General features: G+C 63.2%; 98 protein-coding genes, 3 pseudogenes and 1 riboswitch (2 of these 102 cut by a window edge). Of the genes and pseudogenes, 61 read left to right on the top strand and 40 right to left on the bottom strand.

From position 1 onward, the window contains the following. Positions 1-388, bottom strand: partial view of a cytochrome P450 gene (locus DBIPINDM_RS14255; RefSeq protein WP_258587853.1) — the beginning only. It extends 980 nt beyond the left edge of the window; only the first 388 of its 1,368 coding nucleotides appear in the window; it begins with the start codon at positions 386-388; its stop codon lies off the left edge, out of view. Between the two features lie 199 nt (positions 389-587). Here DBIPINDM_RS14255 and DBIPINDM_RS14260 point away from each other — a divergent pair, with 199 nt between their 5' ends. The 5 genes from DBIPINDM_RS14260 (at position 588) to DBIPINDM_RS14280 (ending at position 10,408) form a co-directional block, all read left to right on the top strand. Then, entirely contained in the window at positions 588-1,157 is a 570-nt protein-coding gene (locus tag DBIPINDM_RS14260; RefSeq protein WP_258587854.1) for an NADPH-dependent FMN reductase, read from the top strand. An 88-nt stretch (positions 1,158-1,245) separates the two neighbouring features. Beyond that, positions 1,246-3,879: a caspase family protein gene (locus DBIPINDM_RS14265; RefSeq protein WP_258587855.1), complete on the top strand. Its 2,634-nt coding sequence runs from the start codon at positions 1,246-1,248 to the stop codon at positions 3,877-3,879. A gap of 87 nt (positions 3,880-3,966) precedes the next feature. Next, entirely contained in the window at positions 3,967-6,639 is a 2,673-nt protein-coding gene (locus tag DBIPINDM_RS14270) for a caspase family protein (protein WP_258587856.1), read from the top strand. A gap of 145 nt (positions 6,640-6,784) precedes the next feature. After that, entirely contained in the window at positions 6,785-9,256 is a 2,472-nt protein-coding gene (gyrB, locus tag DBIPINDM_RS14275; RefSeq protein ID WP_258587857.1) for a DNA topoisomerase (ATP-hydrolyzing) subunit B, read from the top strand. 234 nt (positions 9,257-9,490) lie between these two features. Next, positions 9,491-10,408 (top strand): hypothetical protein, encoded by a 918-nt coding sequence (locus DBIPINDM_RS14280; protein ID WP_258587858.1) that lies wholly within the window; start codon positions 9,491-9,493, stop codon positions 10,406-10,408. Positions 10,409-10,493: 85 nt separating this feature from the next. On the opposite strand, the gene DBIPINDM_RS14285 is transcribed toward DBIPINDM_RS14280, so the two are convergent. From DBIPINDM_RS14285 to DBIPINDM_RS14300, 4 genes are all read right to left on the bottom strand, one after another. Beyond that, entirely contained in the window at positions 10,494-11,900 is a 1,407-nt protein-coding gene (locus DBIPINDM_RS14285; RefSeq protein WP_258587859.1) for an NAD(P)(+) transhydrogenase (Re/Si-specific) subunit beta, read from the bottom strand. A gap of 6 nt (positions 11,901-11,906) precedes the next feature. After that, positions 11,907-12,332: an NAD(P) transhydrogenase subunit alpha gene (locus DBIPINDM_RS14290; protein ID WP_416361758.1), complete on the bottom strand. Its 426-nt coding sequence runs from the start codon at positions 12,330-12,332 to the stop codon at positions 11,907-11,909. Next, on the bottom strand, positions 12,332-13,624 hold the full coding sequence (locus DBIPINDM_RS14295) for a Re/Si-specific NAD(P)(+) transhydrogenase subunit alpha (RefSeq protein WP_258587861.1): 1,293 nt from the start codon (positions 13,622-13,624) through the stop codon (positions 12,332-12,334). The genes DBIPINDM_RS14290 and DBIPINDM_RS14295 overlap by 1 nt, the downstream gene beginning before the upstream one ends. Positions 13,625-13,711: 87 nt before the next feature. Next, on the bottom strand, positions 13,712-13,936 hold the full coding sequence (locus tag DBIPINDM_RS14300; protein WP_258587862.1) for an aa3-type cytochrome c oxidase subunit IV: 225 nt from the start codon (positions 13,934-13,936) through the stop codon (positions 13,712-13,714). A 256-nt stretch (positions 13,937-14,192) separates the two neighbouring features. On the opposite strand from DBIPINDM_RS14300, the gene DBIPINDM_RS14305 reads away from it, so the two are divergent. Beyond that, the gene (locus DBIPINDM_RS14305) at positions 14,193-15,008 is read left to right on the top strand and encodes an alpha/beta fold hydrolase (RefSeq protein ID WP_258587863.1); all 816 of its coding nucleotides are present in this window, start codon (positions 14,193-14,195) and stop codon (positions 15,006-15,008) included. 89 nt (positions 15,009-15,097) lie between these two features. Here the strand turns inward: DBIPINDM_RS14305 and DBIPINDM_RS14310 are convergent, their stop codons facing one another. The 6 genes from DBIPINDM_RS14310 to DBIPINDM_RS14335 all read right to left on the bottom strand — a co-directional run bounded on the left by DBIPINDM_RS14310 (position 15,098) and on the right by DBIPINDM_RS14335 (position 23,712). Further along, positions 15,098-15,247, bottom strand: a complete 150-nt coding sequence (locus DBIPINDM_RS14310) for a DUF3096 domain-containing protein (RefSeq protein ID WP_019862764.1) — start codon at positions 15,245-15,247, stop codon at positions 15,098-15,100. Positions 15,248-15,364: 117 nt separating this feature from the next. Then, positions 15,365-16,189 carry an N-acyl amino acid synthase FeeM domain-containing protein gene (locus tag DBIPINDM_RS14315; RefSeq protein ID WP_258587864.1) on the bottom strand — a complete coding sequence of 275 codons (825 nt, stop codon included), beginning with the start codon at positions 16,187-16,189 and terminating at the stop codon, positions 15,365-15,367. Between the two features lie 248 nt (positions 16,190-16,437). Further along, positions 16,438-18,753: a putative bifunctional diguanylate cyclase/phosphodiesterase gene (locus tag DBIPINDM_RS14320; RefSeq protein ID WP_258587865.1), complete on the bottom strand. Its 2,316-nt coding sequence runs from the start codon at positions 18,751-18,753 to the stop codon at positions 16,438-16,440. 136 nt (positions 18,754-18,889) lie between these two features. Continuing rightward, complete coding sequence (locus tag DBIPINDM_RS14325; protein ID WP_258587866.1) at positions 18,890-22,369, bottom strand: indolepyruvate ferredoxin oxidoreductase family protein; 3,480 nt, start codon at positions 22,367-22,369, stop codon at positions 18,890-18,892. Positions 22,370-22,577: 208 nt separating this feature from the next. Beyond that, the gene (locus DBIPINDM_RS14330) at positions 22,578-23,111 is read right to left on the bottom strand and encodes a hypothetical protein (protein WP_258587867.1); all 534 of its coding nucleotides are present in this window, start codon (positions 23,109-23,111) and stop codon (positions 22,578-22,580) included. Further along, positions 23,104-23,712, bottom strand: coding sequence for a CGNR zinc finger domain-containing protein (locus DBIPINDM_RS14335; RefSeq protein ID WP_258587868.1), 609 nt, complete (start codon positions 23,710-23,712; stop codon positions 23,104-23,106). Before DBIPINDM_RS14335 ends, DBIPINDM_RS14330 begins: the two co-directional genes overlap by 8 nt. 150 nt (positions 23,713-23,862) lie before the next feature. Between DBIPINDM_RS14335 and DBIPINDM_RS14340 the strand changes: the two genes are divergently transcribed. The 4 genes from DBIPINDM_RS14340 (at position 23,863) to DBIPINDM_RS14355 (ending at position 28,362) form a co-directional block, all read left to right on the top strand. Beyond that, positions 23,863-24,768 carry a branched-chain amino acid ABC transporter permease gene (locus DBIPINDM_RS14340; RefSeq protein WP_258589267.1) on the top strand — a complete coding sequence of 302 codons (906 nt, stop codon included), beginning with the start codon at positions 23,863-23,865 and terminating at the stop codon, positions 24,766-24,768. Between the two features lie 183 nt (positions 24,769-24,951). Further along, positions 24,952-25,536, top strand: coding sequence for a TRAP transporter small permease subunit (locus DBIPINDM_RS14345; RefSeq protein WP_258587869.1), 585 nt, complete (start codon positions 24,952-24,954; stop codon positions 25,534-25,536). Beyond that, positions 25,536-27,320: a TRAP transporter large permease gene (locus DBIPINDM_RS14350; RefSeq protein WP_258589268.1), complete on the top strand. Its 1,785-nt coding sequence runs from the start codon at positions 25,536-25,538 to the stop codon at positions 27,318-27,320. The genes DBIPINDM_RS14345 and DBIPINDM_RS14350 overlap by 1 nt, the downstream gene beginning before the upstream one ends. A gap of 13 nt (positions 27,321-27,333) precedes the next feature. Further along, complete coding sequence (locus tag DBIPINDM_RS14355; RefSeq protein WP_258587870.1) at positions 27,334-28,362, top strand: zinc-dependent alcohol dehydrogenase family protein; 1,029 nt, start codon at positions 27,334-27,336, stop codon at positions 28,360-28,362. A gap of 307 nt (positions 28,363-28,669) precedes the next feature. Here DBIPINDM_RS14355 and DBIPINDM_RS14360 read toward each other — a convergent pair whose 3' ends face one another. Continuing rightward, positions 28,670-29,779: a TRAP transporter substrate-binding protein gene (locus DBIPINDM_RS14360; RefSeq protein WP_258587871.1), complete on the bottom strand. Its 1,110-nt coding sequence runs from the start codon at positions 29,777-29,779 to the stop codon at positions 28,670-28,672. 263 nt (positions 29,780-30,042) lie between these two features. Between DBIPINDM_RS14360 and DBIPINDM_RS14365 the strand changes: the two genes are divergently transcribed. After that, positions 30,043-30,816, top strand: coding sequence for a gamma-glutamyl-gamma-aminobutyrate hydrolase family protein (locus DBIPINDM_RS14365; protein WP_258587872.1), 774 nt, complete (start codon positions 30,043-30,045; stop codon positions 30,814-30,816). Here DBIPINDM_RS14365 and DBIPINDM_RS14370 read toward each other — a convergent pair whose 3' ends face one another. The 4 genes from DBIPINDM_RS14370 to DBIPINDM_RS14385 all read right to left on the bottom strand — a co-directional run bounded on the left by DBIPINDM_RS14370 (position 30,817) and on the right by DBIPINDM_RS14385 (position 34,264). Next, entirely contained in the window at positions 30,817-31,215 is a 399-nt protein-coding gene (locus DBIPINDM_RS14370; RefSeq protein ID WP_258587873.1) for a hypothetical protein, read from the bottom strand. Between the two features lie 83 nt (positions 31,216-31,298). Further along, positions 31,299-32,282: a 2-hydroxyacid dehydrogenase gene (locus tag DBIPINDM_RS14375; RefSeq protein WP_258587874.1), complete on the bottom strand. Its 984-nt coding sequence runs from the start codon at positions 32,280-32,282 to the stop codon at positions 31,299-31,301. After that, positions 32,279-33,301 carry a LacI family DNA-binding transcriptional regulator gene (locus DBIPINDM_RS14380; protein WP_202353617.1) on the bottom strand — a complete coding sequence of 341 codons (1,023 nt, stop codon included), beginning with the start codon at positions 33,299-33,301 and terminating at the stop codon, positions 32,279-32,281. The genes DBIPINDM_RS14375 and DBIPINDM_RS14380 overlap by 4 nt, the downstream gene beginning before the upstream one ends. A 78-nt stretch (positions 33,302-33,379) precedes the next feature. Beyond that, positions 33,380-34,264 (bottom strand): DMT family transporter, encoded by an 885-nt coding sequence (locus tag DBIPINDM_RS14385; protein WP_258587875.1) that lies wholly within the window; start codon positions 34,262-34,264, stop codon positions 33,380-33,382. 481 nt (positions 34,265-34,745) lie between these two features. Here DBIPINDM_RS14385 and DBIPINDM_RS14390 point away from each other — a divergent pair, with 481 nt between their 5' ends. Next, positions 34,746-35,984, top strand: coding sequence for a multidrug effflux MFS transporter (locus DBIPINDM_RS14390; RefSeq protein WP_258587876.1), 1,239 nt, complete (start codon positions 34,746-34,748; stop codon positions 35,982-35,984). A 6-nt stretch (positions 35,985-35,990) separates the two neighbouring features. Here the strand turns inward: DBIPINDM_RS14390 and DBIPINDM_RS14395 are convergent, their stop codons facing one another. Next, the gene (locus tag DBIPINDM_RS14395; protein WP_258589269.1) at positions 35,991-36,398 is read right to left on the bottom strand and encodes a DUF2000 family protein; all 408 of its coding nucleotides are present in this window, start codon (positions 36,396-36,398) and stop codon (positions 35,991-35,993) included. A gap of 52 nt (positions 36,399-36,450) precedes the next feature. Between DBIPINDM_RS14395 and DBIPINDM_RS14400 the strand changes: the two genes are divergently transcribed. Further along, a complete protein-coding gene (locus DBIPINDM_RS14400; RefSeq protein WP_258587877.1) occupies positions 36,451-37,323 on the top strand; it encodes an AraC family transcriptional regulator in 873 nt (290 codons plus the stop codon). A 9-nt stretch (positions 37,324-37,332) separates the two neighbouring features. On the opposite strand, the gene DBIPINDM_RS14405 is transcribed toward DBIPINDM_RS14400, so the two are convergent. Further along, positions 37,333-37,803 (bottom strand): MarR family winged helix-turn-helix transcriptional regulator, encoded by a 471-nt coding sequence (locus DBIPINDM_RS14405; protein WP_258587878.1) that lies wholly within the window; start codon positions 37,801-37,803, stop codon positions 37,333-37,335. Positions 37,804-38,224: 421 nt separating this feature from the next. Here DBIPINDM_RS14405 and DBIPINDM_RS14410 point away from each other — a divergent pair, with 421 nt between their 5' ends. From DBIPINDM_RS14410 to DBIPINDM_RS14425, 4 genes are all read left to right on the top strand, one after another. Then, entirely contained in the window at positions 38,225-39,280 is a 1,056-nt protein-coding gene (locus DBIPINDM_RS14410) for a CobW family GTP-binding protein (protein WP_258587879.1), read from the top strand. Positions 39,281-39,364: 84 nt separating this feature from the next. Further along, on the top strand, positions 39,365-39,643 hold the full coding sequence (locus DBIPINDM_RS14415) for a DUF1778 domain-containing protein (protein WP_027061237.1): 279 nt from the start codon (positions 39,365-39,367) through the stop codon (positions 39,641-39,643). After that, entirely contained in the window at positions 39,640-40,167 is a 528-nt protein-coding gene (locus DBIPINDM_RS14420; RefSeq protein ID WP_258587880.1) for a GNAT family N-acetyltransferase, read from the top strand. Before DBIPINDM_RS14415 ends, DBIPINDM_RS14420 begins: the two co-directional genes overlap by 4 nt. 64 nt (positions 40,168-40,231) lie before the next feature. Further along, positions 40,232-41,206, top strand: a complete 975-nt coding sequence (locus DBIPINDM_RS14425; protein ID WP_258587881.1) for a WD40 repeat domain-containing protein — start codon at positions 40,232-40,234, stop codon at positions 41,204-41,206. A gap of 16 nt (positions 41,207-41,222) precedes the next feature. On the opposite strand, the gene DBIPINDM_RS14430 is transcribed toward DBIPINDM_RS14425, so the two are convergent. Continuing rightward, positions 41,223-41,675: a hypothetical protein gene (locus DBIPINDM_RS14430; RefSeq protein ID WP_258587882.1), complete on the bottom strand. Its 453-nt coding sequence runs from the start codon at positions 41,673-41,675 to the stop codon at positions 41,223-41,225. A 157-nt stretch (positions 41,676-41,832) separates the two neighbouring features. Here DBIPINDM_RS14430 and DBIPINDM_RS14435 point away from each other — a divergent pair, with 157 nt between their 5' ends. From DBIPINDM_RS14435 to DBIPINDM_RS14450, 4 genes are all read left to right on the top strand, one after another. Further along, the gene (locus tag DBIPINDM_RS14435; RefSeq protein ID WP_258587883.1) at positions 41,833-43,212 is read left to right on the top strand and encodes an aspartate aminotransferase family protein; all 1,380 of its coding nucleotides are present in this window, start codon (positions 41,833-41,835) and stop codon (positions 43,210-43,212) included. 11 nt (positions 43,213-43,223) lie between these two features. Next, positions 43,224-44,624: a glutamine synthetase family protein gene (locus tag DBIPINDM_RS14440; RefSeq protein WP_258587884.1), complete on the top strand. Its 1,401-nt coding sequence runs from the start codon at positions 43,224-43,226 to the stop codon at positions 44,622-44,624. Positions 44,625-44,710: 86 nt separating this feature from the next. After that, positions 44,711-45,946 carry a putative DNA modification/repair radical SAM protein gene (locus DBIPINDM_RS14445; RefSeq protein WP_258587885.1) on the top strand — a complete coding sequence of 412 codons (1,236 nt, stop codon included), beginning with the start codon at positions 44,711-44,713 and terminating at the stop codon, positions 45,944-45,946. 2 nt (positions 45,947-45,948) lie between these two features. Further along, positions 45,949-47,418 (top strand): UdgX family uracil-DNA binding protein, encoded by a 1,470-nt coding sequence (locus DBIPINDM_RS14450; RefSeq protein WP_258587886.1) that lies wholly within the window; start codon positions 45,949-45,951, stop codon positions 47,416-47,418. Positions 47,419-47,644: 226 nt separating this feature from the next. Here the strand turns inward: DBIPINDM_RS14450 and DBIPINDM_RS14455 are convergent, their stop codons facing one another. The 4 genes from DBIPINDM_RS14455 to DBIPINDM_RS14470 form a co-directional block, all read right to left on the bottom strand. Continuing rightward, positions 47,645-48,910 (bottom strand): glycerate kinase type-2 family protein, encoded by a 1,266-nt coding sequence (locus DBIPINDM_RS14455; protein WP_258587887.1) that lies wholly within the window; start codon positions 48,908-48,910, stop codon positions 47,645-47,647. Continuing rightward, positions 48,907-49,410, bottom strand: a complete 504-nt coding sequence (locus DBIPINDM_RS14460; RefSeq protein WP_258587888.1) for a heme-degrading domain-containing protein — start codon at positions 49,408-49,410, stop codon at positions 48,907-48,909. The genes DBIPINDM_RS14455 and DBIPINDM_RS14460 overlap by 4 nt, the downstream gene beginning before the upstream one ends. Positions 49,411-49,486: 76 nt before the next feature. Beyond that, entirely contained in the window at positions 49,487-50,803 is a 1,317-nt protein-coding gene (gene guaD, locus DBIPINDM_RS14465) for a guanine deaminase (protein ID WP_258587889.1), read from the bottom strand. 1 nt (position 50,804) lies between these two features. Further along, positions 50,805-52,022 carry a urate hydroxylase PuuD gene (locus tag DBIPINDM_RS14470; RefSeq protein WP_258587890.1) on the bottom strand — a complete coding sequence of 406 codons (1,218 nt, stop codon included), beginning with the start codon at positions 52,020-52,022 and terminating at the stop codon, positions 50,805-50,807. Positions 52,023-52,184: 162 nt separating this feature from the next. Between DBIPINDM_RS14470 and DBIPINDM_RS14475 the strand changes: the two genes are divergently transcribed. From DBIPINDM_RS14475 to DBIPINDM_RS14485, 3 genes are all read left to right on the top strand, one after another. Continuing rightward, a complete protein-coding gene (locus tag DBIPINDM_RS14475) occupies positions 52,185-53,105 on the top strand; it encodes a LysR family transcriptional regulator (RefSeq protein WP_258587891.1) in 921 nt (306 codons plus the stop codon). A gap of 94 nt (positions 53,106-53,199) precedes the next feature. Next, positions 53,200-54,165 carry an LLM class flavin-dependent oxidoreductase gene (locus tag DBIPINDM_RS14480; protein ID WP_258587892.1) on the top strand — a complete coding sequence of 322 codons (966 nt, stop codon included), beginning with the start codon at positions 53,200-53,202 and terminating at the stop codon, positions 54,163-54,165. Beyond that, positions 54,162-55,412: an LLM class flavin-dependent oxidoreductase gene (locus DBIPINDM_RS14485; protein ID WP_258587893.1), complete on the top strand. Its 1,251-nt coding sequence runs from the start codon at positions 54,162-54,164 to the stop codon at positions 55,410-55,412. Before DBIPINDM_RS14480 ends, DBIPINDM_RS14485 begins: the two co-directional genes overlap by 4 nt. A gap of 12 nt (positions 55,413-55,424) precedes the next feature. Here the strand turns inward: DBIPINDM_RS14485 and DBIPINDM_RS14490 are convergent. The 5 genes and pseudogenes from DBIPINDM_RS14490 to uraH form a co-directional block, all read right to left on the bottom strand. Further along, positions 55,425-56,155 (bottom strand): annotated as a pseudogene (locus DBIPINDM_RS14490) (PhzF family phenazine biosynthesis protein). Positions 56,156-56,246: 91 nt separating this feature from the next. Then, complete coding sequence (gene xdhC / locus DBIPINDM_RS14495; RefSeq protein ID WP_258587894.1) at positions 56,247-57,251, bottom strand: xanthine dehydrogenase accessory protein XdhC; 1,005 nt, start codon at positions 57,249-57,251, stop codon at positions 56,247-56,249. A 62-nt stretch (positions 57,252-57,313) separates the two neighbouring features. After that, positions 57,314-59,677 carry a xanthine dehydrogenase molybdopterin binding subunit gene (gene xdhB / locus DBIPINDM_RS14500; RefSeq protein ID WP_258587895.1) on the bottom strand — a complete coding sequence of 788 codons (2,364 nt, stop codon included), beginning with the start codon at positions 59,675-59,677 and terminating at the stop codon, positions 57,314-57,316. Beyond that, positions 59,677-61,158, bottom strand: coding sequence for a xanthine dehydrogenase small subunit (xdhA, locus tag DBIPINDM_RS14505; protein ID WP_258587896.1), 1,482 nt, complete (start codon positions 61,156-61,158; stop codon positions 59,677-59,679). Before xdhA ends, xdhB begins: the two co-directional genes overlap by 1 nt. A gap of 3 nt (positions 61,159-61,161) precedes the next feature. Next, positions 61,162-61,536 (bottom strand): hydroxyisourate hydrolase, encoded by a 375-nt coding sequence (gene uraH / locus DBIPINDM_RS14510; RefSeq protein ID WP_258587897.1) that lies wholly within the window; start codon positions 61,534-61,536, stop codon positions 61,162-61,164. Between the two features lie 183 nt (positions 61,537-61,719). Here uraH and puuE point away from each other — a divergent pair, with 183 nt between their 5' ends. The 14 genes from puuE (at position 61,720) to DBIPINDM_RS14580 (ending at position 78,066) form a co-directional block, all read left to right on the top strand. Further along, the gene (gene puuE / locus DBIPINDM_RS14515; RefSeq protein WP_258587898.1) at positions 61,720-63,138 is read left to right on the top strand and encodes an allantoinase PuuE; all 1,419 of its coding nucleotides are present in this window, start codon (positions 61,720-61,722) and stop codon (positions 63,136-63,138) included. A 10-nt stretch (positions 63,139-63,148) separates the two neighbouring features. Then, on the top strand, positions 63,149-64,012 hold the full coding sequence (locus DBIPINDM_RS14520; protein WP_258587899.1) for a bifunctional allantoicase/(S)-ureidoglycine aminohydrolase: 864 nt from the start codon (positions 63,149-63,151) through the stop codon (positions 64,010-64,012). Further along, positions 64,009-64,500 (top strand): ureidoglycolate lyase, encoded by a 492-nt coding sequence (locus DBIPINDM_RS14525; RefSeq protein ID WP_258587900.1) that lies wholly within the window; start codon positions 64,009-64,011, stop codon positions 64,498-64,500. The genes DBIPINDM_RS14520 and DBIPINDM_RS14525 overlap by 4 nt, the downstream gene beginning before the upstream one ends. 16 nt (positions 64,501-64,516) lie before the next feature. After that, complete coding sequence (locus DBIPINDM_RS14530; RefSeq protein WP_258587901.1) at positions 64,517-65,110, top strand: nucleoside deaminase; 594 nt, start codon at positions 64,517-64,519, stop codon at positions 65,108-65,110. Positions 65,111-65,206: 96 nt separating this feature from the next. Next, complete coding sequence (locus DBIPINDM_RS14535) at positions 65,207-67,192, top strand: CocE/NonD family hydrolase (protein WP_258587902.1); 1,986 nt, start codon at positions 65,207-65,209, stop codon at positions 67,190-67,192. Positions 67,193-67,346: 154 nt separating this feature from the next. Next, on the top strand, positions 67,347-68,933 hold the full coding sequence (locus tag DBIPINDM_RS14540) for an ABC transporter substrate-binding protein (protein ID WP_019862713.1): 1,587 nt from the start codon (positions 67,347-67,349) through the stop codon (positions 68,931-68,933). A 16-nt stretch (positions 68,934-68,949) separates the two neighbouring features. After that, positions 68,950-69,909 (top strand): ABC transporter permease, encoded by a 960-nt coding sequence (locus DBIPINDM_RS14545; RefSeq protein WP_258587903.1) that lies wholly within the window; start codon positions 68,950-68,952, stop codon positions 69,907-69,909. 9 nt (positions 69,910-69,918) lie between these two features. Then, the gene (locus tag DBIPINDM_RS14550; RefSeq protein ID WP_258587904.1) at positions 69,919-70,743 is read left to right on the top strand and encodes an ABC transporter permease; all 825 of its coding nucleotides are present in this window, start codon (positions 69,919-69,921) and stop codon (positions 70,741-70,743) included. After that, complete coding sequence (locus tag DBIPINDM_RS14555) at positions 70,743-72,413, top strand: ABC transporter ATP-binding protein (RefSeq protein ID WP_258587905.1); 1,671 nt, start codon at positions 70,743-70,745, stop codon at positions 72,411-72,413. Before DBIPINDM_RS14550 ends, DBIPINDM_RS14555 begins: the two co-directional genes overlap by 1 nt. Positions 72,414-72,625: 212 nt before the next feature. Continuing rightward, entirely contained in the window at positions 72,626-74,215 is a 1,590-nt protein-coding gene (locus tag DBIPINDM_RS14560; RefSeq protein ID WP_258587906.1) for an ABC transporter substrate-binding protein, read from the top strand. A 97-nt stretch (positions 74,216-74,312) separates the two neighbouring features. After that, positions 74,313-75,152 carry an alkaline phosphatase family protein gene (locus DBIPINDM_RS14565; RefSeq protein ID WP_258587907.1) on the top strand — a complete coding sequence of 280 codons (840 nt, stop codon included), beginning with the start codon at positions 74,313-74,315 and terminating at the stop codon, positions 75,150-75,152. Positions 75,153-75,396: 244 nt separating this feature from the next. After that, positions 75,397-75,963, top strand: coding sequence for a sigma-70 family RNA polymerase sigma factor (locus DBIPINDM_RS14570; RefSeq protein WP_258587908.1), 567 nt, complete (start codon positions 75,397-75,399; stop codon positions 75,961-75,963). Next, positions 75,960-76,628 (top strand): anti-sigma factor, encoded by a 669-nt coding sequence (locus DBIPINDM_RS14575; RefSeq protein WP_258587909.1) that lies wholly within the window; start codon positions 75,960-75,962, stop codon positions 76,626-76,628. The genes DBIPINDM_RS14570 and DBIPINDM_RS14575 overlap by 4 nt, the downstream gene beginning before the upstream one ends. Then, entirely contained in the window at positions 76,618-78,066 is a 1,449-nt protein-coding gene (locus tag DBIPINDM_RS14580; protein WP_258587910.1) for a S8 family serine peptidase, read from the top strand. Before DBIPINDM_RS14575 ends, DBIPINDM_RS14580 begins: the two co-directional genes overlap by 11 nt. A gap of 15 nt (positions 78,067-78,081) precedes the next feature. Here DBIPINDM_RS14580 and DBIPINDM_RS14585 read toward each other — a convergent pair whose 3' ends face one another. The 4 genes from DBIPINDM_RS14585 to DBIPINDM_RS14600 all read right to left on the bottom strand — a co-directional run bounded on the left by DBIPINDM_RS14585 (position 78,082) and on the right by DBIPINDM_RS14600 (position 80,820). Further along, entirely contained in the window at positions 78,082-78,879 is a 798-nt protein-coding gene (locus tag DBIPINDM_RS14585; protein ID WP_258587911.1) for a transglutaminase domain-containing protein, read from the bottom strand. 122 nt (positions 78,880-79,001) lie between these two features. Next, positions 79,002-79,376: a hypothetical protein gene (locus DBIPINDM_RS14590; RefSeq protein ID WP_258587912.1), complete on the bottom strand. Its 375-nt coding sequence runs from the start codon at positions 79,374-79,376 to the stop codon at positions 79,002-79,004. 36 nt (positions 79,377-79,412) lie between these two features. Continuing rightward, entirely contained in the window at positions 79,413-79,655 is a 243-nt protein-coding gene (locus DBIPINDM_RS14595) for a hypothetical protein (protein WP_258587913.1), read from the bottom strand. A gap of 142 nt (positions 79,656-79,797) precedes the next feature. Continuing rightward, positions 79,798-80,820 (bottom strand): substrate-binding domain-containing protein, encoded by a 1,023-nt coding sequence (locus tag DBIPINDM_RS14600; RefSeq protein WP_258587914.1) that lies wholly within the window; start codon positions 80,818-80,820, stop codon positions 79,798-79,800. A gap of 365 nt (positions 80,821-81,185) precedes the next feature. Here DBIPINDM_RS14600 and DBIPINDM_RS14605 point away from each other — a divergent pair, with 365 nt between their 5' ends. From DBIPINDM_RS14605 to DBIPINDM_RS14625, 5 genes are all read left to right on the top strand, one after another. After that, positions 81,186-82,541, top strand: coding sequence for an ABC transporter substrate-binding protein (locus DBIPINDM_RS14605; RefSeq protein ID WP_258587915.1), 1,356 nt, complete (start codon positions 81,186-81,188; stop codon positions 82,539-82,541). A 179-nt stretch (positions 82,542-82,720) separates the two neighbouring features. Next, a complete protein-coding gene (locus tag DBIPINDM_RS14610) occupies positions 82,721-83,734 on the top strand; it encodes a carbohydrate ABC transporter permease (protein WP_258587916.1) in 1,014 nt (337 codons plus the stop codon). Position 83,735: 1 nt separating this feature from the next. Continuing rightward, positions 83,736-84,890, top strand: a complete 1,155-nt coding sequence (locus DBIPINDM_RS14615; RefSeq protein WP_258587917.1) for a carbohydrate ABC transporter permease — start codon at positions 83,736-83,738, stop codon at positions 84,888-84,890. A gap of 4 nt (positions 84,891-84,894) precedes the next feature. Then, positions 84,895-86,559, top strand: a complete 1,665-nt coding sequence (locus DBIPINDM_RS14620) for an alpha-glucosidase family protein (RefSeq protein ID WP_258587918.1) — start codon at positions 84,895-84,897, stop codon at positions 86,557-86,559. Between the two features lie 29 nt (positions 86,560-86,588). Beyond that, positions 86,589-87,701, top strand: a complete 1,113-nt coding sequence (locus tag DBIPINDM_RS14625) for an ABC transporter ATP-binding protein (RefSeq protein ID WP_258587919.1) — start codon at positions 86,589-86,591, stop codon at positions 87,699-87,701. A gap of 78 nt (positions 87,702-87,779) precedes the next feature. Here DBIPINDM_RS14625 and DBIPINDM_RS14630 read toward each other — a convergent pair whose 3' ends face one another. The 3 genes from DBIPINDM_RS14630 to DBIPINDM_RS14640 all read right to left on the bottom strand — a co-directional run bounded on the left by DBIPINDM_RS14630 (position 87,780) and on the right by DBIPINDM_RS14640 (position 88,562). Next, a complete protein-coding gene (locus tag DBIPINDM_RS14630) occupies positions 87,780-88,019 on the bottom strand; it encodes a DUF680 domain-containing protein (protein WP_258587920.1) in 240 nt (79 codons plus the stop codon). 67 nt (positions 88,020-88,086) lie between these two features. After that, entirely contained in the window at positions 88,087-88,290 is a 204-nt protein-coding gene (locus DBIPINDM_RS14635; RefSeq protein WP_258587921.1) for a DUF680 domain-containing protein, read from the bottom strand. Positions 88,291-88,361: 71 nt separating this feature from the next. Continuing rightward, on the bottom strand, positions 88,362-88,562 hold the full coding sequence (locus tag DBIPINDM_RS14640) for a DUF680 domain-containing protein (protein ID WP_258587922.1): 201 nt from the start codon (positions 88,560-88,562) through the stop codon (positions 88,362-88,364). 493 nt (positions 88,563-89,055) lie between these two features. Beyond that, a riboswitch (cobalamin riboswitch) is annotated at positions 89,056-89,257 on the top strand. A 112-nt stretch (positions 89,258-89,369) separates the two neighbouring features. Between DBIPINDM_RS14640 and DBIPINDM_RS14645 the strand changes: the two genes are divergently transcribed. The 15 genes and pseudogenes from DBIPINDM_RS14645 to DBIPINDM_RS14715 all read left to right on the top strand — a co-directional run. Next, positions 89,370-90,617 carry an aromatic ring-hydroxylating oxygenase subunit alpha gene (locus tag DBIPINDM_RS14645; protein WP_258587923.1) on the top strand — a complete coding sequence of 416 codons (1,248 nt, stop codon included), beginning with the start codon at positions 89,370-89,372 and terminating at the stop codon, positions 90,615-90,617. 20 nt (positions 90,618-90,637) lie between these two features. Next, positions 90,638-91,738, top strand: a complete 1,101-nt coding sequence (locus DBIPINDM_RS14650; RefSeq protein WP_258587924.1) for a hybrid-cluster NAD(P)-dependent oxidoreductase — start codon at positions 90,638-90,640, stop codon at positions 91,736-91,738. Between the two features lie 513 nt (positions 91,739-92,251). Beyond that, positions 92,252-93,730: a sugar ABC transporter ATP-binding protein gene (locus DBIPINDM_RS14655; protein ID WP_258589270.1), complete on the top strand. Its 1,479-nt coding sequence runs from the start codon at positions 92,252-92,254 to the stop codon at positions 93,728-93,730. A gap of 34 nt (positions 93,731-93,764) precedes the next feature. Then, the gene (locus DBIPINDM_RS14660) at positions 93,765-94,769 is read left to right on the top strand and encodes an ABC transporter permease (protein ID WP_258587925.1); all 1,005 of its coding nucleotides are present in this window, start codon (positions 93,765-93,767) and stop codon (positions 94,767-94,769) included. Between the two features lie 86 nt (positions 94,770-94,855). Then, positions 94,856-95,842, top strand: a complete 987-nt coding sequence (locus DBIPINDM_RS14665) for a substrate-binding domain-containing protein (protein ID WP_258587926.1) — start codon at positions 94,856-94,858, stop codon at positions 95,840-95,842. A 60-nt stretch (positions 95,843-95,902) separates the two neighbouring features. Then, the gene (locus tag DBIPINDM_RS14670) at positions 95,903-96,673 is read left to right on the top strand and encodes an SDR family oxidoreductase (RefSeq protein WP_258587927.1); all 771 of its coding nucleotides are present in this window, start codon (positions 95,903-95,905) and stop codon (positions 96,671-96,673) included. Between the two features lie 15 nt (positions 96,674-96,688). Further along, the gene (locus tag DBIPINDM_RS14675; protein ID WP_258587928.1) at positions 96,689-97,684 is read left to right on the top strand and encodes a dihydroxyacetone kinase subunit DhaK; all 996 of its coding nucleotides are present in this window, start codon (positions 96,689-96,691) and stop codon (positions 97,682-97,684) included. Positions 97,685-97,695: 11 nt separating this feature from the next. Next, the gene (dhaL, locus tag DBIPINDM_RS14680; RefSeq protein ID WP_258587929.1) at positions 97,696-98,358 is read left to right on the top strand and encodes a dihydroxyacetone kinase subunit DhaL; all 663 of its coding nucleotides are present in this window, start codon (positions 97,696-97,698) and stop codon (positions 98,356-98,358) included. A 147-nt stretch (positions 98,359-98,505) separates the two neighbouring features. Next, positions 98,506-100,587: a bifunctional sugar-binding transcriptional regulator/dihydroxyacetone kinase subunit DhaK gene (locus DBIPINDM_RS14685; protein ID WP_258587930.1), complete on the top strand. Its 2,082-nt coding sequence runs from the start codon at positions 98,506-98,508 to the stop codon at positions 100,585-100,587. A 62-nt stretch (positions 100,588-100,649) separates the two neighbouring features. After that, on the top strand, positions 100,650-101,306 hold the full coding sequence (gene dhaL, locus DBIPINDM_RS14690; RefSeq protein WP_258587931.1) for a dihydroxyacetone kinase subunit DhaL: 657 nt from the start codon (positions 100,650-100,652) through the stop codon (positions 101,304-101,306). A 159-nt stretch (positions 101,307-101,465) separates the two neighbouring features. Beyond that, the gene (locus DBIPINDM_RS14695; protein WP_258587932.1) at positions 101,466-101,894 is read left to right on the top strand and encodes a PqqD family peptide modification chaperone; all 429 of its coding nucleotides are present in this window, start codon (positions 101,466-101,468) and stop codon (positions 101,892-101,894) included. A gap of 32 nt (positions 101,895-101,926) precedes the next feature. Further along, positions 101,927-102,970 carry a serine kinase gene (locus DBIPINDM_RS14700; RefSeq protein ID WP_258587933.1) on the top strand — a complete coding sequence of 348 codons (1,044 nt, stop codon included), beginning with the start codon at positions 101,927-101,929 and terminating at the stop codon, positions 102,968-102,970. Continuing rightward, entirely contained in the window at positions 102,967-103,719 is a 753-nt protein-coding gene (locus tag DBIPINDM_RS14705; RefSeq protein WP_258587934.1) for a glycosyltransferase family 2 protein, read from the top strand. Before DBIPINDM_RS14700 ends, DBIPINDM_RS14705 begins: the two co-directional genes overlap by 4 nt. A 1-nt stretch (position 103,720) precedes the next feature. Further along, a complete protein-coding gene (locus tag DBIPINDM_RS14710) occupies positions 103,721-104,398 on the top strand; it encodes a glycosyltransferase family 2 protein (protein ID WP_258587935.1) in 678 nt (225 codons plus the stop codon). A gap of 317 nt (positions 104,399-104,715) precedes the next feature. Then, positions 104,716-105,201 (top strand): annotated as a pseudogene (locus DBIPINDM_RS14715) (nucleotidyltransferase family protein); the annotation flags it as partial. A gap of 694 nt (positions 105,202-105,895) precedes the next feature. Here DBIPINDM_RS14715 and DBIPINDM_RS14720 read toward each other — a convergent pair. Next, on the bottom strand, positions 105,896-107,116 hold the full coding sequence (locus tag DBIPINDM_RS14720; RefSeq protein ID WP_258587936.1) for a glycosyltransferase family 87 protein: 1,221 nt from the start codon (positions 107,114-107,116) through the stop codon (positions 105,896-105,898). 56 nt (positions 107,117-107,172) lie between these two features. Continuing rightward, complete coding sequence (locus DBIPINDM_RS14725; protein WP_258587937.1) at positions 107,173-107,802, bottom strand: alpha-ketoglutarate-dependent dioxygenase AlkB family protein; 630 nt, start codon at positions 107,800-107,802, stop codon at positions 107,173-107,175. 289 nt (positions 107,803-108,091) lie between these two features. On the opposite strand from DBIPINDM_RS14725, the pseudogene DBIPINDM_RS14730 reads away from it, so the two are divergent. Continuing rightward, positions 108,092-110,245: pseudogene (locus tag DBIPINDM_RS14730) on the top strand (TonB-dependent siderophore receptor). Positions 110,246-110,328: 83 nt separating this feature from the next. Here the strand turns inward: DBIPINDM_RS14730 and lysM are convergent. The 3 genes from lysM to DBIPINDM_RS14745 form a co-directional block, all read right to left on the bottom strand. Then, positions 110,329-110,793 (bottom strand): peptidoglycan-binding protein LysM, encoded by a 465-nt coding sequence (lysM, locus tag DBIPINDM_RS14735; protein ID WP_258587938.1) that lies wholly within the window; start codon positions 110,791-110,793, stop codon positions 110,329-110,331. A gap of 89 nt (positions 110,794-110,882) precedes the next feature. Further along, complete coding sequence (arfB, locus tag DBIPINDM_RS14740) at positions 110,883-111,320, bottom strand: alternative ribosome rescue aminoacyl-tRNA hydrolase ArfB (protein WP_258587939.1); 438 nt, start codon at positions 111,318-111,320, stop codon at positions 110,883-110,885. An 81-nt stretch (positions 111,321-111,401) separates the two neighbouring features. After that, positions 111,402-113,012 (bottom strand): phosphoenolpyruvate carboxykinase, encoded by a 1,611-nt coding sequence (locus tag DBIPINDM_RS14745; protein ID WP_258587940.1) that lies wholly within the window; start codon positions 113,010-113,012, stop codon positions 111,402-111,404. A 343-nt stretch (positions 113,013-113,355) separates the two neighbouring features. On the opposite strand from DBIPINDM_RS14745, the gene DBIPINDM_RS14750 reads away from it, so the two are divergent. Both DBIPINDM_RS14750 and DBIPINDM_RS14755 read left to right on the top strand, forming a co-directional pair. Next, complete coding sequence (locus DBIPINDM_RS14750) at positions 113,356-114,057, top strand: response regulator transcription factor (RefSeq protein WP_010912942.1); 702 nt, start codon at positions 113,356-113,358, stop codon at positions 114,055-114,057. A gap of 144 nt (positions 114,058-114,201) precedes the next feature. Then, positions 114,202-115,343: the 5' portion of a sensor histidine kinase gene (locus tag DBIPINDM_RS14755; RefSeq protein WP_318036938.1), read on the top strand. It continues 643 nt past the right edge of the window; 1,142 of the gene's 1,785 nt are visible here — the first part of the coding sequence; it begins with the start codon at positions 114,202-114,204; the stop codon falls past the right edge of the window.

Genomic DNA, 115,343 nt, shown 5'->3' on the forward strand with positions numbered 1-115,343 from the left:
TGGTGCGCTTCAGCATCGGCTGGGCGAAACCGAAGATGTGGCGCGGCGTGAACACCGGCGCCATCGCCTTGCGCGACCGCTTCCAGACCTCGCCCTCAGCTGTCAGCAGGCCATCGCGAAGGATGGGCCGCAGGATCTTCTGGCGCACCGTCGCCATCTTGTAGTTCTTGGCGTTGTCGACCAGCACGTGGCGGATGAGGCCGGGATCGTTGGCGACGATCAGGTGGCCACCAACGCCATTCGCGGAAATCCAGGGCTCGTTATAGGTATGCTCACCCCACAATTCGAGCGGATTGCGGTAGACGATGCGGATCATCTCCAGCGTCGAAGGCGGCGTCGTGCGCGGCTTCGGGGCGGGAGGAACAAAGGGGGCGGGCTGCGTGTCCATGAAGTGCTCCGCTGTTGTGTCAATGTAGTGGCTGGCGATCCGGGCGTCCATGTGACCGAACGGCAGGCAACACGCGGCACGAAGCAAGCGGTCTGTTCATCCGATCGTAACCGCTCTGCCAGGTGTCCCGCCTTGTCCGCCGGGGCGCTCTGCCGTAGTGACAGGCACCAACAGATACCACCTGACGAAGGAGCCCGCCTTGAAGCACCAGTTGAACATCATCATCGGCAGCACGCGGCCCGGCCGCGCCGGACCGGTTTTTGCCGAATGGCTGGAGACGTTCGCGCGCGAACACGGGAAATTCGAACCGGTGCTAACCGACATCGCCGCGTTCCACCTGCCGGTGCTGGACGAGCCGCATCATCCAAGGCTTGGCAACTACCAGAACGACCACACCAAGGCCTGGTCGAAGGCGATCGACGCCGCCGACGCCTTCGTCTTCGTGGCGCCGGAGTATAATTATTTCGCCGCTCCGGCGATCGTCAACGCGATCGACTACCTGCTGCGGGAATGGAAGTACAAGCCGGCCGCCATTTTCAGCTATGGCGGTGTCTCCGGTGGCCTGCGCGCGGCGCAGGCGCTGAAGCCACTGCTGACGTCGGTGGGGATCATGCCGATCCCGGAAGGTGTCGCGCTGCCGATGTACCAGAAACTGCTCGACAAGAACGGCGCTTTCAGCGCCAGCGAACAGGTGACCGGCGGCGCCAAGGCCATGCTGGACGAGCTGTTGCGCTGGAGCGAGGCGTTGAAACCTCTGCGCGCTGGCTGAACGAGCCGGTTCTGGCCAAATGCGCGGCTTGCTTGCGCCATAAAGAGGTGGAATTGTCAGCACGCGACTGAGCTGGGGGCGGTTCGACGTGCGTTTGCTGCTTGCCTTGCTGCTGTTCTTGTCGGCGACCGCCACGGCGGTGGCGGAGCGGCGCGTGGCGCTGGTCATGGCCGATAACGACTACCGGCTGGTGCGGCCACTCGCCAATCCCGTCCATGACGGCGAGGCGATGGAAGCGGCGCTGAAAAAGCTCGGCTTCGAGGTCGTGCTCGAAACCAACCGGGATCTGCGGCGCATGCGGCGCGCACTTGACGATTTTCGCAACGATGCCAAGGGCGCCGATGTGGCGCTGGTCTATTTCTCCGGCCACGGCGTCGAGATATCAGGCGACAACCGGCTGCTGCCAGTCGATGCCGACGCCTCCTCGCTCGATCAACTGGACAAGACCAGCCTGCCGCTGGAAGAAGTGCGTGCTGTAGTGGCCGCCACCGCCAAGGTCGGGCTGATCGTGCTCGACGCCTGCCGCAGTGATCCGTTCTCTGGGGGCAGCGGCGACGGTCGCGGCGCGACCTCGCTGGCAAAAGATGTCGCCGACAAGGTCAAGCCAGGCCTTGGCCGCGTCGGCCGAGCGGAAAACATCCTGTTCGCTTTCTCGGCCGCACCCGGCGAGACGGCCGCCGACGGCAGCGGCCAGAACTCGCCCTTCACCACGGCGCTGACCAAATATCTCGGCACGGACGGGCTCGAAATCCGCTCGGTGCTGACGCTTGTGCAGCAGGAAGTCTATGACCTGTCGCGCGGCAAGCAGCTGCCCTATGTCGAGAGTGGCCTGCCGAAGCTGTTCTTTGCCACCGCGGCCAAGGAACAGCTGCCGGAGCGCGAACGGCTGCTGCTCGCCATGGCCGATGTGACGCCGGAAATGCGCGGCGAGGTCGAGCAGATCGCCAGCGATGCCGACATGCCGCTGGCGCCGCTCTATGGCGCACTGCTGTCGAAGGATCTTGCCGCGCTCGGTCCCGAGCAACGCTCGGCCAAGCTCAGGGAAGCCGCGGATGCCTTCGTCAAGGTGCAGCGGGAAATGACCACGCTGGCCTCAGGTGACCCTGAGGTGACGCAGTTGCGGCAGGAAGCGGAACGGCAGCTCTCGCTCGGTGCTTTCGATGCCGCTCGCGCCAAGCTCGCCGAGGCGGCCGGCATCGACAAGGATTCGCGCCAGCGGCTCAAAGCCAATTATGTGGAACGCACGCTTTCAGAAGCGGCAACCCATTCGCTGGAAGGCGGCACTGCAAGCGCTTCGCTCAAATACCAGTTGGCCGCCGATGGCTATGAGAAGGCGACGGCGCTCTATCGCGAGGTCAATGGCGAGGACATTCCGGCTGACGATCGGCTGCAGCAGCTCCTCACGCTTGCCCGGCTCGGCGATGTCTACACGACGCTGGGCAGGCTGGATGACGCCGCCAGGACCTACAAGGAATGGAACGAAGGATCGACAAGGCGCGCCGGCACTGATCCGAAGAATATTTTCTGGCAGCGGGATGTTTCGCTCAGTCTGGACAAGATGGGCGATACCGCCGTTGCCCAGGGCAAGCTTGCCGATGGCCTTGCCGACTACCAGGCATCGGCTGATATCGCCGAGAAAGTGGCTGCCGCGGCTCCGACCGAGCTCGAATGGCAGAGCGATCTTTCCTTTGCCTACGACCGGATCGGCTACGTCATGCGCTCACAAGGCGATCTCAAGGACGCGATGCCCTATTACCAGAAGGCGCTGGATATCTCCAAACAGGTGGCTGCACTTCAGCCCGACAACATCGTCTGGCAGCGCCGGCTCGGCGTGGCCCACGACTCGATCGGCGACGTGCTCATCATGGAGGGCGACTACAGCCGGGCGCTCGACGCCTTCAGTTCGGGCTTTGCCATATGGCGAAAGCTGACGGAGCTGGACCCCGCCAATCTCTCCTGGCAGCGCGATCTGTGCGTCTCCTACACCAAGATCGGCGACAGCTTGCAGATATTGGGCAAATACAAGGACGCCATCGTTTCCTATCAGGCCGGCTTGAGCGTGAGTTCGGCCCTTGCCAGCGCCGATCCTGAAAATCTCGAGGGCCAGCGGGATATCGCGATCCTTCATGACAGCATCGGCGACGCGCAGCTCATGTTGCAGGCAAATGCAGAGGCTCTGGCCGCGTTCAACGAGGCCAATCACATCTGGGAGGCGCTGGTCAAGACCGACCAGAGCAACACGCGATGGCTGCGCGACCTCGAAATCAACTACAGCAAGCTCGGTGATGCGCACCTGGCGAATGGCGAGCCGGAAGCGGCGCTGTCCGCCTACAAATCGGCCCTTGACGCATCTCTTGCCCTCACCGGAAACGACGCCAGCAACAGCCTTTGGCAACGCGATCTGGCGATCAACTGCGGCAAGATCGGCGATCTCCTGGCAAGATCGGGCAACAGGGATCTCGCCACCCAATTTTACCAGCAGTCACTCGATATCTCCGAGCGCTTCGCTGCCATCGATCCGGACAATTCGATGTGGCTGCGCGATATGGTCATCGACCATTTCAAAATGGCCGAGATGGGTCTCGAAGTCCGTTCGAATTTGACGGCTGCCCTCAAGATCGCCTCCGACATGCAGCAGGCCGGCATCCTCTCGCCCGCGGACGCCTGGATCCCGGACGAATTGCGCAAGCGGCTGAAGCTGCTGGACGCCCCAGCCAAATGAGGAAGCCGGCACCGGAAACCGTCGTGGCTATCGCAGGCTGAAAGAGCCGGTTTTGGCCCCGGCTTGCTCGCGCCATAAAGAGGTGGAATGGTCGGCAAACGACTGAGCCGGGGGCGGTTCGACTTGCGCTTGCTGTTTGCCTTGCTGCTGATGATTGCGACCACCGCCACCGCGGCGGCGGAACGGCGCGTTGCATTGGTCATGGCCGAAGACGACTATCGGCTGGTGCGGCCACTGGCCAATCCCGTCCATGATGGCGAGGCGATGCAAGCGGCGCTGAAGACGCTCGGCTTCGAGGTCGTGCTCGAAACCAACCGGGATCTGCGGCGCATGCGGCGCGCGCTCGACGATTTTCGCGAGGATGCCAAGGGCGCCGATGTCGCCTTGGTCTATTTCTCCGGTCATGGCGTCGAAATCTCCGGCGACAACCGGCTGCTGCCGGTCGATGCCGACGCCTCCTCGCTCGACGCGCTGGACAAGACCAGCCTGCCGCTGGAAGAGGTGCGCGCTGCGGTCGCCGCCACCGCCAAGGTCGGGCTGATCGTGCTCGACGCGTGCCGCAGCGATCCGTTCTCCGGGGGCGGCGGCGGCGGCGACGGGCGCGGCGCGACCTCGCTGGCAAAAGATGTCGCCGACAAGGTCAAACCTGGCCTTGGCCGCATCGGGCGGGCGGAAAACATCCTGTTTGCTTTTTCGGCAGCACCGGGCGAAACGGCGGCCGACGGCACCGGCCAGAACTCGCCCTTCACGACGGCCCTGACCAAATATCTCGGCACTGACGGGCTCGAAATCCGCTCAGTGCTGACGCTGGTGCAGCAGGAAGTCTATGACCTGTCGCGCGGCAAGCAGCTTCCTTATGTCGAGAGCGGTCTGCCAAAGCTGTTCTTTGCCACTGCGGCCAAGGGGCAATTGCCGGAGCGCGAACGCCTGCTGCTCGCCATGGCCGATGTGACACCGGAAATGCGCAGCGAGGTCGAACAGATCGCCAGCGACGCCGACATGCCGCTGGCGCCGCTCTATGGCGCGCTGATCGGCACCGACACCAGCCATCTCTCGGCCGACAGCCTGAATGCCAGGCTGCGCGAGGCGGCCGACGCCTTCGTCAAGGTGCGCAGCGAAATGAAGACGCTTGCCTCCGACGATCCGCAGGTGACGGAGCTGCGCCGGCAGGCCGAGGAACAGCTTTCGCTCGGCGCCTTCGACGGCGCCCGCGCCATCCTCGCCAAGGCCGCCGACATCGACAATGCTTCGCGTCAGGCGCTGAAGGTGAATTTCGTCAGCCGAACCCTGTCCGAAGCCGCGACGCGCTTCCTCTCCGGCGGTGCGGCGCGCGCCGACCTCGACTACGCCACGGCCATAAGTGACTATGAATCGGTGCTGGCGCTGTATGGCGAGGCCGGGCAGACCTCGCTCAGCCTGGAACAGGCCGACCGCCAGAGCCGCACGCTGGAGGAACTCGGTATTCTCTATACGACGGTGGGCAATGTCGAGGCGGCCGGCCGCGCCTTTACCGCGCTGTTGGCCAATCTCGAGCAGCGGTCACGCCAGGAAACCAACCCCAGCGTCAAGCGCGATCTCGCCATCAGCCATATCAAGCTCGCCAACATACAAATGGCGCAAGGCGACCTGCCAACCTCCCTGGAAAACTATGAGGCGGCCAGGGACATGCTGCAGGACCTGACCGCAAGCGTGCCGGACAAGAAAGGCTGGCTCGGTGATCTTGCCATGGCCAATGACAAGATCGGCAACGTGCTGGCGACGCAAGGCGATGTGGGTGCTGCTGCCCAGGCCTATCAACAAAGCCTGTCGATCAAGCAGAAATTGGCCGATGCCGAGCCGAACAGCGCCTATCTGCTGCGCGACCTGACCATAACCTATGACGAAATCGGCGACCTTGCCCGGACCGCCGGCCAGTTGGATGGCGCCCAGACGGCCTTTGAAGAGAGCCTGAGAATTCGGCTGGTGCTGGCCGGGAACAAACCCGATGATCCTGAGCGCCAGCGCGCCGTCGCTGTCAGCCACGAGAGGATCGGGGACGTGCTGCGCGAGCGCGGCGAGGCCGCCGGTGCGCTCGTGGCCTACAACAAGAGCCAGGCGATCGCCGAAGACCTGGCGCACCGTGACCCTAACGACACCGACTTGAAGCGCGACCTGTCGATCAGTTACGCCAAGATCGGCAACGCGCTCAACGACCAGGAGAACTGGCCGGCAGCGCTGGCTTCCTATCAGCAAGCGCTGGCCGTCGCGCGTGAGCTTGCCGCTGATGACCCCGGCAACACCGACTGGCAGCGCGACCTGTCGGTCTGTCTGGAAAAGGTTGCCGGTGTGCTTGATGCCCAGGGCAATGTCAGCGACGCGCTGCAAATCTACCAGGACAGTCTTGCCATTGCCGACCGGCTGGTGAAGCTCGACCCCGGCAATTCCGACTGGCAACGCGACCTGTCGATCACGCTGTCGGAAATTGGCATGCTGGAGACCAAGCAGCGCCACTTCGAGGGCTCCAGGAAGGCCTTCGAGGCCAGCCTCGGCATCCGCCAGCAACTGGCCCAGTCCGATCCGAACAATGCGATCTGGCAATTTGATCTGGTACAGGCCTACATCAACTATGCCTATGTGGCGAAGGATCCGAAGGCTGTGCTGACGAAGGCGCTGAACCTGACGCTGGACCTCGACCGCACGGGCCGGCTGGCGCCCAGGGACAAATCCACGATCAAATATTTGCGCGGCCTTCTCGCCAAATTCAACGCTCGAAAAAAATAGCCGGCTGCCGGCTCGGGATTTGGGCCGGAAATGCCTGCAAATCTTGGAAAAACCGCCTTTAGCGCCTATATCTAGTCGATATCAGACGCGCGATTCGGGGCCGATTTTTCGCGCTGTACAAGCGGCATCTAGACAACAGGTTTTCATGAGCGACCAGACCGAGAACTCAAACGGCGCAGAAGCCGAATACGGCGCCGATTCCATCAAGGTTTTGAAGGGGTTGGACGCTGTCCGCAAACGCCCCGGCATGTATATCGGCGACACCGACGACGGTTCAGGCCTGCATCACATGGTCTATGAGGTGGTCGACAACGCCATCGACGAGGCCCTGGCCGGTCACGCCGACCTCGTCACCGTGACGCTCAACCCCGATGGTTCGGTGACGGTGATCGACAATGGCCGTGGCATTCCGACCGATATCCACACCGGCGAAGGTATTTCCGCGGCCGAAGTGATCATGACGCAGCTGCATGCCGGCGGCAAATTCGACCAGAACTCCTACAAGGTGTCGGGCGGCCTGCATGGCGTCGGCGTCTCGGTGGTCAACGCCCTTTCGGCATGGCTGAAGCTGAAGATCCGCCGCAACGGCCAGATCTTCGAGATGAGCTTCACGCACGGCAATGCCGATGCGCCGTTGAAGGCAACGGGCAGCTACGAACAGGACAAGCAGCCAGGCACCTACGAGGGCCGCAGCGGCAGCGCGATCACCTTCTTTCCGTCGGCCGAGACCTTCACCATGGTCGAGTTCGACTTCGGCACGCTGGAGCACCGGCTGCGCGAGCTCGCCTTCCTCAATTCCGGTGTGCGCATCATTCTGACCGATGCCCGCCACGCCGACATTGTGCGGCATGAGCTCCACTATGATGGCGGCCTCGAAGAGTTCGTCAAATATCTCGACCGGGTCAAGAAACCGCTGATCGACAAGCCGATCGCCATCAAGGCCGAGCGCGACGGCATCACCGTCGAAGTGGCGATGTGGTGGAACGACAGCTACCACGAGAACGTGCTTGCCTTCACCAACAACATCCCGCAGCGCGATGGCGGCACCCATCTGGCCGGTTTCCGTGGCGCGCTGACGCGTCAGATTACCGGCTATGGCGAATCCTCGGGCCTGACCAAGAAGGAAAAGGTCTCGCTGATCGGCGACGATTGCCGCGAAGGCCTGACGGCGGTGCTTTCGGTCAAGGTTCCCGACCCGAAATTCTCCTCTCAGACCAAGGACAAGCTGGTTTCGTCGGAAGTGCGTCCGGTGGTCGAGGGGCTGGTCAACGAGGCGCTCGGCACCTGGCTGGAAGAACATCCCAGCGAAGGCAAGGTGGTCATCGACAAGGTGATCCAGGCCGCGGCGGCACGCGAAGCCGCGCGCAAGGCGCGCGACATCACCCGCAAGAGTTCGCTCGGCGTCACCTCCTTGCCGGGCAAGCTGGCCGACTGCCAGGAGCGCGATCCGGCAAAATCGGAAATCTTCATCGTCGAGGGTGACTCGGCAGGCGGCTCGGCCAAGGGCGGCCGTTCGCGCCAGAACCAGGCCATTTTGCCGCTGCGCGGCAAGATCCTCAATGTCGAGCGGGCCCGCTTCGACCGCATGCTCGGCTCCGACATGATCGGCACGCTGATCACCGCGCTCGGCACCTCGATCGGCAAGGACGAGTTCAATGCCGACAAGCTGCGCTACCACAAGATCATCCTGATGACCGACGCCGACGTCGACGGCGCCCATATCAGAACCTTGCTGCTCACCTTCTTCTTCCGGCAGATGCCGGAGCTGATCGAGCGCGGCCATCTCTATATCGCCCAGCCGCCGCTCTACAAAGTGACGCGGGGCAAGAGTTCGCAATACATCAAGAATGAAAGCGCCTTCGAGGAGTTCCTGATCGATTCCGGGTTGGAGGAAGCGTCGCTTACGCTGGGTTCAGGCGAAGTGCGGATCGGACAGGATCTGCGCGGTGCCGTCGAAGACGCGCTGGCTGTCCGCCAGCTCATCAACGGCCTGCACACGCGCTACAACAGAGGCGTGGTCGAACAAGCCGCGATCGCCGGCGGGCTCAACCCCGACGTCTTCGGCGATCTTGGCCGCGCCAACGCCATGGCGGAGCGGATCGCGCAACGCCTCGACATTATCGCCGAGGACACCGAGCGCGGCTGGACCGGCCGCATGTCGACCTCGAATGACGGCAGCGGCGGCTATGTCTTCGAGCGCACCGTGCGCAGCGTCAAGGAATACGCCCATCTCGACATGGGGCTGATCAATTCGGCCGACGCCCGCCAGCTCGACCGCTACGCACAGCGCCTCAGCGAGGTCTACGGGACGCCGCCGGTGCTGCGCCGCAAGGATGTGGCCGAAACCGTCTCGGGGCCGCTGGCGCTGCTCAACGCCGTCTTTGCGACCGGCCGCAAGGGGCTGACCATGCAGCGTTACAAGGGTCTCGGCGAAATGAATGCCGAACAGCTGTGGGAAACCACGCTCGACCCGAATGTGCGTTCGCTGCTGCAGGTCAAGGTCAACGACGCGACCGATGCCGACTCGCTGTTCTCGCGGCTGATGGGCGACGAGGTCGAGCCACGGCGCGAATTCATCCAGGACAACGCATTGTCGGTGGCCAATCTGGATATCTAATCTCGATATCGATCTCTGGCATTGGCGCGCCGCGGCGCGCCAATTGTTCCGTCTGTACCAATAAAATCATTTTATACCCAGCCGGAACGGAAGTCCTCCGACGACATTGTGACAACATCGATCACAATTTCTCACAGGAGGCCTTTCATGGGACGTGGCATTTTGCTCTGGTTGCTCGGTATTCCGATCCCGATCATCATTCTCATCATGCTGTTCGTACGGTAGGGGGCGTTGATGCAGTCCACCGTATCGGCTATCGACCTATCCGCTTCAGAAGAATCCTCAGCTACAGCCGTCAGCTGGGGACCGATCATCGCCGGCGCCTTCGCGGCCTCGACACTGACCTTCATCCTCATGCTGCTCGGCTCAGGGCTTGGGCTCAGCATGGTTTCACCATGGTCGGGGTCCGGCGCGTCGATCACCACCTTCGCGGTGTCGACCGCCATCTGGCTGATCATCGTGCAGTGGTTGTCCTCCGGCGTCGGCGGCTACCTCGCCGGACGCCTGCGCACCAAATGGGTCGGCATCCACACCGACGAAGTGTATTTCCGTGACACCGCTCATGGCTTCCTTGCCTGGGCGTTGGCAACGCTGCTTGTCGTCGGCGTGCTTGGCTCGGCGCTTTCCGCGGCACTCAGTACAGGCGTGCAGGCCGTGTCCACCGTAGCGTCGGGCGCCGCCATGGGTGCATCGGCCGGCGCTTCCGCCAATGCCGGCGGCGCATCGACCGATAATGCGACCTCCTATCTGGTGGATTCGCTGTTCCGTCCGGCCGATCCGAGCAAGCTCGCGGCGGCTGGTCCGGACGGTAATGCCGCCGCGGTTGGTCAGGCCTCACGCATCCTGGTCGCCAGTGCGGCGTCGGGCGAGATTTCGGCTGACGACAAGACCTATTTGTCGCAACTGGTTGCCGCCCGCACCGGCCTGTCCGAGGCTGACGCCAAGGCGCGTGTCGATGCCCTGGTTGCCAAGGTCGAAGACGCCAAGGTCAAGGCCAAGCAGGCCGCCGACACCGCCAGGAAGGGCAGCGCGACCTTTGCCCTGCTCGGTGCCTTGTCGCTGGTTATCGGTGCTTTCATCGCCAGTGCCGCGGCCGCTCTCGGCGGCAGGCAGCGCGACGAAGAGGAAGCGGTTTTCCTGACCACCCGCTGAATCGGCATCGCCCCAGAAATGAAAGAGCCCGGATTCGAAGCCGGGCTCTTTCACTTGGATGGTGATACTTCTGCCTTCGGCCGGATCAGTGATCCATGGCCTTGACGATTTCCTCGGTCATCTTCTTGGCGTCGCCGAGCAGCATCATGGTGCCGTCCTTGTAGAAAAGCGTGTTGTCGATGCCGGCATAGCCGGAGCCGAGCGAGCGCTTGACGAACAGGCAGGTGCGGGCCTTGTCGACGTCGAGGATCGGCATGCCGTAGATGGGTGAGCTCTTGTCATCCCGCGCGGAAGGGTTGGTGACGTCGTTGGCGCCGATGACATATGCGACATCGGCCTGCGCGAATTCGGAGTTGATGTCCTCGAGCTCGAACACTTCGTCGTAAGGCACATTGGCTTCGGCCAGAAGCACGTTCATGTGACCGGGCATGCGGCCGGCGACGGGGTGGATGGCGTATTTCACGTCGACGCCATTGGCCTTGAGCTTGTCGGCCATTTCGCGCAGCGCGTGCTGCGCCTGGGCGACCGCCATGCCGTAACCTGGCACGATGATGACCTTCTGCGCGTTCATCATCAGATAGGCGGCGTCGTCGGCCGAGCCCTGCTTGACCGTGCGCTCGATGCCATCATCGGCCGCTGCCGCGGTCTCACCGCCGAAACCGCCGAGGATGACCGAGATGAAGCTCCGGTTCATGCCCTTGCACATGATGTAGGACAGGATCGCACCGGACGAGCCGACCAGCGCGCCGGTGATGATCAGCGCCAGATTGCCGAGCGTGAAGCCGAGCGCGGCCGCTGCCCAGCCCGAATAGGAATTCAGCATCGAGACGACGACAGGCATGTCGGCGCCGCCGATCGGGATGATCAGCAGGATGCCGAGCACCAGCGAGGCGGCAACGATCAGCCAGAAGACCAGCTTGGACTCGGTGCCGACCAACAGCACGATCAGCACGATGAGCGCGATGCCAAGGGCTGCATTGATGAGGTGACGGCCGCCGATCATGATCGGCTTGCCGGACATGCGGCCATCGAGCTTGAGGAAGGCAATGACCGAGCCCGTGAAGGTGATGGCGCCGATGGCAACGCCAAGGCTCATCTCGATCAGCGCCTGGGCATGGATGTCGCCCGCCGTGCCGATACCAAAACTTTCCGGCGCGTAGATGGCGGCGGCCGCCACCATGACGGCGGCGAGACCGACGAGCGAGTGGAAGGCAGCAACCAGTTGCGGCATCGAGGTCATGGCGATGCGGCGCGCGGTGACGGCGCCGACGCTACCGCCGATGGCGAGGCCCAGCACGATCAGGCCGTAGCGGCCGGCCGACGGGACAAACGGAATCGCCAGCGCCAGCGTGGTGGCGATGGCGATACCCATGCCGATCATGCCGTACATATTGCCCTGGCGGCTGGTGGTCGGATGCGACAGGCCGCGCAGCGCCATGATGAAAAGGACGCCGGAAACCAGATAGAGGAAGGACGCGAAGTTGGCGTTCATGGCGCTCTACTTGTCCTTCTTCTTGTACATCGCCAGCATGCGCTGGGTGACGAGGAAGCCGCCGAAGATGTTGACCGAGACCAGCATCAGCGCGACGAAGCCGAAGCCTGCGGCAACACCGGAAGCCGCGATACCGACAGCGAGCAGCGCGCCGACCACGATGACCGAGGAAATAGCGTTGGTGACGGCCATCAGCGGCGTGTGCAGTGCCGGCGTCACCGACCAGACGACATAGTAGCCGACGAAGATCGCCAGGATGAAGATGGCGAAACGGAAGACGAAGGGATCGATGGCGCCGCCGGAGAGTGCGTGCGCGGCATTACCCGCCGCATCGGCACCGCCTGGAGCATTGGCCAGGTTCTGCACCGCAAGCCTGACGGCAGCACTTGCCTGGTCGAGCTGGTCGAGGGCTTTCTGCAGGGTCTGATCCATCACGCTGTGCCTTTCGACTTGGGCGACTTGGACGAGGGCGACTGGGATGCGGCAGTTTTCTTTGTCGCGGCTTTCTTGGCAGCAACCGGTTCGACCGAGGCGTCGGCAACCATCGTCGTGGCCGGGATCGCGGCCGGCTCGACACGGGGTTGCTGGTCGGCCTTGGCGAAGGCCGGATGAACGACCTTGCCGCCGTCGGTCAGCATCGTCGCCTTGACCAGATCGTCGTCGCGGTTGATCGCGAGCGTCTTGGTGGTCTTGTCGACCATCGTCTCGAGGAAAGCGAACAGGTTCTTCGCATAGAGCAGCGAGGCGGACGCGGCGACGCGGCCGGGCACGTTGAGATGGCCGACGATCTTGACATTGTTGGCCGTGGTGACGACCTTGCCCGGCTCAGCACCCTCGACATTGCCGCCGCGCTCGACCGCGAGGTCGACGAGCACCGAGCCCGGCTTCATCGAGGCGACCATGGCCGCCGACACCAGCTTCGGTGCCGGCCGGCCGGGGATCAGCGCCGTGGTGATGACGATGTCCTGCTTGGCGATGTGCTCGGCGGTGAGTGCTGCCTGCTTGGCCTGGTATTCCTTGGACATTTCCTTGGCGTAGCCGCCGGCTGTTTCGGCGGCCTTGAACTCTTCATCCTCGACGGCCAGGAATTTTGCACCGAGCGAGGCGACCTGTTCCTTGGCGGCGGGGCGCACGTCGGTGGCGGTGACGACGGCACCAAGCCGGCGCGCCGTGGCGATCGCCTGCAGGCCGGCGACGCCGACACCCATGATGAAGACCTTCGCCGCCGGCACCGTGCCTGCAGCCGTCATCATCATCGGCAAGGCGCGGTCATATTCCGAGGCGCCGTCGATGACCGCCTGGTAGCCGGCGAGATTGGCCTGGCTGGACAGGACGTCCATCGATTGGGCGCGGGTGATGCGCGGCATGAATTCCATCGAGAACGCCGTCACCCCGGCCTTGGCCAGGGCCGCGACGGCGGCGTCGTTGCCATAGGGATCCATGATGGCGATCACCGCCGCGCCGGATTTGTAGCTCTTCAGCTCGGCGTCCGTCGGTCGGCGGACCTTCAGCACGACATCGGCCTTGGCGACATCGGAAGCCTTGCCGATGGCAGCACCTGCCTTGGCAAACTCTTCGTCGGGGATGCGCGACCTTGTGCCGGCGCCGGTTTCGACAACCACGTCGAAGCCCAGCCCCGCCAGCCGCTTGACCGTATCGGGCGAGGCCGCGACCCGCGGCTCGTTCGCATCAAGCTCACGAGGGATGAAAACCGTCTGTCCCACCGCATGATCCTTTCGGCTGGAACCTGTTTGCGCAAGGTGTCGGCCGGAATATCCGGCAACGTCAATGGCAACGGGGTTTTGGAAGGTCTATCGCAGAATGAAGGCGCCGACGGCCAGAATCAGGACGAACAGGATGGTCGCCGAGAAGAAACCGGCCGCGAAGAAACCGAAAGCCATCGCGATGAGCAACGCGCCGCAGAAAAGCGATCCGTATTTGGCCAGCGCGAGAAAGCCCGCATAGGTGCGGTCATGTTCGGCATAGTCCATCTTCGCGCCCAGTTCGACAGGACCGGTCGGCGAGTGATCAGCCATAGGAATACCCCTTCGAAGACATCTTTCAGGCACATAGCGAAAAGCCGGGCCAAGAGCAATGGCGCTATTGCCGCATTGGGGCCGACAACTGCCTCAAGGGAAAATTGAAACTGCTGGCCGATCCCCAGCCTGTTGGCGGTGCGATCACTGGGCATCCTGCGTAAGTTCCGTTGAAGCTGCTGTGAGAATTTGGCGGTTCTGGACGACATCGTGCGGGATTATCGTCGCCGGACGAACAGCCGGTTGGTGAAGCGCAATGATCATACCCACACAGACATTTGACTGGAACGGCACGACCATCGCGTGGGGGACCGCCGGCTCAGGCCCTCCGATCGTGCTCATGCATGGTACGCCGTTCTCCTCGCATGTCTGGCATCGCGTCGCACCGGAACTGGCGCGCGACCATACGCTGTATTTCTACGATCTTCCCGGATATGGGCGATCCGGCAAACGGGAAGGCCAGGATGTTTCGCTGGGCATCCAGAACAAGGCGCTGGCGGCGATGCTGGCCTTCTGGAAGCTCGATCGGCCCAAGATCATCGCCCATGATTTCGGCGGCGCCACCGCGTTGCGCGCGCATCTGATCGACGGTTGCGACTATGACAGGCTGCTGCTAATCGACCCTGTGGCGGTGCGGCCGTGGGGCTCGCCCTTTGTCCAGCATGTCCGTCAGCATGAGGCCGCCTTCGCCGGCGTGCCGGACTACATCCAGGTTGCGATCCTGAAAGCGTATGTCTCGGGCGCCGCGTCCAGATCTTTGTCGGACAGCGATCTGGAACCCTATATCACGCCATGGACCGGACCCGTTGGCCAGCCGGCTTTCTATCGGCAGATCGCCCAGATGAATCAGCGTTTCACCGACGAGGTCGAACCGCTCTACGGCAGATTCCGCTGCCCAGTCGCGCTGCTGTGGGGGGAGGAAGACCGTTGGCTACCGCCGCAAAGCGGCCAAAAGCTCGCGGCCATGCTGCCGAATTGCGGCCTGACGCTCATTCCGGGCTCCGGCCATCTGATGCAGGAAGATGCGCCGGAGGCGATCGTCGCCGCGGCGCTACGCTTCTTCGCCGGCTGACAGTTAGTGCTGACGCAATCCCCAAGGGAAAGCGCTATGCGGTTTCCCCGGGAAAACCGCTTCGCACTTTTCCTGGAATTGCTCCGGTTTCAGCCGGCAAGATGCGGGAAAAGCCCGAGCAATCCAACGACGATCAGATAGAGCGCGACGATGTAGTTCAGCAGCCGTGGCATGATGAGGATCAGCACCCCGGCGATCAGCGAGATAAGCGGCGTGAGCGCGAGCTGGGAAATATGCATGTCGGGGTCCTTCTGGCAGATCCTCTGGGATGACAAAGACGGAGCGGCGGCGCGCCGCCGTCATCAGAACGCGGATCCGGCCGGAAGGCTCCAGACGCCTTGCAAAAATAGGGGCGCCTACGCGGCGGCGTGATAATATTTCGCTGTCGGCACGATGGACAAGGGTGTCAGTCGGTTGATGGCCGGATTGGCAAACATCAGCCGCTGTTCCGTGGGCGTCGACCGAAAGAATGGGAACCGTTCGAGTGTGAGGCGCATATTTTCGCCGGCAGGGATTTCGAACAGGGCGATCCGGGTAAGAACGCCCGGAAATTCCTTAGCCTCGGTCCGCTGCACGGCATTAAAATAACGTGAATAAAAATTGGAATGCTCGACCTTGACCGGCGTCAGCACCGAGTTCTGGCCAAAATAGAGCGAGGCCACCATGGCAAGCCTGAGTGTCAGGAATGGCAGCACTCCGGGCGCCGGCGCGCTGTCGGGATCGGTTGCAAACCGGGTTCCGTCGATAAAGGTTTCTCCGCGGGCAAGTCGCTCGAGCAATATTTCCGGATAGGCATCGACGGAGGGCGAATTCGGGTGCTCGCTGGAAATGTAATGGAAGCGGATCGTGCTGACCAATTCGCCATAGAAATAGACACCGAACCGGTAGGAATTGGGCAGATTGTCCCAGCGATCCTCGAACATCCCGCTGGCGATTGGGCCGCACATGCCTGAGCGCAGATAGGATTTATAGCGAAGCCGGTAAATCGCCTCCAAATCCTCGCCTCCGGTAATAAGGCGATAATCGACATGCTCCAGCAGTTGCATCATCGATCGGTTCAGCACCGAATCCCCGGCTGCCCTGACCACGCCAGACGCATTCCTTGCAGCCGTTACAGCATCCATTATCTGTCCTCGAAATTCCGCCTGTGCATAGGCTAGTCGAGTGAAAATGAGACACAAGCTGAAATTTAGATGTTGTTGATTTACCTTATGTTAACCTTAACGGCTGAGCGCCCCGTTTGAGAATGTCCTGGTGAGCAATGCGCCGGAGAAGGACGGGGATCATGGCCTCCGGGACATCGCACCTCCATCGACAAACAGGCGCGTGAGCTGGGCCTACTTGGGCTGAGGATCATCGTGGCGCCCGCGTCAGCGTCGAATCCATTCGAACAGACGCCAGGAATCAAGCGAGCTTCGAAGTCACGGCGCTAAATGGCTGTCCGTTTGCCGGTGGGACGCAGGTCAGCGGCGAATGGCCAGGTGACATTCGACATCGTCTCGATACCCGACGCACTGAGCGCGGCACCGAACAGGAAGCCTTGCACGAGATCGGGTTTGACCTGCAGGGCCAGGATCTTGAGCTGCTCAAAGGTCTCGACGCCTTCGACGGTCACGGAAAGTCCCAGTGGCCGCGACAGGTTGACGATGCCCTTGAGCAGTTCCAACGAACGCGGGTTCTGGGTGACATCTATCAGGAACGAGCGGTCGATCTTGATCTTGTCGAGCGGCAGCTTGTGCAGGTAGCTCAGGCTCGAATAACCGGTGCCGAAATCGTCAAGCGCGATGCGAACGCCAATCTGCTTCAACTCCTCGATGTACTGCCGCGTCAGCGACTTGTCGTCGAGCAGCGCGGTTTCAGTGACCTCGATCTCCAGCCGGCCGGCGGCGAGACCGGAACTGGCCAGTGCATCGCGAACCTTCTGGATGACGTCGCGGTTGCGGAAATCCTTGGCTGAGAGGTTGACCGAGACACTGGTCTGATCCGGCCATTTGGCGCATTCGGTGCAGGCTGCCTGCAACACGAAGGTGCTGATCTCGGAAATGATGCCCATTTCCTCGGCGAGCGGAATGAAGATGCCGGGCGAAATCGGTCCGAGATCGGGATGATCCCAACGGCACAGCGCCTCGCAACTGGCTATGCGCATGGTGCTCATCGCCACGATGGGCTGATAGACCACCCGCAGGCTCTTGCTTTCCACCGCGCTGCGCAGATCCGCCTTCATCAACTGGCGGTTGCGGAACGCCGCGTCCATTGCCGCCTCGAACAGCCGCCAGCCGTTCTTGCCAAGCTCCTTGGCTTTGTAAAGCGCCAGATCCGCCTTGACGATCATGGCGTCGACATCGCTGTCCCTGACCCGTGCCAATACCGCGCCGCCGCTGGCCTGGATGCGCAGCCCATGGCCGGCGACGTCCACCTCGCCCTGCAATGCCGCAAAGATCTCGTCGATCTGCGTGGTCAGGTGGCTTTCATCCTCGATGCGGTCGAAGAAGACCATGAATTCGTCGCCACCGAAACGGCTGACGGTGATGCCTTGCCCCGCAACGGCAGCGAGCCGCTCGGCAACCGCGTAGATCAACCCGTCGCCGATCGGATGCCCGAGCGTGTCGTTGACGCTCTTGAAATCATCGAGGTCGAGCACGGCCAAACCGCAGAGACGGTCGCGGTCTCCGGACGCCATCGCCTCACCGACGAGTTCATGGAAATAGGCGCGATTGGGCAGGCCGGTGAGATTGTCGTAGCGTGCCATGAAGCGGATCTTGTCTTCCGCCTCGACGCGGGCGGTCACGTCCTCGAAGGTGATGACCCCCAGCTCCTGGCTGCCCTCACGCGCCGAAAATTCATAGTGCTGGCCGTTGGCGAGCGAAACGAGCACCTTGCGGTCGCGGCCCTCGCGCAGGGCGCGTGTCAGCTGGGCCTCGATATAGCGGCAATCCTTCGGCGCCAGCATGCCGCCAGCGACACCGCGCATCAAAAGACCGTGGATCGACCGCCCGAGCAGCGCATCCCCGGACTTGAGCGACATCAGATGGGCGGCTTCGGCATTGGCGACCGCCACGCGGCCGTTGGGGCCGAGCATGACAAGGCCGTGCGACATGGTGTTGAGGGCGCGATCGAACCTGTGCGCCAGCTTCCTCGCTTCCTTGTGGCCGATGACCGCCGAGAAAAGCACGTCGCGGACGTGGTCGGCACTGTTGATCGTGATGAACGTCAGCGGGATGATCATCAAGCCCAGGACGACCGAAGGGACATCCATGCGCAGCAAGAGTGCAAGTGCTGCCGGACCAATGAAGGTCACGGAAAAAATCCGCACCATGAGCGGAGACCCGTAGTTCCGGCCAACAACCGTCACCAAGGTTGCGATGGCCAGCGACGTCGCGGCCAGTTCAGCAAAGGGGTCGGGATAAACATAGATCGATATGAAGCACAGCGCGCCCAACCCGAGGCCTTGCAGGCTGCCCTTGAGGATGTAGTTGCGCTCCCACCGCTGCGCCTCTTGGACATTGGCTATTACACCGCCCGCTTTTCGGAAGTCACGAATGCCGAAGTAGCGGAAAAGGCTGATGGACAGCAGAGTAAAAGAGAAAGCCAGGAACAATGGATTGTGCGTGCGGAAGTAGATCATGAATCCGAGGATCCAGTAGCAGACGCCGCCAATCACCAGCATGTGGGCGTTGTCGAACAACGACCGCACAAACTGGATGTAAACATCCGCCGGGATGTTTTCGGTCTTTGTTCTGCCCATGTCGTCGGCCCAACGCTAGGCCTCGTCATCCCACATTCGCCTTAAGAAAGGCTTAGAACAGTGGTTTCGGCTCGGTTGCCGAAGGCGCGCAAAGGCAGGACCGGCTGGGAAATCAAGCTTCAGGTAAACAAGGCCTTCACTCGGCGGCTTGAAGTGCGGGCCCTACCGGTGCGTTTGCGAGGCGCTGGAGCAACCGGGAGCGCTCGCCCGCGGCCTTTTCAGCACTGGCCTGCCGGACATGGCCATAACCACGGATGAGCGCGGGGACCGAGACGAGAGCGACCGCCGCATCGGCCTTGCCCGGTGCCAGCGACTTGGCGACGAGCTCAAGATCCGCCTCATATTGCGCCAAAAGCTGCCGTTCCATGCGTCGTTCGGCGGCATAGCCAAACAGGTCGAAAGCGGTGCCGCGCAGGCCCTTCAGCGCCGCCAGCAGGCGAAAACCCTTCATCATCCAGGGCCCGAAGCTCGATTTCCGAGGGCTTCCGTCATTGCCGCGACGTCCCATGATCGGCGGTGCGAGATGGAATTCGAGTTTCTCGTAGCTCTGGAACTGCTTGCCTAGCTCGGCGGCGAAGGAGCCGTCGGTATAGAGCCGCGCCACCTCATATTCATCCTTGATCGCCATCAGCTTGAACAGGTTCCTGGCCGCCGCCTCGGTCACGGCGGTCGAGCCGGGCACGGCCTTGGCCTCCGCGGCGCGCAGCAGCGCCAGCCTGTCGACATAGCGCTTGCCGTAGGCGGCGTTCTGGTAAGCGGTCAGGAAGGCGACACGGCGGGCAATGATCTCATCCAGCGTCTGCGCGACCGGGGCGGTTTGTCCCGCCTTGCCCGGCTGGGCGACGAGGCCGCGCACGAAATCCGGCTGGTGCGCCGCACGGCGGCCCCAACGGAAGGCGGCGATGTTCATCGCCACCGCTTCGCCGTTCAATTCGATAGCCTTTTCAACGGCTTCTGCCGACAGCGGCAGGCCGCCATGCTGGAAGGCAAAGCCGAGCATGAACATATTGGCGCCGAGCGAATTGCCGAACAGCGCGGTGGCGGTGCGGGTGGCGTCGAAGAAATGCGCCTTGTCGTCGCCGGCGGCGGTGCGGATCGCCTTCTTCAGGCGTTCGATCGGCAACGAGAAATCCGCTGACCGGGCAAACTCGCCGGGCATGATCTCGGCGGTGTTGGCGAGGAAAATCGTATGGCCCTCGCGCACCGCCGTCAGCACCTTCTTGGCACCCGAGACGACGAGGTCGCAGCCAAGCACGAGATCGGCCTTCCCCGCCGAAACACGGATGGCGTGGATGTCGTCCGGCGTGCGGGCAATGCGGACATGGGTGAACACCGAGCCGCCCTTCTGGGCGAGGCCGGCCATGTCGATCATGCCGCAGCCCTTGTCCTCGAGATGGGCCGCCATGCCGAGCACAGCACCCACGGTGACCACGCCGGTGCCGCCGACACCGTCGATGATCGCCGCCCAACCCTCAGCGCCCAGCGGGAATTCGGCAGGCGTCGGCACGCCGTCGAGCGGATCGGTCTTGCCGGCAAGGCCTTCCGCCTTGCGGATCTTGGCGCCGTGCACGGTGACGAAGGACGGGCAGAAGCCGTTGACGCAGGAGAAATCCTTGTTGCAGCTCGACTGGTCGATCCTGCGCTTGCGGCCGAATTCGGTCTCGACCGGCTGGATCGAGACGCAGTTCGACTGCACGCCGCAATCGCCGCAGCCTTCGCAAACCAGTTCGTTGATGAAGACGCGCTTGTCGGGATCGGGAAAGGTGCCGCGCTTGCGGCGCCGGCGTTTTTCGGCGGCGCAGGTCTGGTCGTAGATCAGGATCGACACGCCCTTGACGTCGCGCAGCTCGCGCTGGACGAGATCGAGGTCGTCGCGGTGATGGATGGTGGCGCCGGCCGGGAATTCGGCTTTGCCGGCATATTTGTCCGGTTCGTCGGTGACGATGGCGATGCGGTCGACGCCCTCGGCCCGCACCTGCCTGGCGATCATGTCCACCGTCAGGCCGCCCTCATGCGGCTGGCCGCCGGTCATCGCCACGGCATCGTTGTAGAGGATCTTGTAAGTGATGTTGGCGTCGGTCGACAGGGCGAAGCGGATCGCCAGCGTGCCGGAATGGTTGTAGGTGCCGTCGCCGAGATTCTGGAAGATGTGGCCACGCTTCGAGAACGGCGCCTGGCCGACCCATTGCGCGCCCTCGCCGCCCATGGCGGTGAAGCCCAGCGTGTTGCGGTCCATCCACAGCGCCATGAAATGGCAGCCGATGCCGGCGGCGGCGATCGAGCCATCCGGTACCTTGGTCGAGGAATTGTGCGGGCAGCCGGAACAGAAGAAGGGCGTGCGCGAACCGATGTCGGTGGCATCGGCCAGCATCGCCTGGAACTGGCGCAGCTTGCCCACCCGCGCCGAAATCTCCTCCGACGGGCCGATGGTTTTGACGATCCTCTCGCCAAGGGCAATGGCGATCTCGTTGGGGTCGAGCGCGCCCTTGGCCGGGAACAGCCAGTCGCCGCGCTCGTTCTTCTTGCCGACGATGACCGGCTGCATGGCGGTGCCATAGAGGCTTTCGCGCAGCTGCACTTCGATCAGCGAGCGCTTTTCCTCGACGACGACGATGGTGTCGAGGCCGCGGGCAAAGTCGGCGATGTGATGCAGGTCGAGCGGCCACGGGCAGCCGACCTTGAACAGCCGCACGCCAATGCGGTTGGCGGCCGCCTCGTCGATGCCGATATCCTCCAGCGCCTGGCGGACATCGAGATAGCTCTTGCCCAGGGTGATGATGCCGAGCTTCGGGCTGCGGCCGCCGGAATAGACGATGTGGTTCAGCCCGTTGGCATGGATGAAGGCGGAGGCCGCGGCACGCTTGTACTCGTGCAGTCGCTCCTCCTGGCCCAGCATGTCGATTTCGTGGCGGATGTTGAGGCCGCCCGGCGGCATGTCGAACTCCGGCACGACGATGTTGAGCCGTTCGAGCGAGGCATCGACCGAGGCCGTCGATTCGATGTTGTCCTTGACGCATTTGATCGCCGCCCAGGTGCCGGCGAAACGCGACATGGCAAAGCCGTAGAGGCCGTAGTCGATGATCTCCTGGACGCCGGCCGGGTTAAGAATCGGCACCATGGTGTCGACGAAGAGGAATTCGGTGGCGTGCGCATTGGTCGAGGATTCGGCCATATGGTCGTCGCCCATGAGCGCAAGGACACCGCCATGCTTCGACGAGCCGGCGAGATTGGCGTGGCGGAACACGTCGCCTGAACGATCGACGCCCGGACCCTTGCCGTACCAGACCGAAAAGACACCATCATGGGTGCCCTCGCCCAGCAATTCCGTCTGCTGCGACCCCCAGCAGGCGGTGGCGGCAAGCTCCTCGTTGAGGCCAGGCTGGAAGACGATATCGGCCCCGGCGAGCTGCTTCTTGGCCTTCCACAACTGCATATCGAGGCCGCCGAGCGGCGAGCCGCGATAGCCGGAGACGAAACCGGCCGTGTTCAGACCCGCGCGGCGGTCGCGTTCGCGCTGCATCAGGAGCATGCGGATCACCGCCTGCGCGCCGGACAGGAAGATGCGCTCCTTCCCGAGATCGAACTTGTCGTCGAGCGCGACATCATGCAGCGTCATCAGGCATTTCCTCTGCGAAGGCCGCGCGGGGGAGGCGGCCAACGTCGGGATCGGATGGCGCATCCTTTATCCCCTTGCAAGGCAGGTCAAACAAAATCGAAGGGACCAGGCAACGCGCAACAAGCGGTCCTGCGGGCGCTGGATCGCGCATGAAACCGCTCGCCGACCGTGCGACGGCGCACGAAAATTCCAGCAAGAGCTGGTGCCTTCAGCCGGCTTTCGAGCAGTCCGGCTTCGGCTCACCCGGCAGCTTGCCGTCGGGATGGCCGGCGAGGTCGGGGTTGGCGGTATAGAGCTGGTCCATGACCAACGGCCGATCGGGCAAGATCGACTGGTCTTCCGTCGACATCAGCGTGGTGTCGATCTTCTGCAGGACCGCACCGTCGGGGCCCTTGATGCTGATGGCGATGGCATAGGGCTTGTTCTTGACGATGCAGGTCAGCGCCGGGCTCTCCAGGCTCACCTTGTCGAGCTTCGGCCAGACTTTCTGCTCGATCACCAACGGCGCGCCGCCAGCAGGATTCTGGAAGTTGGCAACCGCCACCTGGCCCTCGCCCATCGGCTGCAAGGGCCGCAGCGTCACGACATAGGTCGCCCTGGCGAGACGGTAATTGAAGACGAATATCTTGCCGGAAACCTCGAACAGTTTGCCCTCGCCACCGGTATCGCGGCAGGCGCCGAGGGTCGCGGCGGCAATCAACATGGCGCCGGCAACGACCGCGCGTGAAAATCCTCTAGGCATGTTTGACCTCATGGGCGGCCCTGCGGCGGCGATAGTGACGACTTGCCTTCTGCCGATTGCCGCACACCGCCATGTCGCACCAAAGGCGGCTGGAATTGCGGCTTCTGTCGACGAACAGCCAGGTGCAGTTGGGGCAGATCCTGAGCCGCGCAACGGTGTCGTCGCGCAACAGCGAAAGGGCTGAAACCGCCAGCGCCGCCTCGAACGCGATCGGCGCCAGGGGATCGCCGAACGGCCTTCCCGGCGCGCCGACCTCGGTCCGGCTGCCGGCCAGGCCCTCGGCACAGGCGCGCAGGAAGTCTGGCAGGTCAACAGTGGAAACCGCGCCCTTCGACACCGCGCCGCGAAACAGCCGGTCGGTCGTCTCACGGATCGACAGCACGACGGGCGCGATCGCCGACGGCGAGGATACCGTAAGCCGCCTGTCGCCGAGCTCGGCGGCGCGAAAGCCGCTGGCCGCATCGGCGAAGCGGGCGATCTCGGCCGGATCGTCGAAGCGGTCGAACGTGCGCTGGGGATCGCCGCGCAGCACGACGGTGTTCGCCGTATCGAGCGCGAGCAGGCCGCCGGTGAAGCGGTGTGGGGTCCAGGCAACAGTCATGGCACAAAATCTAACCGATAAATCGCATTTGACAAGTTAGATTCAGCGATGCAAACCTCCGGTGCGCACGGTATCGTCGCCTTTGTCTTGAGCATTCCGTCATTCCCAACCTCTGCGCGCTTGGGCGAGATGCTTCTGGTGTTGTTGAGCATGCTCTATTTCTTCCAGCAGGTGCTGAACGGACTGCATTCGGGCGCGCTCTATGCGCTGCTCGCCTTCGGCTACGTGCTGACCAACGGCATCCTGCACCGCACCAACCTCGCCTATGGCGCGCTGTTCGCCTTCTGCGGCCAGGTGATGATCCTGGGCGTTGCCTTCGGCTACCAGGTGCTGTGGCTGACGCTGTTGGCGTCGGTGCTGTTCGGGGTCGTCACGGCATTCCTCTATGCCGCGCTGATCAGCCATGTCCTGTCGCGCAGCGTCTTCGAACCGTTGGCCGACCGCACGCCCAATGCCATCGTGGTGACGACGCTCGGCATCCTGCTCATCCTGTCGGAATCAAGCCGCATCGCAGCCGATACGCATGATCTGTGGCTGCCGCCAATGCTTGCCCAGCCCATCGTCTTCGCCGAGGGCGCCGGCTTCAAGGCGACGCTGACACTGATCCAGGTGCTCGATTGCGCGGTGGTGGTGGCGGCAGTCGCACTCGCCACCTGGGGGTTTGCCCGCTCCAATTTCGGCCGCTGCTGGCGTGCCGTCTCCGACGACCCACGCGCCGCCGCCCTGTGCGGCGTCGATGTGCGCCGCGTGTTCCGGCACGCCGTGCTGCTCGGCGGCTTCTGCGCCGCGCTGGCCGGTGTCATGGCCAGCCTCTATTACGGCAATGTCAGCTTCGGTTCCGGCCTCGTCTACGGCCTGAAGATCCTGTTCGTGACGGCGGTCGGCGGCTATCTGTCGCCGTCACGGGCGGCCCTTGGTGCCGCCGCCTTCGGCATGGCCGAATCACTGTGGGCCGGCTATTTCCCGCTCGAATGGCGCGATGCGTGGATGTACCTGTTCCTGGTGGCCATGCTCATCCTGATCGGCGCCGGCCGCGACACCAGCAAGGTCGTCTGAATCCCTCAGACTTTGGTTGCATGCCGCCGGGGCAGACCGCCATTGTCCGGCCCCGCCCTTCATCCGATACCGTTTTGCCGCTTCCGTCCGTGTTGACCCGTCCGGCCACGCGCGGCATACCGTTGGGCCACGCGGTGTGACGGCAGGGGGAGCCGGCACGCCTTCGGTACAAGGGAGGACTGCATGGAAGGGCCGCTCGCTCTGTCGCGGAGCATCGACCGCCTCAACGAATTCATTGGCAAATCGGTATCCTGGCTGATCCTGCTGGCGATCCTGGTGAGTGCCGGCAACGCCGTCATCCGCAAGATCTTCGACATTTCGTCGAATGCCTGGCTGGAGCTGCAATGGTACCTGTTCGGCGCCGCCTTCATGCTGGCCGCCGCCTACACGCTGAAGCAGAACGAGCACATCCGCATCGACATCGTCTACGGTATGTTTTCCCGCCGCGTGCAGCACTGGATCGATCTTCTCGGCCATCTCCTCTTCCTGATGCCGTTCGTGACGCTGATGGTCATTTATTTCGTTCCCTACGTGTCGCTGTCGTTCCGCAGCGGCGAGATGTCCAACAATTCCGGCGGGCTGATCATCTGGCCGGCCAAGGCCATCCTGCTGGTCGGTTTTTTCCTGCTCGCACTGCAAGGCATCTCCGAAATCATCAAGAAAATCGCCATCATGCGTGGCGACATGGACGACCCCAATCCGTTCATATCGGCACATGAGCAAGCCGAGCTCGAAGCCAAGGCACTGGCTGACGAGGTGCGCTCATGATGGAGTTCATCGCTCAGAACATGGCGCCGATCATGTTCGCCTCGCTGATCATCTTCCTGCTGATCGGCTATCCCGTGGCCTTCTCGCTGGCCGCCAACGGCTTGATGTTCTTCTTCATCGGCGTGCTCCTCTCGCCCTATTCTGGTGGATCGATCAACCTCGCCTGGCCGCTTCTGCACGCACTGCCGGATAATTTCTACGGCAGCAGGGTGATGTCGAACGACACGCTGCTGGCCATTCCGTTCTTCACCTTCATGGGCATCGTGCTCGAACGATCCGGCATGGCCGAGGACCTGCTCGACACAATCGGCCAGCTGTTCGGGCCGATTCGCGGCGGCCTCGCCTACGCGGTGATCTTCGTCGGCGCGCTGCTGGCGGCGACCACCGGCGTGGTGGCGGCATCCGTCATCGCCATGGGTCTGATCTCGCTGCCGATCATGTTGCGCTACGGCTACGACCGCCGGCTGGCTGCCGGTGTCATCGCGGCATCCGGCACGCTCGCCCAGATCATCCCGCCATCGCTGGTGCTGATCGTGCTTGCCGACCAGCTCGGCCGCTCGGTCGGCGACATGTATGCCGGCGCGCTGATCCCGGGTCTGGTGCTGACCGGCCTCTACGCGCTCTACATCCTGATCATGTCGATCGTCCGGCCGAAATCGGTGCCGGCTCTGCCGCTCGAGGCCCGCACGCTCGGCCACGGCGTTCTGTCGCTGCTGGTGGCATTGCTGGTCACAGCAGCGGTTTCCTACGCGGCGTATCGCTATCTCGCGCCAGCCCATGGCGACAATGCCGACATTCTCGGCGCCACTGTCGGGGTGCTCTTCATCTACATCGTGGCGATTGCCGACAAACGCCTGAACTTCAACATGATGTCCAGGCTGGCGCAGCAGGTGGTCATCGTGCTGATCCCACCGCTGGCGCTGATCTTCCTGGTGCTGGGCACCATCTTCCTCGGCATCGCCACCCCGACCGAGGGCGGCGCCATGGGCTCCGTCGGCGCATTGATCATGGCGGCGGCAAAGGGTCGGCTGTCGCTGGACGTGATCAAGCAGGCATTGACCTCGACGACGCGGCTATCGTCCTTCGTGCTCTTCATCCTGATCGGGGCGCGGGTGTTCTCGCTCACCTTCTACGGCGTCAACGGCCACATCTGGGTCGAACACCTTTTGACCTCGCTGCCGGGGGGCGAAGTCGGTTTCCTGATCGGCGTCAACATCCTCGTCTTCTTCCTGGCTTTCTTCCTCGACTTTTTCGAGCTGGCCTTCATCATCGTGCCGCTGCTGGCGCCGGCAGCCGACAAGCTCGGCATCGACCTGATCTGGTTCGGCGTGCTGCTCGGCGTCAACATGCAGACCAGCTTCATGCACCCGCCCTTCGGCTTCGCGCTGTTTTACCTGCGCTCGGTCGCCGCGCGGGTGCCCTATCTCGACCGCCTTACCGGCAAGCAGATCGCTCCGGTGACGACCGGCCAGATCTATTGGGGCGCGGTGCCGTTCGTCTGCATCCAGGTGGTGATGATCGGACTGACCATTGCCTTCCCGCAAATGGTGATGCGCTACAAAGGGACGGCGGTCGATCCGGGCACGATCGACTACAAGGTGCCGGAAGTGCCCGGCCTGTCACCGCTCGGCGCCCCGCCGGCTGGTGGCACAGCTCCTGCCAATGGCGCACTGGCCGCACCCGGCACACCAGACCTGTCGCAACCGCCGAGTTTCGGCGATGCGCCGCCGGCCAAGCCGGCGACACCGACGCCGGACCTTTCGCAGCCGCCGAGCTTCAACTGATGGGGACAATGCCATGAAAGCAGCGCGGCTGGAGGCGGTGGGCAGCATTGCGCTGCGCGAGGTCGGCAAACCTGTCCCCGGCCCGGACGAGCTTCTGGTGCGCATCGAAGCCTGCGGCGTCTGTGGCACCGACCGGCATCTTTTCCATGGCGAATTCCCCTGCAGGCCGCCGGTGACGCCCGGACATGAATTTTCGGGCATCATCGAGGCGGTCGGCAACGCCGTCTCCGGCTTTGCCGTCGGCGACCGCGTCACCGGCGATCCCAACATCGCCTGCGGGCGATGTCCGCATTGCCATGCCGGCCGGGTCAATCTCTGCCGCAATCTCAATGCCATCGGCATCCACCGCGATGGCGGCTTTGCCGAGTATGTCGTTCTGCCGCAGAAACAGGCTTTCATCCTGCCCGCCGATCTGCCGCTGACGCATGGCGCATTCTGCGAGCCGCTCGGCTGCTGCCTGCATGGCGTCGACCTTGCCGAGATCAGGCCGGGCAGTTCGGTGATCGTGCTCGGCGGCGGCGTGATCGGCCTGCTCACCGTACAACTGGCGCGGCTGGCCGGTGCCACCACCATCATCCTGTCGACCAGGCAGGCTTCGCGGCGCGCCCTTGCGAAGGAGCTCGGCGCGACAATGACGGTAGATCCGACCGCCATCGATGTCATCGATGCCATTGCCGGACCGGCGGGGCTGATGCCGGGCGGCGCCGACGTGGTGTTCGAATGCGCCGGCGTGCGCGAGACCGTCGAGCAGTCGATGCGGCTGGCAAGGGCCGGCGGCACGGTCGTCATCGTCGGCGTGACGCCGCAAGGCATGAAGGCGGAATTCGAGCCCTTCGACCTGCTGTTTAGGGAATTGAAGGTGGTTGGCTCGTTCCTCAATCCCTACACGCATCGCCGCGCCGCCGAGCTTATCGCGTCGGGCGCGATCGAGATCGACCGGCTGATCTCCAGGCAGGTACCGCTCGAAGATGCGGCTGATGTGATCGCCAATCCGCCGGCGCCTGGCGAGGTCAAGGTGCTGGTGGTGCCAGGCCGGGCCTGAGCTCTACCCGGGCAGGCGATTCAGTTCGCTTCTCGTCCAGGCGTTGGCGCTGCCCCTCATCTGGCTGCCGCCATCTTCTCCCCGTGAACGGGGAGAAGGACGCTGTCATCGCTGCTTCGCCAATCGCCGGCGTTGCAGGAAGGAGGCCGGCGTAGCGGCCAGCTTCTTTCTCCCCGTTTACGGGGAGAAATGCCCGGCAGGGCAATGAGGGGCGGCGCAGACATCAACAATTGATCATCGCCGCCTGACAAAAAGACCCCCGAGGCAAACACCCTCAGGGGTCTTGAACAATCGCTGTCGAAGCGATCTACAGCTTGCCGTTGCGCTGCTGGACCATCATGAAGGTATCGTAATTGTACTCGGCCACCTGCGCCCAGAGATAGTGCTCCTTGCGGAAGCCCTTGATCGATTCCCAGATCTTCTTGAACGGCGCGTTCGAGGCCTCCATTTCGGCATAGACCTCGTTGGCCTTTTCGAAGCAGGCGGCCATGATGTCCTGGCTGAACGGACGCAGTTTCGCGCCGCCGGCCACCAGCCGCTTCACCGCCGCGGGGTTCACATAATCGTATTTCTGCAGCATGTCGGCGTCGGTGGCTTGCGCGGCGGTGCGCAGCAGCGATTTGTAAGCCGGCGAAAGCTCTTCATATTTCGCCTTGTTGAACATCAGGTGGACGGTCGGGCCACCTTCCCACCAACCGGGATAGTAGTAATAGGGCGCGACCTTGTAGAAGCCGAGCTTCTCGTCGTCATAGGGGCCGACCCATTCGGCGGCGTCGATGGTGCCTTTTTCCAGCGCCGGATAGATGTCGCCGCCGGCGATCTGCTGCGGCACGACGCCGAGCTTCTGCACCACCTTGCCGGCAAAGCCGCCGATGCGCATCTTGAGGCCGGAGAGGTCGGCCACGGTGTTGATCTCCTTGCGGAACCAGCCACCCATCTGCACGCCGGTGTTGCCGCCGGGCAGGCCGAAAAGACCCTGGGTAGCGAGGAACTCGTTGAACAGGTCGATGCCGCCGCCATGGTAGTGCCAGGCATTCATGCCGCGCGCGTTGAGCGAAAAGGGAACCGCCGCACCGAGCGCCCATGTCGGGTCCTTGCCCCAATAATAATATGCCACCGTGTGGCAGGCCTCGACCGTGCCGGCCGTGGTGGCGTCCGCGGCCTGCAGGCCGGGCACGAGTTCGCCGGCGGCAAAGACCTGGATCTGGAAATTGCCGTCGGTGGCTTCCGACAGCATCTTGGAGAACACCTCGGCGCCGCCATAGATGGTGTCGAGCGACTTCGGAAAGGACGATGCCAGCCGCCATGTCACCTTGGGATTGGACTGGGCGATTGCCGGAGCGGCGAGCGTTGCCGCCGCGGCGGCAGCGCCGACGCCGGTGACGCCGGCCTTGCGAATGAATGAACGACGATCCATGCAGTTCCTCCCTTTTGGATCAACAGACCGATTTTCGGGAAATCCTCGGCTCCCGCATCGGTTGGCCGAAACAATACACGGGCAAGAAGTCTAGTCCAGCACGGCGGCCGGATTTGGTAACCAAGCCATGCGACCCTGCAACTATAGTCTAACGGGGGATTTCGTGGCCCATGCGACACGTTGAAACTTGGCATGGAAAAATGCCTAGGGATCGCCTATTTTGAAGGCAGGACATCCCTTGCCAGATGGAAAACAGACCCAAAATGCATCAGCCGCTCGTCGCCATATCGACCGACGTCCGTCAGTTCGACAACTACACCTGGCATGCCGCCCCACAGCAATATCTGGAAGCAGCGATCACCGGTGCGGGCGTGTTCCCGCTGCTGGTGCCATCGTTCGGCGACAGGCTCGACTTCGACGAACTTTTGTCTTCTGTCGACGGTGTCATGGTCACCGGGTCGAAATCCAACGTGCACCCCTCGCTCTACGGCGGCGATGCCAGCGAAGCCAACGGTCCCTACGACCCGGCGCGTGACGCCACCACGCTGCCGCTGATCCGCCGGGCGATCGAGCGCGGCGTGCCGCTGCTCGCCATTTGCCGCGGTATCCAGGAGCTGAACGTCGCACTCGGCGGCACGCTGGGCACCGAGATCCAGGAGCGCGAGGGTTCGCTCGACCACCGCGCGCCGGTGAGCGACAAACAGGACGAGCGCTTCGCCATCCACCAGACCATTTCGATCAAACCAGGCAGCTGCCTGGCCGGCGTGTTCGGTGCCGGCGACATCAAGGTCAATTCGCTGCATCGCCAGGCGATCGACCGGCTGGGGTCGAAGCTCGAGATCGAGGCAGTCGCCACTGACGGCACGGTCGAAGCGGTTTCGGTCAAGGGCGCTCGCGCCTTCGCCGTCGGCGTCCAGTGGCATCCGGAGTACTGGGTCAACTCGGACAGCAACTCGGCTAAGATTTTCCGCGCCTTCGGCGATGCCGTGCGCCTACATGCGGCGGCAAAGGCTGGCTCGCGGGCTGCCGCGGAATAATCAGTCGTCAGTCTTCCGGTCGCCCGCCAGCGAAAGCAAGGGCGTGGCCGGAGCGTAGGATTCGTAACCGTCGCCATCAGCCACGGCGAAGGTGACGATCGGATCGATGCCGTTGGCGCTGAAGGCGACCGTGCCGTCATTCTGTTCGTGCCAAAACTTTGCCCGTTCTATGCCGGGCAGCAGACGGCGGCATGCCGGGGCAACAGTAAGCAGGGACAAGCCATCCGAAATTTCGGCCCCGCGGCTCACCGCGCAGGCCGCCTCATCGCCATTGGCGACCAGCCTGTAGGTGTTGGACGCAGTGGCCTCGTCGGCGACGCTTTCCCCATTGCCGTCATGAAACAGTTGAACGCCGCCAAACAGGGCGGCGGCTGCGATCAATGCGGAAAGCGTTTTCATCATTCTTCATCCATGCACGCGGACAGGATGAAGAATGATTTCAAAGGGTTAAGCTGACGTTAATAAATGTGGCAAGCCTGCTATCAGCCGCGAGCCCTCACATGCGCCGTCTCTGGCACCGGTGTCAGCGGCCGGCGGTCTGTGAACCATGACACCAGATTGTCGACGCACAGATCGGCCATGGCGCGGCGTGTGTGCTCCGATGCCGAGCCAACATGCGGCAACAGCGACGTGTTGGGCGCATCGAGCAGCGCCTTGGGCACGTTCGGTTCGTCGGCGAAGACATCGAGCCCGGCGGCGGCGATAGTGCCGTCGGCAAGCGCTGCCGCAAGTGCTGCCTCGTCGACCGTGCTGCCGCGGCCGATATTGACGAAGACGCCGTTGGCGCCGAGCGCCGACAGGATCTCGGCATTGACCGCCTTCTGCGTCGAAGCGCCGCCAGGCGCCACCGAAATCAACGTATCGACCGCTTCGGCAAGGCCCTTCAGCGTCGAGTGATACTGGTAGGAAAGGCCTTCGACACGGCGCCGGTTGTGATAGGCGACCGGCAGGCCGAACGCCTCAAGCCGGCGGGCAATGGCTTGCCCGATGCGGCCCATGCCGAAAATTCCGACGCGGCGGGCGCGCAAGGTCAGCCGGCTCAGCGGATAATTGCCGTTGCGCACCCAGCTGCCGTCGCGCAGCCAGTTTTCCGCGCGCGGCAGGTCACGGATCGTGTTGATCAGCAGCCCGATCGCGGTGTCGGCGACCTCCTCGGTCAGCACGTCGGGCGTGTTGGTGACCATGATGTTTTTCGCCGCCGCATGGCCGACATCGACCGAGTCATAGCCGACGCCGAAGGAGGCGATGAGTTCGAGATTGGGCAAGGCATCCATCAGCGCGGCGCTGATGCCGGCAAAGGAGGCAATGCCGCGCACGCTGCGGCGCATCTCGTCGGTGACCAGCACCGGATCGGCGCGTTCGATCCTGACCTGGTTGAAGGTACGGTCGATACGCCTGACGGCATGGTCGCTGAAGTCCGCAGGCACCAGAATGGCGACGGCTTGCAGCTGTTCGGCCTTGGTCATGCCCGCTCCACCGGCTTGCCGGTCGACTGGCGCACATGCAGTTCCGGCTTGATCAATTCCTGCGAGGGCCGCACCGTCTGGCCGTTGAGCTTGTCGAGCAGCGCGCTGGCGGCGCGGCGGCCGACCTCGCGCTGACCGTTCCAGACGGTGGTCAGCGCCGGCGTGGCGATCGCCGCCTCCTCGAGATCGTCATAGCCGGTGACGGAGATGTCGATGCCGGGCACCAGGCCGGCACGGGCAATGCCGTTCATCAGGCCGATGGCGACGAGGTCGTTCCAGCAGCAGGCGGCGGTCGGCCTGTCCTTCAGCGCCAGGAATTGCCCGGCCGCCTCGAAGCCGGCCTGCTTGGTGCGCGGGCCGGCGATGCGCCAGGAGGGCCTGACTTCCAGCCCGGCAGCTTCCATGGCGTTGACATAGCCCTGGTAGCGGTCGCGGCCGGTCGAGGTCTGGTCGGTGCCGCCGATCATGGCGATGCGCTTGTGGCCGAGCGAGATCAGATGGTTGGTGGCGAGGCCTGTTCCGTAGGAGTCGTCGCCGCGAAACACCGGCACGTCGGCGCCCTCGACGGTGCGGGCGATCAGCACCGCCGGCAGGCCGTTCTCTTCGGCCATCAGGATGTCGGAAGCCGGGGTGCCGATGGCCGGCGACATGATGACGCCGTCGGCACCGAGCTGCAGCAGCGTATCGATGAAGGTGCGCTGCTTTTCGAGCTGGTCGTAGTGGTTGGACAGGATGAAGGTCTGCCGGCTGCGGTCGAGCTCGCTCTCGATCGAACGCAGGATCTCGGCGAAGAACGGGTTCATGATGTCGTGCACGACGACGCCGACAATGCCCGAACGCGAAGTGCGCAGGCTGGCGGCGCGGCGATTGTAGATATAGCCGATGGCGCGCGCATGCTCCTTGATGCGGTCGCGCGTCGAGCCCGCAACCAGCGGGCTGTCGCGCAGCGCCAGCGACACGGTGGCCGTGGACACGCCGAGTGCATCGGCGATCGTCGAAAGCTTGATTTTTTGTGCCAGCGCTTTGCGCTCCCCGAACGACCTGAATTCAGACCTAAACTGTTTAAAGGCGGCGTTATGCCACCGATCGGGGGCAAATCAAAGTTTTTTTGCCAGCGCCTCCGCCTCGACATCGGAGGCCGCGCGGCTCTGCAGTCGAAGCCGGTGCTCGCGGTGGACGATGTAGAGACCGCTAGCAACGATGATGGCGGCGCCGACCAGCGTCCAGCGGTCGGGAAACTGCTTGAAGACGATCCAGCCGGAAATGATCATCCACACCATCTGCGAGTAGGGATAGGGCGCCAACGCCGTGGTCGTCGCCAGCCGATAGGCCTGCACCAGCAGCCAGTGCCCGACACCGCCAAACACGCCAAGCATGAGCAGCACGAACCAGTGCCAGCCATCATGCGGCAGCGAGAAGGAGAACGGCAGCATGGGCAAAAGCAGCACCACCGGCGCCAGCGCCGAGAACAGGATCAGGCTTTCCGACGTCTCGGTCGCCGCCATGCGGCGCGTCATGATGACGTAGAAGCAGTTCGACAGCATCGAGCCGAGCGCGAAGAGATGTCCGATGCCGAAAACGCCGACGCCTGGCCTTGTGATGATCAGAACCCCGATGAAGGCGGCCAGGATGGCCAGCCAGCGCCGCCAGCCGGCCCACTCACCGAGCAGCGGGCCGGCAAGTGCCGTAATCACCATCGGCCCGAAGAAATAGATCGAGGTGGTCTCGGCCAGTTGCAGGGAGCGCAGGGCCAGGACGTTGCCCATGGTCGAGCCGAACAGGAACACACCGCGCAGCACATGCGCCGGCAGGTTGACCGGGCGAAACCGCACCGGTTGGCGCCAGCCGCGCAGCAACGTGCCGACCAGCACGACATGCACGGCAAAGCGCACCCAGGCGACGATCAGCGCGGAAACGCCGGCCAGGACGAGATATTTGCTTGAGGTGTCGAGGAAGGTGAAGAAGACATAGGTGGTCAGCATGCACAGGATCGCCACCGGCGGCGTCGCGCTTTCTAGATATTTTTGGGAAGCATTCACTTGCAGGCCGGGGGAAAAGCTGGGCTGAGGCCCACCTTTGCGGGAATTGTCGCTTGCCGGCAAGCCAAAAGCGTCTGGCACAACAAGACGCGTCGGCAGGCTTAGCCAGCCCTCGTCTCGCATGTGATGGCCCAAACCAGTGCCCCCGCTCGGGTCAAGCGTGAGGACAGGCTACAGGCATGGTCGCTGTTGTCGATCGACGTTGAAAGCATGCTGCCTTGACGACATGCGGCTTTCCGCCTAGCTCTGACGCCATGATCGCAATGGCTTTGATCGTCGTAAGGGAGCGCATGGGCAGGATGGTGTAACCATCCGGTGAAAGCACCCATGCGCGGTAAGCAGGCTCCTGACGGGGCCTTTTTTTATGCCCGGAATTTGGGCCGCCTCGTCAGACTTCAATCCCACCGACAAGGCGAGCGAGATCATGACGAGCGATACCCCCATTCGGAGTCCGGGCACAGACATATCAGGGAGAACGATGGTCTCCGAACCCGCTGCTCCACCCCGACTGATTACCCTTATCCTGCTTTCGGCTCTTGCCGTGTTGCCGGTCAACATGATTTTGCCGTCGCTGCCGAACATTGCCGCAACGTTCCAAGCTGATTTCGCATTGGTCAATCTGTCGGTTGCCGGCTTTGCGATCATCACCGCCGTCATCGAGGCCATTGGAGGCGCAATATCGGACCGATTTGGGCGCAGGCCGGTCGTCTTGATATCTCTCTCGATCTTCGTCATCGCGTCCATTGGCTGCGCTCTGGCTCCCAATATCGGCATTTTTCTTCTGTTTCGCGCGATGCAGGCGTGCATCGGCCCCTGCTATTCCGTCGCTCTGGTCATCATCAAGGAGACATCGGACGAGCGCGAAACCGCCAGCAAATTTGGTTATCTCGCCATGGGGTGGGCGCTCGCGCCCATGGTCGGTCCTCTGTTTGGCGGGTCACTGGACGAACTGTTCGGATGGCGGTCAAGCTTCGTTGTCTTCGCGATCCTCGGTATGGTCGCCTACGCCCTATCCGTGCGCGAGATCAGAAGAACCCCATTGTCGAGAGCGCACAGGAACTACCTTGCCTCCTACAGGCTGCTCCTGACCTCGACGCGGTTTTGGACCTACACACTGTGCATGGCCGCCTCGATGGGGGTGCTTTATGTCTTTCTGGGCGGAGCCCCATTGGTCGTCGGTGACGCGCTCGGTGGATCAAGCGCAAAACTCGGCTTCTACATGGGATTGGTCCCTACCGGCTTCATTCTCGGCAGCTATCTGGCCGGGCGTTACGCCTCGAAGACCTCACTGAGCGCCATACTTGTTTTTGCGCGCCTCCTGACCTGCGCCGGCCTGTTGGTCGGTCTGGTCCTGTCAAGTTTTGGCATCACTCACGTCCTGGTCTTCTTTGCACCTTGCGTGTTCATCGGCATCGGTAATGGATTGACCATGCCTGCCGCCAACAGCGGCGCCTTGTCGGTACGACCGGATTTGGTTGGCACCGCCGCAGGACTGACCGCCGCAATGCGGATCGGTGGCGGGGCACTCATAGCCTCCATCGCCGGCCTGTTCCTGGCAGATTCGATCCCTGCGCTGTTCGTGATGATGCTGATATCGGCGGCACTCGCATTGTTGGCGGCGCTGTATGCCGCCCTTCTCGACCGGCGGCCGCCAACCGATTGAGTATCCCTATGCGTGCATGCGGGCGCCCTTGGTGATCTTGTCCACGAGTTTCTTCTCGGCACGCAGCGCGATGCCGACCACCTTGGCGTCATCTGGCGCGAACTTGGCAAAGACGGCGCGATTGGCGGCGTCGAAGCCGGTGGAAAACATCTCCTCGACATAGAGCGAGGTCGTCACGCCGCGCTCCAGCGCGCGCCGGTGGATCGCGCTCAGCGTCGCCTGATCGGCCGAGAGCACGATGACCGGCTGGATCGACAGCGGGTTGTAGAGATTGCCTGATCGGTCGCGATAGGGCTCGCCGATGATGTCGGGGAACTGCGCGACGATGCCGCTGGTCAGGAAGGCGGTGACGTTGAGCTTCTGCCAGACGGGCAGATCTTCCCGCAGCACGATTGCAAATTTCGTATCGAACATGAGAAAATAGACCATTCGAGGTTGTGCCCCGATGTCGGGGCTGAAGGAGACGATGTCGCACGATCTAGGCAGCCAGGCCTTCGAGGGTCTTGGACGTTTGTGCACTGACGCGGCTGAAAACTGCATCATCTCCGCCCCGGCCCCTGCGGGCATGGAGCGAATCGAGGCGCGCTTCCACGGCAGCGCCTTCGATCTGCACCGCCATGACACCTACGCGATCGGGGTGACGCTGCAGGGTGTGCAGACCTTTCGCTATCGCGGCGCGACGCGGCTAAGCCTGCCCGGCCAGATCATCGTGCTGCATCCCGACGAATTGCATGATGGCGGCGCCGGCACCGAGGACGGGTTGCGCTACAGGATGCTCTATCTCGAACCCTCGCTGATGCTGGACTGCCTTGGCGGCGCATCGCTGCCCTTTGTCAGGGATGCCGTGGTGCGGGATGACGCCTTCTGCGCCACGCTGCTTTCAGCGCTGGGGCCGTTGGAGCAGGAACTCGACGAGTTGTTCGTCGACGATTTTCTCACGCAACTGATGCGAAGCCTGGCGCGCCATGCCGGCCAGCCGGCAAAGCCGATGGCCAGGACGGCGTGGCGGGCGGCCGCACTGGCACGGGACTATCTGACGGAGAACGCCACGCGCACCGTGCGCTCCGGCGAGCTGGAAGCCATCACCGGGCTTGACCGCTATGCCCTATCGCGGCATTTCCGCGCCGCCTTCTCGACCAGCCCGCATCGTTTCCTGGTGATGCGCCGGCTTCAGCGTGCGCGGCGGATGATCACCGCCGGCGAACCGCTGGCGCAGATCGCGGTCGAGGCCGGCTTCACCGACCAGAGCCACTTCAACAGGCAATTCAAGAAGGCGTTCGGCATGACGCCGGGACGCTGGTCGTCGCTGATCAGGGACTCGGCCCCGGCAGCGGCCTGATCCTTGCGATCAGTCGTCCGACTCGGCGTCGTCATCCATCAACACCAGTTCCTCGTTGGAGAGGTTGGCCTCGATGCGGGCGAGCAGCTTGAACAGCGCCTTCTGGTCCTTCTTGTCGAGGCCCTTCAGCGCTTGCTTTTCGGTCTTCTTCACCGACTTCTCGATGGCGCGAATGGTTTCGCGGCCGGTCTCGGTGAGGAAGATGTGCGCCTGGCGGGCATCGGCCTCGGAGGCGCGCTTTTCCAGAAAACCCTGCGCCTGCAGCCGGTTGATGGTCTTGGTGATGGTCGGCGGGCGCACGCCGAGGCGACCGGCAAGGTTGCCCGGCGTCTGGCCGTCCTCGCGGTCGAGCGCCAGCATGATCTGGTCCTGGCCGGCATAGAAGCCGTGCGCCAGAAGCCGGGCCGCCAGCGCGGTTCTTGCCAGCCTTGCCGCCGAATGCAGCCGGCTCATTGTTGCAGTCTTGTCCGCCTTGGCCATGGTCATCCCTCTTCGGCCATACCGGTGCGCGCAGCATAGACGCAGCCGGCCGGTTGGCAATCGACGATCAAAAAGATTCCGGCGCCCAAACAGCTTTGCCGGCAAGCATTGCGGTGTCCGCCGTGGTGATGCCAGATGTTTATTTCAGTTAGATGACAAACGAGTTTCCGGAGCGCCGGATTCACAGCGACCGCGTCGCAGGCACGGTCTGACGATCGGCGGCCCCAGACAACACACCCTCTTTATCGTCTCGTCGCCGAAGAGGCGAAGCTTTCCGCTGCCATAACCACAGGACAATCCCGGCCGGCCGCTTTGGTCCATTGGTTTGCCTCGTGCAAAAGCCCGGCACACATCCTATATGGAGCCGACAATCCCTTTTTCGCGGCCTGGATTTCAAGGCCCATATCTTTTGAGGCAAGCCATGAGCGACGCACAGACGCAGATCCCCGTAACCGTTCTCACCGGCTATCTCGGCGCCGGCAAGACGACGCTGCTCAACCGCATCCTGTCGGAAAACCACGGCAAGCGCTACGCGGTCATCGTCAATGAATTCGGCGAAATCGGCATCGACAACGACCTGATCGTGGAATCCGACGAGGAGATCTACGAGATGAACAATGGCTGCGTCTGCTGCACGGTGCGCGGCGACCTGATCCGCGTCGTCGAAGGCCTGATGCGCCGGGCCGGCCGTTTCGACGCCATCGTGGTCGAGACCACCGGTCTCGCCGATCCGGTGCCGGTGGCACAGACCTTCTTCATGGACGACGACGTGCGCTCCAAGACCAAGCTTGATGCGGTGGTGGCGCTGGTCGATGCCAAGCATCTGCCGCTCAGGCTCAAGGATTCCAAGGAAGCCGAGGACCAGATCGCCTTCGCCGACGTCGTCGTGCTCAACAAGACCGATCTCGTCACTCCGGAAGAGCTCGCCAAGGTCGAGGCGACGATCCGCGCCATCAACCCGGCGGCTCGGATCCATCGCACGACGCGCGCCGGCGTCGCGCTGTCGGAAGTGCTCGACCGCGGCGCCTTCGACCTTTCGCGGGCGCTGGAAAACGATCCGCATTTCCTCGAGGCGCATGACGATCATCATCATGACCACGATCATGACGGCCATGATCACCACCACCATGACCATGACGGGCATGATCATCACCATCATGCGCATCCGTCAGACATCCATGACGTGACGGTGCAGTCGGTGTCGCTGCGCGGCGGCGAGATGGACCCGAAGAAGTTCTTCCCGTGGATCGAGAAGATCACCCAGATGGAAGGCCCCAACATCCTGCGGCTGAAGGGCATCATTGCCTTGAAGGGCGATGACGAGCGCTATGTCATCCAGGGCGTGCACATGATCATCGAGGGCGACCACCAGCGTGCCTGGAAGGACGGCGAAAAACATGAGAGCCGGCTGGTGTTCATCGGCCGCGAACTCGACGCCGAGCGCCTGAAGAAGAGTTTTGACGCCTGCCAGGCTTAACCGCGGCGCAATCGGGCCTCAGGGGATTGAATTATCTGTGATGTACACATATTATGTGTACATCACAGAGGCGAGGGGATGGCCATGCCCAGATCAGCCGACAACAAGACCGAGCGTTATCAGATCCGCATTCCCCCGGTGCAAAAGGCGATGATCGCTCGCGCCGCTGCGCTGTCGCACAAGGATATGGCCGACTTCATCCTCGACAAGATCGTGCCTGAAGCACAGGCCGTGATCGACGCAGCCGAGGTAACGAAAGTGGCTGACCGCGACTTCAAGCGCATCCTCGACCTTTTGGAGCACCCGCCCAAACCCAACGCTAGGCTCAAGGCTGCGATCGCCGCCTTGCCGGATACTCTGTGACGCTGCCGTCCTGGCACGAGGAGTCCATCGCCAAACGGCATGACAGGGCTTCTTTCGACTGTGGCGACGCACAGATGAACGATTTCCTGCGACGGTTCGCCCGGCAGAGCCATGATCAGAACGCAGCCAAGACTTTCTGTGCGATCGATGACGCGGCTACGCAGCGGATTCTCGGTTTCTATACGATCGCGCCATCAGCCGTTGCGCATGAAACCGTTCCCGAAGTAATGACAAGAGGCTTGGCGCGACACGAGGTTTCCGGCTTCAAGCTTGCCCGGCTTGCGACCGACCGCACCGTTGCCGGGCAAGGACTCGGAGGTCAACTGCTTGTCGCCGCAGCGTTGCGCTGTCTGCGGCTTGCTGGCGAGGGCGGCGGTATCCTGCTCATCATCGATGCCAAGAGTGAGCGGGCGGCTAGATGGTATGCCAGCTATGGAGCCGAGCGCCTCCGAGGATCGGATTTGACCTTGGTGATGCCGCTGGCGACGTTCGCAACCGATCTGCGGGCCAAGGGACTGCTTTGACAATGGCCTCTTGCGTCGAGTAAGCCCCGCTTCTGCAACCTCGTCCAACTGTACAAAGATAATCATGCCAACCGTCGCCCCTCTCGACCTCGATGGCCATTGCCTCGCCGCCGTCTTTCTCGGCGATGTGCCGCATTTTGCGCTGGCCGACGGCGCCATCCATCGCCTCGACAATGGCCACAAGACGGTGCAGGCCAATGACGGGCTGCTCGCGGCTTTCCATGATGCTGCCAATGACCGGCTGATCACCGGCGGCGAGGACGGCAAGGTCTTTGCCGTGAGAGCGGGCGGCGGTCTCAGCGAACTGGCGAGCGCTGGCAAGAAGTGGATCACCAGCGTTGCCGCGGGACCGCAAGGCGCCATCGCCTATGCGACCGGCAAGACCGCCTTCGTGCGCTTCGCCGATGGCAAGACAAGGGAATTTGCCCATCCGCGTTCTGTCGAGGGGCTGGCGTTTTCGCCCAAGGGCATGCGCTTTGGCGTCGCCCGCTACAATGGCGCGACGCTGCATTTCCCGGCCGCCGAGGGCAAGCCGGTGGAGCTCGAATGGGCCGGCGCCCACACCGGTATCATCTTCTCGCCGGACGGCGCCTTCCTCGTCACCACCATGCAGGAAAACGCGCTGCATGGCTGGAAGCTGGCGGACGGCAAGCACATGCGCATGACCGGCTACCCCGGCAAGGTCAAAAGCCTGTCATGGAGCGTCAAAGGCAAATGGCTGGCGAGTTCCGGCGCGCCGGCGGCGATCGTCTGGCCGTTCTCGGGCAAGGACGGCCCGATGGGCAAGGCGCCCCTGGAACTCGGCACGCGCGGCAACGCCATGGTGACGGCGGTCGCCTGCCACCCGAGCCAGGATGTCGTTGCTGTCGGTTATGATGACGGCATGGTGATGGCGGTGCGTTTTTCCGATGCCAAGGAAGTGCTGTTGCGGCGGCCCGGCAAGGGCGCGATCACCTCGATGATGTGGGACAAGGAAGAACGCCGTATCGCCTTCGGCAGTGCGGCCGGCGACTGTGGCGTCATCGACATCACGGCGTAGTTTTCAAAATAACGGATCACTCGGCGCCGCAGGACACCTTGCCCGTCAACTCCGTCGGCTTGCCATCCTTGTCCGTGTCGGCGGCATTGTCATAGACGGCAAGCGTGTACTGCCCGTCATAGGCGCCTTCGTCGCTGGCCTTGGTCAGGATCGTCAGTTCGACTGAATTGAAGGCGTTTGCCACCTCTTGCTCGCGGTAGACGTTCAGCCGGAGCTCCTTGCCGTCCAGCCAGTACTGGGTCAGGTTGGAATCCTCGAACGTGGTCTTGCGCAATCCATCGCCAACCGGCCTCGCCTTGATTTCGAGATCGCCGCGAAAGTTGAAGGTCGGGCCGCCCATGCCTCTGGTGACGCCGGCGCCGACGTCGAATGTCACCGCCGTATCGTCGACGTTGCACCAGATGCCGCCTGAGGCGAAGGCCGTGCTGGCCGTCGACAGCAGCATTGCCGCACAGATGATCGTCCGCATTTTTGTCCCCCCACCTCAGTTCCCGCTGATATTGGCGCTGACTTCGCCAGCACGGTCAAGCGCCGCTGCCAAAGGCTGAGCCAATGCAGGGCCGACGCGCGGCCAATTGCGGTTGCGGACATGGATTGGCTAAGAGGTACGCACGAGAGGGGTTTCCATGCACAGCAGCGACAGTTCAAAGACCATCGGCGGCATCGATCATGACCGCATCGCGCAATTGCGCGAGACCGAAGGGGCGGCCTTCCGCGCAGCACGGCCTAAATCGCAAGCCAAGGTCGGCAATGGCCTGCCCGGCTTCTTCGGCGGCGTGCCGATGCACTGGATGAACGACTGGCCGACGCCGTTTCCTATCCTGGTCGACAGCGCCAGGGGCGCCACGATCACCGATATCGACGGCAACAAGCTCGACGATTTCTGCCTTGGCGACACCGGTTCGATGTTCGGCCATTCGCCGCCGCCGGTGGCGCGCGCCATCCGCCGCCAGGCCGGACGCGGCCTGACCTATATGCTGCCTTCGGAAGACGCGCTTGCCATCGGGCCGCTGCTGCAACAACGCTTCGGCCTGCCGTTCTGGCAGATCGCGACGACGGCGACCGACGCCAACCGCTTTGCGCTGCGCGTCGCCCGCGCCGTCACGGGGCGCGAAAAAATCCTCGTCTTCAACGGCTGCTATCACGGCTCGGTCGACGAGACGATGGTGCGGCTGATCGACGGCAAGCCCGTCAACCGGCCGGGACTGGCGGGCGAATTCCGCGACCTGACCCGCACGGCCAAAGTGATCGAGTTCAACGACATCCCGGCGCTCGAAGCAGCGCTCAGGGACAGGGATGTCGCCTGCGTCATCGCGGAACCGGTGCTGACCAATTCCTGCATGGTGCTGGCCGATCCCGGCTTCCATGACGCGCTGCGCCGACTGACCCGCGAGGCCGGCACGCTGCTCCTGATCGACGAAACGCACACGATCTCGACCGGCCCCGGTGGTTACACCAGGAAATACGGGCTCGACCCGGACTTCTTCGTGCTGGGCAAGCCGATCGCCGGCGGCGTGCCGGCAAGTGTGTGGGGCATGAGCGATGAAGTCGCCTCGCGCTACGCCGACTACAACAGGACGAAGGAGCCCGGCTACTCCGGTATGGGCACGACGTTGTCGGCCAACCCGCTGCAATTCGCCACCATGCGCGCCACGCTTGAAGAAGTGATGACGCCAGAGAATTATGACCGCATGGACCATCTGGCACGGCGTCTGGATGCCGGGCTGACCGGCGTGATCGACCGCTGCAATCTGCCCTGGCATGTCGCGCGTGTCGGCGCCCGGGTCGAGTTCATCTGCGCGCCCGGCCCGTTGCGCAATGGCGCCGAGGCCGAGACCGCGCATGCGCCGGAACTGGAAGCCGCCATCCATGTCGCGCTGGTCAATCGCGGCGTGCTGATTGCGCCCTTCCACAATATGATGCTGATCTCGCCGGCGACGTCAGGTGCCCAGGTCAACCGGCTGATCAGCGCCTTCGCCGCGGTTGCGGCAAAGCTTGCGGCATGAGACAAGCGGCCATGGACAATGCCATCGTGACCTCACCTTCGGGGTCCTCGCCCACCGAAGCGCAAGCCTTTCTCGACGCCCATCCCGAGATCGAAGCCTTCGATATCGTGCTGACCGACGCCAATGGCGTCGGCCGCGGCAAGATCGTGCGCCGGCACGAGCTGAAAAGCATTTTCGAGGGTGGCCGGCATATGCCGATCTCGATCCTCGGCCTCGACATCACCGGCGAGGACGTGCACGAGACCGGGCTGATCTGGACGACCGGCGACGGCGACCTCAGGGCATGGCCGATCCCCGGCACGCTGGTGCCGCTCTACGGCACCAACCCGCCGCGCGGCCAGGTGCTGATGGCAATGTACCATCTCGATGGCCAGCCCATGTCGTCGGATCCGCGGCTGGCACTGGCCCGGCAGGTCGATATCTTGGCGGCCAAGGGCCTGTATCCGGCCGGCGCCTTCGAACTCGAATTTTTCCTGCTGGCCAATGACCGCGATGCCGACGGCAAGGTGCAGCCGGCGCGTGCCGTGCTCGACGGCCGTGTCTCGGGCAAGACGGAGGTCTATTCCGTCGACCATCTGCATGGCATGGAGCCGCTGTTTTCGGACATCTATGCCGCGGCCAAGGCGCAAGGCATTCCGGCCGAGACGGTGATTTCCGAATATGCGCCGGGCCAGTACGAATTGACGCTGAACTACCGCAAGGATGTGATGCGGGCGGCCGACGACCTCGTCATGCTGAAGCGGCTGGTGCGGGCACAGGCGCGCCGCCACGGCGTGACCGCCTGCTTCATGGCCAAGCCGATCGAGAAATATGCCGGGTCGGGCATGCATTTCCACGTCTCGCTGCAAGACAAGGCCGGCCGAAACGTCTTTGCCGAAGCCGGTGGCGAGAGCTGGTCGCTACCCTTGCTGCAAGGGCTCGGCGGCTTGATCCAGACGATGGCGGAATCGATGCTGGTGTTTGCGCCGCATGCGAATTCCTGGCGACGCTTCGTCTCGCAATCCTACGCGCCGGTGGCGCCGACCTGGGGCGTCAACAACCGTTCGGTGGCGCTGCGCGTGCCGGCGGGCGACGCCAAGAACCGGCGCATCGAGCACCGGCCGTCGGGCGTCGACGCCAATCCCTATCTGATCGCCGCGACAGTGCTGGCGGGCATCATCAAAGGCCTCGACGAAGGGCTCGACCCCGGTCCTGAGACCACGGGCAATGGCTATGAGGGAGCGGTCACCCGCACAACGATGCCGGCGGATTGGCGCGCGGCAATCGAAGCGGCCAAGGCCTCCAGCTTCCTGAAAGGCGCGCTCGGCGAAGACCTGCACCGCACCTTCGTGGCGATCAAACAGTCCGAATATCTGCGCGTGGCACGCACGGTCAGCGAACTGGATTATCATCTCTACCTGCACGAGGTGTGACGACTTGATGGTGGGCGGCGATCACTTTTTAGCCGCCTGCCTCAAATGAGGTAGCAAACTGGCGCTACAGAACATATCATGAACAGATGAGCATTCTTACCGTTCGTGAAAAGCTGGCAATCCTGTCCGACGCCGCCAAATATGACGCTTCCTGCGCCTCGTCAGGCTCGGCGAAGAAGGACTCGCTGATGTCAGGCGGCATCGGCTCCACCGAAGGCATGGGCATCTGTCATTCCTATGCACCGGACGGCCGCTGCATTTCGCTCCTGAAAATCCTGCTCACCAATTTCTGCATCTATGACTGCAGCTATTGCATCAACCGCTCGTCCTCGAATGTGCGCCGCGCCCGCTTCAGCATCGACGAGGTGGTGAAGCTGACCATGGATTTCTACCGGCGCAACTACATAGAGGGCCTGTTCCTGTCCTCGGGCGTCATCCGCTCGCCCGACGAGACCATGGGCGAGATGGTCGAGGTGGCGCGACGGCTGCGGCTGGAAGAAAAATTCTCCGGCTATATCCATCTGAAAACCATCCCGGAAAGCTCGGCGGAACTGGTCGAGAAGGCCGGCCTCTATGCCGACCGGCTGTCGATCAATGTCGAGCTGCCAACGGATGAGGGTGTGAAAAAGCTGGCGCCGGAAAAGAAGCCGGAGACCATCCGGCTTTCCATGGCCAGGCTGCGCCAGAAGATGGAGGAGAAGGCCGAGCCGACGATGAAAACAAAGAAGAGCGAACGCTTTGCCCCTGGTGGCCAGTCGACGCAGATGATCGTCGGCGCCGACAAGACATCCGACGACGGCATCCTCCACACCAGCGCGCGGCTCTATGGCAGTTATCATCTGCGGCGCGTCTATTATTCGGCCTTCAGCCCGATCCCCGACTCGTCGTCGTCCCTGCCGCTGCGGAAGCCGCCGCTGATGCGCGAACACCGGCTTTATCAGGCCGACTGGCTGATGCGCTTCTATGGATTTTCGCAGCCGGAGATCCTGGCCGGCAGCAGCGATGGCATGCTCGACCTCGCCATCGATCCCAAGCTCGCCTGGGCGCTGCGCAACAGGGGACAGTTTCCCGTCGACATCAACCGCGCCGACCGCGAATCCCTGCTGCGCGTGCCTGGTCTCGGCACCAAGGTGGTGGCGAAAATCCTGCAGACCCGCCACCACAGGCGGCTGCGGCTTGAAGATGTCGGGCGGATTTGCCAGTCGATCGCCAAGCTCAGGCCGTTCATCATCGCCGAGGGTTGGTCGCCGGGAGCGCTCACCGACAAGCAGGGCTTGCGCGACAAGATCGTGCGCTCCTGCGAACAGCTGTCGCTGTTTTGACCATGCAACCGGCTGAGCTCGATCTTGCCCGATACAGTGTTCGGCTCGACAGCGAGACCGACTTTTCGGGCTGGCGCGACGCGGCACGGCGGCTGGCATTGAATGAGGTCAGTCCGGAGGACATCAGCTGGCATGTCGCGGCCGGCTCCGACCAACCGCCTAGCGATTTGCCAGCCGTGCCTGCGGGCGCGCAACTGGTCGTGCCGCGCGACTTCATAGGGCACGCCGAGACCGCCTTCTGCCACTCAGACCCCACCCGGTTCGCCTTTCTCTATCGATTGCTGTGGCGGCTGCGCACGGAGCCCAAGCTGCTGGCGATCGCGTCGGATCCCGACACCAGACGGCTTGAGGCCATGGAAGAAGCGGTGCGGCGCGACAGCCACAAGATGCATGCCTTCGTACGCTTCCGGAAGATCGGCGACGGCGCAGAGGAGCGCTATGTCGCCTGGTTCGAGCCCGATCATTTCATTGTCGAGCGCAACGCGGATTTCTTCGTCAGGCGCTTTACCGGTATGCGCTGGACGATCCTGACGCCTTACGCGTCGGCCGACTGGGATGGCGAAAGGCTGGCGATCGGGCCGGGCGCCGCGAAGAGTGATGCGCCTGATCAGGACGATACCGAAGCGCTGTGGCGCACCTATTTCGAGAACATCTTCAACCCGGCACGGCTGAAGGTGAAAGCCATGCAAAAGGAGATGCCGAAGAAATACTGGCGGAACCTTCCGGAGGCCTCGCTCATTCCAGAGCTGATCGCGGGAGCGGATGAGGCCGCCAGGGAGATGATTGCCAGAATGCCGACGACGCCGGCGCCGCACCACGCCAAGGTGCAGGCAAAGCATTGGCCGAAGCGTGAGCCAACCGAAGCACCGGAAGACGATGAAGCAGGCACCATTTCCGAATTGCGCGAGGCGGCGAAGGGTTGCCGCCGTTGCCAGTTGTGGCGCGATGCGACGCAGACCGTTTTCGGCGAAGGGCCTGACAATGCCAAGGTGATCTTCGTCGGCGAACAGCCGGGCGATCAGGAAGACCTCGCCGGCAAACCTTTTGTCGGCCCTGCGGGCAAGGTGTTTGACGCCATCCTCGATGACGCAGGCGTGGATCGCCAGAAGGTCTATGTGACTAACGCGGTCAAGCACTTCAAATTCGAGCCGCGCGGCAAGCGGCGCATCCACTCCAAGCCGAATGCCGGCGAGGTTCAAGCCTGCCGCTGGTGGATCGATCGGGAGTTCGCGCTGATCAAGCCGGACCTTGCGGTGGCGCTCGGCGCCACCGCGGCCCTGTCTCTGCTGGGCAAGGCGATCCCGGTGACGAAAATGCGCGGCCAGGTGATCGAGCGCGAGGATGGCCTGAGGGTTTTCATCACCATCCATCCGTCCTTCATCCTGCGCATTCAGGAAACTGCGGAGAAGGACGCCGAACGCGAGCGGTTTTTGCAGGATATGAAGCAGGTAAGGCGGCTGATGGCTGCTTGATCTGGCTGTCGGTCGGCGCCGCCCCTCATTGTCCTGCCGGACATTTCTCCCCGTATAGTGACGGGGAGAAAGACGCTGTCACCGGCGCTTTCGCAAATCATCAGCGTGGCAAGAAGGGCGCGAAGGTGCGCCTTAGCTTCCTTCTCCCCGTCACTATACGGGGAGAGGGTGCCGGCAGGCGGATGAGGGGCAGCGCTAACGCTTGTGCAGCGAAATGCGACGCGCCCTAACGAATGAGTATCGCCCGGAGATCGTTGACATTCGTGCCGGTCGGACCGGGCACGAAGAGATCACCCACCGCATTGAACGCCGTCCAGGCATTGTTGCCCGCCAGCATGGCCTTGGCATCCACACCCGCCGCGCGCATGCGCGAAACCGTCGAGCCGTCGGCGAAGGCACCGGCATTGTTTTCGGAGCCGTCGATGCCGTCGGTGTCGGCAGCCAGAGCGTGAATGCCTTGTACGCCGTTGATGCCGATGGCAAAGGCGAGCAGGAATTCGGAATTGCGGCCGCCCTTGCCTTTTGCGCGCAAGGTCACGGTTGTTTCGCCGCCAGACAGGATCAGCACCGGCTTCGAAAATGGCCGGTTGCGCGTCGCCACTTCGCGCGCGATGGCCGCGTGGACGCCGCCGACTTCGCGCGCTTCGCCTTCGATGGCATCGGAGAGGATGACGGCCTCGATGTCTTGCCGCTTCGCTTCCACCGCTGCTGCTTCCAGCGACACGCCAGCCGAGGCGATCAGGTGCACCTCATTGCGTGAAAAGCGCTGATCGTCGGGATTTGGCGCATCGGCCAACGGTGAATTGATGTGCGCCATCACCGAGGCCGGCAGATTCATGCCATAGGCCGATATCGAGGCCAGCGCGTCCTCGCGGCTGCCAATGTCGGGCACGGTCGGACCGGAGGCGACCAGCGCCGGGTTGTCGCCGGGAATGTCGGAGACAACCAGCGACACCACCTTGGCCGGCCAGGCGGCGGCGGCCAGCCGGCCACCCTTGATGGTGGAAAGATGCTTGCGGATGGTGTTCATGACCGCGATCGGCGCGCCGGAGGCGAGCAGCGCCTCGTTGACGGCGATCTCGTCGGCCAGCGTCAGGCTACCGGCCGGTGACGGCAGCAGCGCCGAGCCGCCACCCGAAATCAGCGCCACGACGAGATCGTCCTCGGTGAGACCCTGGACCTTGGCGAGCAGGCGGCGCGAGGCTTGAAGCCCGGCGGCGTCCGGCACCGGATGTGCCGCCTCGATGATCTCGATGCGCTCGCATTTGGCGCCATAGCCGTAGCGGGTGGCCACCAGCCCTTCGATCGGCCCATCCCAGACCTTCTCGAACGCCGCCGCCATCTGCGCCGAGCCTTTTCCGGCGCCAATGACGATGGTGCGGCCCTTGGGCTTCGCGGGGAGATGGTCCCTGATGGTCCGGTCTGGATCCGCAGCGGCGACGGCGGCGTCGAAGATCGAGGTAAGGAAGGCCCTGGGGTCGAGCACGGTCATTCTGCTTCCCTGGACAATGACAGCCCGTGCTTGTCGATGCCGAGATAATCGCACAGCGCGTCGACGACGACACCGTGATCCTCGCGTTCCGGCAAGCCGGAAACCGCGATCACGCCGATAACGCCTGCACCCTTGACCGTGACCGGAAAGCCGCCGCCGGCCAGCACGTAGTCCGAGACGTCGAGGCCCTCGCCAACCTTGAAGGCGCGGTCGGGGCGCTGTTGTTCCAGCACCATGCGGTAGGTGCTTCTGAGAAACCGCCTGACCACATTGATCTTGCGCCGCGCCCAGTCGGGGTTGGAAGCGTTCGAGCCCGGCATGGCGGCGTAGAACAGCGGCCGGTCCCACAGCCTGATGTCGACGATGATGGGCAGGTTTTCGGCGATTGCGCGCTTGCGAATCGTCGAGCCGATCTTGAAGGCGACAGCCTCATCGAAGGCGGAAAAGACCAGCGTCTCTTCCTGTTTCCGAATCAGAGCGATGTCGTCCGCAGCGGCCATTTTCTTTCTCCGAAAATCGTTACTCGTCGTTTGTACGACAAGCTCCGCCGGGTCAAGCTCCGTCGCGGCGGCCGCCTCACCCTGCGGCCATGTCGCTCTTGGCCGCCCGGCCCGCGACATAAACCTCGCGCACGGCGCGGTCGTCACCCAGCGTCTGAAGCAGAAACAATTCCTGGGCCAGCGTCTGCGCCGTCTCCATCCTGAGCCGCATCGCCGGCGTCGCCCTGGCATCCAGCACGACGATGTCGGCGTCGGTGCCCGCTTCCAGCGTACCGACCTTGTCGGCCACCGACAGCGCCTCGGCATTGCCGCGCGTGATCTGCCAGAAAGACTGGAACGGGTTGAGCTTCTCGCCGTTCAGCGCGATCACCTTGTAGCCTTCGTCCATGGTGCGCAGCATGGAATAATTCGTGCCGCCGCCGACATCGGTGGCAGCGGCGATCCTGAGCGGCTTGTCCCTGCGCCGAAAGCGCTGATAGTCGAACAGGCCGGAGCCGAGGAACAGGTTCGAGGTCGGGCAGAACACCGCCACCGAGCCGCTGTCCGAAAGCGCATCCGCCTCGCGTTCCGACAGATGGATGCAGTGGCCGAACAGGCTCTTTTTGCCCAGCAGCCCGTAATGCTCGTAGACATCGGTATAGTCGCGCGACCACGGGTAAAGCTGTTGCGTGAAGGCGATCTCGGCGTGGTTTTCCGAAAGGTGCGTCTGCATATGCAGGTCGGGATGTTCGCGGCACAGCGCTCCCGCCATCTCCATCTGCTCCGGCGACGAGGTGATGGCGAAGCGCGGCGTGATGGCATAGTGCTGGCGACCCTTGCCGTGCCATTCCTTGATCAGCGCCTTGCTGTCGTCATAGCCGGATTGCGGCGTGTCGAGCACGCCGTCGGGCGCATTGCGGTCCATCATCACCTTGCCCGCGATGTTGAGCATGTTGCGGTCATGCGACTCGGCGAAGAAGGCTTCCGCCGAGGCCTTGTGCACCGAGCAGTAGGCGGTGACCGTCGTCGTGCCGTGCCGCACCATCTCGTCGAGGAACAGCCGCGCGATGCGGCGGCCGTGCTGCGCGTTGGCGAACTTCGTCTCTTCCGGGAAGGTGTAGGTGTTCAGCCAATCGAGCAGTTCGGCGCCGTAGGAGGCGATGATCTGCATCTGCGGGAAATGCACGTGGGTATCGATGAAGCCCGGCAGCAGCAGATGCGGCCGGTGATCGATTTTTTTGGCGCCCTCACCGGCCTGTTTCTCGACATCGCGGTAGTCGCCGACAGCAACGATCTTGCCATCGCTGATCAGCAGGCCGCCGTCCTCCTCGTAGCGCCAGGCCGAATGGTCATCGGTGGTTTCAGGCCAGCGCACGAAGGACAGCGTGCGGCCGCGCAGAAGTGTCGAACTCATGCTATTTCCCTGCGCCTTCGAACCAGGCCACCAGCAGCGCTCGCTCCTTGTCGGTAATTTGGCTGACATTGGCGGGCGGCATGGCGTGGCTGCGGCCGGCCTGCAGATAGATTTCGCGGGCGTGGTTGGCGATTGCCGCGTCGCTGTCCAACATCACCCCCTTCGGTGCGTGGTAGATGCCCTCATAGACTGGTTCCTGGGCGTGGCACATGGAGCAGCGGCCGAGCACGGTGTCGCGCACGGCCGGGAAATGGGCCGAGGCGATATAGATGTCCGCCGAGGCGGACGCCTTCGGCTCATCGGTCAGCACCTTCGGCACGGTCGACAGCCAGATAATGATGATGAACAGGACAAGGGCGCCCAGCCAGGTCCAGTGCGGGTTGCCCTTGCGCGCATGGACGCTGTTGAAATAGTGCCGGATCAGCACGCCGATGATGAACACCAGCGAGGCGATGACCCAGTTGAACTGCGTGCCGAACGCCAAGGGATAGTGGTTCGACAGCATCAGGAACAGCACCGGCAGCGTCAAATAATTGTTGTGAAGCGAGCGCTGCTTGGCGATCTTGCCGTATTTCGGGTCGGGCTTGCGGCCGGCGATGAGATCGGCAACGACGATCTTCTGGTTGGGGATGATGACCATGAAGACATTGGCCGACATGATCGTGGCGGTGATCGCACCCAGATGCAGGAAGGCGGCGCGGCCGGTGAACAGATGGGTCAGCCCCCAGGCGATGAACACCAGCACGCCATAGAGCACCAGCATCAGGCCTGTGTCGCTTTTGCCAAGCGGCGAGCGGCAGAGCAGATCGTAGACCACCCAGCCGACACCAATCGTCGCCATCGACAAAAGGATGCCGACCGGCACCGACATCGGCAACACGTTGGGATCGATCAGGAACAGGTCGGCCCCGGCATAGTAGACGACGCACAGCATGGCGAAGCCGGACAGCCAGGTGGCGTAGGACTCCCATTTGAACCAGGTCAGGTGCTCGGGCATCTCGGCCGGCGCCACCAGATATTTCTGGATGTGGTAGAAGCCGCCGCCATGCACCTGCCATTCCTCGCCGAAGGCGCCAACCGGCATGCCGGGACGCTGGCGCAGGCCGAGATCGAGCGCGACGAAATAGAAGGACGAGCCGATCCAGGCGATGCCGGTGATGACATGCAGCCAGCGCACGGCAAAACTCAGCCAGTCCCAGAAAATCGCGAAATCCATCATTGAAGTCGTCCCTGCCGATTGGCTGACTTTACGGTGTCGCACGCAAACGGAAAGAGGCGAGGTGTACGATGACTTTCAAAAAAAAATGGAAAATACTAGGGTGGTCCCACGCAGCAGGATGGGAGCCGCCCGAAGGCGGCCTCAGGAAAGCCACGGAACCGCATGGCCTATCTCGACAACATCGCCGTCTTCGTTCGTGTCGTCGAACTCGGCAATCTGTCGGCGGCAGGACGCGACATGCGCATTTCGCCGGCGGTCGCCTCAAACCGAATCAAGGAGTTGGAGAAGCATCTGGGCGTCAGGCTGTTCAACCGCACGACCAGACAGTTGATGCCGACAGAACATGGCACGGTCTTTTACTCCGGCGCCAAGCAAGTGCTGGAAGCGATCACAGAAGCGGAAGCGGCCGTCTCGGCGCTTTCCGGCCAGCCGCGCGGAACCATTCGTGTGACCGCGCCTCTGGGACTCGGGCGCCGGCTGGTGGCCTCGGGCATTCCCGACTTCCACGACAAATACCCCGATATTGAGGTGCGGCTCAGGCTCTCGGATCACAATGTCGACATCATGAAGGAAGGCATCGACGTCGCCTTCCGGCTCGGCATCATCGAGGATTCCAGTCTCAGGATGCGCGGCATCATGGAATGCGAGCGCGTGCTAGTGGCGGCGCCGAAATATCTGGAGGCGCGCGGCGAACCTATGGAACCGCAGGAACTGATCGGCAAGAAGCACGACTGCCTGATGCTGCGCTATTCCGGCGCGCGCGAATATGTCTGGACGCTGCAAACGCCCACCGGCCCGCAGAAGTTCGAGGTGCATGGGCCCTATGACACCGACGATGGCGACGTGCTGACCGGCTGGGCGCTGTCCGGACGCGGCATCATCAACAAGCCGCGGTTCGAGGTCGAACCGTTCATCCGCGACCAACGGCTGAAAGTCATCCTGAGCAGCACGCCACCGACGCCGGTGCAGTTCGCCGCCGTCTATCCACACAAGAAGCTGCAGGACCCCAAGGTGCGGCTGCTGCTCGACTTCATGGCCGAGCGCTGCCAGCGGCTGATCAAGGATCTTTTGGCCGGCAAGTGAGGGGTTGGCTGACAATCAGGCTGGCCGGCAAGTGAGGGCTCGCTGGTCCATTCAACGGGCTTGCCTTGCGCGGCAGCGAACTTAGGTTGGTGCCATGCATCTAGCCATTTCGCTCAACATCGCTGCCGCCAAAGGACAGGCAGTCCTGGACTTCGGCCAGGTCAGCAGCTTCGTGCGCAAGGCGGAAGCGGCGGGCGTGGACATGGTCATCATTTCCGACTCCGCCGATAAGCCATCGAGCAGCCCGTTTGAAGCGACAACGCTGCTGGCGGCGCTGGCGACCGTCACCGACAGGATTGGGCTCGTGGCCAGCGCCTCGACGCTCGCGCATCAGCCCTACAATCTGGCACGCCGTTTTGCTTCGCTCGATATTATCAGCCACGGCCGCATCGGCTGGAACGCGACGATGAGGCAGAACCCGCGCGAAGCGGCGAATTTCAGCCGGCCCGAAGGCTTCTCGGAGGACGACTTTCGCCGCCGCGCCAAGGAGTTCATCAACATCGTGCGAGGATTGTGGGTCGGCTGGGAGCACGACGCGCTGCTGTTCGACAAGGCAGCGGGCCACTTCCACGATCCGGACAAGATGCACCCGCTGAACCACATCGGCGAATTCTTCTCGGTGCGCGGGCCGCTCAATGTCGCGCGCTCGCCGCAAGACAGGCCGGTGCTAATCATGCCCGGCCCGGCGGAGGCTGATATCGATCTCGCAAGCGGCGCCGCTGACGTTGTCCTTGTCGAGGGACAGCCGTCTGAGGTCTTGAAAGTTGCCGTTGGCAACCTAAAGCGTCGAGCCGCCGCTATAGGCCGCAAACCGGAGACGGTGAAGGTACTGGCAACGATAGGCCTGACATCCGAACCGGGCATCGACAGCCTCCAAGCCTTGTTGGAATCGAGTGGCTGTGACGGCTTCAATTTTGTTTTGCCAGCTGATGTCCCGGGGCTTCAGAGTTTTACCGACCGCGTTTTGCCGGAGCTCCGGCGCCATGGCATCGCCGGCCAGGGTCAGCAAGGCGCAACGCTGCGCGCACATCTTGGGCTTGGCACGGGAGGCGTAAAATGAGCGCGCGCCAGATGAAGTTCGGCGCCTTCCTGTGGGCGACGGGTCACCACATCGCCGCCTGGCGCCATCCCAAGGCGCATGTGACCGCCGGCATCGACATCGACCATTACATCCAGCTGGCGCGCACGGCGGAAGCGGCCAAGTTCGACATGATCTTCTGCGAGGACGCCGCCGGTCTGCGCGAGGCCAATGTCGGCATCGCCAGTCAGACGTCGCGTTCGATCGGCTTCGAGCCGATCAGCCTGCTTTCTGCGTTAGCTGCGCAGACCAGCCGCATCGGTCTCGTCTCCACGGCCTCGACGAGCTACAACGAGCCCTATGGCCTGGCGCGAACCTTCCTGTCACTCGACCATCTGAGCGGCGGCCGGGCCGGCTGGAACCTGGTGACATCGGCCAGTCCGATCGAAGCCGCCAATTTCGGCGCGACGGGCCTCAAGCCCCACGCCGACCGCTACGAGCGAGCGCGCGAATTCGCCGAGGTGGTCACCGGCCTTTGGCACGGCAAGGCTTCCGGTCACGACGGCCAGAGCTTTTCGGTGCGTGACCCGCTCGACCTGCCGCGGTCGCCGCAAGGTGCGCCTGTCATGGTCCAGGCCGGTGCCTCGGATGTCGGCCGCGACCTTGCCGCCCGCACCGCCGACGTGGTCTTCACGGCGGCGCAAACCTTCGAGGAAGCGAAGGCCTTCTACGACGATCTCAAGGGGCGCATGGCCGCCTATGGACGCGAACCCGACGACATCAAGATCATGCCCGGCGTCTCACCCGTGGTGGCGGAAACCGAGGCCGAAGCCCGGGAGAAGCATGAGGAGTTGCAGGCGCTGATCCCCGACGATGTCGGCGTAGCGCTGCTCTCCAGCTATCTCAGCATCTCCGATCTGTGGCGATATCCGATCGATGGGCCGCTGCCCGAACTGCCGGAGAGCGAAGGGATGAAAAGCCGGCAGGCGCTGGTCGTCGAGCAATCGCGCCGCGACGGCCTTTCCATTCGCCAGCTTGCCCGCCATTTCGCCGGGGCGCGCGGCCATTGGCGCATCGTCGGGACGGCGGCGCAGGTCGCCGACGAGTTGCAGGCGCGGTTCGAAGGGGGTGCTGCCGACGGCTTCAATGTCATGCCGTCCTATTTCCCCGGCGAACTCGATGCCTTTGCGACGCTGGTCGTGCCGGAACTGCAGCGGCGCGGCCTGTTCCGCAGGGATTATGAAGGCTGCACGCTGCGCGACCATCTGGGCCTGAGACAGCCGGCCTGAGGTCGGCAGCTTCTATGCTTCGTCCATCATTCGGGCTGTGCCTGAGACCCTGATGAGCTGCCTATCTCGGGCGCAATATCGGCGTGCAGGCGCGAACGCATGCCCATGTCCTCGCCTTGCACGACATCGATCGCGCCGCCATGCGGCCAGCCAATGTCCCGCAAATAGCCGGCAAAGGCAGCCGTCGAAGCTCCCGTCGCCGGATCCTCGTAGACGCCGCCTGAAGCAAAGGGGTTACGCGTGTGGAAAAGCCGCGGCGTTTCGGCATAGGCCAGCAGGATCGTCACCAGCCCATCGCGACGCATCAGGGCTTGCCCGGCTTTCAGCTCGTAGCGCATGGCGGCCAGTGCCTCGCGCGACTTCAGAGCGAGCACGAGGTGGTCGGCGCCGCCATGGATCAGCGCCGCCGGAATGGCCGGATCGAGATCGCTTGGCGAATAGCCGAACAATGCCAGCGCCTCGGCGATCAGTTCCGGCGGCGCCGGCTTGCTGCGTGTCGGCGGCGACTGCAAGGCGGCGGCGATGGTGGCGTGACCGCAGAAGGGAACCTCGGTTTCCGGGGAGAAATAGCGCACTCGCCAGTTGTCCCCATCCGGCGCGGCAAAGGCGGTTTCCGAGAACCCGACCTCCGCCGCCAGACGCTGCATCTCGACCGCATCGGGCAAGATATCGCCGATCAACACCCCGGCAGGATTGCCACCGGTGTTGCCATCCGAAAAAGCCGCGATTTTCAGAACGTCCATGTATCCTCACCTCATGCCGCAATGCCGGGTGGATACCGCAAATGCATCTTTCCTGCGATTGAAAAACGGACAGGCCGACCGGCAGTCTTGGCTAACCGGCCATCACCTTGTCCTGCTGGACCTGATGGGCGGCATTTGACGCTGCGGTGTGAACCACCAGCGCCGTCATGATCTCGGCTGCCGCAAGTGCGGCAATCACCGGCGGGCGCTTGTCCTTGACCGCGTCGCCGCCGATCGGCGAGACGAGACGGGCAAACTCCGCTTCTGTCCCTTCAGCGGATTTCAGGAACCAGTTCCTGAAGGTCGCTTTCTTGGTTTTCGAGCCGATCATACCGACATAGGCTGCGTCGTCGCGCTTCAGCGCTTCGGCGACGACCAGGAAATCCAGCGCATGGTCATGGGTGAGGATGGCGAAGGCGGTGCCGGCGGGAGCGTTGCGCACCTCGGCCTCGGGCATCGGCGTCAGCCGCGTCTCGACGGTTTCCGGCATGCCTTCCAGCGCCTCGGCGCGGGTCTCGATGACGACTGCATGAACGGGAAGCAGCGCAATCGTTGACGCTAGCGCCTGTCCGACATGGCCGCCGCCGAAGATGTAGACATGCGGCAGATGCGCTTCCTCGGCCTCCGCGGCCGCAACCAGTTCGGCAGCGAGCGCGGCATCGACAAGCCGGATCAAGACTTCGACACGCCCGCCACAGCATTGGCCGATCTCCGGCCCGAGCGGGACGTCGAGTGTGGCGCAGACTTCATCGACCTCGATGCGGGCTTCTTTACCCTCCCCCTTGTGGGGAGGGTCGGACGACGCAGTCGTCCGGGGTGGGGCGCCTTCGAACGCCGCACCCCCACCCCGGCCGGCTTTGCCGGCCGACCCTCCCCACAAGGTGGAGGGTGAAGACGCTACCATCTGCCGGGCTTTGTCGATGGCCATGTATTCGAGCTGGCCGCCGCCGATCGTACCGAAAATCGCCCCCCGTGAGACGAGCATGAAGGCGCCCTTCTCGCGCGGCGTCGAGCCTTTGGTGCCCGCCACCTCGACCAGCGCAAGCCGGGGGGTGCTGGCAAGAAAGGCTTTCAGGCTTTGCACTTTCGAGTTCATCTTTTGCGTTCCCGAGTGGGAAATATAGCGTTTTCAGGCGCGATTTGCACGTTTAGGCTCGATCAGCCCAGTTTTGCGGCTTCCCGCTTCAACCTCTCGATCGCCATCAGCACGCGTTCCGGCGTTGCCGGCGCATCGAGGCGCGGGCAGATCTTGTGGTCGGCGACGCTGGCCACTGCATCCGACAGCGCGTGCAGCACCGACATGCCGTGCGGCAGCGGCGGCTCGCCGACTGCCTTGGAGCGATGGATGGTCGGCTCATAGGCCTGCGACCAGTCGGTCAGCGCCACGTTGAAAATCTTCGGGCGGTCGGACGCGAGCGGGATCTTGTAGGTCGACGGCGCGTGCGTGCGCAGCCGGCCCTTGTCGTCCCACCACAGTTCCTCCGTCGTCAGCCAGCCCATGCCCTGGATGAAGCCACCCTCGACCTGGCCGATGTCGATCGCCGTGTTCAGCGAACGGCCACAATCGTGCAGGATGTCGGCGCGCTCGACGACATATTCGCCGGTCAGCGTGTCGACCGACACTTCCGAACAGGCCGCGCCATAGGCGTAATAGTAGAAGGCATGGCCCTGACCCTTGCTGCGATCCCAATGGATTTTCGGCGTCTTGTAGAAGCCGGCAGCGGAAAGCTGGACGCGCGCGATGTAGGCCTGCTTGACCAGGTCGTTGAAGCTGACCTCCTGGTTGCCGACGCGGACGCGATTGGGCAGGAACACCACCTGGTCGACCGGCACTTGATACTTTTCGGCGGCGAAATCGGTTAGCCGCTTGCGGATCTGGCGGGCGGCGTTCTGCGCCGCCATGCCGTTGAGGTCAGCGCCGGAGGATGCCGCCGTCGGTGCCGTGTTCGGCACCTTGGCGGTGGTGGTGGCGGTGATTTTCACCCGCTCGAGATCGATCTGGAATTCCTCCGCCACAACCTGTGCCACCTTGAGGTGCAGGCCCTGCCCCATTTCGGTGCCGCCATGGTTCATGTGCACCGAGCCGTCGGCATAGACATGCACCAGCGCACCGGCCTGGTTGGACTCGGTCTTGGTGAAGGAGATGCCGAACTTGACCGGGGTCAGCGCCAAGCCGCGCTTGATGAAACGGCTGTTGGCGTTGAAGGCCTGTATCTCCCGCCGACGCCGCGCATAGTTGGCGCTTTCCTCAAGCTCGGCGACGATGCGCTGGATGATGTTGTCTTCGACCTTCTGGTGATAGGGCGTGACGCAGCGCGCGCCGATCGCCTCCATCGGGTCATAAAAATTCCGCTTGCGGATATCGAGCGGATCCTTGCCGACTGCGAACGCGACCTCGTCGATGACGCGCTCGGCGCCGATCATGCCTTGTGGGCCGCCGAAGCCGCGGAAGGCCGTGTTGGATACGGTGTTGGTGTAAAGCGGTGCCGACTTGGCGTGGACGTTCGGATAGAAATAGGCGTTGTCGCAATGGAACAGCGCGCGGTCGCCGACCGGACCGGACAGGTCGGCCGAAAAGCCGGCATTGAGTGCGAACATGAAGTCGACGCCGAGGATATTGCCCTCATTGTCGAAGCCGACCTCATAGTCGATGGCGAAATCGTGCCGCTTGCCGGTGGCGGTCATATCCTCGTCGCGGTCGAGCCTGACCTTCACGGCCCGTTTGTGCTTCTTGGCCGCGATCGCGGCGATTGCCGCGCACTGGTTGGCCTGAGTTTCCTTGCCGCCGAAGCCGCCGCCCATGCGCCGAACTTCGACCGTCACCGCATGGCTCGGCACGCCGAGCACATGGGAAACGAGATGCTGGGTCTCGCTCGGCCCCTGGGTTGAGCAATAGACCGTAACTTCGTCGTCTTCGCCCGGCAGGGCCAACGACACCTGGCCCTCGAGGTAGAAGTGGTCCTGTCCGCCAAGCTTCATGCGCCCTTTCACCCGACGGGGCGCGGCAGCGATCGCAGCAGCCGCATCGCCGCGCCGCAATGTCAACGGGGTGGTGACCAGCCTGTCCTTGATCGGATCCAGCGGCCAGATGCCGAGGATGGCGGGAAGCTCATCATATTCGATCTTGGCCAGGCGCGCCGCGCGCCGCGCTGCATCCCGTGTTTCAGCGATGACCGCGAAGATCGGCTGGCCAAAGAACTGCACCGTGCCTTCCGCGAGCACCGGATCGTCATGCATGTTGCTGGGGGAGACGTCGTTTTCGCCGGGCACATCGGCATAGGTCAGCACATCGACGACGCCGGAGGCTGTCCGCACGGCCGAGAGGTCGACACTCTTCAGGGTGCCATGCGCCACCTTCGACAGACCGAGCCCGACATGCAGCGTGCCGGCCGGTTCCGGCATGTCGTCGATATAGACGGCGGTGCCGCTGACATGCTTGTGGGCCGAGTCATGGCGCTGATCGGTGGCGACGCCGCCGGCGATCTTCTCGGCCTTGAGATTTGATGTGGCGTGCTTGTTCATCATGCCGCCTCGTTGCGTGACACCTGGAATGGTGCCTTTGTGCCCGTGGTTTCGACAAAGAAGCGCAGCAATAGGTTTTTCGCCGCCAGAGCCCGGTATTCGGCTGACGCCCGCATGTCGGTGAGCGGTGTGAAATCCCTGGCGTATTCGGCCATCGCCGTCTCAACCGTCTCTTCGCTCCACGGCTTGCCGAGCAGTGCCTTCTCGACAGCAGACGCCCGCTTCGGCGTCGCAGCCATGCCGCCATAGGCAATGCGCACATCCGCGACCGTGCCGTCCTTGGCCAACGTCAGGAAGAAGGCGCCGAGTGCTGCGGTGATGTCCTCGTCGCGGCGCTTCGTAATCTTGTAGACGGCAAATTTTTCTCCCTTGGCCGGCACGGGCACGTGCACCGCCTCGACGAACTCGCCCGGCTGCCGGTCCTGCTTGCCATAGGCAATGAAGAAGGTTTCCAGCGGGATCGTCCGCCGCTTCTTGCCCTTGCGCAGCGTCAGGCGCGCGCCGAGCGCGATCAAGGGCGGCGGCGTGTCGCCGATCGGCGAGCCGTTGGCGATGTTGCCGCCGATGGTGCCCATGTTGCGCACCTGTTCGCCGCCGATACGGTCGAACAGCGGGCCAAGCGCCGGGATGCGTTTAGCAAGCGTCGAGAAGGCTTCGGTGTAGGTGACGCCGGCGCCGATTGATATCACGCCCTTGTCTTCGGAGATGGTGCACAGCCCGTCGAGATTGCCGATGAAGACCACCGGCGAGATGTCTCGCATGTGCTTGGTCACCCACAGGCCGACATCGGTCGAACCGGCGACGATGGTGGCGCCGGGTTCCTTGTCGAGCACGGCGGCGAAATCATCGACATTGGCCGGTACGATGAGCCGTGCCTTGCCGACCCCGATCTCGACCCGCGCGCCGTCGTGCATGGCTTCGAGCCTTGCCGTGATTGCCTTGCGCTCCACCGCCAGAGGATCCTTGGCCGCCTTGCCGTAGCTGGAGATGGCGTGCGCGGCACGCATGATCGCCTCATAGCCGGTGCAGCGGCAGAGATTGCCTTGCAAAGTCTTTTCGATCGCCGCGTTCGACGGATCGGGCGATTTCATCCACAGGCCGTAGAGCGACATGACGAAGCCCGGCGTGCAGAAACCGCATTGCGAACCGTGGAAATCGACCATCGCCTGCTGGACGGGATGCAACTGGCCAGGCTCGCCGCGCAGATGCTCGACCGTCACGACATGGGTGCCGTCGAGCGAGCCGAGGAAGCGGATGCAGGCATTGACGCTTTCATAGACCAGCCCACCAGCCGAGAGTTTGCCGACCAGCACCGTGCAGGCGCCGCAATCGCCCTCGGCACAGCCTTCCTTGGTGCCGCGCAGCGAACGGTCGAGCCGAAGCCAGTCGAGCAAGGTCGCGTCGGGTGTCACCGACGACAGCACGACATCCCTGCCATTCAGGATGAAGCGGATCTCGTTTCGGATGGAAATCTTGGCCATGCCTCAACTCCCCCTGTAGGTCGAATAGCCGTAGGGCGAGATCAGCAATGGTACATGATAGTGCACCGCTTCCGCCATGCCGAAGCGGATCGGCACGCTGTCGAGGAAGGCCGGCTCGGGCAGCTTTGTGCCCTGGCCGCGCAGATAATCGCCGGCCGAGAACACCAGCTCGTATTCGCCGGTGCGAAATTCCGCTCCGGCGAGCAGTGGTGCGTCGCAGCGGCCGTCGGCATTGGTGACAACGGTCTTCAGATGTGTCCGGGCGTCGCCCTCAAGGTGATAAAGCGCGATCGACAATCCAGCCGCCGGCTTGCCGGTCGCCGTGTCCAGCACGTGGGTCGTCAGGCGCCCGCCATCGGCTTTCGACGTTTCTGCCATTGGCCGCCTCCCATCCTGGTACAATCGAACAATAGTGATGAATTGTGCGCCAATTAAAGGCGATGCATAAGTCCCGGTCGAGCGTAGTGCGACAAAAACACTTTCAAAAATTTTCGGGGGAATGCGCGAGCAGCCCTTTCGATATCCTGATCATAGTTCGGGCGATGCCCGGCCGGAGGGACAATGCGTTACATCAGAGACATGCGCGGCTACGGAGCCAACCCGCCGGATCCGAAATGGCCTGGCGGTGCGCATGTCGCCGTACAGTTCGTCGTCAACTATGAAGAGGGCGGCGAGAATTGCGTGCTGCACGGCGACAAGGCTTCGGAAGCCTTCCTGTCAGAGATCGTCGGCGCGGCACCCTGGGTCGGCCAGCGCCACTGGAACATGGAATCGATCTACGAATATGGCGCGCGGGCCGGCTTCTGGCGGTTGCTGCGCCTGTTCACCGAGGCCGAGGTGCCGATCACCTGCTACGGCGTCGCCTCAGCACTTGCGCGTTCGCCCGACCAGGTCACGGCCATGCAGGACGCCGGTTGGGAAATCGCCTCGCACGGGCTAAGATGGATCGATTACCGCGACCATGCGCCGGAAGATGAACGCCGTGACCTCGAAGCGGCGATCAAGCTGCATTACGAGGTGACCGGCCAGCGCCCGACCGGCTGGTATACGGGCCGCACGTCGGTCAACACGGTGCGGCTGGTGGCAGAAGAAGGCGGCTTCGACTACGTCTCCGACACCTATGACGACGAACTGCCCTACTGGTTCGAGCACAGTGGCGGCACGCAGCTCGTCATCCCCTATACGCTCGACGCCAACGACATGCGCTTCGCCACGCCGCAGGGCTTCAATTCGGGCGACCAGTTCTTCGCCTATCTCAAGGACAGTTTCGACACGCTCTATGCCGAGGGCAAGGCAGGGCGGCCGCGCATGATGAATATCGGCCTGCATTGCCGCCTCGTCGGGCGGCCGGGCCGGGTGGCGGCATTGAAGCGCTTCGTCGACTATGTCAGATCGCACGACAAGGTCTGGCTGGCGCGGCGCATCGACATCGCCAGGCACTGGCAGGAGAACCATCCCTACAAGCCGGCGGCGCTGCGCCCGACGAAAATGGAATTCGAGACCTTCGTTCACACTTTCGGCGGCGTGTTCGAACATTCGCCCTGGATCGCCGAGCGGGCCTACGAGCTGGAACTCGGTCCGGCGCATGACACGGCAGGTGGCCTGCACAATGCGCTTTGCCGCATCTTCCGTGCCGCCAGCGAGACCGAGCGGCTGGGCGTGCTCAACGCCCATCCCGACCTTGCCGGCAAGCTGGCCAAGGCCAGGCGGCTGACGGCGGAATCGACCCGGGAACAGGCCTCTGCCGGCCTCGACGCGCTGACCGACAAGGAACGTGAACTGTTCTCCAAGCTCAACGCGGCCTACGTCACCACCTTCGGCTTCCCCTTTATCATCGCGGTAAAGGGCAAGACCAAGGAGGAAATCCTTGCCGAATTCGAGGCGCGCATCGGCAACAGCCGCGGCGTCGAATTCGAGACCGCCTGCAAACAGGTCGAGCGCATCGCGCTGCTCCGCCTCAAAGACATGCTACCGCAATAGGTTTGAACCCATGGATACGATCAGGATGCCCGAGCGAACCTATTATGCGCCACATGGCGGCCATCCCGGCCAGACCGAGCTTTTGACCGGCCGTGCCGTCTTCACCGAGGCCTATGCGGTCATCCCCAGGGGCGTGATGCAGGACATCGTCACCAGCGCCTTGCCGTTCTGGGACAAGACCCGCGTCTGGATCCTGTCGCGCCCGCTGTCCGGCTTCGCCGAGACATTCTCGCAATATATCGTCGAGGTCGAGCCCGGCGGCGGCAGCGAACGGCCGGAACCCGATGCCGGCGCCGAGGGCGCCCTGTTCGTGGTCGAAGGCGAACTGACGGTTCTGCTGGGCAGCAAGAAGCACGTCTTGAGACCAGGCGGCTTTGCCTTCCTGCCCCCGGCCAGTGGCTGGATCGTTCGCAACGAGGCAAAGGCTGCTGTTCGTTTTCACTGGATTCGCAAGGCCTACGAGGCGGTCGACGGTCTCGACACGCCGGAAGCCTTCTTCACCAACGAGCAGGATATCGCGCCGTCGCCGATGCCGGGCACCGAGGGTCGCTGGGCAACGACACGCTTCGTTGATCCCTCTGATTTGCGCCACGACATGCACATGACCATCGTCACGCTCGAGCCCGGAGCCGTCATCCCCTTCGCCGAGACGCATGTCATGGAACACGGGCTCTACGTGCTCGAAGGCAAGGCGGTCTATCGTCTCAACCAGGACTGGGTCGAGGTCGAGGCGGGCGACTATATGTGGCTGCGCGCCTTCTGCCCGCAGGCCTGCTATGCCGGCGGCCCGGGCAAATTCCGCTATCTTCTCTACAAGGACGTCAACCGGCACGCCAAGCTCGGCGGGGCGGGCATTGGTGGTCGCGCGCGGTGACCCGCATCGTCGCGCGACCGCTGACCCGTGAGGCCTTTGCCCCCTTCGGCGATGTCATCGACATGGGTGGCGACAACCACTACCCGATCAATGGCGGCAAGGCCGAGCGCTACCATGATCTTGCCACCGCTGAAGCAGGAGGGCCGAACGCTCGCGTGCTGATCTCGATGGTGCGCGGCACGCCTTACGAACTGCCGCTGAAATTGACCATGGTCGAGCGTCACCCCTTCGGCAGCCAGGCCTTTATTCCGCTGTCGCCGCGTCCGTTCCTGGTCGTCGTCTGCCATGACGGCAAGGAGGGGCCGGGCGACCCGCACGCCTTCATCACTGCGCCCGGACAAGGCATCAACTATTCCCGCAATCTCTGGCATGGCGTGCTGACGCCGCTCGGCAAGCCTCAGGATTTCCTGATCGTCGACCGTGGCGGTGACGGTTCCAATCTCGAAGAATTCCACTTCTCGCACGCCTACGAGATCCACCTTCCCTGAAGGGTTCCCTTTTCCAATGACCGACATTTCCCTAATCGACCGCCTGCTCGACGTCATCGAGCACGACATCGTGCCGAAGACGGCGGATGGCGTTGCCCACGGCAACAAGCTGTTCGGCGCCGCGATCCTGCGCAAGGACGATCGCTCGCTGGTGCTGGCCGAAACCAACAACGAGATCGAGAACCCGCTCTGGCATGGCGAGGTGCACTGCCTGAAGCGTTTCTACGAAATGCCCAGGGCCGAGCGTGTCGACACCAAGGACGCGCTTTTCATCGCCACGCACGAACCCTGCTCGCTCTGCCTGTCGGCGATCACCTGGACCGGCTTCGACAATTTCTACTATCTGTTCAGCCATGAGGATTCGCGCGACAGTTTTGCCATCCCGCACGATCTGAAAATCCTGAAAGAGGTCTTCACCCTCGACCCCGGCGGTTACAATGCCGAGAATGCCTATTGGAAGAGTTTTTCCATACGCAGGCTGGTGCGGGCGCTGCCCGAGGCCGACCGCCAGCGGCTGGAAACGCGTATCGGCAGGATTTCGGCCCGTTACGACGAGCTATCCGGCGCCTATCAGGCAAGCAAGGCCGAGAACGATATTCCGCTGAACTGATGGCGTGAAGCAGGTAGCGGCACAGGTCGCATAATTCGCTGCGCCAGTCGCGAATGGCGATTGAAACTTGCCGCTCCGCGGGGCGTTATGCCTGCCATGAAAACCATCACCAAATTTCCCCGCAAGGTCGTCGAATTTCCCGATATGGGCATCGTCATGCCGGATGGCTGCCGGCTGTCGGCGCGAGTGTGGATGCCGGAAGATGCCGGCGACGATCCGGTGCCTGTCATCCTCGAGCACCTGCCCTACCGCAAGCGCGACGGCACCATCTTTCGCGACCAGCTGACACATCCCTATTTCGCCGGCCACGGCTACGCCTCGATCCGCGTCGACATGCGTGGCAATGGCGATTCCGAAGGGCTGATGGACGACGAATATTCAGAGCAGGAACTGCAGGACGCCTGCGATGTCATCGCCTGGGCAGCTAGCCAACCCTGGTGCAACGGCAATGTCGGCATGATGGGCATCTCCTGGGGCGGCTTCAACTGCCTGCAGGTGGCGGCCAAGCAGCCTCCGGCGCTGAAGGCGGTGATCAGCCTGTGCTCGACCGTCGACCGCTATGCCGACGACATCCACTACAAGGGCGGCTGCCTGCTGATCGAGAATTTCGGCTGGGCCTCGACGATGCTGTCCTATTCGTCGCGGCCGCCGGATCCGCTGATCGCGGGCGACAACCGCTGGCGCGATCTGTGGCTGACGCGGCTGGAGAACCAGTCGTTCCTTTTGCCGCTCTGGCTCAGCCATCAGCATCGCGACGCCTATTGGAAGCGCGGCTCGATCTGCGAGGATTTTTCGGCTGTCAAAGCCGCCGTTTTGTCGATCGGCGGCTGGCATGACGGCTACCGCAACACGATCTCCAATCTCGTCACCAACATCGAGGCGCCGGTGAAGGGCATCGTCGGCCCGTGGATCCACAAATACCCACATTATGCCGGACCCCAGCCGGCCATCGGCTTCCTGCAGGAAGCCTTGCGCTGGTGGGACCGCTGGCTGAAGGGCGCCGAGACCGGCGTCGAGGACGATCCCGCCTACCGCGCCTATGTGATGGACAGTGTGCGCCCGGCCCGCTGGCATCCGGAGCGGCCTGGCCGCTGGGTGGCGGAGCAACAATGGCCGTCGCCCGGCATCAAGACGCAGACGATCGATCTGCTCCCCAAGGGGAGCAAACCAGCCATCGTCGCCTCGCCGCAGACCTGCGGCCTTGCCGGTGGCGAGTATTTCCCATTCACCTTCGGCCCCGAACTGCCGGGCGATCAGCGCACCGACGATGCATTGTCGGTGTGTTTCGACCAGCCGGAACTCGCCGAGGCGATCGACATTGTCGGCGCGCCGGAAGTTCAGGTCACGCTCTCTTCCGACCGCCCACAGGCCAACATCGCGGTGCGGCTCTGCGACGTGCATCCCGACGGCGCTTCGGACCTGATCTCCTATGGCGTGCTCAACCTGACGCACCGCAATTCGCATGAATTCCCGCAAGCCCTGGCGCCGGGCGAAACCGTGTCGGCGCGCGTCGTGCTCGATCAATGCGCCTACCGCGTCCCGGCCGGCCACCGCCTGCGCATCGCCGTGTCGAACGCCTATTGGCCTGCCATCTGGCCCTCGCCGGAGCCGGTCCAACTCGCCTTGTCGGCTGCCACGTTGTCCTTGCCGCTGCGGCCGCTGGCGACAGGCAACGAAGCGACGTTCGCCGAGCCGGAAGGCGCCACGCCGTGGGCCACCGAGACGGTTCGGCCCGCCAATTCCGAACGCCATGTCGATCGCGACGAAAAGACGGGAATCGTCACGCTTTCCGTATCCGATGATTTCGGCGAGGTGCGCGATCTCGAGCACGGCCTGGCCAACGGCGGCATCGCCCGCGAGACCTGGACGATCCATCCTGACAATCCATTGTCAGCTTCGGGAAAAACACACTGGACGCAGACACTGTCGCGAAATGGATGGTCGGTGCGCACCGAGACATGGGCCGAGATGCGATCGGACGCGCAAAACTTCATCGTCAGCGCCAGAATCGAGGCCTATGAAGGCGAAAAAATCGTCTTCGAGCGTAATTTCGAGGAAAAGATTCCACGCGCGCTTGTTTGAGCGCTGAAGCTGTTGGTCCAAATGCGACGTACGATTTACGCCACGGCATGTCGCATTCGGTCTTGCTTACGGCATTAGCTTACCCTCATTATTCAGGGAGAATTAACAAGAAAATCGACCGCAGAGTCGAACCAACAGAGTGAGGAACTCAAAAATGTCGAATGAACTCGAATTCCTTAGCCGGCGTGTCGCAGCAGGCAAGCTGAGCCGTCGCGATTTTCTCGGTCGGGCGGCAGCGCTCGGCATCGCCGCGCCCTTCGCCAACTCGCTGCTTTCAAGCGCGGCGCGGGCGGCAGGCCCGGTCAAGGGCGGCACGCTGAAGGCCGGCCTGGTCGGCGGTGAATCCACCAACAGCCTTGATCCGGCGCTGATGATGACGCAAGTGCCCTTCGCCTTCGGCAAGTGCTGGGGCGAAATGATCGTCGAGCTTTCGCCGGACGGCAAGCTCGAGAACCGCATCGCCGAGGAGATCGGCTCCTCGGACGACGCGAAGACCTGGACTCTGAAAATCCGCGACGGGGTCGAATTCCACAACGGCAAGACCGTGACCGCCGAGGACGTGGCCGCCACGCTTGAGCGCCATTCGGACGAGAAGTCGAAATCCGGCGCGCTCGGCTACATGAAAGGCATCGCGACCATCAAGGCCAGCGGCAAGGAAGTGGTGCTGACGCTGAAGGAGGCCAATGCCGACCTTCCCTACCTGCTCAGCGACTATCACCTGATCGTCCAGCCGAACGGCGGCAAGGACAAGCCCGACGCAGGCATCTCGGCCGGCCCCTATGTGGTCAAGACCAACGAGCCCGGCGTACGCCATGGCGGCGAGCGTTTCGCCAACTACTGGCAGGGCGACAAGATGGGCCATGCCGACCAGATCGAAGTCATCGTCATCAACGATGCCACGGCGCGCACGGCGGCCCTGCAGGGCGGCCAGGTCAACATGATCAACCGCGTCGAGCCGAAGATCGTCGACCTGATCAAGCGCGTACCGGGCGTCACCATCCGCAACCATGCGGGTCCGGGCCACTATGTCTTCATCATGCATTGCAACACGGCACCCTTCGACAACAACGACCTCAGAATGGCGCTGAAGCTCGCGATCGACCGCGAGGAGATGCTGACCAAGGTGCTGCGCGGCTATGGCTCGCTTGGTAACGACTTCCCGATCAACGCGTCCTATCCGCTGTTCACCGAGATCGAGCAGCGCAAGTACGATCCCGACAAGGCCAAGTTCCACTACAAGAAGTCCGGCCATGACGGCACCGTGCTGCTCAGGACCTCCGACGTCGCCTTCCCCGGCGCCGTCGATGCCTCGCAGCTCTTCCAGCAGAGCGCGGCCAAGGCCGGCATCAAGATCGAGCTCAAGCGCGAGCCCGGCGACGGCTACTGGAACGAGGTCTGGAACAAGCAGCCCTTCTGCGCTTCCTATTGGGGCGGACGCTCGACCCAGGACCAGATGTACTCGACCGCCTATCTGTCGACCGCCGACTGGAACGACACGCGTTTCAAGCGCCCGGACTTCGATAAGATGGTGCTGGCAGCGCGCGCCGAACTCGACGAGGCCAAGCGCAAGCAGATGTACCACGACATGGCCGTCATGGTGCGCGACGAAGGCGGCCTGATCCTGCCGATGTTCAACCAGTTCATCGACGCCACCGGCGCCAAGGTCGATGGCTGGGTGGACGATCCGCACCAGGAACTGATGAACGGCTACGCCCTGGCGAAGTGCTGGCTGCAGGCCTGAGTCCGGCTTTGCAGAGATGTCTTCGCCCATCCTGAAACTAATTGCCCAGCGCATTGCGCTGGGCATCCTCCTTCTGTTGGCCATTTCGGTCCTGATCTTCGCCGGCACGCAAATCCTGCCCGGCGACGTCGCGCAAGCCATTCTTGGACAATCGGCGACGCCGGAGTCGCTCGCCAATCTGCGCGAGCAGCTCGGGCTGAACGACCCGGCCTATATCAGGTATTTCCACTGGCTCGGCGGCGTGCTGACCGGCGACCTCGGCACGGCCATGTCGAGCGGGCAGGATATCGCCACCTCGATCAAGGGCCGGTTGTGGAACACGCTGTTCCTCGCCTTCTGGGCGGCGATCGTCGCCGTGCCACTGGCGATCATCCTTGGCCTCATCGCGGTGCGCTACCGCAATGGCTGGGTCGACAAGCTGATCTCCGGACTGGCGCTCGCCTCGACCTCCTTCCCCGAGTTCTTCATCGGCTATGTCCTCGTCTACTTCTTTGCCGTGAAGTGGCAAATCTTCCCCGGCATCTCGACTGTCTATGAGGGCATGCCTTTCGGTGAGCGGATGCAGGCGATCGCGCTGCCGGCGACGGCGCTGACGCTGGTGGTGCTCGCCCACATGATGCGCATGACGCGCGCGGCGATCCTCAATGTCATGCAGTCGGCCTATGTCGAGACGGCTGAACTGAAAGGCCTGTCGGCCTTCAACGTCATCCGCAAGCATGCCTTTCCCAATGCCATCGCACCGATCATCAACGTCGTCATGCTCAACCTCGCCTATCTCATCGTCGGCGTCGTGGTGGTCGAGGTGATCTTCGTCTACCCCGGCATGGGGCAGTATCTGGTCGATCACGTCACCAAGCGCGACGTGCCGGTGGTGCAGGCCGTCGGCCTGATCTTTGCCGCCGTTTACATCAGCCTCAACATCATCGCGGACATAGCGGCGATTGTCGCCAATCCGCGCCTCAGACATCCGAAATAGGGGGCGGGCATGCTCGATATCAAACGCATCCCCATCCCCGCTCTGATCGGCATAATCCTGACGGCACTGTTCGTGCTGGCGGCGATCTTCGCGCCGTGGATCTCTCCGCATGACAATGCCGAGATCGTCGGCGATGTGTGGGAGCCGATGTCGGTGGCGCATTGGCTGGGCACGGACAATCTCGGCCGCGATCTCTTGTCACGCATGATCTACGGCGCCCGCATCACCCTGTTCATCGCCGTGCTGGCCACCGCGCTGTCCTTCTCGCTCGGCGCCATACTGGGTTTCTCGGCCGCCGTGTTTGGCGGCTGGTTCGACACAATCCTGTCGCGCCTGGTCGATCTCCTGATGTCGATCCCGACACTGATCATGGGTCTGGTCGTGCTCTCGGTGTTGCCTTCCAACCTGGTGACGCTGATCCTGGTCATGGGCATTCTCGACTCGACCCGTGTCTACCGCCTGTCGCGCGCGGTTGCGGTCGACATCAACGTCATGGATTACGTCGAGGCGGCAAAGCTGCGCGGCGAAGGCAGCGCCTGGATCATCTTCCGCGAGATCCTGCCCAATGCGCTGTCGCCGCTGGTCTCGGAACTCGGCCTGCGCTTCATCTATGCGGTGCTGTTCCTGTCGACGCTTTCCTTCCTCGGCCTTGGCGTGCAACCGCCGGATGCCGACTGGGGCGGTATGGTCAAGGAAAACAAGGACGGTATCGTCTTCGGCATAGGCGCAGCACTTATCCCGGCGGGAGCGATCGCCATGCTGGCAATTTCGGTCAACCTTGTCGCCGACTGGGTGCTCAACCGCACGACAAGCCTGAAGGGAGGACGCGGGTGATGGCTGATACCAAAGCGAAACCCGGACAACCCAAGCCAGGCGTGCTGCTCGATATCAGGAATCTGCGCATCGAGGCCACGGTCTTCCCGCCCGGCGAGGCGCCAAAGAACATCGTGCTGGTGCACGATGTCTCGCTGACGCTGGAAAAGGGCAAGGTGCTCGGCCTGATCGGCGAATCCGGCGCCGGTAAGTCGACCATCGGCTTGTCGTCGATGGGTTATGGCCGCGGCGGCGTGCGCATCACGGGCGGCGAGGTGATCCTCAACGGCCGAGACATCCTCAAGGGTGGCAAGGAAGGCTTCCGCAAGCTGCGCGGCCGCGAGGTCTGCTACGTCGCGCAGTCGGCGGCGGCGGCCTTCAACCCGGCGCACCGGCTGATGGACCAGGTGGTGGAAGCCACGCTGCTGCACGGCACGGCGACACGCGCGGAAGCCGAGAAGCGCGCCGTCGCGCTGTTCAAGAAGCTCAGCCTGCCCAACCCCGAAACCATCGGCGAACGCTTTCCCCACCAGGTCTCGGGCGGCCAGCTGCAGCGCGTGATGACGGCGATGGCGCTGTGCTCCGAGCCGGACCTGATCGTCTTCGACGAGCCGACGACGGCGCTCGACGTGACGACGCAGATCGATGTGCTGGCGGCGATCAAGGACGCCATCCGCGACACCCATGTGGCGGCGCTCTACATCACGCACGACCTTGCCGTCGTTGCCCAGGTCTCGGACGAGATCATGGTGCTGCGCCATGGCCGGCTGGTCGAATGGGGCGGCACCCGCCAGATCATCAAGGAGCCGCGCCAGGAGTACACCAACGCGCTGGTCTCGGTGCATGAGATCGAACATGCCGAGCAGAAGCCCGGTGTCACGCCGTTCCTGTCGGTGAAAAACGTCACCGCCGCCTATGGCGGCGGCCAGGTCAAGGTGCTGAAGAACGTCTCGGTCGATATCTACCCCGGCCAGACACTGGCCGTGGTCGGCGAATCCGGCTCCGGCAAGTCGACGCTGGCGCGTGCCATCACCGGCCTTTTGCCGCCAGAGCAAGGCACCGTCACCTTCGATGGACGTCCGCTGGCCAACCGGCTTGCCGACCGGCCGAAGGAGGATCTGCGCCAGCTGCAGATGATCTACCAGATGGCCGACGTGGCGATGAACCCGCGCCAGACGGTCGGCACCATCATTGGCCGGCCGCTCGAATTCTATTTCGGCATGCGTGGCAGGGAACGCGACAAGCGCGTTGCCGAGCTGCTCGACGAGATCGAGATGGGCAAGGGTTTTGTCGACCGCTATCCGGCCGAGCTTTCCGGCGGCCAGAAGCAGCGCGTCTGTATCGCCCGGTCGCTCGCCGCCAAGCCGAAGCTGATCATCTGCGACGAGGTGACCTCGGCGCTCGATCCGCTGGTGGCCAACGGCATCCTCAAGCTGCTGCTGCACCTGCAGGAGCATGAAAAGGTCGCCTATCTCTTCATCACCCACGACCTCGCCACGGTGAAGTCGATCGCCGATTCGATCGCGGTGATGTATCGCGGTGAAGTGGTCCGCTACGGCTCGAAGAGCAAGGTTCTGACACCGCCCTTCGACGCCTATACCGACCTTCTCTTGTCATCGGTTCCAGAGATGGAGATCGGCTGGCTGGAAAAGGCGATCAAGGGGCGGCGCATGGCCAGCGCGGGGAACTAGAGCAGTTCACCGTTTCGCGGAAACGGCAAACCGCTCTAACTCTTTGTTTTTGACGCAATTCCAGACGGAAAACCGTTTCACACTTTTCCTGGAATTGCTCTAGCGAGCGGTTGGTCGGCGGCAACTGTCGTCATTCAGATGCAACACTAGAGCGCCACACGTCCTTCTGGACGGGCGCTGCTCGTGACGTTGTTTTCAACAAGGGGTAGGACATGAAGACTGAACTCGACCATCTCGCTGATCTCGCCGGCCAGGGCCGGATATCGCGTCGTGACTTCCTTGGCCGCACGGCGGCACTGGGCGTGTCGGCGGCGCTGGCAACGACGCTGGCCGGGAAAGCCTTCGCACAGACGCCGGCCAAGGGCGGCATCCTCAAGGCCGGCCTGCAGGGTGGGGAATCGACCAACAGCCTCGACCCCGCGCTGAACCTCAGCCAGGTCACCTACAGCTTCGGCAAGCAGTGGGGCGAGTATTTGGTCCGGCTGATGCCCGACAACAGCCTGACCAATATGATCGCGCAGGAGATCGGCGCGTCCAAGGACGCCAAGACCTGGACGATCAAGGTGCGCGACGGCATCGAGTTCCACAATGGCAAGACCGTTGCCGCCGAAGACATCGCCGCCACCATCGAGCGCCATGCCGACGAAAAGTCCAAATCCGGTGCGCTCGGCATCCTCAAGAACATCAAGGGCGTCAAGGCAAGCGGCAAGGAAGTCGTCGTCACGCTCGGCGATGCCGACGCCGATTTCCCCTATCTGATGGCCGACTACCACCTCGTCATCCAGCCGAATGGCGGCAAGGACAACCCGAATGCCGGCATCAGCGCCGGCCCCTACAAGGTCGCCGTCAACCAGCCTGGCGTGCGCCATGGCGGCGAGCGCTTCGCCAATTACTGGCAAGGCGACAAAATGGGCCATGCCGACCAGATCGAGATCGTCGTCATCAATGACGCGACGGCGCGGCTTGCTGCGCTGCAGGGCGGCCAGATGCACATGATCAACCGCGTCGAGCCCAAGGTTGTCGACCTGGTCAAGCGCATTCCCGGCGTCAGCATCGAGAATGTGTCGGGCAAGGGCTATTACCCGTTCAACATGTTCTGCGACACCGCACCGTTCGACAGCAACGACCTTCGGATGGCGCTGAAACTCGCCATGGACCGCGAGGAGATGTTGGAGAAGATCCTGCGCGGCTATGGCTCGGTCGGCAACGACTTCCCGATCAACGAAGCCTACCCGCTGTTTTCGACCGACATCGAGCAACGCAAGTTCGATCCGGAAAAGGCGGCCGCACTCTACAAGAAGTCGGGCCACAGCGGCTCGATCCTGCTGCGCACCTCCGACGTCGCCTTCCCCGGCGCCGTCGACGCCGCCCAGCTCTATCAGCAGTCCTGCGCCAAGGCCGGCATCAAGATCGAGATCAAGCGCGAGCCCGGCGACGGCTATTGGTCGGAAGTCTGGAACAAGCAGCCCTTCTCGCTCTCCTACTGGGGTGGGCGCGCCACGCAGGACCAGATGTATTCCACTGGCTACGTCTCGACCGCCGACTGGAACGACACGCGCTTCAAGCGTCCGGAATTCGACAAGATGCTGCTTGCGGCGCGCGGCGAGCTCGACCAGGCCAAGCGCAAGGCGATCTACCACGACATGGCGGTGTTGATACGCGACGAAGGCGGCCTGATCGTGCCGTTCTTCAACCAATTCATCGACGCGGCCGCCACCAATAAGATCGGCGGCTTTGCCAAGAGCCCGATCGGCGAAATGATGGATGGCTACGCGTTGGCTGAGTGCTGGCTCAACGCTTAGCCGAACCCTGCCTGTCTGATTCACGTGTAAGAACGCCGTGTGCCCGAAACGGCATGCGGCGTTCCCGTTTCAACTGCTAGACATCATGGAGCAGCCCATGGCGCTCAATTCCAAGCTTCTGCTGATCATCCTCGATGGCGTGCCCTACCGGAACTGGCGCCGGCTGATGGGCAATCTCGAGGGCTGGGTGCAATCGGGCGAGGCGCGGGTCTGGAAGATGCGCTCGGTGCTGCCGTCGACCTCGGCCTGCTGCTATGCCTCGATCCACACCGGCGTGTCGCCACAGGTGCACGGCATCCTCTCCAATGAGAACCGGTTTCGCGTAACCCAGCCGGATATCTTTTCGGAAGTCAGCAAGGCCGGTGGCAAGACGGGTGCCGTCACCCACTCCTACTGGTCGGAATTCTTCCGGTCCTACCCGTTCGACCTGGTCGAAGACATGGAGTATGACGAGCCCGGCGGGCCGATCACGCATGGCCGCTTCCACACCATGACCGGCTACAACGCCCGCAACCAGATGACGCCGAGCGATGTCGACCTGTTCGCGACGCTGACCATGCTGACGAAACGCCACGGCATCGACTACGGCATCCTGCACACCTGCACGCTGGACTCGATGGGCCATCGCTTCGGCCACGACTGCCACGAGATGGACCATGCCGTCTATGCGATGGACGGCATGCTGGCCGCCTTCCTGCCGGGCTGGATCGCGGCCGGCTACGAAGTCATGGTCACCGCCGATCACGGCCAGACCGACCGTGGCCACCATGGCGGCCACGATGACGAGATGCAGGATTTCGCGCTCTACTATTTCGGGTCCGGCAAAGGCCCCGAGGGCGAGGTGCTGATCGACCAGTTGCAGCTGGCGCCGACGGTGCTCAGCCGGCTTGGCGTGCCGGTGCCGGCGACGATGAAGGCGAAGCCGTTTTTGGGGTGAGAAGCGCCGAGCTGATAAGGGTGTCGGAGAAACTTCAGCGTCGCCCGCCCCACGCTATGGCTTCGGGCGTTCGTCACTTCAATCGACAAATCGTTGTCGATTGACCCGCCTCCGGCGGGACGCTCCTCACCCACTGGCAACCGCCCCACTCTTCGGTTAGCCTCCGCAAATTCCTTGGCGGAGGATGAACCTTTTTGGACCGATCAGCGACAGAGCAGACAGGAGCCAGGCGGCTCGACCGGCCATGACGGCAGCGACGGAGACCGATCGCGCGCTTGTCAACCGGGTCGCGAAGGGCGACCGTGCCGCCGTGCGGCTCCTGTTCATGCGTCACCACGCGCGGGTCTACCGCTTCGTGGCGCGCCAGACGGGATCGGAAATGATGGCTGACGATATCGCGAATGAGGTGTTCCTCGAACTGTGGCGCCAGGCGCCAGGCTTCGAAGGCCGCTCCGAAGTCTCGACATGGCTGCTCGGCATCGCCCGGTTCAAGGCGCTGTCGCTGCTGCGCAAGAAAAAGGAAGACTGGATCGACGACGAGGCCGCCGCCGCGGTGCCCGACAGCGCCGACACGCCGGAGGTCGTCACCATGAAGGAGGACAAGGCCGCCGCCTTGCGTCGCTTCATTGACGCCTTGCCCGAAGAACACCGCACGGTGATCGACCTTGCCTATTATCACGGACAGTCGGTGAGCGAGATCGGCGAGGTGCTCGCCATCCCGGTCGCGACGGTCAAGACCAGGATGTTCTACGCCCGCAAGAAACTCGGCGAGGCCCTCAAGGCCGCCGGTTACGACAGGGGGTGGCCATGAGCGCCGCTGAAAAGATGTCGCGCCGCGACGAAATGGAAACGTTGCTGCCGTTCTATCTGAACGGCTCGCTGGAAGGCTCCGACCTCGAAGCTGTCGAGGAATGGCTGGCCAGCGATCCCACGGCGCTTGCCGCACTTGGCGAGGCCGAGGCCGAATTCTCCGGCACGTCGGCCGCCAATGAGGCAATCCGCCCGCCGACCGATGCGCTCAGCCGCTTTGCCAGGGCGCTCGATGCCGAGGCCGGACCTGCACGCAAGCCGGCAGGCTCATCCTGGCTGGCGCAGGCCTGGGGCCGCTTCATGGCGGTGCCGGTCGGCGTCGCGTGGGCGGCGGCCGCGGTCCTGCTGGCGCTGATTGCGGTGCAGTCCCTGGTGCAGCCCGGCGGCAAGGGCAAGGATTTCGAGATTGCCGGCGCGGAAGACGATCTGGCGAAAATGCCGTTCGCGCTGGTCAAGTTCAAGCCGGATGCAAAGATGTCGGATATTTCGGCATTCCTCGGCAGCAACGGGCTGAAGGTCATCGGCGGACCGACCGCCGATGGCGTCTTCCGGCTTGCCATCCCCGCCGCCAACGCAGCCGACTATACGAAGCAGCTCGGCCTTATTGCCGCCCAGCCTTTCGCGGAGACTGTGATCGAGGGAAGGAAACCGGTTGATGGCGGCTGAGGCGGCCCTTCGATTTGCGGCAATCCTTGCGGCGGCGATGACAATCGCCGCCGTGCCTGCGTCGGCGCAGAGCAACGCCGCCAATAGCGACCAGACGAAAATCGACTGCCGCAACGGCACCAATGCAGCTGGCGCCAACTGCGCCAAGGATGGCAGCGGCGCCAACGACAATGCCGGCGGTGCGGGTCCTGCCCAAGCCGGCGCCGTCTTTCTTCCCGTCCTGATCGTCGACCTGTTTCCCAACCCGGTCGCGCCCCCGGCACCGGTGCCGACACCACGACCGGAACCGGCGCCGCCGCCCGGCAACAATCAGGCCGGCCCGCCGGCCAGCGGGCCGATCGTCTCGCCGACCGATCTCATCGCCGTCCAGCCGCCGCGCGCCGTGGCCGGCGATTTCGTGCCTGACGAGGTGCTGGTGACCGTTGACGGCGATGCCGGCGCCGTGCAGCAGATCGCCGCCTCCTTCGGCCTCGAAGTGCGCTCGCAGCGCCAGTCCCGGCTGCTCGGCACCACATTGGTGCGCTTCGGCATTCCCGACGGCCGTCCTGTCGGCGTCGTGCTGGCGCAGCTTGCCGCCGACGGCCGCACGCAGCGCCGCGAACCCAATCATATCTATACATTGCAGCAGGCCGCGGGCATCGTGAACTATGCGTTCGGCCGCATCGAACTCGATTCCAAACAGGCCAGCGGCGAAAACGTCCGCGTTGCCGTCATCGATACCGGCATCGACGACGCCAATCCGGCCTTGGCCGGCGTCATCGCCGCGCAGTTCGACGCCATGCCCGACGTGCCGATCGAAAAGCGCGATCACGGCACCTCGGTCGACGGGCTGATCGCCGGCGTCGGCGCGCTGGAGGGCATGGCGCCGGGCGCCAGAATCTATCACGCCCGCGCCTTCGAAGGCGGCAAGTCGACCATGGATGTCATCCTGTCGGCGCTCGACTGGGCGGCGGAGCAGAATGTCAGCATCATCAATATGAGCTTCGTCGGACCGAAGAACGATCTGCTCGGCGCCGCCTGCCGCAATGCACGAGCGCTTGGCATGGTGCTGGTGGCCGCTGCCGGCAATAACGGGCCGAAGGCGCCCTATGGCTATCCGGCCGCTTTCGACGGCGTCATCGCGGTGACCGCCACTGACGCCAAGGACGGGCTGATGCCGCAGGCCAATCGTGGCGCCTATGTCTTCATCTCAGCCCCCGGCGTCGAGATGGTGGCGCCGAGCGGCGCCGGCTCCGATGTGGTCACCGGCACCTCATTTGCCGCGGCGATCGTCAGCGGCGCCATCGCCAATCTCCTCCATGCCGCGCCCGACCGCTCGGCGGATGACATCGAGAAAGCCTTGGCGGCAACGGCCAAGGATCTCGGGCCCAAGGGGCGCGACAACGACTTCGGCTATGGGCTGCTGGACATCAAGGCGGCCGAGGCGGCGAAGAAATGAAGTCGCGCTAGCAGATTACCGTTCCAACCAATCTGGCGCGATCTCCATCAGCGCCTGCTCCGGGCGTGCGGCCAAATCATCCAGCAACTCCATTTCGTCGTCTGGAATCGATCGTTTGTGTTGAGGCGCCTCGCGCCAGCGATCCCAGTTCGACGTCTCGCGACCGTTCAGCACATAGTGGTCGCGCAGCACGTTGATCTTCAGGAACCACCAGCCGGCCACACTGCCGTGGCCGAATGCGCCTGAGTCGGCCTCCGCCCGGCGGCATCTCAACCAGGCTTCTCCCGCCGTCATGAAAAACCGGCGCGGCACATCGGCGGAATCGAATTCAATGCGGTTCCTTTGCCGCAGCATGGGATCGATTTGGGCATCGCTGAGGCGCCACGTGCCGGCCTCGGAATCCCAGTATTCGCAAACCCAGTGGTCCTCCCATTCGTCACCAAAATAAGCAGCGAAGCCGCATCGCACGCGGGCCGGAACACCCCTGCAGCGCAAGAAGGAGCAGAGCGCAAGCGCGAAGTCGCGGCAGGTGCCGGTGGATCGCTTGTCCGCCGGCCGCTGGACATCAAGAGGCCGCGGATCCCGCTTCAGGACATCATCCAGCCGTTCGGCGATGGGCAATGTTCTGCGCGCCGTTGGATCGAGCGTCGTCTCGTCGAGGCCGTACTCTCTTGCCCAGTCAGCATGCACCAGCACGCCCTGGATGACCTGGCTGAGAGGCCCGATGCCTGCCGGAAGCGTGGCAATCGCAGCAGCGTGGTGCCCCGGATCGGACATGTGGCTATGAGCCAGCCAACGATCCGCGCCTTCCATGTCGGCTCTCCGTTCCTCGGCCAGGGCCGCTTAATCAGTCAAACTGATTTTTTCGCTGCGAGCAAGGCCGGCAAGGGGCAGCCAGGCGCATCCTCGTCTGAGGATCCTGCGAACGCTATCGATCAGCCCGCCGCGAGTTCACGGGTTCGCCGGCCTAGCAGAAGCAGCGCGGATGCAAGACAAAACCCGACGACAGCCAGCCCGATTATAACAAGCCATCGCATCAATACCGCCTGCTCATCATGGCCGATGACGCGGTAGAGACCGTTGATCTCGACCATTTCGGTGTCGGACAATCGCTTTTTGGGCAGCGTTCGGTCGGTGTAGAAATATTTGGTCATCGCATTGAATTCGAGTTCACGTCCGATGAACATTTCGGTGGGGTTCAGGTCTGAAGTGACATAGCCCTCATAAGTGAGTTCCTGCGTGGTCCGGATATCGACATTGTTGAAGTCCGGCTCTGTAGCGCCCGCATGAAACCAGCCTGGCGAAAACACCGAGAATGACCCAGAGCGAGGCAGATGGGTGATCGGCTAGTTGACGATCTCGACCACTTTCTGTTCTGTCCGCGCGGCTTCCGCATTTGCCTTTTCGATCCCTGGCAAAGTCCAGACGATTGCACCGGCAACGGTCAGCAAAAGGCCCGTCAAGCCAAGCAGAAACACGATACGGCCAGCAGGGAGCGCCGGTCTCGGGGCACGGTGAACCGGGGTAGCCGGGGCGCGACTCTCGCGCCCGCGCCGGCCGAAAACCGCGCTGGGCTGATCGGTGTTCATCGGCTCATGTTCGAACAGGCGGGCTAATGCGGCGTTAATAGGCCTTCGTCGTTGCTTCAAAACCGAGGTCACTTTTGAGTGACATGCATTAGAAGGTCCGCTTCGGGCGAACCCGGTCGTTCACTGTGATTGGACCTAGCCCCTACGCCGGCGCGCCGGCCACCGAGCCGCGCACCACCAGGTCGACCGGCCAGACTTCGCCGCGGGCGCCCTCTTCCAGTCCCGATATCCGCGCCGCCAGCCGCTCGGCGACGCGCGCGCCGGCAAGACGGATCGATGAGCGCGTGGTCGACAGCGGCACGGAAAAATTCTCCGGCTTCAGCCAGGGAAAGACGTCGTCATGGGCGATCAGCGAGACGTCGCCGGGAATGGTGAGGCCGAGATCGCGCACAGCGCGCACGACGCCCAGCGCCATGATCAGGCTGGAGCAGGCGATCGCCGTCGGCGCGTCGCCGGCCTCCAGCAGACGCCTGGTGGCGCGGTAGCCGTTTTCTTCGGTCATGGCCACCGAACAGACATGGCGTTTGCCCAGGGTCAGCCCGCTTACCGCGAGTGCGCGGCGCACGCCGCGCTCGCGATGGATGGCGAAGGTCTCGCGGTCGTCGCCATTGATCAGCGCCAACCGCCGGTGGCCGAGCTGGACCAGCAGCCGCGCCGCCTCGTGGAAGGCACCCTCATTGTCGATGTCGAGATAGGGATAGTCGAAATCGAAGCCTTCGCTGCGACCATGGACGAGGAAGGGAATGCCGAGCGTGCTGACCAGCGCCACCCGACTGTCCTGCGGCCTAGGCGAAGAGATATAGACGGCATCGACCTGGCGGTTGGCGACGATGCGCCGGTAGGTCGTCTCCTGGTCGTCGGCGTCGGCCGGCGACAGCACAAGGTCAAGCTCGTGCGAGCGGGCATAGTCGCCGAGGCCGGACAGGAACTCGACAAAATGCGGATCGATGTCGACGGCGGCCCCGGTCGGCAAGACATAGCCGATCATGCCGGATTTGCCGGTCGCCAGCCGCCGCGCACTCGGATTGGGGCGATAGCCATGGCGCTTGGCGGCATCCATGACGCGCCGGCGCGTTTCCTCGTTGACCTCCGGATAGCCGTTCAACGCCCGGCTTACCGTGGTCTGCGAGAGCGCCAGCATATGCGCGAGCTGCTTGAGGTTCACAAAAGGCCTCCATTCCCTCAAAGCGCTTTTAAATTGAATCGACCCAAATGCCACAAGGGCGCGACGTCATCGCGATGACCATAGTCGGGGTTGAGACCGGTTTGAAACAAAAAATCACTGTTGCGCTGCCAAAAAACCATGCTGCGCTGCACTTTTCGGCGCCAAAATCTACAAAGTTAAATCGATTAGCTAACCGAGCCTCTTGACTTCCGGTCGATTCAATGGCGTGATCGGGAAAGCCAAAGCGCTTTGGAAGACTCTTCGAAAGGTTGCGGTTCCCTTGCGACTGAGTCACAGTCCTGCAGCGTCGGCGGGCGGAATGGAGGTTCCGTCCGGTGTATGTGACCCACTGGGAGGGAATACCGATGAAGAAAATGCTTTTGCTGGGTGCTGCGTTTGCCACGTTCGCCCTGAATGCGCCCGCGCATGCCGAACTGAAGTTCAAGCCGGGTGAAGACAAGCGCTTCAACTGGGCAAATTACGAAGAGCTCAAGAAAGTCGATCTCAAGGGCGAGACCCTGACCATCTTCGGACCCTGGCGCGGCGAGGACGAGGATCTGGCCCGCTCGGTGCTCGATTATTTCGCCGAGGCCACAGGCGCCGAGGTCAAGTACTCCTCGTCCGAAAATTACGAGCAGCAGATCGTCATCGACACCCAGGCCGGCAGCCCGCCCAACATCGCCATCCTGCCGCAGCCGGGCCTGATCCAGGATCTGGCTTCCAAGGGCGTGCTCACCCCGCTCGGCGACGACGTCGCCGCCTGGATCAAGGAGAACTATGCCGCCGGCGACTCCTGGGCCAAGCTCGGCACCTATAACGGCAAGGACGGCAAGCCCGGCTTCTACGCCTTCCCCTACAAGATCGACGTCAAGGGCCTGATCTGGTACTCGCCCGACAATTTCAACGAGGCCGGCTACAAGGTGCCGAAGACGCAGGAGGAACTGGCCGAGCTCGAAAAGAAGATCATCGCCGACGGCGGCAAGCCTTGGTGCATCGGGCTTGGTTCGGGCGGCGCCACCGGCTGGCCGGCGACCGACTGGGTCGAGGATATCATGCTGAGGACGCAGCCGCCGGAAGTCTACGACAAGTGGGTCAAGAACGAGATTCCGTTCACCGATCCGGCAGTGGTCAACGCCATCGACATCTTCGGCAAGATCGCTACCGACGACAAGATGGTCGATGGTGGCGCCAAGGCGGTGGCGGCAACCGACTTCCGCGACAGCCCGAAAGGGCTCTTTACCGTGCCGCCCAAGTGCTACATGCACCACCAGGCGTCGTTCATCCCGTCCTTCTTCCCGCAAAACGTGAAGCTCGGCCAGGATGCGGACTTCTTCCCCTACCCGCCTTACGCTTCCAAGCCGGAACTGGGCAACCCCCAGGAAGTGGCCGGAACGCTGGTGATGATCACCAAGGATTCCAAGGCATCGCGCGAGTTCATCAAGTTCCTGGAGATGCCGCTCGCGCATGAATTGTGGATGGCGCAGAAGAGCTTCGTCACCCCCTTCAAGGGGGCCAACAAGGATGCCTATGGCAGCGCTGCGCTGAAGAAGCAGGGCGAGATCCTGGTCGGCGCGACGACGGTGCGCTTCGACGGCTCGGACCTGATGCCTGGCAAGGTCGGCGCCGGCTCGTTCTGGACCGGCATGATCGATCTGGTCGGCGGCAAGTCCGCTCAGGATGTCGCCGCCGACATCCAGAAGAGCTGGGATGGCATCAAGTAGTTCGCTCCAGAGCGACCTGACACTTTCCTGATCCTCCTACTGGATCCGGGCCACGGCCCGGATCCGACCGGCGGCGCACGCCGCAAGCCTTCGCATTTCGACTGTTCCGAATAACTCAAAAGTCGGTGCATCCGACCGCCGGTGTTTGCCTGGCCGGTCATGTGCAGGGAGAGGGACCCATGGCGGCTCAGATTTTCTCGGCCATATTCGTCATCATCATCGGCGTCGGCGGCTGTGTCGCCTATTTCTGGGGCGCCAACAAACTGCTCGACCTGACCTTCCCCTCGCGCGGGGTCTCCGGCACGGCCGCCGTCGATAATCTGCGCCGGCAGGGCCTGATAAGACCCTGGCTGTTTGTCGGTCCGGCGATGATCATCCTGACGATCTATTTGATCTATCCCGTGATCGAAACGCTGCGGCTCTCCTTCCTCGACCGTGGCGGCATCAATTTCGTCGGCCTGGCCAACTATCAATGGGCCTTCGGCGACCGCGACTTCCGCAACTCGATCCTCAACAATGTGCTGTGGCTGGCTGTCGTGCCCGCCGCCTGCACCTTCCTTGGCCTGATCATCGCCGTGCTGACCGACAAGATCTGGTGGGGCACGATCGCCAAGAGCCTGATCTTCCTGCCGCTGGCCATCTCCTTCGTCGGCGCCAGCGTGATCTGGAAGTTCATCTACGAATACCGCGGCGAGGGCCAGGTGCAGATCGGCCTGCTCAACGCCATCATCCAGCATTTCGGCGGCCAGCCGCAGGTGTGGATATCGCTGCCGTTCTGGAACAACTTGTTCCTGATGATCATCCTGATCTGGATCCAGACCGGCTTTGCCATGGTCATCCTGTCCTCGGCGCTGCGCGGCATTCCGGAAGAGACGCTGGAAGCCGCCGTCATCGACGGCGCCAATCCGTTCCAGATCTTCTGGAAGATCATGGTGCCGCAGATCTGGGGCACCATAGCGGTGGTGTGGACCACGATCACCATTCTGGTGCTCAAGGTGTTCGACATCGTGCTGACCATGACCAACGGCCAATGGAACAGCCAGGTGCTGGCCAATCTGATGTTCGACTGGATGTTCCGCGGCGGCGGCGATTTCGGCCGCGGCGCGACCATCGCCATCATCATCATGATCGCGGTCATCCCGATCATGGTCTGGAACATCCGCCAGGCCAACAGAGAGACGGGAGGGCACTGAGATGGCCGTCGCAACCGGAAAGTCCTTTGCCAGCCGTTTCGGCGTCCACATCGCCGTACTGATCTTCGTCACGATCTGGACCATCCCGACGCTCGGCATCCTCGTCTCGTCGCTGCGCGACAAGGACCAGATCGTCGCCTCCGGCTGGTGGAACTCCTTCGCCAGTTCCAGCCAGACCGAGGGCGGGCGATTGCCGGGCGCTTCCGCGCAAACCCAGAAGGACGGCAAATACGTCATCGAAGGCAACATCTTCGGCGACGGCGCCAAGCGCGAGATCAGCGCCTTTGGCGTCAAGGCGGCTGCGCCGACGCAATACAAGACGGGAAGCTCAGCCGATCTCGGCGACGGCGTCATGCTGCAGTTGAATGCCGACGGCAGCTTCGTGCTGTCTTCGGCAAAGGCCTTCGAAGGCGACCGCGGCCAGCGCGTCTATTATGCTTCGTCGGCGCCGCCGAAATTCACCACCGAGAACTATCAGAATGTGCTGTTGTCGCAGGGCATCGGCCGCTCCTTCATGAATTCGCTGACGGTCACTATCCCGGCGACGGTGATCCCGATCCTGATCGCGGCCTTCGCGGCCTATGCGCTGGCCTGGATGCGCTTTCCCGGCCGGGCGCTGCTGATCGCCGTCATCATCGGCCTTTTGGTCGTGCCGCTGCAGATGTCGCTGATCCCGCTGCTCAAGCTCTATAACGGCGTCGGCACTTTCTTCGGCGTGCCGTCGAAAACCTATCTCGGCATCTGGCTGGCGCATACCGGCTTCGGCCTGCCCTTCGCCATCTACCTGCTCAGGAGCTACATTGCCGGCCTGCCGCGCGAGATCATGGAATCGGCGCGCATCGACGGCGCCAGCGACTTCGAGATCTTCGTCAAGATCGTGCTGCCGCTGTCCTTCCCGGTGCTTGCCTCCTTCGCCATCTTCCAATTCCTGTGGGTATGGAACGATCTGCTGGTGGCGATGGTTTTCCTCGGTACGGCGCCCGACCAGATCGTGCTGACGGCGCAGCTCAACGCGCTGCTCGGCTCGCGCGGCGGCAATTGGGAGATCCTGACGACATCGGCCTTCATCACCATCATCGTGCCGCTGACCGTCTTCTTCTCGCTGCAGCGCTATTTCGTCCGCGGGCTGCTCGCCGGCTCGGTGAAAGGAGGCTGAGACAATGCAATCTGCTTTGAAAGCCAGTTCGAACCCTGACCTCGCCATCGATCGCGACTGGTGGCGCGGTGCTGTGATCTACCAGATCTATCCGCGCAGCTATCAGGATTCAAATGGCGACGGCATCGGCGACCTCAAGGGCATTATCGGCAGGCTTCCCTACATCGCCGCACTGGGCGCCGACGCCATCTGGATTTCGCCCTTCTTCAAATCGCCGATGAAGGATTTCGGTTACGACGTCTCGGACTATTGTGACGTCGATCCGATGTTCGGCACGCTGGCCGATTTCGATGCGCTGACGGCGGAGGCGCACCGGCTGGGGCTCAAGGTGATGATCGACGAAGTGCTGTCGCACACCGCCGACAGCCACCCCTGGTTCAAGGAAAGCCGGTCGAGCCGCACCAATCCCAAGGCGGACTGGTATGTCTGGGCGGACGCAAGGCCCGACGGCACGCCGCCCAACAACTGGTTGTCGATCTTCGGTGGGTCGGCCTGGCAGTGGGACACCAGCCGCCAGCAATATTATCTGCACAATTTCCTGGCCGAGCAACCGGACCTCAACTTCCACAACCGCGAAGTCCAGGACGCGCTGCTCGACGTCACCCGCTTCTGGCTGGAACGCGGCGTTGACGGCTTCCGCCTCGACACGATCAATTTCTACTTCCACAGCCAGGGCCTGGAGAACAATCCGCCGCTGCCGCCGGAAGAGCGCAACGACCAGACCGCACCGGCGGTCAATCCCTACAATTACCAGGACCATATCTACGACAAGAGCCGGCCGGAAAACCTCGGCTTCCTCGAACGCTTCCGCGCCCTGCTCGACGAATATCCGGCGGCCGCAGCCGTCGGCGAGGTCGGCGATTCGCAGCGCGGGCTGGAAGTCGTGGCGGCCTATACCGCCGGCGGCAAGCGCGTGCACATGTGCTATTCCTTCGACTTCCTGGCGCCGGAAAAGATCAGCGCGGCCAAGGTCCGCTCGGTGCTCGAAGCCTTCGGCAAGGTCGCCAGCGACGGCTGGTCGTGCTGGGCTTTTTCCAACCATGACGTGATGCGCCCGGCCTCGCGCTGGGCCGCCAGCGAAGCCGACCCGATCGCCTATCTCAAGGTCATCTCGGCTTTGCTGATGTCGCTGCGCGGCTCGGTCTGCCTCTACCAGGGCGAAGAGCTCGGGCTCGGCGAGGCCGAGCTGCGTTTCGAGGATCTGCAGGACCCGTACGGCATCCGCTTCTGGCCGGAATTCAAGGGCCGCGACGGCTGCCGCACGCCCATGGTGTGGGATGGCAGCGCCAAGAATGGCGGCTTCTCCCAGGCAAAGCCCTGGCTGCCGGTGCCGGCCAAGCATCTGGCACAAGCGGTCAATGTCCAGCAAGGCGACCAGGCTTCGCTGCTCGAGCACTACCGGCGCTTCCTCACCTTCCGCCGTGCGCATCCGGCATTGGCCAAGGGCGATATCACCTTCATCGAAAGCGAGGGCGACACCGTCGCCTTCACGCGCCGCGCCGGCAATGAGCAGATCGTCTGCGTCTTCAACCTCGGCGCCAAGCCAGCCAAGGTTGACCTTGGCAGCCGATCCCTGCAACCTTTGCCGGGACACGGGTTTTCCGGGCAGGCGAGCCCCGGTTCGATCGAACTTAGCGGTTACGGCGCCTGGTTCGGACGCATCGACTGAATTTTTGAGAAATCACTGGGAGGAAACCAATGGCCGATGTCAATTTGAGGCAAGTGAAGAAGTCCTACGGCAATCTCAACATTCTCCACGGCATCGACCTCGATATCAAATCGGGCGAGTTCATCGTCTTCGTCGGTCCGTCGGGCTGTGGCAAGTCAACCTTGCTGCGCTCCATCGCCGGGCTCGAGGAAATCACGTCGGGTGAGCTCAAGATCGATGGCGAGGTGGTCAATGACGTGCCGCCGTCCAAGCGCGGCATCGCCATGGTGTTCCAATCCTATGCGCTCTATCCGCATATGACGGTCTACGACAACATGGCGTTCTCGATGAAGATCGGCAAGGAAAACAAGGCCGAGATCGACCGGCGTGTGAAGCAGGCCGCCGAAATCCTGCAGCTGACCAAATATCTCGACCGGCTGCCCAAGGCGATGTCGGGCGGGCAGCGCCAGCGCGTCGCCATCGGCCGCGCCATCGTGCGCAATCCGAAAGTGTTCCTGTTCGACGAGCCGCTGTCGAACCTTGACGCCGCACTGCGCGTCGCCACGCGTATCGAGATCGCCAAGCTCAAGGAATCGATGCCCGCCACGACCATGATCTACGTCACCCATGACCAGGTCGAGGCGATGACGCTCGCCGACCGCATCGTGGTGTTGAAGGACGGCCATATCGAGCAGGTCGGTACGCCTATGGATCTCTACAAGAAGCCCGGCAATCTGTTCGTCGCCCAGTTCATCGGCTCGCCGGCCATGAACATCCTGCCGGCGACGATCGACAAGACCGGCAACCCGACCGTCGTCAGCCATGTCGGCGGCCGTAAGGCTACGGTGCCGATTACGACGCCTGCTTCGGCGAAGGGTGCGGCGGTAAGCTTCGGGGTGCGGCCGGAAGACCTCATGGTCGCAACCGGCGCGGATTATCTGTTCGAGGGAACGGTCGATTATGTCGAGCAGCTCGGCGAGGTTCAGCTGGTCTATGTCGACATCGGCCGCGCCGACCTGCCGCTGGTGACAAAGCTGCCGGGCAATGTCGAGGTCAAGCGCGGCTCGACGCTCCGGCTGAGCGCCAATGGCGAGGACCTGCATATCTTCGATGCGGACGGACATTCCTTCGCACTCCGGAAGCCGGAAGCAAAAGCGGCTTAAGACAGAACCCCATCTCGACGGCGTAAAAAAGAGCGGCGGGCATGGCCCGCCGCTCTTTTTTAGAATCGGCTTCGGCTGTTAGTGGTTGCCGAAGCGGTCCCGGTCGCTGCTCTGAGGGATCGACTTCTGCACGTCGCCCGATGAATTGAGCAGCTTGTAGACGGGCGAGCCGCTGTCACGGATCGAAGCCGTGCGCGAATTGTCAACCGAAGTCGCGGCAGGCTGGTTGGCGCCATTGGAGCCGTAATTGTCACTGCCTGCGAAGGCGCTGCCGGAGACAGCCAGAACGGCGGCGGCAGCAAGGATGATCTTCTTCATTTCAAGTCTCCTGAATTTTGAGCTTCACGGGAGCAGCGGGGCAAACCGCCGCTCCCGGAATCGGCTGTTAGCGGCCGAAAAGATTACGATCGGCACCCTTGACAGGCGCCTGGGCAGCCGGTTCCGACTTCTTGATCGAAGCCGTGTAAGAGCTGTCGGTCGAAGCAACAGCGGGCTGGTTGGCGCCATTGGAGCCATAGTTGTCGCTGCCAGCAAAGGCGCTGCCGGAGATGGCCAGGACGGCGGCAGCAGCAATGATGAACTTGTTCATGTTAGTCTCCTGAATTTCTGAAGGTCGGCCAGAGCGGCGGACAAAAGCCCGCCGTCGGCCGGGATCGGCTGTTAGTTGTTGCCGAAGAGGTTGTGGTCAGCACCCTGCACAGGCGTCTGAGCAGCCGGTTCCGACTTCTTGGTCGAAGCGGTGTACGAGCTGTCGACAGCAGCGGTGGCTGCAGGGGCATTCGAACCGTAGTGGTCGCTACCAGCGAAGGCGCTGCCGGAAATGGCCAGAAGGGCGGCGGCAGTGAGAACAATCTTTTTCATTTTGGGTACTCCAGTATTTTTCCGTCCGTCTAGCGGCGTGTCTTGGGATTAAAATCGCGTCGTTCGGACAGCCCCGATGTGGGAAAGCCAGCTAGCCGTTTCCAATCACGAAGTTGTTCCGTGTGGACCAAGTATCCACCACTTGAAATTGTACCAAGGCCCTCTAAGCCAAACATTTTTCTTTTTAATATCAAACTGTTAGTCAAAACCGGCGCTGCGATCACCAACTGTATCGGAGGCTCAGCGTTCACACCGTCCTGCACGCACCGTCAACAGAAACGAACCGTTCGGTTCGATTTTAGAATCTGCTAATAGTCACTTTTCGAAACCGTTAACCTTTTTTGCCGCCGTTTCGGGTCGATCTGGATAGCCGGCACCGCCACCAACGAAACGATTTTCGTGACCGCTGTGCTTGACCCGATCATTGCGCATGCGTGTCGCGCCACATGGATGCGATGTCGCTTTCATGCCGATGTCGCAAACGCTGTCGTGATTAGATCAGGGCATCTCAGGTGCCGCTTCGTGACGACGGGGCGGAGAATTGGGAAGCCGGTCAGAATCCGGCGCTGCCCCCGCAACGGTGGTGGAGTTCAAGTCGCAACGGGAGACCACTGGGCGAAAGCCTGGGAAGGTGTCGCGATCGTCCGCAAGGACACTCCAGAGCCCGGAAACCAGCCCGAGAATTTGAACTCGACTGATCGCGGTGGGCGGTCAAGAGGCGGATGGTGCATGCCCGGTTTTCGCCGGCCTGCGTCCGGTCCTTCCTCAATCACCACCAGTTCAGTCCTTGAAGCATGAGGACAGGACATGGATGCGCGCAACGACATGCTGAGGCTCTTGAACAGCCGCAGAGAGGGTTTCTCACTCGAGCAGCCCTTCTACACCGACCCAGACTACTTCAAACTAGACATGGAGCTAATCTGGTATCGCGACTGGCTGTTCATCGGCCATGATTGCGAATTGCCGAAGCCCGGCAGCTTCATCACCGTACAGATCGGCGACTATCCGGTCGTGCTGGTGCGCGATCAGCAAGGCAAGATCAACGCCTTCCATAATTCCTGCCGCCATCGCGGCAGCCGCGTCTGCAACACCGACAAGGGCATGGCGGCCAAGCTAGTCTGTCCCTATCACCAGTGGACCTATGAACTGGATGGCCGCCTGCTGTTCGCCCGCCAGATGGCCGACGGTTTCGACAAGACCCAGTTCGGGCTGAAGCCGGTCGCCTGCGAAAGCGTGGCCGGCTATATCTTCATCTGCCTGGCAAAGGAGCCCGCCGACTTCGCGCCGATGCGGGCGATGATCGAACCCTACCTCAAGCCGCACCGCCTGAGCGAAGCAAAGATCGCCTTCGAGAGCACGATCGTCGAGAAGGGCAATTGGAAGCTGGTCTGGGAGAACAACCGCGAGTGCTACCATTGCGCCGGCAATCACCCGGAGCTGTGCAAGACCTTCCCGGAAGCCCCGACGGTGACCGGCGTGCAAGGCGCCGACAGCGACCCGGAGATGCTGGCGCATTGGGCCAAATGCGAGGCAGCCGGCCTGCCGAGCAAGTTCCGCATCGACCCGGCCGGACAATACCGCGCCACCCGCGCGCCGCTGCTGCGCGACGCGGTCAGCTACACGATGACCGGCAAGCGGGCGGTGAAGAAGAACCTCTCCGACAGCGTCTCGGCCGACCGCATCGGCACGTTGATGCACTATCACTACCCGACGACCTGGAACCATATCCTGATCGACCATGCCGTCACCTTCCGGGTGCTGCCGATCAGCGCGACGGAAACCGCGGTGACGACCAAATGGCTGGTTCACAAGGATGCCGTCGAGGGTGTCGATTACGATCTTGCCGAACTCACTCATGTCTGGACCGAGACCAACGACCAGGACCGCCGCATCGTCGAGGAAAACGCCTTCGGGATCCTGTCGCCGGCCTATGAACCCGGTCCCTATTCGGAGCTGCATGAGGGCGGCGTGATCCAGTTCGTCGACTGGTACGCGCGCTTCATCGGCCCGCGCCTTGCCGACGATGGCCGGCCGGCCCTGCGCAGCGTTGCTTGAGAGGTTGAGGGATGAATGCGATGACGGATCTTGGCCTCTATCGCCATCTTGACCAGATGGCGCCGTGGAACGACAGGCTGCAGGTGCTGGAAGTGATCGGCGTCAGCGACGAGGCGCCTGACGTCAAGACCTTCACCTTCCGCTCCGACAACCAGACCTGGTTCCGCTACAAGCCTGGCCAGTTCGTGACGCTGGAGCTGCCGACATCGGACGGGCCGCTGATGCGCACCTATACTCTGTCGTCCTCGCCGTCGCGGCCGTTCTCGATCGCGGTGACGGTGAAGGCGCAGGCCGGCAGCATCGGCACGCGCTGGATGTTCGATCACCTAGCGCCCGGCTCGCACGTCAAGGCCTATGGGCCGGCGGGCGACTTTTCGCTGCACAGCCATCCGGCGGCCAAATATCTGTTCATCTCGGCCGGTTCCGGCGTGACGCCGATGATGTCGATGCTGCGCTGGCTGAATGACTGCGCGCCATGGACCGATGTCGGCTTCGTCAACTGTGCGCGGCGCGCCGAAGAGATCATCTTCCGCAAGGAACTCGAACTGCTCGGCGGCCATATGCCTGGCCTGTCGCTCGGTTTCATGATCGAGGAGCGGTCGAGCCGCGAGGGCTGGTACGGCCATATGGGCCGCATCGACGCCATCCGGCTGCCGCTGCTGGCGCCTGATTTCCGCGAACGCGAAATCTTCTGCTGTGGTCCGGACCCCTTCATGCGCGCCGTGCGCGGCATGCTGGACGCCGCCGGCTTCGATATGACGAAATACCACCAGGAAAGCTTTGCCGCACCCGCGGTGGAGGAAATCCCGGCACCGTTCGCCGCACCGTCGCAGGACGGCGTGGCCGTTCCCGTCGAAGCCGCAACACCGATCCGCTTCGCGCTTTCGGATGTCGACGCGGAGTGCGTCGCCGGCCAGACCGTGCTGCAGACGGCGCGCGCCTCGGGCGTGCGGATCCCCGCGGCCTGCGAATTCGGGCTGTGCGGAACCTGCAAGGTGAAGAAAGTCTCCGGCGCCGTCGAGATGAGCCACAATGGCGGCATCCTCGATCACGAGATCGATGACGGCTTCATCCTCGCCTGCTGCTCGAAGCCGCTGTCAGCGCTCGAAATAGAGGCGTAACAGCGTCGGGGCGGCCCTGCGCGGCATGGCCCTCAGCCGCCCCGACGGCAACCGGGTGCCACGCTTCGTGGCAAGGTGACGCCGGACAAGAAGAGGCAGACGCTAGGCCGAAGGTGCGCCTTCAGCACGACGTCATTGTCGCGGCCTGTGGCGCCCTGCCCTGCCATCTGCTTTCAGCAGAATCCTCTCGGTTCAGTCGACCGCCCCTGACGAGCCGCAACGCGGCTGGCGGTTCTGCCCTTGCAGCCCTTTCTCCCTGGATCGCCAGCGGAACAATTCCGTGAACACTGTTCCCCGTTGTAAGCCCCTTATAGGGCTGGCACAATAATCCTTTGTTTTTTCATGGTTTTTTGAAATCCAGCGCATCGCCTCTGGTCTCCAAATTTTAAAGTTTGCGCGTCACTTGACATTTGTCGATTGCAATTTGACTATTGTCAGCATCGGCATTTGGGCGGGAGATCACGTGCCGATCGGCATCCGACAGGGATTAGCCGAAGTCATGGGAGGACGATGGTGGAGCTGTTGCTCGAAGTGGAAGGGCTGAAGAAGTCCTTTGGTGGTGTCGCCGCCTTGCGCGACGGCCGCTTTCAGCTTCGCGCCGGCACGGTTCACGCGCTTTGCGGCGGCAATGGCGCCGGCAAGTCGACCTTTCTGAAGATCCTGATGGGCATCCAAAGGCGCGATGCCGGCTCAATCCGCCGCCGCGGCAAGGAGGTGGAATTCGCCAGCCCCGCCGACGCGCTGGCCTCGGGGATCGCCATCATCGAGCAGGAACTGAGCCCGGTTCCCCACATGACGGTCGCCGAGAACATCTATCTCGGCCGTGAGCCCAAGGCCCGGTTCGGCGGCATCGATTTTCGCGCCATGAACCGCGCCGCGCAGAAGCTTCTGGACGACCTCGAATTCGACATTCGAGCCACGCAATACATGATGAACCTCTCGGTCGCGCAGATGCAACTGGTCGAGATCGCCAAGGCGCTCAGCCACGACGCCGAGGTCATCTTCATGGACGAGCCGACCTCGGCGATCGGCGAGCGGGAGGCGCAGCATCTGTTTGCCGCGATTGGCCGCCTGCAGAGGCAGGGCCGCGGCATCGTCTACGTGTCGCATCGCCTGTCGGAAATATTCCAGGTCGCCGATTCCTACACGGTCTTCCGGGACGGTTCCTATGTCGGCAGCGGGGCGCTTGCCGAGATCGACCGGCCCGGCCTGATCCGCATGATCGTCGGCCGCGAGCTGTCCGAGGAATACGTCAAGACCAACACACCGACCGAGGAAACCGGGCTAGAAATTGCCGGGCTGACCTGCCCGAACAAGATCGAGGACATCTCCTTTTCAGCGCGCAAGGGCGAGATCTTCGGCATTTACGGGCTGATGGGGGCCGGACGGACGGAAATCTTCAATTGCCTGTTCGGGCTCGACAGGCCTTCGGCCGGAACCATCGCCATCGACGGAACCCCGGTTGCCATCTCGAAGCCGGCGGATGCGATGGCGCATGGCCTGGCGCTGGTCACCGAGGATCGCAAGCTGACCGGCCTCAATCTCTCCGATTCGGTGCGCGCCAACATCTGCATGGCCAGCCTGCCCGAGATGAGCCCCGCCTTTGCCATGGACCGGCCGCGCGAGGCGGAAGCAAGCCGCCGGATGCGGGAGCGATTTCAGATCAAGGCGGCGCGCGACACCATGCCGGTCTCCGGCCTGTCGGGCGGCAACCAGCAGAAGGTAGTGCTCGGCAAGTGGTTCCTGCGCAACCCGAAGGTGCTGCTGCTGGACGAGCCTACCCGTGGCGTCGATGTCGGCGCCAAGCGTGAAATCTACCGGATCATCTGCGACTTCGCCGCCGCCGGCGGCACGGTGGTGATGATCTCTTCCGAGATCGATGAAGTTCTCGGGATTTCGGACCGGATCATGGTGATGCGGGCCGGCAGAAGTGCCGGAATCTTCAGGCGGGAGGAAACGGATGCGCAATCACTCGTCCACCTATCGACCTGAACAGGGAAACGGTTCGGCGGCAAAGGAGCCAGGAATGTCGGTTGGCGACAAGAAGACGATGCAAGGCTGGCTCGGTTCCGAGCAGCGCCGGCTGCTGATCCAGGAGTACGGCATCTTCCTTGCATTCCTGATCCTGGTGGCGGTGCTCTCGGTCTCCAACGAGTTCTTCCTGACGGCCGGCAACATCTCCAACGTGTTGCTGCAGACATCGATCAACGGTGTCCTGGCCATCGGCATGACCTTCGTCATCCTCACCCGCGGCATCGATCTCTCGGTCGGCTCCGTCGTCGCGCTCGCGGGTATCGTCAGCGCCAGCTTCATGACCACTTCGGCGACCGCCGGCATCGCCGGCGCACCCTATCCAGTTGCCTTGGGCCTCGGCATCGGCCTGCTGGTCGGCATTGCCTGCGGCGCGATTTCGGGCCTCATCGTGTCGCGCTTCTCGGTGCCGGCCTTCGTGACGACGCTCGGCATGCTTTCGGCGGCGCGCGGGATGACCCTCATCTATGGCGGCGGCCGTCCGGTTCCCGCGCTGACGCCGGCTTTCCGCTGGATCGGCACCGGCGACGTCTTCGGCATACCCGCACCGGTCGTCATTCTTGCCGTCGTGTTCGCCGTGTCGTGGTGGATCCTCAACCGGACGCGTTTTGGCCGCTACATCTATGCCGTCGGCGGCAACCCGCACGCGGCCAGGACCTCGGGCATCAACATCACCCGCATCCAGTTCCTCGTCTATGTCATTTCCGGCGGCCTTGCCGGCTTCGCCGGCATGCTGCTCAGCGCCCGCACTGGGTCCGCGCTCCCCCAGGCCGGCATTGCCTATGAACTCGACGCGATCGCGGCGGTGGTGATTGGCGGAACCAGCCTGTCGGGAGGCGTCGGCCGGGTGACCGGTACGCTGATCGGCGCGCTGATCATCGGCGTCATGAACAACGGCCTCGATCTGATGGGCATCCAATCCTACTACCAGCAGGTCCTCAAGGGCGCCCTGATCGTCGGCGCCGTGATGCTCGACCAGAAGCGAAACTACGGGGCCTAGGCTCCTTTCCGGTACCGGACCTGCGTCAGGCGTGTCCGTTGCAAGGCGAACCATGTCGGTCGCTCACTCAAAGTGGAGGTAACGAAATGAAAAGATGGATGATCGCGCTCGCATCCGCGACCGCGCTGCTGGCCGCGCCAGCCATGGCGCAGGACAAGATCAAGATCGGCGCCGCGCCCTACGGGCTGAATGCCGAGTTCATGCAGATCTGGGTCGCCGCGCTGCAGGACCATCCCGCCGTCAAGAGCGGCGAGGTCGAACTGACGGTGTTCGACGGCCGTTATGACGCGCTGGTGCAGCAGGACCAGTTCAAGACGATGGTCACGCAAAAGTACAACGCGATCATCTTTGCGCCGATCGACGTCGACGCGGGCGCTGCCGCCGTGCAGGCCGCTGCCGACGCCGGCATTCCGGTCATCGGCTCGAACACCCGCGTCCATTCCGATCTTCTGACCTCCTATGTCGGATCGGACGACACGATCTCGGGCTACATGGAAGCCAAGACCGTGCTCGACAAGATCGGCTGCAAGGGCAACGTGGTCATCCTCGAAGGCCCGGTCGGCCAGTCGGCGCAGATCTCGCGCCTGGAAGGCAACAAGAAGGCGCTGGCCGAATGCCCCGACGTCAAGGTCCTCGAGGACCAGACGGCAAACTGGTCGCGTGCCGAGGCCCAGACCCTGATGGAGAACTGGCTCACCGCTCACCCGAACCAGATCAATGGCGTGATCGGCCAGAATGACGAAATGGCGCTTGGAGCCATCGAGGCGATCAAGGCAGCCAAACTTGACGTGAAGAGCTTCACCATTGCCGGTATCGATGGCATCACCGACGCGCTGCATGCGGTCAAGAACGGCGACATGACGTCGATCCTGCAGGATGCGCGCGCCCAGGCGCAGGGCGCGCTCGACCTCGCCATCCTCAATGCCAAGAAGGGTGACTACAAGCCGCAATCCGACATTTGGGAGACCTACAAGGACATGCCTTGGAAGGACGGCAAGGAGAAGCTCTACAATGTGCCGTGGACGCCGGTGACGGCTGACAATGTCGACAAGCTGCTTGCGACGCGCAAGTGATCCAGCCGCAGGGTGGGCTTTGCGGCCCGCCCCGCATTCCATCAGGCCGAGAAGAGAACCATGACCGAAACAATAGATGTTGATCTCAATTTTTCGCTGGGCGGCAAGGTCGCCCTGGTCACCGGCGGCGCTTCGGGCATCGGCAGCGCCATCGCATCGGCATTCGCCGCCAAGGGCGCAATTGTCGGGGTGATCGATATCAATGAAGCGGTTGCGCAGGCGAAGGCCGCCGAACTCGGCAATGGTGCGAAAGCCTTCGTCTGCGATGTGTCCAACCCGCAATCCGTGGACGCCGTGTTCGCTTCGGCGCTGGCGGCATTCGGCCATGTCGACATCGTCGTCAACAGCGCCGGCGTCGTCATGCTTGCCCCCGCCGAGGAACTCAGTCTCGACGCCTGGGACAAGACCATCGCCATCAATCTCAAGGGAACGTTCCTGATTTCCCAGGCCGCCGGGCGCGCCATGATCAAGGCCGGCAAGGGCGGCAAGATCATCAACATGGCCTCGCAGGCCGGCACTGTCGCGATCGACCAACACGCCGCCTACTGCGCCTCGAAATTCGGCGTCATCGGCCTGTCCAAGACGCTTGCCGCCGAGTGGGGCAGGCACGGCATCACGGTCAACACGATCTCGCCGACCGTGGTCCTGACCGAACTCGGCAAGAAGGCCTGGGACGGGCCGCGCGGCGAGGCGCTGAAGCTGCGCATCCCGACCGGCCGCTTCGCCTTTCCGCAGGAGATCGCCGCCGCTGCCGTGTTCCTGGCCTCGAACGGCGCCGACATGATCAACGGCGCCGACCTTCTGGTCGACGGCGGCTACACCATCATCTGAGCGGCGGGAGCAACAATGCAGCGTTTCATCAACAATCCGGACGAGGTCGTCGAGGACACGGTCAAGGGCTTCGTCAAGGCGCATGCCGGCATCGTCAGGCTCGGCAGCAGCAATCCGCGCGTCATCGCCGCCCGCCATGCCCCGGTCGCCGGCAAGGTCGGCGTGATCACCGGCGGCGGCTCCGGTCACGAGCCGGCCTTCATCGGCTATACCGGCCGCAACATGCTGGACGCGGTCGCGGTCGGCGAATTGTTCTCCTCGCCGACGGCCAAGAGCTTCCTCGACGCGGCGCGGGAAGCCAATGGTGGCAAAGGTGTCGTCTGCCTCTACGGCAACTATGCCGGCGACAACATGAATGTGAAGATGGCCATCAAGCTGGCCGCCAAGCAAGGCATCGAGATCGCCACCGTCGTCGCCAATGACGATGTCTGCTCGGCCGGACCCGACGAGCGCGAAAAGCGCCGTGGCGTCGCCGGTGAGATCTTCATGTGGAAATGCGCCGGTGCGCTGGCGGCGGAAAGCGCAAGCCTCGAGGATGTGCAAGCGACGGCACAAAGGGCGATCGACAATTGCCGCTCGATCGGCGTTGGCCTTGGTCCCTGCACACTGCCTGCCGTCGGGCATCCGAATTTCCTGATCGAGCCGGGCACGATGGAGGTCGGCATCGGTCACCACGGCGAGCCGGGCGTGCGGGTCGAGCCGCTGAAGCCGGCGGCCGACATTGCGCGGGATATGGTCAAGATCGTGCTCGACGATCATGCGCTTGCGGCCGGAACCGAAGTGGCGGTGCTGGTGTCCGGCCTCGGCGCGACGCCGGTCAACGAACTCTACATCCTCAACGGCACGATCGAGGCCGAGATCAGCGGACGCGGCCTGGTCATCCACAAGACCTATGTCGGCAACTATTTCACCTCGCTGGAGATGGTCGGCGCAACACTCACGGTCATGGCGCTCGACGCCGAGCTGAAACGGCTGCTGGACGTCGATGTCGATTGTCCCGCAAGGCTTTAGGAAACAGGCAGATGCAGCAGTTTGACAATGCTTCCGCGGGCGACATCGTGCTTTCGCTCGCCGACCGGATCATCGAAAACCGGGCCTATCTCAGCGAGATCGACGGCAAGATCGGTGACGGCGACCACGGCGTCAACATGGCCAAGGGCTTTGGCATGGCGGCGGACAGGATCAGGGGCAACGACATGTCGCTCGCCTCGGCCTTCGATACGCTCGGTACCGTGCTGATGACCGAGATCGGCGGCTCCATGGGACCGCTCTACGGCATCATGTTCACCCAGTTCGCCGAGACGATCGAAGCCTCTCCGTCGATCGGCGCCGAGACCTTCGGCGCCATGCTGGGCAGCGGCCTCGAAGGCATCCAGACGATCGGGTCGGCCAAGGTTGGCGACAAGACGCTGCTTGACGCGCTTGTGCCGGCCATCGAGGCCTTCAACGGCGCCAATGCCGCCGGCAAGCCGTTTGCAGACGCGCTCGACGCGATGGCCGCCGCCGCCGAGCAAGGCCGTGACAGCACGAGGGATCTCGTGGCCAAGATCGGCCGCGCCAGCCGGCTCGGCGAACGCTCGGTGGGCGTCCTCGACGCCGGCGCGACCTCCTGCGCACTGATCCTGACAACCCTGGCGTCCGGCGCCAAGCAGAAGCTGCGGTCGCCCGCGACCGCTGGCCATTGAATTTATGAATATGCTCCTCCCGAGCAAAGGCTCCCGGCTGACATTGCAGCCGGGAGCGCGCTAAGTGGCCGATCGCAGCAAGATTGAGAGTTCGCCCGTTTGCGCTCATCTTGACGATCGATCTTGGATTCGGGGAAACCAGGCAGCATGACCGGCAAGACATCATCGGCGCGCAGGAACGGAACCGAGGCGGCGGGCGAGCCCATCCCCTTGCGCTACGGCGACGACCCGTATGTCTGGGCCTGCTGGCTCTACTACGAAGACCATATGACGCAAGGCGACATCGCCGAGATCATGGGCATATCGCGGGCGACGGTGAACAGCTATCTGGCCGATGCCCGCGCCCGCGGCATCGTCAACATCTCACTCGAACCATCGCGGCTGAGCTCGCTTTCGATCGCGCAGGAACTCAAACGCCATTTCGGCCTGCATGACTGCCTGGTCGTGCCGAGCGACGACAACGCGCGGCCGCTGATCGACCGCCTCGGTGGGGCGGCGGCGCAGGCGCTGGCCAAGCTGTTGAAATCCGGCGACACGCTTGCGGTTGCCTGGGGACGCACGGTGCTGGCGATCGGCGAGCAGGCATCGGTGCCCGGCCTGCAGGACGTCACCGTCGTCCAGGCCACCGGGGGAACGGCCGCCAACTTCGCCTATACGCCAGAGCTCTGCGCCTCGGCCATCGCCGGCGCGGTCAAGGCGCGGCTGATCAACATCACCGCGCCCGCCGTCGTGTCCACCGCCGAAGTCCGCGACATGCTTTTGCGCGAGCCGCTCATCCAAAGCCAGTTCGAGGCGCTTGCCAAAGCCAACAAGGCGCTGTTCGGCATCTCGTCGCTGCGTCCGAATTCGACGATCCACACCAGCGGCTTCTTCGAATCCGTTTCGCTGCAGCAGTATCTCGCCAGGAACGCGGTGGGCGTCGTCGCCGGCCGTTTCATCGACGGCCAGGGCAATCCGGTGGCCGGCCCGCTCGACGACCGGACGATCGGCATATCGCTGGACATGTTGAAGGCCATAGGCCTGCGCATCGCTGTGGCCGGCGGCTTCGACAAGGTGCCGGCTATCCTGGCCAGCCTGCGCGGCGGCTACGTCAATGTGCTGATCACCGACGCCGCCACCGGCCGCGGCATCCTCAATGCCGACGGCGTGACGGAGCTCGACCAGAAGCTGTCGCAGCGCCCGAGGGTCGACAACACGATCGCCCTGCCCAGCAATTACCGGACCCATATCAAGAAATTCCTCAACGACCCCGACGATGTCGTCGAGGAAATGCTGGATGGCGTGGTCAAGGCCCATGCCGCCTACATCAAGCCGATCAAGGGCTCCAATCGTGCTCTGGTCGCCCGCACCGGACCGAGGCCCGGCAAGGTCGGGCTGGTGATCGGCGGCGGCTCGGGACACGAGCCCTGTTTTCTCAGCTATGTCGGCAAGGGTCTCGCCGACGCCGTGGCTGTCGGCAACATCTTTTCGTCGCCTCCTCCCGGGCCGATCCTCGAATGCACCCAGGCGGCATCCGGCGGCGAGGGCGTGCTTTTCGTCTACGGCAATTATGCCGGCGATGTGATGAACTTCGACATGGCGGCCGAGATGGCGGCGGACAGGGGCATCCAGGTCCGCACCGTGGTGACCACGGACGATATCGCCTCCTCTCCGCTGGAGGACCGGGAAGGCCGCCGCGGTGTCGCCGGCAACTTTTTCATGTTCAAGATCGCTGGGGCCGCCTGCGACCGTGGCCAGTCGCTCGATGCCTGCGAGGCGGCGACACGCAAGGCCAATGCACGGACCTTCACCATGGGCGTCGCGCTGGAGCCCTGCTCGATGCCGCAGACCCGCCGCCACAATTTCGAGATCGGCCCCGACGACATCGAGATCGGCATGGGCATCCACGGCGAACCCGGCGTGATCCGCGAAAAGATGATGAGCGCCGATGCGATCACCGACCGGGTGATGGACCGCATCTTCTCCGAAATGAAGCCGGCGGCGGGCGACCGCGTGGCGGTGCTGATCAATTCCTTCGGCGCGACGCCCCTGATGGAACTCTACATCCTGTTTAGACGCGTCGAGCAGCGGCTGAGCGCGAAGGGCATCCAGATAGAGGCGAACTGGGTGGGTCACTATTGCACGTCGCTCGACATGGTCGGCGCATCCATATCGATCCTGCATCTCGACACCGAGCTGTCGGAGCTTTTGCGACACCCTTGCGATACGGCCGTGCTGCGGATCGGTTGAGGACAATAAGAGATGCGTTTTACGAACACAGGCCGCATCCTGCTTGAGTTGGGAGGACCATGATGTCGGACAATGCCGCACGACGCCTGAGCAGGATGTTCTACCGCATATCGATCGCCATCGAGGCGGGAAAGGATCGGCTGTCCGATCTGGACGGCGCCATCGGCGACGCCGACCACGGCATCACCATGTCGCTCGGCTTCATGGCCGTGAATGCGTATCTGGCCAAGCTCAATCTCGACGACACGCCTCCCTCGGAGATCTTCACGGCCGCCGCCTCGGCCTTCCTCGACGCCGTCGGCGCCTCCACCGGACCGCTCTACGCGACCGCATTCCGAAGGGCCGCGCAGGCCCTCAAGCAGGATGAATGCCTCTCGCTCGCCGACCAGGCGGCGATCATCAAAGCGATGACGACCGGCATCATGGAGCGCGGCAAGGGGCAGCGCGGCGACAAGACCATGCTGGACGTGTGGATCCCCGCCACTGAAGCCGCGCATAACGCGCAGGCCCGCAATGCCGGTGGCACGGATATGTGGAACAGCATCCTCGAAGCCGCGGAAGCCGGCGCGAACGCGACGCGGTCCATGGTGGCGGCGCGCGGGCGGGCGGCGCGGCTCGGGGAGCGGTCGCTCGGCCACATGGACCCGGGCGCCGCCTCGGCCGTGATCATCCTGCGCGCGATGAAGGACACCTTCACCGAAAGCGAGCCTCGGCACTGAAAATCGAGGCGTCATCCACTCGGGCCTCGATTGATCCCTGAAATGGGCGGCCTCTTGCCAGCACCGCTTGCCTTGCCAACGAAGAACCGAGCGTTTACAGGCGTTGTCAGTGGAAGCGTTCCTGCTGGCGGGCGGGAACTGCGAAGCGGGGCAACAAAGATGCGTGATTGCGACGCCTATGCGGTTGCGAGCAGGGATATCGTCTTCGAATCCTTCGATGGCGAGGCCGTGGTGCTCAACCTTGCCAACGGCAAGTATTTCGGCTTCTCCGATTCCGGCAGCAGGGTCTGGCAAGCGCTCTCGTCCGGGGTCGATACCCAGGCCCTGATCGGGCTGGCCGCCGGCGGTTCGACACTCGGCGCGGCTGAACTCGAACACTTCATCTCGCAATTGCTCGAACTGGGGTTGCTGGTGCGTTCGGAAGCGGCGGCGCAACCGCTGCCCGGCGATTTGGCTGCCGAGCTTGCCGCCACGAACGAGCCGCTCAATGTGAGCATTCACGACGACCTTGCCGACCTGATCATCGTGGATCCCATCCACGAGGTCGAGGAACCCCTGGGCTGGCCGGCGGTCAAGCAGGCATCCTGACGGGCCGGCTGCGTCAGAGATAGGGGCGCAGGATGCCGCGCGTCACGCTCGAAACCTTGCCGGATTACGCCCGGTATCTCATCACCGCCGCTGAAGCCACACATTATCCGGCCACGCGGACGGTCCGCCTGCCCCGGCTGGAGCTGACCGCGCATGTCGCTCCCGGCGTGCTTGCCGAGGCGCTCGGCCACGCCTTCTTGGAGGCCGAGGATGACCAGGCGGAGCCATCGGCATGCCGTATCTTTACCGTTCATCCCGGTATTGACGGCATCCCTGAGCCCGCACGGTGGGGCGACGCACATTTCACTGAATACAGTTTTGCAGAACGGCTCGCCGGGGCCGGGCTGCGTGGCCACTATTTTCACGATCTGGATTTCTGGCAGGTCTACGATCCGCAACGCCGCGTTGGCGTGCAATTGATGGAATCGGCCGATGCCTTTCCGCCCTGGGAGCCAGCAGCGCCGCTGCGGGCCTTCCTGCATTGGGACTATGCGGCGCGCGGCATGCGGCTGACCCATGCCGGCACGCTTGGCGCCAATGGCAAGGGCGTGCTGCTCGCCGGCGCCGGCGGTGCCGGCAAGTCCGGCACGGTCGCCGCCGGTCTGCTCAACGGGCTCGACAGCGTCGGCGACGACTATGTGCTGATCGATCTCGGCGGCGGCGTGACCGCGCGGCCGCTGTTTTCAACGCTGAAGCAGGACCCGCAAGGTTTCGCACGGCTGGGCCTGAAGCAGCGGCTGAGGATCGACAGCCCCTTGAACTGGCAGGGCAAGCACACTTTTCACATTGCCGACATCGCGCCCCGGCCCGTGCCTGCAGCGCTGGACATCGTTGCGCTGGTGGTGCCACATATCGGCGGTGGCGAGACGAGTTCGATCGTGCCGGTGTCGCGTCGAGACGCCATGATAGCACTGGCACCGTCGGGCATCATGCAGATGCCGGGGGAGCGCGAAAGCGGCTTCCGTTTCTTCGGCGATCTCACTCGCCTGCTGCCAAGCTATCGTCTGTCCCTGGGAACGCATCCTGAGGAGATTGCCGGCACTGTTGCGGATTTTCTAACACGAGTTGTTTCGTGAAGTTGAGCGTGATCATGCCCGTCTACAACCGCGAACGCTATGTCGTTTCGGCCTTGCGCTCACTGCTGCGGCAGCGCGATGCCGCCGATCTCGACATCATCGTCATCGACGACGGCTCGACCGACGGTTCGGCGGAGGCGGTGCGTTCGATGATGGTCGAGACCCCCTGCATCCGCCTGTTCCGACAAGAGAATATGGGCGTGACCCGAACCCGCAATGCTGGTCTCAGGCTGCTCAAACCGGAAACGGAGCTCGTGTCGTTCCTCGATTCGGACGATGTCTCGCCTGCCGGACGATTCAAGGCCGATATCGCCTGCTTTCAGGCCGACCCAGGTCTCGAGCTTACCTATTCCCTCATGATGCTGGTCGACGGCATTGACGACGACAGGCTGGAACCCGGGCCTGACAGCCATTTCATGACCGTGCGGGGAATTCATCTGTCGGCGGCGATTTTCTCGCGCAAGCTCGTCGACCGGATCGGCGGCTTCGACGAGGCCTTCAGCCAGGCCGAAGACACCGACTACCTGCTGCGCACCTTTGAAAGCGGCCCCAGATTCGTCATGCCGGATACCGTGGCGCTCTATTACAGACGTCACCCCGGCAACATGACGAAGCAGGCCGACACATCCCTTCGGGAGTTCATGCGGGCCATCCACAAATCGATGAAACGGCGCAAGGCCGACCCCTCACTGTGCGGGATCGAAGGCATCTTCGATGTCAAGGAACTCGCCAATTGGCGTTTCACGTAGCATGCGGACCTATGGCGTCGTCATCCCGGCCTTCAACGCCAGCGGCACCATCGCCGAGACGCTGCTATCGGTCGCGGCGCAGACGGTGCGCCCTGACCTGGTGGTGATCGTCGACGATGGTTCAACCGACGATCTGGCTTCAGCGATCGGCGGAACGGACCTGCCGGTGCAACTGCTGCGCCAGGCAAATGCCGGGCCTGGCAGCGCTACGACCCGAGGCATCGCCGCCCTGTCGACGCCGCTCGTCGCGACGCTCGATGCGGACGACCTCTGGCTGCCGAACAAGATCGAGAGGCAGCTCGCGCATCTCGACAAATCTCCCGCGACATCGGGGGTCTTCTGTCAGTGGCGGAATTTCCGCAACGACCAGCCCGACGCGCCCGAGGCCGCGGCCGTGCCGGGCTGGTCGCGGACCACCATGATGATCCGCCGCGATGTCGCCGGGACGGTTGGACCCATCGTCGATCCGCCGGGCGGCCGTGGCGAAATGATCGACTGGATCGCCCGGGCGCGCGAGGCGGGCCTTGCCCTCGACATGCTGGACGAGGTGCTGGCGCTGCGCCGCATTCGGCCGGGCAGCCTGTCCTATGGACGCGATGCGGCCCGCGATCGCGGCTATCTCGAAGTGGCGCGGCTCGCCATGCTGCGGCGGGCGCAGAACAAGACCGGCTCGAGCTGATGGCAGATATTCGCCGTATCGAGCGTCGCTTCCCGGACTATGGCTGGTCCTGGCCGACGGGCGGGCTCGACCAGTTGCTCAAGGCCGCACTTCTTCCCGACGAGGACGCTGCTGCCGCTTGCGCCGGCCGCTGGCTGGACGAGAACGATATCGATCACGTCTCGTTCCGCGAGCACCGGCTGCTGGCCGCCATCTCCGACAGGTTCGGCAGGAAGCTGGCCGGCCATTCCGCTTATCCGCGCCTCGTCGGCCTGCAGAAGATGCTGTGGACCAAATCGCGCATGGCGATGCGCGAAGCCGAGCCGACGCTGAAGGCGATGACGGATACGGGATGCAAGGTGATGCTGATCAAGGGCGCCAGCCGCATCGCATTGAACGCCTCGGCACAGCGCGGCAGGGTGGCGCATGACATCGACATATTGGTGCGGCCGCAGGACATGAAAACGGCCTTCGACGTGCTGCGCGACGGCGACTGGCAGATCGCCACCGGCGTCAGCCCGCAATATCTGCGGACGAGACTGGCGTCGCTGCGCTCGATGAATTTCTTCAAAGGCAATCTTGGTGACATCGACCTGCACCAACTCGCCTATGACGGTTCGCAGCGAAGCGAGGAAGACGACCTGGCCATCTGGCAACGGGCGGATAGCGCCGAGTTCAGCGGCGTCGGCGTGCTGGTGCCGTCACCGGCCGACCGCATCGCGCTGGCCATCGCGCATGGCGGGCTCGACGCCCACACGCACAGCGACTGGCTGGTCGATTGCGCGGTGGCTATTCGCGGCGGAGATGTCGACTGGGACGTGTTCCTCGATGTTGTCGCCAAGCGCGGCCTTGCTGTTGCCGCAGCGGTGGCGCTCTCCTATCTGGCGCTTGAAACAGGCGTGGCAGTGCCGGGCAAGGTGCTGGCGCGCGTGCTGGAGCTGGCCGACCGCAGCGGCCTCTCGCGCTGGTCGGCCGTGCTGCAGGCCAAGCCGCGGACCGATTTCGGCAGGCTGGTCTGGTTGTCGCGCGGCCTCGCCAAGCAGTTGCGGCTGAGGCGCAGGAGCGGCCGGCTGCGGCAGGAGCCGCCAGCCACGGCCTGGCGTGGCAAGCCAGCCCGCAACGCGCCATCGGAAACGGCGCCGCCACCCGTGTTCTCACAGGCCATACCGTGCCCGCTGACGGCAGGCGACATGATGCTGGACATCACGGTCAGGATCCGTGTTCCGCCGGTCCGCCGCCGCATCGAAATGGAGATCAATGCCGATGACGACCATATTGCGCGCCTGCGCGCCATGGCCATCAGCCGGTCGGGTGGGGAACGGGCGCTGCATTTTCGCGGCAAGGTAACGCTTGACGGGCAAAGGCGCGCCGTGACGCTGGAGGCGCGACCTTCCCGGCAATTTCGTCAATGGGACGATAATGCGAACCGTGGCGGCCTATGGCGCACTGCCCTTCCATCTCATCTCGGCGACGTTTTCGCCGCTGCGCTGAGAATCGCGTGGCGACTTTCCGCTGCGATTATGATGTCTGGCCGTCTATCGCCGTGGAAACAAGGGGGCCGCGTTCACGGGCTCTTATGTCGGCAAGCATCCATGCCGACAGGGACAATGGCACCAAGATGCCGATGCCGAGCCCGACAAAGTTCACCAGATGCGCGATGGCAGGGTAGAGCCAGACCAGCGCCAGGAAAAGCCGAGCTATGTTGGCGCGCCTCGAAAACAGGTAGGCGACGGCGACGGCAAGACCGACCGTGTCGTAACTGTAGCCATAAGGCGTCGCAACGGTTGCCAACACGGCGGTGAGAACCACTCTTTCGCCATGCTGGACCTGCCGCCAGGGCAGCCAGACCCAGATGGCGGCGGCGATGGCGGCGATCGTCGCAACCGCCTGCATTGCATAGGCAACTGTCAGTCCCGCCCCGCATGCGCGCGCCAGGAAGAACATGGTTGCGGCGTTGGCCTGGTAGGGCTGCGGATAGGGCGCCTCCAGTATCGCCGTCATCAAGGGACGGGTTTCGGTCCAGAACAGCCGCCAGACGTCGAAGCCGAGTGCGGCGCCAGTCAAAATGAACAGCGCTGCCGATGACAGGGCGGCGGCGACGATGGCGCGCCAGTTGCCGCTGGCCAGCAGGCAGAACGGGACCAGAATGCCGAGATGCGGCTTGACCGTCAGCAACCCGAACAGCAGCCCGGCAAGGATCGGCCGCTTTGGCGCGATGGCCAGTCCGCCGATGAGGAGAGCGGTGGTCAAGGCGCCGTTCTGACCGAAAATAGCGTTGACGAATACGGCCGGACACACACAGATGGCCGCTTCGGCAAGCGTGCCCATTTTCAGCGGCCGCACCGCCAGCCACAGGCAGAAGACGGTGCCGAAGGTCCAGATGAAATAGGCCGAAAAAATCGGCAGCAGCGCCAGCGGCGCGCCGAAGATGAGGATGCTGGGCGGGTAGCTCCATTCCTGATTGGGAAGATCGGGCGAGAACATCTGCCGCAAGGCCGCGCGATAGGTGTCGACGTCGAACAGCCAGGCAACATGGCCGTCGAGCGCCATGCGCCCGCCGGCCCACAGATTGGTGAAATCCCAGTAGGGCAGCCGGTCGCTGAGTTCGGAGAAGCCGTGCTCGTCGAAGGTCCACAGAGCAAGATGGTAGCGCAGGCCGATCAGAATCCCGGTGCACAGCACAAGTGCCGCGAAACGGAGATCGGATCGATTGCGGGCAGTCTGATCGACCGGTGCCATTGTGCTGTTTTCCAAGACCCTGGCAGCCTTGATAAGGGATTTGCGTTAAGATCGGCTTATACGGGGCTCTCGTGTGGCTTCGTCACCCGCCGCAGCGTCAGATTGATCCTGCCGCCGTTCTTCAGCAGTGCCGAGGTCGAGGGGTAGATGCGGTCGACGCCATGGAAGGCGAGACGGCCCTCACCGCCGAGCACGACGACGTCGCCGCTCTTCAGCCTGAACGACTTGGTGGCGCCCTCGCGCGTCGCCTGGCCGACCCTGAACAGGCAATCATCACCCAGCGAGACGGAGACGACGGGTGCCGAGAAATCGGCCTCGTCGCGATCCTGGTGCAGGCCCATCTTCGCGTCGGCCGTGTAGAAATTGATCAGGCAGGCCTCCGGCGGATTCGGATAGCCCGACACCTGCCGCCAGAGATCGAGCAGGCCCTCGGGGATCGGCGGCCATGGCTCTCCGGTCAGCGGATGCATCGGCTGGTAGCGATAGCCGCGCTCCTTGTCGGTGACCCAGCCGAGCGGGCCGCAATTGGTCATGCGCACGCTCATCTCCTTGCCGGTGCGCGGCATGGCCGGCACGAACAGCGGGGCCTGCTGGACGATGCTCCTCACTTCCTCGATTAGCGCCTCCTGCACGGTGCGGGAGAGATAGGCCGGCATGTGGCGGACGCCCTTGGGCAGAACGAGCATGGGTAGCGCACCTTGAGATGGTTTCGAGCCCGCAAGATGCCACCATCGAAGGAAAACGGCGACCCGAAAGCCGTCGGCGGTCTGATGGCGGCTGTCGATGTCGGCATGGGCGGTGAATTCACTCCCGGCTTCGCGAAAGGCGGTTGACGGATAAATATGAATTTCATAGTCAAGTTTTTAACTTGAGTGTTTGAGGCAACAATTTGGACGCCGGCGAGACGGAGAGGTCGCCGGCGGCGAATGGCAAAGCGCGAGGCATATCGGCGTGACGTTTCATGAGAGGTTTAACATGGTCAGGGGTGGCAGGGTCTGGCGCCGGAGATTGCTCGCCACGACGTGTCTGGCGACGCTGCTCGGTGCTCATCAGGTGCTGGCGCAGCAAACCGCCACCCAGGCACAAGATAGCACGCTCGAGCCGATCACGGTCAGCGGCAAGGGCGACCGGGTCACTTCCGGGGATGACGACAAGACAGTGGCCGCCAAGCGCAGCTCCGGTGCGACCAAGACGGATACGCCGCTCATCGAAACGCCGCGCTCCGTCTCGGTGGTGACGCGCAAGGAACTCGAGGAGCGCGGCGCGCAGGACATCATCGAGGCGGTGCGCTATTCGGCGGGCGTCAGCACCGGCGCCTATGGCTTCGATCCGCGCTTCGACCAGATTTATATCAGAGGCTACGACGCTACCACGCTCGGCGACTACAAGACGGCCTGCGCCAGCCCTACATCAATTACGGCACGTTCCGCACCGACCCCTATTCGCTCGAACGTGTCGAGGTGATCAAGGGGCCGGTGTCGGTGCTTTATGGCGCGGGAACGCCGGCCGGCATCGTCAACAAGGTGCCCAAGCTGCCGACCGAGGACAGGATTCGCGAAGTCCAGTTGCTCTACGGCACGAAGGACAGGGCGCAGGCGGCCTTCGATTTCGGCGGCCCGGTCACGGAAGGCAGCGACGAGTTCCTTTACCGGATCGTCGGCCTGGCGCGAAACGGCGACACCAATTTCGACATCGCCGACGACCGCTATTTCCTGCAGCCGTCGCTGACCTGGAATCCCGATGCCGCGACCTCCTTCACCATCTATGGGCTGGTGCAGGCGGACGAGACGGATGCCAATGTCGGCGTGATCACCGATCCGTCGGGGAAAGTCCTCAAGTTGCGCGACAGCGATCCCGACTACGACTATCAGAAAATCCGCCAGCAGCAGGTCGGCTACAAGTTCGACCACGAATTCGACAATGGCCTCACCTTCCGCCAGAACCTTCGATACTCGCATCTGGACCTAAGATCGCGGTACCTCAGCGGCATGAACATGCTGTGGAATGGTACAGTGGTCCAGCGGGCCGCTTATTCCATTCGCGACGAAATGAATGTTTTCCAGGTCGACAATCAGCTTGAGGCAAAATTTGACACCGGCGCGCTCGCTAATACTTTTCTGCTCGGCCTCGACTACACGAACCTGACCTCGTCCTTCGGTTATGGGATGGGTCCGAGCGATCCGGCATACGATTTCGACATCGACAATCCGACCTATGGCGTCTCCGGTCCGACGCCGGACTACAATGTCACGACGTCCGACGCGGATCTGCGCCAGACCGGCATTTATGCGCTGGATCAGGTCGAGTTGGACAGATGGCGCTTCACGCTCGGTGGCCGGCAGACCTGGGTCGAGCAGACGCGTGAATACGGTAACGGCAGGTCCGAGGGCTTGAGCAAGAACGCCTTCAGCATGCAGGCCGGCGCCCTCTATCTGTTCGACAATGGCGTCGCGCCGTTCGCGAGCTATGCGACCTCCTTCGAGCCGGTCACAAACCAATCCGCGTCACACGAGATCCTTAAGCCGACGGAGGGGGAGCAGTTCGAGCTGGGCGTCAAATATCAACCGCCGGGGACCGATATCCTGCTGTCGGCGGTCGCCTACCATCTCGTCGAGAAGAACAAGCCGGTTACTGAAGACTTCATAAATTACCGGGCGCTGGGCGAAGTCACCAGCAACGGTTTTGAACTCGAGGCGCGCGCCGGCATTGCGGACGGGCTCGATGTGATCGCGGCCTATAACTACAACCATGCGGAGATCACGGGCGGTGACCCCGGCTCGACGGAAATCGGCAAGGTCCCGGCGGTCACGCCCGCGCATGTCGCCAGCCTCTGGGCCAACTACAGGTTCGACGAGGGCAGTGCCGCCCCGGGCCTTTCGATCGGTGCGGGTGCAAGGCTGCAGAGCGCGACATACACCGACACCACCAACACCGGCAAGAATGGCCGCGATCTATCTCGACGCCTCGGCGTCCTATGATTTCGGCGCCATCGACAAGAAATATGAAGGTGTTTCCGCCGCCTTCGCCATCCGCAACATCGCCGATGAACGTCCTATTGTGTGCAACAGCGGCTATTGCTATTTGGGCCAGGGCCGCAACATCACGGCTTCGCTGAAGCGCAGCTGGTGAAATCGAAAACGCCGCGCGTCCTTTCGGATGCGCGGCGTCTTGATTTTGCCGTATCGAAACGGCGCGACCCGGTAGTAGCCGGGTCAGGGGATGCGCAGCACCTGGCCTGGATAGATCTTGTCGGGGTGGGTCAGCATCGGCCTGTTGGCCTCGAAGATGGCGGTATTCTTGGCACCCTGGCCCTTGCCGTAACTTTTCTCGGCGATCTTCCAGAGGTTGTCGCCCTTCTGCACGGTGTAGAAGGTCGGATCCTTGGCCGGGGCAGCTGCCTTGCCCGCCTCGGGCGCGACCTGCAATTCGTCAGCCTGGACCTTGGAGACGCCGAGCGTGTTGCCGACGGCAATGACCGCCTTTTCGAAGATCGACTGGTCCTTGACCACGCCCTTCAGCACCGCCGTGTCGCCCTGAACGACGACTTGCACGCCATCGGTGCCGAGCTTGTGTGAATCGAGCTCCTTCTTGAGCGTGTCGGCCGTGGGTGCGGCTTCCTCGTCGCCGCCAATGCCCAGTTTCTTGCCGACGCTCTTGACGAAATCGAACATGCCCATCTCTGGTCTCCCTTGCTGTGGCAATGGTGAAACCTCGCATCTGCGGTGCGAAATGGAAAGCCGTTTTATACACGCACCTGGTGTGGTGCTTAATCGTTCTCCACCCGGCCGCGCAACTTCTTGATCGTGCCGCGTCCAGCCTTGCCCTTCAGCCGCCGCTCCACCGCGCCTTTCGACGGCCGCGTCTTCTTGCGTGGCGGCGGTGGCGGCTCGGCGGCCTTGGCGACCAGTGCTGTCAGCCTTGCCCGGGCGTCCGCCCGGTTCTGCTCCTGGGTGCGGAAGCGCCCGGCTTCGATGACGATGACGCCGTCCTTGGTGGCGCGCTGGCCGGCAAGCTTGATCGTGCGCGCGCGCACGCGTTCCGACAGGCCGGCCGCGTTGGCCGCGTCGAAGCGCAGTTGCACGGCTGTCGCCACCTTGTTGACGTTCTGGCCGCCGGGACCGGACGAGCGGATGAAATCCTCGTGCAGGTCGCCCGGGTGGATCACGGCTTCGCCTGATATGATGATGTTGTCGTCGATCGGCATGCCGCAGTCATGGCGCGGCAGCGGAAAAAAGAAAAGGCCCGATCGAAACCGGGCCTTCAACGGTGCTGAGCGACGTGACGACTACTCCGCCGCTTCCTGCATGCGGGGCGCCGCGCCCATGACTGTTGCATCGACATGCGGCTCGAATTTCTCGAAGTTGACGGCGAACATGCCGACCAGTCTTGCCGCCTGCCGGTCATAGGCAGGCTTGTCGGCCCAGGTCGAGCGCGGATCGAGAATGGCGCTGTCGACGCCTGGCACGGCCACCGGCACTTGGAACCCGAAATTGGCATCGGTGCGGAATTCGCCGTTCTTCAGCGAGCCGTCGAGTGCGGCGGCAAGCAAAGCGCGCGTCGCCTTGATCGGCATGCGCTTGCCGGTGCCGTAGGCGCCGCCGGTCCAGCCGGTGTTGACCAGCCAGCAATCGGCGCCTTGGCTGGCGATAAGTTCGCGCAGCAGATTGCCGTATTCCGACGGATGACGCGGCATGAAGGGAGCGCCAAAACAGGTCGAGAACGTCGCTTCGGGCTCGGTGACGCCCTTTTCGGTTCCGGCCACCTTGGCCGTGTAGCCGGAGAGGAAATGATACATCGCCTGCGCCGGGGTCAGCCGCGCGATCGGCGGCATCACACCGAAGGCGTCGGCGGTCAGCATGATGATGTTTTTCGGATGATTGGCGCGCCCGGTCTTCGAGGCATTGGGGATGAAGTCGAGCGGGTAGGCGCAGCGGGTGTTTTCCGTGAGGCGGCCATCATTGAAGTCCGGCACGCCGTCCGCGTCGAGCACGACATTTTCCAGCACGGTGCCGAAGCGCTGCGTGGTGGCGAAGATCTCCGGCTCGGCTTCGGCCGACAGCTTGATCGTCTTGGCGTAGCAGCCGCCTTCGAAATTGAAGATGCCATGCGGACCCCAGCCATGTTCGTCGTCGCCGATCAGCGTGCGCGACGGATCGGCCGACAGCGTCGTCTTGCCGGTTCCGGAAAGCCCGAAGAAGACGGCGGCGTCACCGGCCGGCCCCTCATTGGCCGAGCAATGCATCGGCATCACGCCCTTCTGCGGCAGGAGATAGTTGAGCATGGTGAACACCGACTTCTTCATCTCGCCGGCATAAGAGGTGCCCCCGATCAGCACGATCTTGCGGGTGAGATCGACGGCGATCACCGTTACGGTGCGGCTGCCGTGACGGGTGGGGTCGGCGCGGAAGGACGGCAGGTCGATGATTGTCATCTCCGGCACGAACTCTTCGAGTTCAGCTTTGTTCGGACGGATCAGCAGATTGCGGATGAACAGCGAGTGCCAGGCAAATTCAGTGATCACCCGGGTGGGCAATTTCAGCTCCGCATCGGCACCGCCGACCAGGTCCTGCACATAGAGATCCTTGTCCGCGGCGTGGGCAAGGAAATCGGCGAACAGCGTCTCGAACTGCGCCGGCGAGATCGCCTTGTTGTTGTCCCACCAGACATGCGCCTCTGTGGCGGCGTCGCGAACGACGAACTTGTCCTTGGGCGAACGGCCGGTGTGCTGGCCGGTCTCGGCCACCAGCGCGCCATGTGCGGTCAGTCGGGCCTCGCCGCGCCGGATCGAGTCCTCGTAAAGGGCGGCCGCACCGAAATTGTAGCGCACCGTACCGGTGGTTTTCAGGCCGATACGATCGATCGGGCAAGCAGGATTGCGTTTGCCGACTTCCGACATTGGTGTCCCTTCTACGATTTTCCGCATCTTTGCCGGCGTCTTTCCGGCACACCCGCTGTCCGGGCTGAGATGGTCAAAACCAGAAAAGCCAAATGATATCAAATCATTAATCGATTTAAATATTTTGAAAGTTGTTTAAATCGTTTATATATGCGAAAAGTTTCACGGTTGCCCAAAGGATTGGCGCTGTTCGTTCGTCCAATCCATGTCGAGGTAGGATTGTGGCCTGCGGCACCCCGCGCGTGACAGCGGACAAGGCCTATGCCACATTTTGTACCTAATTTGTCCTGCAAAAGCCCCTTCTCTACGAAAGAAGGGACAGCTCATGAGGGAGCCGCTTGAAATGGCAACAATCGCGCTTGTCGATGACGACCGCAACATTCTGACGTCGGTGTCGATCGCCCTCGAATCCGAGGGATATCGCGTCGAGACCTACACGGATGGTGCGTCCGCGCTGGAAGGCCTGGCGGCACGTCCGCCAAATCTTGCCATCCTCGACATCAAGATGCCGCGCATGGATGGCATGGAGCTCTTGCGCCGGATGCGCCAGAAGTCCGACCTGCCGGTGATCTTCCTGACCTCCAAGGACGACGAGATCGATGAATTGTTCGGCCTCAAGATGGGCGCCGACGATTTCATCCGCAAACCGTTCTCGCAGCGTCTGCTGGTCGAGCGGGTGCGCGCCGTGCTGCGCCGTGCCAGTGCCCGCGAGGCTGCGGCAAAGGCGCCCAGCCAGCAGGCCCGCTCGCTCGAGCGCGGCCAGCTCGTCATGGACCAGGAACGCCACACCTGCACCTGGAAGGGCGAACCGGTGACGCTCACCGTCACCGAATTCCTGATCCTGCATTCGCTGGCGCAGCGCCCCGGTGTCGTAAAAAGCCGTGATGCGCTGATGGATTCGGCCTATGATGAACAGGTCTATGTCGATGACCGCACGATCGACAGCCACATCAAGCGGCTGCGCAAGAAGTTCAAGGCTGTCGACGACGACTTCGAGATGATCGAAACCCTTTACGGAGTCGGATACCGGTTCCGCGAAGCGTGAATAGGTAGTAGGCAGTAGGGAATAGTCAGTAGTCCGTTTTGAATGGTGCAAGCGGCCGCATCGCCGCGATCTCAGCCAACCAATTTCTCTATTCCCTACTGCCTACTCACTACTCACTAATTACGAAGCAGGGCCTGCTATTCGATGGCAGTGGAAGCACAGCGAACAAGACCGACGGGCGCCGCCAGGCGGCCGTCGCGCATCATGCCGTCCTTCGTGTCGAAAATCACGGTGCCGATGCGCCGCTTCCTTGGCCATCACATCTTTTCCAGCCTGACGCGGCGCATCCTGTTCCTCAACCTTGCCGGCCTGGCCGTGCTGGTCACCGGCATCCTCTACCTCAACACCTTCCGCGACGGGCTGATCGATGCCCGCGTCGAAAGCCTGATGACGCAGGGCGAGATCATCGCCGGCGCGATCGCCGCATCGGCGACGGTCGAGACGGACTCGATCAGCATCGACCCGGAAAAGCTGCTTGAGCTGCAGGCCGGCGAAAGCCTTGGACCGGGCTCGGACCAGCTCGACAATCTCGACTTTCCGATCAATCCCGAACGTGTCGCGCCGGTGCTGCGGCGGCTGATCTCGCCGACCCGGACGCGCGCCCGCATCTATGACCGCGACGCCAATCTGCTGCTCGATTCGCGCCATCTCTATTCGCGCGGCCAGATCCTGCGCTACGATCTGCCGCCGGTGGAGGAGGAACAGCCCGACCTTGTCGAGCGCGTCCAGAAGTTCATCTTCGACTTCTTCCGCAACACCGACCTGCCGGTCTATCACGAGCAGCCGGGCGGCAACGGTGCCGCCTTCCCGGAAGTGGTCAAGGCGCTGACCGGCAGCCCGTCGACCATCGTGCGGGTCTCGGAACAGGGCGAGCAGATCGTCTCGGTGGCGGTGCCGATCCAGCGCTTCCGCGCCGTTCTCGGCGTCTTGATGCTGTCGACCGAAGGCGGTGACATCGACAAGATCGTCGCCGCCGAGCGCAAGGCGATCCTGCGCGTGTTCGGCATCGCGGCACTCGTCACCGCCATCCTGTCGATGCTTCTGGCCTCGACCATCGCCAATCCGCTGCGCCGGCTGTCGGCGGCGGCGGTGCGGGTCAGGCGCGGCGTCAAGAATCGCGAGGAGATCCCCGACTTTTCCGACCGCCAGGACGAGATCGGCAATCTGTCAATCGCCGTGCGTGACATGACCAACGCGCTCTATGCCCGTATCGAGGCGATCGAGAGCTTCGCCGCCGATGTTTCACATGAATTGAAGAACCCGCTGACGTCACTGCGCAGCGCGGT

Origin of the sequence: Mesorhizobium sp. AR02, from assembly GCF_024746835.1 — a bacterium.
Classification (GTDB): domain Bacteria; phylum Pseudomonadota; class Alphaproteobacteria; order Rhizobiales; family Rhizobiaceae; genus Mesorhizobium.

Bases quoted from the DNA above. Each gene is read 5' to 3' on its own strand.
- DBIPINDM_RS14270 (WP_258587856.1), top strand. From the start codon at position 3,967: ATGGTCGGCAAACGACTGAGCCGGGGGCGGTTCGACTTGCGCTTGCTG.
- gyrB (WP_258587857.1), top strand. From the start codon at position 6,785: ATGAGCGACCAGACCGAGAACTCAAACGGCGCAGAAGCCGAATACGGC.
- DBIPINDM_RS14280 (WP_258587858.1), top strand. From the start codon at position 9,491: ATGCAGTCCACCGTATCGGCTATCGACCTATCCGCTTCAGAAGAATCC.
- DBIPINDM_RS14285 (WP_258587859.1), bottom strand. From the start codon at position 11,900: ATGAACGCCAACTTCGCGTCCTTCCTCTATCTGGTTTCCGGCGTCCTT.
- DBIPINDM_RS14290 (WP_416361758.1), bottom strand. From the start codon at position 12,332: ATGGATCAGACCCTGCAGAAAGCCCTCGACCAGCTCGACCAGGCAAGT.
- DBIPINDM_RS14300 (WP_258587862.1), bottom strand. From the start codon at position 13,936: ATGGCTGATCACTCGCCGACCGGTCCTGTCGAACTGGGCGCGAAGATG.
- DBIPINDM_RS14305 (WP_258587863.1), top strand. From the start codon at position 14,193: ATGATCATACCCACACAGACATTTGACTGGAACGGCACGACCATCGCG.
- DBIPINDM_RS14310 (WP_019862764.1), bottom strand. From the start codon at position 15,247: ATGCATATTTCCCAGCTCGCGCTCACGCCGCTTATCTCGCTGATCGCC.
- DBIPINDM_RS14320 (WP_258587865.1), bottom strand. From the start codon at position 18,753: ATGGGCAGAACAAAGACCGAAAACATCCCGGCGGATGTTTACATCCAG.
- DBIPINDM_RS14325 (WP_258587866.1), bottom strand. From the start codon at position 22,369: ATGACGCTGCATGATGTCGCGCTCGACGACAAGTTCGATCTCGGGAAG.
- DBIPINDM_RS14330 (WP_258587867.1), bottom strand. From the start codon at position 23,111: ATGCCTAGAGGATTTTCACGCGCGGTCGTTGCCGGCGCCATGTTGATT.
- DBIPINDM_RS14335 (WP_258587868.1), bottom strand. From the start codon at position 23,712: ATGACTGTTGCCTGGACCCCACACCGCTTCACCGGCGGCCTGCTCGCG.
- DBIPINDM_RS14340 (WP_258589267.1), top strand. From the start codon at position 23,863: ATGCTCTATTTCTTCCAGCAGGTGCTGAACGGACTGCATTCGGGCGCG.
- DBIPINDM_RS14345 (WP_258587869.1), top strand. From the start codon at position 24,952: ATGGAAGGGCCGCTCGCTCTGTCGCGGAGCATCGACCGCCTCAACGAA.
- DBIPINDM_RS14350 (WP_258589268.1), top strand. From the start codon at position 25,536: ATGGAGTTCATCGCTCAGAACATGGCGCCGATCATGTTCGCCTCGCTG.
- DBIPINDM_RS14355 (WP_258587870.1), top strand. From the start codon at position 27,334: ATGAAAGCAGCGCGGCTGGAGGCGGTGGGCAGCATTGCGCTGCGCGAG.
- DBIPINDM_RS14360 (WP_258587871.1), bottom strand. From the start codon at position 29,779: ATGGATCGTCGTTCATTCATTCGCAAGGCCGGCGTCACCGGCGTCGGC.
- DBIPINDM_RS14365 (WP_258587872.1), top strand. From the start codon at position 30,043: ATGCATCAGCCGCTCGTCGCCATATCGACCGACGTCCGTCAGTTCGAC.
- DBIPINDM_RS14370 (WP_258587873.1), bottom strand. From the start codon at position 31,215: ATGAAAACGCTTTCCGCATTGATCGCAGCCGCCGCCCTGTTTGGCGGC.
- DBIPINDM_RS14375 (WP_258587874.1), bottom strand. From the start codon at position 32,282: ATGACCAAGGCCGAACAGCTGCAAGCCGTCGCCATTCTGGTGCCTGCG.
- DBIPINDM_RS14385 (WP_258587875.1), bottom strand. From the start codon at position 34,264: ATGCTGACCACCTATGTCTTCTTCACCTTCCTCGACACCTCAAGCAAA.
- DBIPINDM_RS14390 (WP_258587876.1), top strand. From the start codon at position 34,746: ATGACGAGCGATACCCCCATTCGGAGTCCGGGCACAGACATATCAGGG.
- DBIPINDM_RS14395 (WP_258589269.1), bottom strand. From the start codon at position 36,398: ATGTTCGATACGAAATTTGCAATCGTGCTGCGGGAAGATCTGCCCGTC.
- DBIPINDM_RS14400 (WP_258587877.1), top strand. From the start codon at position 36,451: ATGTCGCACGATCTAGGCAGCCAGGCCTTCGAGGGTCTTGGACGTTTG.
- DBIPINDM_RS14405 (WP_258587878.1), bottom strand. From the start codon at position 37,803: ATGGCCAAGGCGGACAAGACTGCAACAATGAGCCGGCTGCATTCGGCG.
- DBIPINDM_RS14410 (WP_258587879.1), top strand. From the start codon at position 38,225: ATGAGCGACGCACAGACGCAGATCCCCGTAACCGTTCTCACCGGCTAT.
- DBIPINDM_RS14415 (WP_027061237.1), top strand. From the start codon at position 39,365: ATGCCCAGATCAGCCGACAACAAGACCGAGCGTTATCAGATCCGCATT.
- DBIPINDM_RS14425 (WP_258587881.1), top strand. From the start codon at position 40,232: ATGCCAACCGTCGCCCCTCTCGACCTCGATGGCCATTGCCTCGCCGCC.
- DBIPINDM_RS14430 (WP_258587882.1), bottom strand. From the start codon at position 41,675: ATGCGGACGATCATCTGTGCGGCAATGCTGCTGTCGACGGCCAGCACG.
- DBIPINDM_RS14435 (WP_258587883.1), top strand. From the start codon at position 41,833: ATGCACAGCAGCGACAGTTCAAAGACCATCGGCGGCATCGATCATGAC.
- DBIPINDM_RS14440 (WP_258587884.1), top strand. From the start codon at position 43,224: ATGGACAATGCCATCGTGACCTCACCTTCGGGGTCCTCGCCCACCGAA.
- DBIPINDM_RS14445 (WP_258587885.1), top strand. From the start codon at position 44,711: ATGAGCATTCTTACCGTTCGTGAAAAGCTGGCAATCCTGTCCGACGCC.
- DBIPINDM_RS14450 (WP_258587886.1), top strand. From the start codon at position 45,949: ATGCAACCGGCTGAGCTCGATCTTGCCCGATACAGTGTTCGGCTCGAC.
- DBIPINDM_RS14455 (WP_258587887.1), bottom strand. From the start codon at position 48,910: ATGACCGTGCTCGACCCCAGGGCCTTCCTTACCTCGATCTTCGACGCC.
- DBIPINDM_RS14460 (WP_258587888.1), bottom strand. From the start codon at position 49,410: ATGGCCGCTGCGGACGACATCGCTCTGATTCGGAAACAGGAAGAGACG.
- guaD (WP_258587889.1), bottom strand. From the start codon at position 50,803: ATGAGTTCGACACTTCTGCGCGGCCGCACGCTGTCCTTCGTGCGCTGG.
- DBIPINDM_RS14470 (WP_258587890.1), bottom strand. From the start codon at position 52,022: ATGATGGATTTCGCGATTTTCTGGGACTGGCTGAGTTTTGCCGTGCGC.
- DBIPINDM_RS14475 (WP_258587891.1), top strand. From the start codon at position 52,185: ATGGCCTATCTCGACAACATCGCCGTCTTCGTTCGTGTCGTCGAACTC.
- DBIPINDM_RS14480 (WP_258587892.1), top strand. From the start codon at position 53,200: ATGCATCTAGCCATTTCGCTCAACATCGCTGCCGCCAAAGGACAGGCA.
- DBIPINDM_RS14485 (WP_258587893.1), top strand. From the start codon at position 54,162: ATGAGCGCGCGCCAGATGAAGTTCGGCGCCTTCCTGTGGGCGACGGGT.
- xdhC (WP_258587894.1), bottom strand. From the start codon at position 57,251: ATGAACTCGAAAGTGCAAAGCCTGAAAGCCTTTCTTGCCAGCACCCCC.
- xdhB (WP_258587895.1), bottom strand. From the start codon at position 59,677: ATGAACAAGCACGCCACATCAAATCTCAAGGCCGAGAAGATCGCCGGC.
- xdhA (WP_258587896.1), bottom strand. From the start codon at position 61,158: ATGGCCAAGATTTCCATCCGAAACGAGATCCGCTTCATCCTGAATGGC.
- uraH (WP_258587897.1), bottom strand. From the start codon at position 61,536: ATGGCAGAAACGTCGAAAGCCGATGGCGGGCGCCTGACGACCCACGTG.
- puuE (WP_258587898.1), top strand. From the start codon at position 61,720: ATGCGTTACATCAGAGACATGCGCGGCTACGGAGCCAACCCGCCGGAT.
- DBIPINDM_RS14520 (WP_258587899.1), top strand. From the start codon at position 63,149: ATGGATACGATCAGGATGCCCGAGCGAACCTATTATGCGCCACATGGC.
- DBIPINDM_RS14530 (WP_258587901.1), top strand. From the start codon at position 64,517: ATGACCGACATTTCCCTAATCGACCGCCTGCTCGACGTCATCGAGCAC.
- DBIPINDM_RS14535 (WP_258587902.1), top strand. From the start codon at position 65,207: ATGAAAACCATCACCAAATTTCCCCGCAAGGTCGTCGAATTTCCCGAT.
- DBIPINDM_RS14540 (WP_019862713.1), top strand. From the start codon at position 67,347: ATGTCGAATGAACTCGAATTCCTTAGCCGGCGTGTCGCAGCAGGCAAG.
- DBIPINDM_RS14545 (WP_258587903.1), top strand. From the start codon at position 68,950: ATGTCTTCGCCCATCCTGAAACTAATTGCCCAGCGCATTGCGCTGGGC.
- DBIPINDM_RS14550 (WP_258587904.1), top strand. From the start codon at position 69,919: ATGCTCGATATCAAACGCATCCCCATCCCCGCTCTGATCGGCATAATC.
- DBIPINDM_RS14555 (WP_258587905.1), top strand. From the start codon at position 70,743: ATGGCTGATACCAAAGCGAAACCCGGACAACCCAAGCCAGGCGTGCTG.
- DBIPINDM_RS14560 (WP_258587906.1), top strand. From the start codon at position 72,626: ATGAAGACTGAACTCGACCATCTCGCTGATCTCGCCGGCCAGGGCCGG.
- DBIPINDM_RS14565 (WP_258587907.1), top strand. From the start codon at position 74,313: ATGGCGCTCAATTCCAAGCTTCTGCTGATCATCCTCGATGGCGTGCCC.
- DBIPINDM_RS14570 (WP_258587908.1), top strand. From the start codon at position 75,397: ATGACGGCAGCGACGGAGACCGATCGCGCGCTTGTCAACCGGGTCGCG.
- DBIPINDM_RS14575 (WP_258587909.1), top strand. From the start codon at position 75,960: ATGAGCGCCGCTGAAAAGATGTCGCGCCGCGACGAAATGGAAACGTTG.
- DBIPINDM_RS14580 (WP_258587910.1), top strand. From the start codon at position 76,618: ATGGCGGCTGAGGCGGCCCTTCGATTTGCGGCAATCCTTGCGGCGGCG.
- DBIPINDM_RS14585 (WP_258587911.1), bottom strand. From the start codon at position 78,879: ATGGAAGGCGCGGATCGTTGGCTGGCTCATAGCCACATGTCCGATCCG.
- DBIPINDM_RS14595 (WP_258587913.1), bottom strand. From the start codon at position 79,655: ATGAACACCGATCAGCCCAGCGCGGTTTTCGGCCGGCGCGGGCGCGAG.
- DBIPINDM_RS14605 (WP_258587915.1), top strand. From the start codon at position 81,186: ATGAAGAAAATGCTTTTGCTGGGTGCTGCGTTTGCCACGTTCGCCCTG.
- DBIPINDM_RS14610 (WP_258587916.1), top strand. From the start codon at position 82,721: ATGGCGGCTCAGATTTTCTCGGCCATATTCGTCATCATCATCGGCGTC.
- DBIPINDM_RS14615 (WP_258587917.1), top strand. From the start codon at position 83,736: ATGGCCGTCGCAACCGGAAAGTCCTTTGCCAGCCGTTTCGGCGTCCAC.
- DBIPINDM_RS14620 (WP_258587918.1), top strand. From the start codon at position 84,895: ATGCAATCTGCTTTGAAAGCCAGTTCGAACCCTGACCTCGCCATCGAT.
- DBIPINDM_RS14625 (WP_258587919.1), top strand. From the start codon at position 86,589: ATGGCCGATGTCAATTTGAGGCAAGTGAAGAAGTCCTACGGCAATCTC.
- DBIPINDM_RS14630 (WP_258587920.1), bottom strand. From the start codon at position 88,019: ATGAAGAAGATCATCCTTGCTGCCGCCGCCGTTCTGGCTGTCTCCGGC.
- DBIPINDM_RS14635 (WP_258587921.1), bottom strand. From the start codon at position 88,290: ATGAACAAGTTCATCATTGCTGCTGCCGCCGTCCTGGCCATCTCCGGC.
- DBIPINDM_RS14640 (WP_258587922.1), bottom strand. From the start codon at position 88,562: ATGAAAAAGATTGTTCTCACTGCCGCCGCCCTTCTGGCCATTTCCGGC.
- DBIPINDM_RS14645 (WP_258587923.1), top strand. From the start codon at position 89,370: ATGGATGCGCGCAACGACATGCTGAGGCTCTTGAACAGCCGCAGAGAG.
- DBIPINDM_RS14650 (WP_258587924.1), top strand. From the start codon at position 90,638: ATGACGGATCTTGGCCTCTATCGCCATCTTGACCAGATGGCGCCGTGG.
- DBIPINDM_RS14660 (WP_258587925.1), top strand. From the start codon at position 93,765: ATGTCGGTTGGCGACAAGAAGACGATGCAAGGCTGGCTCGGTTCCGAG.
- DBIPINDM_RS14665 (WP_258587926.1), top strand. From the start codon at position 94,856: ATGAAAAGATGGATGATCGCGCTCGCATCCGCGACCGCGCTGCTGGCC.
- DBIPINDM_RS14670 (WP_258587927.1), top strand. From the start codon at position 95,903: ATGACCGAAACAATAGATGTTGATCTCAATTTTTCGCTGGGCGGCAAG.
- DBIPINDM_RS14675 (WP_258587928.1), top strand. From the start codon at position 96,689: ATGCAGCGTTTCATCAACAATCCGGACGAGGTCGTCGAGGACACGGTC.
- dhaL (WP_258587929.1), top strand. From the start codon at position 97,696: ATGCAGCAGTTTGACAATGCTTCCGCGGGCGACATCGTGCTTTCGCTC.
- DBIPINDM_RS14685 (WP_258587930.1), top strand. From the start codon at position 98,506: ATGACCGGCAAGACATCATCGGCGCGCAGGAACGGAACCGAGGCGGCG.
- dhaL (WP_258587931.1), top strand. From the start codon at position 100,650: ATGTCGGACAATGCCGCACGACGCCTGAGCAGGATGTTCTACCGCATA.
- DBIPINDM_RS14695 (WP_258587932.1), top strand. From the start codon at position 101,466: ATGCGTGATTGCGACGCCTATGCGGTTGCGAGCAGGGATATCGTCTTC.
- DBIPINDM_RS14700 (WP_258587933.1), top strand. From the start codon at position 101,927: ATGCCGCGCGTCACGCTCGAAACCTTGCCGGATTACGCCCGGTATCTC.
- DBIPINDM_RS14710 (WP_258587935.1), top strand. From the start codon at position 103,721: ATGCGGACCTATGGCGTCGTCATCCCGGCCTTCAACGCCAGCGGCACC.
- DBIPINDM_RS14720 (WP_258587936.1), bottom strand. From the start codon at position 107,116: ATGGCACCGGTCGATCAGACTGCCCGCAATCGATCCGATCTCCGTTTC.
- DBIPINDM_RS14725 (WP_258587937.1), bottom strand. From the start codon at position 107,802: ATGCTCGTTCTGCCCAAGGGCGTCCGCCACATGCCGGCCTATCTCTCC.
- lysM (WP_258587938.1), bottom strand. From the start codon at position 110,793: ATGGGCATGTTCGATTTCGTCAAGAGCGTCGGCAAGAAACTGGGCATT.
- arfB (WP_258587939.1), bottom strand. From the start codon at position 111,320: ATGCCGATCGACGACAACATCATCATATCAGGCGAAGCCGTGATCCAC.
- DBIPINDM_RS14745 (WP_258587940.1), bottom strand. From the start codon at position 113,012: ATGTCGGAAGTCGGCAAACGCAATCCTGCTTGCCCGATCGATCGTATC.
- DBIPINDM_RS14750 (WP_010912942.1), top strand. From the start codon at position 113,356: ATGGCAACAATCGCGCTTGTCGATGACGACCGCAACATTCTGACGTCG.